The organism is Allobosea sp. Root483D1 (genome assembly GCF_001429505.1).
Classification (GTDB): domain Bacteria; phylum Pseudomonadota; class Alphaproteobacteria; order Rhizobiales; family Beijerinckiaceae; genus Allobosea.
The window spans coordinates 112,711-223,879 of the sequence record NZ_LMJW01000018.1; the positions used below are offsets into that span (position 1 = coordinate 112,711).

107 protein-coding genes and 2 pseudogenes (2 of these 109 running past the window's edge) are annotated in these 111,169 nt (G+C 67.5%); 64 read left to right on the forward strand and 45 right to left on the reverse strand.

The annotated features are described in order from the left end of the window. Positions 1 to 666: the beginning of a globin-coupled sensor protein gene (locus ASE66_RS15805; RefSeq protein ID WP_057190660.1), read on the reverse strand. The gene continues 687 nt to the left of window position 1, outside the view; the window shows 666 of its 1,353 coding nt (coding positions 1-666); its start codon is at positions 664 to 666; the stop codon falls past the left edge of the window. A gap of 180 nt (positions 667 to 846) precedes the next feature. Here ASE66_RS15805 and ASE66_RS15810 point away from each other — a divergent pair, with 180 nt between their 5' ends. Then, positions 847 to 1,593 (forward strand): YebC/PmpR family DNA-binding transcriptional regulator, encoded by a 747-nt coding sequence (locus ASE66_RS15810; protein WP_057190661.1) that lies wholly within the window; start codon positions 847 to 849, stop codon positions 1,591 to 1,593. 1 nt (position 1,594) lies between these two features. On the opposite strand, the gene ASE66_RS15815 is transcribed toward ASE66_RS15810, so the two are convergent. Then, positions 1,595 to 2,374, reverse strand: a complete 780-nt coding sequence (locus tag ASE66_RS15815) for a sulfite exporter TauE/SafE family protein (protein WP_057190662.1) — start codon at positions 2,372 to 2,374, stop codon at positions 1,595 to 1,597. Between the two features lie 309 nt (positions 2,375 to 2,683). On the opposite strand from ASE66_RS15815, the gene ASE66_RS15820 reads away from it, so the two are divergent. Both ASE66_RS15820 and ruvC read left to right on the forward strand, forming a co-directional pair. Next, on the forward strand, positions 2,684 to 3,184 hold the full coding sequence (locus ASE66_RS15820; protein ID WP_057190663.1) for a hypothetical protein: 501 nt from the start codon (positions 2,684 to 2,686) through the stop codon (positions 3,182 to 3,184). Between the two features lie 109 nt (positions 3,185 to 3,293). Continuing rightward, a complete protein-coding gene (gene ruvC / locus ASE66_RS15825; protein ID WP_057190664.1) occupies positions 3,294 to 3,812 on the forward strand; it encodes a crossover junction endodeoxyribonuclease RuvC in 519 nt (172 codons plus the stop codon). Here ruvC and ASE66_RS15830 read toward each other — a convergent pair. Then, positions 3,794 to 5,005 (reverse strand): NAD(P)/FAD-dependent oxidoreductase, encoded by a 1,212-nt coding sequence (locus ASE66_RS15830; RefSeq protein ID WP_244494942.1) that lies wholly within the window; start codon positions 5,003 to 5,005, stop codon positions 3,794 to 3,796. The genes ruvC and ASE66_RS15830 overlap by 19 nt on opposite strands. Positions 5,006 to 5,097: 92 nt before the next feature. Between ASE66_RS15830 and ruvA the strand changes: the two genes are divergently transcribed. From ruvA to ASE66_RS15850, 4 genes are all read left to right on the forward strand, one after another. Further along, on the forward strand, positions 5,098 to 5,715 hold the full coding sequence (gene ruvA, locus ASE66_RS15835; RefSeq protein WP_057191089.1) for a Holliday junction branch migration protein RuvA: 618 nt from the start codon (positions 5,098 to 5,100) through the stop codon (positions 5,713 to 5,715). Next, positions 5,712 to 6,200, forward strand: a complete 489-nt coding sequence (locus ASE66_RS15840; protein WP_057190665.1) for a GNAT family N-acetyltransferase — start codon at positions 5,712 to 5,714, stop codon at positions 6,198 to 6,200. Before ruvA ends, ASE66_RS15840 begins: the two co-directional genes overlap by 4 nt. Positions 6,201 to 6,223: 23 nt before the next feature. Then, on the forward strand, positions 6,224 to 7,246 hold the full coding sequence (ruvB, locus tag ASE66_RS15845; RefSeq protein ID WP_057190666.1) for a Holliday junction branch migration DNA helicase RuvB: 1,023 nt from the start codon (positions 6,224 to 6,226) through the stop codon (positions 7,244 to 7,246). Positions 7,247 to 7,340: 94 nt separating this feature from the next. Further along, positions 7,341 to 7,844, forward strand: coding sequence for a DUF3828 domain-containing protein (locus tag ASE66_RS15850; RefSeq protein ID WP_082613495.1), 504 nt, complete (start codon positions 7,341 to 7,343; stop codon positions 7,842 to 7,844). Positions 7,845 to 7,891: 47 nt separating this feature from the next. Here ASE66_RS15850 and ASE66_RS15855 read toward each other — a convergent pair whose 3' ends face one another. Beyond that, complete coding sequence (locus ASE66_RS15855) at positions 7,892 to 8,401, reverse strand: hypothetical protein (RefSeq protein ID WP_057190668.1); 510 nt, start codon at positions 8,399 to 8,401, stop codon at positions 7,892 to 7,894. 106 nt (positions 8,402 to 8,507) lie between these two features. Here ASE66_RS15855 and ybgC point away from each other — a divergent pair, with 106 nt between their 5' ends. From ybgC to ASE66_RS15870, 3 genes are all read left to right on the forward strand, one after another. Continuing rightward, positions 8,508 to 8,915, forward strand: a complete 408-nt coding sequence (gene ybgC / locus ASE66_RS15860) for a tol-pal system-associated acyl-CoA thioesterase (RefSeq protein ID WP_057190669.1) — start codon at positions 8,508 to 8,510, stop codon at positions 8,913 to 8,915. A 58-nt stretch (positions 8,916 to 8,973) separates the two neighbouring features. Then, on the forward strand, positions 8,974 to 9,621 hold the full coding sequence (locus ASE66_RS15865) for a TetR/AcrR family transcriptional regulator (protein ID WP_057190670.1): 648 nt from the start codon (positions 8,974 to 8,976) through the stop codon (positions 9,619 to 9,621). Positions 9,622 to 9,778: 157 nt separating this feature from the next. Continuing rightward, positions 9,779 to 10,228 carry a DUF2852 domain-containing protein gene (locus ASE66_RS15870; RefSeq protein WP_057190671.1) on the forward strand — a complete coding sequence of 150 codons (450 nt, stop codon included), beginning with the start codon at positions 9,779 to 9,781 and terminating at the stop codon, positions 10,226 to 10,228. A gap of 10 nt (positions 10,229 to 10,238) precedes the next feature. Here the strand turns inward: ASE66_RS15870 and ASE66_RS15875 are convergent, their stop codons facing one another. Beyond that, a complete protein-coding gene (locus tag ASE66_RS15875; protein WP_057190672.1) occupies positions 10,239 to 10,958 on the reverse strand; it encodes a hypothetical protein in 720 nt (239 codons plus the stop codon). A 286-nt stretch (positions 10,959 to 11,244) separates the two neighbouring features. On the opposite strand from ASE66_RS15875, the gene tolQ reads away from it, so the two are divergent. The 15 genes from tolQ (at position 11,245) to ASE66_RS15950 (ending at position 27,458) form a co-directional block, all read left to right on the forward strand. After that, complete coding sequence (tolQ, locus tag ASE66_RS15880; protein WP_057190673.1) at positions 11,245 to 11,958, forward strand: protein TolQ; 714 nt, start codon at positions 11,245 to 11,247, stop codon at positions 11,956 to 11,958. An 11-nt stretch (positions 11,959 to 11,969) separates the two neighbouring features. After that, a complete protein-coding gene (gene tolR, locus ASE66_RS15885) occupies positions 11,970 to 12,419 on the forward strand; it encodes a protein TolR (protein WP_057190674.1) in 450 nt (149 codons plus the stop codon). 46 nt (positions 12,420 to 12,465) lie between these two features. Beyond that, positions 12,466 to 13,587 carry a cell envelope integrity protein TolA gene (tolA, locus tag ASE66_RS15890; RefSeq protein WP_200964607.1) on the forward strand — a complete coding sequence of 374 codons (1,122 nt, stop codon included), beginning with the start codon at positions 12,466 to 12,468 and terminating at the stop codon, positions 13,585 to 13,587. Between the two features lie 92 nt (positions 13,588 to 13,679). After that, complete coding sequence (gene tolB, locus ASE66_RS15895) at positions 13,680 to 14,942, forward strand: Tol-Pal system beta propeller repeat protein TolB (RefSeq protein WP_162262505.1); 1,263 nt, start codon at positions 13,680 to 13,682, stop codon at positions 14,940 to 14,942. A gap of 123 nt (positions 14,943 to 15,065) precedes the next feature. Next, the gene (locus tag ASE66_RS15900; RefSeq protein ID WP_057190677.1) at positions 15,066 to 15,725 is read left to right on the forward strand and encodes a DUF2939 domain-containing protein; all 660 of its coding nucleotides are present in this window, start codon (positions 15,066 to 15,068) and stop codon (positions 15,723 to 15,725) included. A 177-nt stretch (positions 15,726 to 15,902) separates the two neighbouring features. Further along, a complete protein-coding gene (pal, locus tag ASE66_RS15905) occupies positions 15,903 to 16,403 on the forward strand; it encodes a peptidoglycan-associated lipoprotein Pal (RefSeq protein ID WP_057190678.1) in 501 nt (166 codons plus the stop codon). 128 nt (positions 16,404 to 16,531) lie between these two features. Beyond that, positions 16,532 to 17,470 carry a tol-pal system protein YbgF gene (ybgF, locus tag ASE66_RS15910; RefSeq protein WP_082613497.1) on the forward strand — a complete coding sequence of 313 codons (939 nt, stop codon included), beginning with the start codon at positions 16,532 to 16,534 and terminating at the stop codon, positions 17,468 to 17,470. Then, positions 17,467 to 18,525, forward strand: a complete 1,059-nt coding sequence (gene tilS, locus ASE66_RS15915) for a tRNA lysidine(34) synthetase TilS (RefSeq protein WP_057190679.1) — start codon at positions 17,467 to 17,469, stop codon at positions 18,523 to 18,525. The genes ybgF and tilS overlap by 4 nt, the downstream gene beginning before the upstream one ends. 111 nt (positions 18,526 to 18,636) lie before the next feature. After that, the gene (gene ftsH / locus ASE66_RS15920) at positions 18,637 to 20,562 is read left to right on the forward strand and encodes an ATP-dependent zinc metalloprotease FtsH (protein ID WP_057190680.1); all 1,926 of its coding nucleotides are present in this window, start codon (positions 18,637 to 18,639) and stop codon (positions 20,560 to 20,562) included. A gap of 200 nt (positions 20,563 to 20,762) precedes the next feature. Continuing rightward, complete coding sequence (gene glmM / locus ASE66_RS15925) at positions 20,763 to 22,106, forward strand: phosphoglucosamine mutase (RefSeq protein ID WP_057190681.1); 1,344 nt, start codon at positions 20,763 to 20,765, stop codon at positions 22,104 to 22,106. A 347-nt stretch (positions 22,107 to 22,453) separates the two neighbouring features. Continuing rightward, entirely contained in the window at positions 22,454 to 23,260 is an 807-nt protein-coding gene (locus tag ASE66_RS15930; RefSeq protein WP_162262496.1) for an outer membrane protein, read from the forward strand. Positions 23,261 to 23,437: 177 nt separating this feature from the next. After that, a complete protein-coding gene (locus ASE66_RS15935; protein WP_057190683.1) occupies positions 23,438 to 23,737 on the forward strand; it encodes a metal-sensing transcriptional repressor in 300 nt (99 codons plus the stop codon). 32 nt (positions 23,738 to 23,769) lie between these two features. Then, positions 23,770 to 24,894: an S-(hydroxymethyl)glutathione dehydrogenase/class III alcohol dehydrogenase gene (locus tag ASE66_RS15940; protein ID WP_057190684.1), complete on the forward strand. Its 1,125-nt coding sequence runs from the start codon at positions 23,770 to 23,772 to the stop codon at positions 24,892 to 24,894. 74 nt (positions 24,895 to 24,968) lie between these two features. Continuing rightward, positions 24,969 to 25,379 (forward strand): low affinity iron permease family protein, encoded by a 411-nt coding sequence (locus ASE66_RS15945; protein ID WP_057190685.1) that lies wholly within the window; start codon positions 24,969 to 24,971, stop codon positions 25,377 to 25,379. Positions 25,380 to 25,580: 201 nt separating this feature from the next. Then, positions 25,581 to 27,458, forward strand: a complete 1,878-nt coding sequence (locus ASE66_RS15950; RefSeq protein WP_244494943.1) for a hypothetical protein — start codon at positions 25,581 to 25,583, stop codon at positions 27,456 to 27,458. 3 nt (positions 27,459 to 27,461) lie between these two features. Here the strand turns inward: ASE66_RS15950 and ASE66_RS15955 are convergent, their stop codons facing one another. Continuing rightward, positions 27,462 to 28,058 (reverse strand): hypothetical protein, encoded by a 597-nt coding sequence (locus ASE66_RS15955; RefSeq protein ID WP_057190687.1) that lies wholly within the window; start codon positions 28,056 to 28,058, stop codon positions 27,462 to 27,464. A gap of 232 nt (positions 28,059 to 28,290) precedes the next feature. On the opposite strand from ASE66_RS15955, the gene ASE66_RS15960 reads away from it, so the two are divergent. Both ASE66_RS15960 and ASE66_RS15965 read left to right on the forward strand, forming a co-directional pair. Next, positions 28,291 to 29,964 (forward strand): formate--tetrahydrofolate ligase, encoded by a 1,674-nt coding sequence (locus tag ASE66_RS15960; protein ID WP_057190688.1) that lies wholly within the window; start codon positions 28,291 to 28,293, stop codon positions 29,962 to 29,964. 121 nt (positions 29,965 to 30,085) lie between these two features. Beyond that, positions 30,086 to 31,837: a sensor domain-containing diguanylate cyclase gene (locus tag ASE66_RS15965; protein WP_057190689.1), complete on the forward strand. Its 1,752-nt coding sequence runs from the start codon at positions 30,086 to 30,088 to the stop codon at positions 31,835 to 31,837. Between the two features lie 123 nt (positions 31,838 to 31,960). On the opposite strand, the gene ASE66_RS15970 is transcribed toward ASE66_RS15965, so the two are convergent. Then, the gene (locus tag ASE66_RS15970) at positions 31,961 to 32,998 is read right to left on the reverse strand and encodes an L-idonate 5-dehydrogenase (protein ID WP_057190690.1); all 1,038 of its coding nucleotides are present in this window, start codon (positions 32,996 to 32,998) and stop codon (positions 31,961 to 31,963) included. Between the two features lie 122 nt (positions 32,999 to 33,120). On the opposite strand from ASE66_RS15970, the gene ASE66_RS15975 reads away from it, so the two are divergent. Further along, on the forward strand, positions 33,121 to 33,888 hold the full coding sequence (locus tag ASE66_RS15975; RefSeq protein ID WP_057190691.1) for a glucose 1-dehydrogenase: 768 nt from the start codon (positions 33,121 to 33,123) through the stop codon (positions 33,886 to 33,888). A gap of 213 nt (positions 33,889 to 34,101) precedes the next feature. Here ASE66_RS15975 and ASE66_RS15980 read toward each other — a convergent pair whose 3' ends face one another. Next, positions 34,102 to 34,842 carry a haloacid dehalogenase type II gene (locus ASE66_RS15980; protein WP_057190692.1) on the reverse strand — a complete coding sequence of 247 codons (741 nt, stop codon included), beginning with the start codon at positions 34,840 to 34,842 and terminating at the stop codon, positions 34,102 to 34,104. A gap of 119 nt (positions 34,843 to 34,961) precedes the next feature. Here ASE66_RS15980 and ASE66_RS33245 point away from each other — a divergent pair. The 5 genes and pseudogenes from ASE66_RS33245 to ASE66_RS16000 all read left to right on the forward strand — a co-directional run. Then, positions 34,962 to 35,287: pseudogene (locus ASE66_RS33245) on the forward strand (2,3-bisphosphoglycerate-independent phosphoglycerate mutase); the annotation flags it as partial. Positions 35,288 to 35,291: 4 nt separating this feature from the next. Next, positions 35,292 to 36,416 (forward strand): annotated as a pseudogene (gene gpmI, locus ASE66_RS15985) (2,3-bisphosphoglycerate-independent phosphoglycerate mutase); the annotation flags it as partial. 35 nt (positions 36,417 to 36,451) lie between these two features. After that, the gene (locus ASE66_RS15990) at positions 36,452 to 36,703 is read left to right on the forward strand and encodes a hypothetical protein (RefSeq protein WP_156412189.1); all 252 of its coding nucleotides are present in this window, start codon (positions 36,452 to 36,454) and stop codon (positions 36,701 to 36,703) included. Positions 36,704 to 37,043: 340 nt separating this feature from the next. Beyond that, positions 37,044 to 37,673, forward strand: coding sequence for a TetR/AcrR family transcriptional regulator (locus tag ASE66_RS15995; protein ID WP_162262497.1), 630 nt, complete (start codon positions 37,044 to 37,046; stop codon positions 37,671 to 37,673). Positions 37,674 to 37,695: 22 nt separating this feature from the next. Next, positions 37,696 to 38,346, forward strand: a complete 651-nt coding sequence (locus tag ASE66_RS16000; RefSeq protein ID WP_244494944.1) for a GNAT family N-acetyltransferase — start codon at positions 37,696 to 37,698, stop codon at positions 38,344 to 38,346. A 132-nt stretch (positions 38,347 to 38,478) separates the two neighbouring features. On the opposite strand, the gene fliJ is transcribed toward ASE66_RS16000, so the two are convergent. Further along, the gene (gene fliJ / locus ASE66_RS16005) at positions 38,479 to 38,883 is read right to left on the reverse strand and encodes a flagellar export protein FliJ (protein WP_057190696.1); all 405 of its coding nucleotides are present in this window, start codon (positions 38,881 to 38,883) and stop codon (positions 38,479 to 38,481) included. Positions 38,884 to 39,234: 351 nt separating this feature from the next. On the opposite strand from fliJ, the gene ASE66_RS16010 reads away from it, so the two are divergent. Together ASE66_RS16010 and ASE66_RS16015 are read left to right on the forward strand one after the other, a co-directional pair. Continuing rightward, entirely contained in the window at positions 39,235 to 40,437 is a 1,203-nt protein-coding gene (locus ASE66_RS16010) for an MFS transporter (protein WP_057190697.1), read from the forward strand. Positions 40,438 to 40,565: 128 nt separating this feature from the next. Continuing rightward, positions 40,566 to 41,129 (forward strand): TlpA disulfide reductase family protein, encoded by a 564-nt coding sequence (locus tag ASE66_RS16015; protein WP_057190698.1) that lies wholly within the window; start codon positions 40,566 to 40,568, stop codon positions 41,127 to 41,129. Positions 41,130 to 41,132: 3 nt separating this feature from the next. Here ASE66_RS16015 and fliI read toward each other — a convergent pair whose 3' ends face one another. Next, a complete protein-coding gene (gene fliI / locus ASE66_RS16020) occupies positions 41,133 to 42,473 on the reverse strand; it encodes a flagellar protein export ATPase FliI (protein ID WP_082613501.1) in 1,341 nt (446 codons plus the stop codon). A gap of 342 nt (positions 42,474 to 42,815) precedes the next feature. Here fliI and ctrA point away from each other — a divergent pair, with 342 nt between their 5' ends. Continuing rightward, on the forward strand, positions 42,816 to 43,517 hold the full coding sequence (gene ctrA, locus ASE66_RS16025) for a response regulator transcription factor CtrA (RefSeq protein ID WP_057190699.1): 702 nt from the start codon (positions 42,816 to 42,818) through the stop codon (positions 43,515 to 43,517). A 152-nt stretch (positions 43,518 to 43,669) separates the two neighbouring features. On the opposite strand, the gene ASE66_RS16030 is transcribed toward ctrA, so the two are convergent. The 6 genes from ASE66_RS16030 to chpT form a co-directional block, all read right to left on the reverse strand. Further along, entirely contained in the window at positions 43,670 to 44,566 is an 897-nt protein-coding gene (locus ASE66_RS16030; protein ID WP_057190700.1) for a CheR family methyltransferase, read from the reverse strand. Next, positions 44,563 to 45,681 carry a chemotaxis-specific protein-glutamate methyltransferase CheB gene (gene cheB, locus ASE66_RS16035; RefSeq protein WP_057190701.1) on the reverse strand — a complete coding sequence of 373 codons (1,119 nt, stop codon included), beginning with the start codon at positions 45,679 to 45,681 and terminating at the stop codon, positions 44,563 to 44,565. The genes ASE66_RS16030 and cheB overlap by 4 nt, the downstream gene beginning before the upstream one ends. 47 nt (positions 45,682 to 45,728) lie before the next feature. Beyond that, on the reverse strand, positions 45,729 to 46,094 hold the full coding sequence (locus ASE66_RS16040; RefSeq protein ID WP_057190702.1) for a response regulator: 366 nt from the start codon (positions 46,092 to 46,094) through the stop codon (positions 45,729 to 45,731). 24 nt (positions 46,095 to 46,118) lie between these two features. Further along, positions 46,119 to 46,622, reverse strand: a complete 504-nt coding sequence (locus ASE66_RS16045) for a chemotaxis protein CheW (RefSeq protein WP_057190703.1) — start codon at positions 46,620 to 46,622, stop codon at positions 46,119 to 46,121. Further along, positions 46,619 to 49,225: a chemotaxis protein CheW gene (locus tag ASE66_RS16050; protein ID WP_057190704.1), complete on the reverse strand. Its 2,607-nt coding sequence runs from the start codon at positions 49,223 to 49,225 to the stop codon at positions 46,619 to 46,621. The genes ASE66_RS16045 and ASE66_RS16050 overlap by 4 nt, the downstream gene beginning before the upstream one ends. A gap of 125 nt (positions 49,226 to 49,350) precedes the next feature. Continuing rightward, positions 49,351 to 49,989, reverse strand: coding sequence for a histidine phosphotransferase ChpT (gene chpT / locus ASE66_RS16055; protein WP_057190705.1), 639 nt, complete (start codon positions 49,987 to 49,989; stop codon positions 49,351 to 49,353). A gap of 274 nt (positions 49,990 to 50,263) precedes the next feature. Between chpT and ASE66_RS16060 the strand changes: the two genes are divergently transcribed. Continuing rightward, positions 50,264 to 51,106 carry a 3'(2'),5'-bisphosphate nucleotidase CysQ gene (locus ASE66_RS16060; protein WP_057190706.1) on the forward strand — a complete coding sequence of 281 codons (843 nt, stop codon included), beginning with the start codon at positions 50,264 to 50,266 and terminating at the stop codon, positions 51,104 to 51,106. A gap of 121 nt (positions 51,107 to 51,227) precedes the next feature. Here the strand turns inward: ASE66_RS16060 and ASE66_RS16065 are convergent, their stop codons facing one another. Next, entirely contained in the window at positions 51,228 to 51,746 is a 519-nt protein-coding gene (locus ASE66_RS16065; RefSeq protein WP_057190707.1) for a YHS domain-containing (seleno)protein, read from the reverse strand. A gap of 183 nt (positions 51,747 to 51,929) precedes the next feature. Between ASE66_RS16065 and ASE66_RS16070 the strand changes: the two genes are divergently transcribed. The 4 genes from ASE66_RS16070 to ASE66_RS16085 all read left to right on the forward strand — a co-directional run bounded on the left by ASE66_RS16070 (position 51,930) and on the right by ASE66_RS16085 (position 55,720). Next, on the forward strand, positions 51,930 to 52,502 hold the full coding sequence (locus ASE66_RS16070; protein ID WP_057190708.1) for a DUF1134 domain-containing protein: 573 nt from the start codon (positions 51,930 to 51,932) through the stop codon (positions 52,500 to 52,502). Between the two features lie 87 nt (positions 52,503 to 52,589). Further along, the gene (locus tag ASE66_RS16075; RefSeq protein ID WP_057190709.1) at positions 52,590 to 53,837 is read left to right on the forward strand and encodes a hypothetical protein; all 1,248 of its coding nucleotides are present in this window, start codon (positions 52,590 to 52,592) and stop codon (positions 53,835 to 53,837) included. A gap of 93 nt (positions 53,838 to 53,930) precedes the next feature. Next, the gene (locus ASE66_RS16080; RefSeq protein ID WP_057190710.1) at positions 53,931 to 54,863 is read left to right on the forward strand and encodes a sugar kinase; all 933 of its coding nucleotides are present in this window, start codon (positions 53,931 to 53,933) and stop codon (positions 54,861 to 54,863) included. Next, the gene (locus ASE66_RS16085) at positions 54,860 to 55,720 is read left to right on the forward strand and encodes a TIGR01459 family HAD-type hydrolase (protein WP_057190711.1); all 861 of its coding nucleotides are present in this window, start codon (positions 54,860 to 54,862) and stop codon (positions 55,718 to 55,720) included. The genes ASE66_RS16080 and ASE66_RS16085 overlap by 4 nt, the downstream gene beginning before the upstream one ends. Here ASE66_RS16085 and ASE66_RS16090 read toward each other — a convergent pair whose 3' ends face one another. Together ASE66_RS16090 and ribA are read right to left on the reverse strand one after the other, a co-directional pair. Further along, a complete protein-coding gene (locus tag ASE66_RS16090; RefSeq protein WP_244494945.1) occupies positions 55,721 to 58,099 on the reverse strand; it encodes a glycosyltransferase family 39 protein in 2,379 nt (792 codons plus the stop codon). It lies immediately after the preceding gene. 31 nt (positions 58,100 to 58,130) lie between these two features. Continuing rightward, positions 58,131 to 59,258: a GTP cyclohydrolase II RibA gene (gene ribA, locus ASE66_RS16095; RefSeq protein ID WP_057191094.1), complete on the reverse strand. Its 1,128-nt coding sequence runs from the start codon at positions 59,256 to 59,258 to the stop codon at positions 58,131 to 58,133. Positions 59,259 to 59,514: 256 nt separating this feature from the next. Between ribA and ASE66_RS16100 the strand changes: the two genes are divergently transcribed. Further along, entirely contained in the window at positions 59,515 to 60,096 is a 582-nt protein-coding gene (locus ASE66_RS16100) for a cytochrome b (protein WP_057190712.1), read from the forward strand. Between the two features lie 3 nt (positions 60,097 to 60,099). Here ASE66_RS16100 and ASE66_RS16105 read toward each other — a convergent pair whose 3' ends face one another. Then, on the reverse strand, positions 60,100 to 60,567 hold the full coding sequence (locus ASE66_RS16105) for an NUDIX domain-containing protein (protein ID WP_244494947.1): 468 nt from the start codon (positions 60,565 to 60,567) through the stop codon (positions 60,100 to 60,102). Positions 60,568 to 60,957: 390 nt separating this feature from the next. Here ASE66_RS16105 and ASE66_RS16110 point away from each other — a divergent pair, with 390 nt between their 5' ends. Next, positions 60,958 to 61,857, forward strand: coding sequence for a metallophosphoesterase family protein (locus ASE66_RS16110; protein WP_057191096.1), 900 nt, complete (start codon positions 60,958 to 60,960; stop codon positions 61,855 to 61,857). 9 nt (positions 61,858 to 61,866) lie between these two features. Here the strand turns inward: ASE66_RS16110 and ASE66_RS16115 are convergent, their stop codons facing one another. Both ASE66_RS16115 and ASE66_RS16120 read right to left on the reverse strand, forming a co-directional pair. After that, positions 61,867 to 62,613 carry a glucose 1-dehydrogenase gene (locus ASE66_RS16115; RefSeq protein ID WP_057190713.1) on the reverse strand — a complete coding sequence of 249 codons (747 nt, stop codon included), beginning with the start codon at positions 62,611 to 62,613 and terminating at the stop codon, positions 61,867 to 61,869. Positions 62,614 to 62,833: 220 nt separating this feature from the next. Further along, complete coding sequence (locus ASE66_RS16120) at positions 62,834 to 64,642, reverse strand: ABC-F family ATP-binding cassette domain-containing protein (protein WP_057190714.1); 1,809 nt, start codon at positions 64,640 to 64,642, stop codon at positions 62,834 to 62,836. A gap of 111 nt (positions 64,643 to 64,753) precedes the next feature. On the opposite strand from ASE66_RS16120, the gene ASE66_RS16125 reads away from it, so the two are divergent. Further along, positions 64,754 to 65,110, forward strand: coding sequence for a hypothetical protein (locus ASE66_RS16125; RefSeq protein ID WP_057190715.1), 357 nt, complete (start codon positions 64,754 to 64,756; stop codon positions 65,108 to 65,110). Positions 65,111 to 65,211: 101 nt separating this feature from the next. Here ASE66_RS16125 and ASE66_RS16130 read toward each other — a convergent pair whose 3' ends face one another. The 7 genes from ASE66_RS16130 to mdoH all read right to left on the reverse strand — a co-directional run bounded on the left by ASE66_RS16130 (position 65,212) and on the right by mdoH (position 72,680). Next, positions 65,212 to 66,258, reverse strand: a complete 1,047-nt coding sequence (locus tag ASE66_RS16130) for an acyltransferase family protein (RefSeq protein WP_057190716.1) — start codon at positions 66,256 to 66,258, stop codon at positions 65,212 to 65,214. Positions 66,259 to 66,303: 45 nt separating this feature from the next. Then, a complete protein-coding gene (locus tag ASE66_RS16135; protein ID WP_057190717.1) occupies positions 66,304 to 67,308 on the reverse strand; it encodes a glucokinase in 1,005 nt (334 codons plus the stop codon). After that, the gene (gene otnI / locus ASE66_RS16140; protein ID WP_057190718.1) at positions 67,305 to 68,084 is read right to left on the reverse strand and encodes a 2-oxo-tetronate isomerase; all 780 of its coding nucleotides are present in this window, start codon (positions 68,082 to 68,084) and stop codon (positions 67,305 to 67,307) included. Before otnI ends, ASE66_RS16135 begins: the two co-directional genes overlap by 4 nt. Positions 68,085 to 68,178: 94 nt before the next feature. Next, complete coding sequence (locus ASE66_RS16145) at positions 68,179 to 68,931, reverse strand: sulfite exporter TauE/SafE family protein (RefSeq protein WP_057190719.1); 753 nt, start codon at positions 68,929 to 68,931, stop codon at positions 68,179 to 68,181. 185 nt (positions 68,932 to 69,116) lie between these two features. Next, positions 69,117 to 70,109: a hypothetical protein gene (locus ASE66_RS16150; protein ID WP_244494948.1), complete on the reverse strand. Its 993-nt coding sequence runs from the start codon at positions 70,107 to 70,109 to the stop codon at positions 69,117 to 69,119. Positions 70,110 to 70,116: 7 nt separating this feature from the next. Beyond that, positions 70,117 to 70,875, reverse strand: a complete 759-nt coding sequence (locus ASE66_RS16155; protein WP_057190721.1) for an FkbM family methyltransferase — start codon at positions 70,873 to 70,875, stop codon at positions 70,117 to 70,119. Next, positions 70,872 to 72,680: a glucans biosynthesis glucosyltransferase MdoH gene (gene mdoH, locus ASE66_RS16160; RefSeq protein WP_082613503.1), complete on the reverse strand. Its 1,809-nt coding sequence runs from the start codon at positions 72,678 to 72,680 to the stop codon at positions 70,872 to 70,874. The genes ASE66_RS16155 and mdoH overlap by 4 nt, the downstream gene beginning before the upstream one ends. A 56-nt stretch (positions 72,681 to 72,736) precedes the next feature. On the opposite strand from mdoH, the gene ASE66_RS16165 reads away from it, so the two are divergent. The 5 genes from ASE66_RS16165 to ASE66_RS16185 all read left to right on the forward strand — a co-directional run bounded on the left by ASE66_RS16165 (position 72,737) and on the right by ASE66_RS16185 (position 76,757). Further along, on the forward strand, positions 72,737 to 73,735 hold the full coding sequence (locus tag ASE66_RS16165; RefSeq protein WP_413814272.1) for a zinc-dependent alcohol dehydrogenase: 999 nt from the start codon (positions 72,737 to 72,739) through the stop codon (positions 73,733 to 73,735). 188 nt (positions 73,736 to 73,923) lie between these two features. Next, positions 73,924 to 74,325 carry a 6-pyruvoyl trahydropterin synthase family protein gene (locus ASE66_RS16170; protein ID WP_057190723.1) on the forward strand — a complete coding sequence of 134 codons (402 nt, stop codon included), beginning with the start codon at positions 73,924 to 73,926 and terminating at the stop codon, positions 74,323 to 74,325. Beyond that, positions 74,322 to 75,374 (forward strand): glycosyltransferase family 4 protein, encoded by a 1,053-nt coding sequence (locus ASE66_RS16175; RefSeq protein ID WP_057190724.1) that lies wholly within the window; start codon positions 74,322 to 74,324, stop codon positions 75,372 to 75,374. Before ASE66_RS16170 ends, ASE66_RS16175 begins: the two co-directional genes overlap by 4 nt. Next, entirely contained in the window at positions 75,371 to 76,210 is an 840-nt protein-coding gene (locus tag ASE66_RS16180; RefSeq protein ID WP_057190725.1) for a class I SAM-dependent methyltransferase, read from the forward strand. The genes ASE66_RS16175 and ASE66_RS16180 overlap by 4 nt, the downstream gene beginning before the upstream one ends. A gap of 46 nt (positions 76,211 to 76,256) precedes the next feature. Then, a complete protein-coding gene (locus ASE66_RS16185) occupies positions 76,257 to 76,757 on the forward strand; it encodes a GNAT family N-acetyltransferase (RefSeq protein ID WP_057190726.1) in 501 nt (166 codons plus the stop codon). A 110-nt stretch (positions 76,758 to 76,867) separates the two neighbouring features. Here the strand turns inward: ASE66_RS16185 and ASE66_RS16190 are convergent, their stop codons facing one another. From ASE66_RS16190 to ASE66_RS16205, 4 genes are all read right to left on the reverse strand, one after another. Beyond that, positions 76,868 to 78,955 carry a hypothetical protein gene (locus tag ASE66_RS16190; RefSeq protein WP_057190727.1) on the reverse strand — a complete coding sequence of 696 codons (2,088 nt, stop codon included), beginning with the start codon at positions 78,953 to 78,955 and terminating at the stop codon, positions 76,868 to 76,870. 18 nt (positions 78,956 to 78,973) lie between these two features. Continuing rightward, the gene (locus ASE66_RS16195) at positions 78,974 to 81,799 is read right to left on the reverse strand and encodes a DUF4159 domain-containing protein (protein WP_156412217.1); all 2,826 of its coding nucleotides are present in this window, start codon (positions 81,797 to 81,799) and stop codon (positions 78,974 to 78,976) included. 216 nt (positions 81,800 to 82,015) lie between these two features. Further along, the gene (locus tag ASE66_RS16200; RefSeq protein ID WP_057190729.1) at positions 82,016 to 82,930 is read right to left on the reverse strand and encodes a DUF58 domain-containing protein; all 915 of its coding nucleotides are present in this window, start codon (positions 82,928 to 82,930) and stop codon (positions 82,016 to 82,018) included. Positions 82,931 to 82,940: 10 nt separating this feature from the next. After that, positions 82,941 to 83,957 carry an AAA family ATPase gene (locus ASE66_RS16205; RefSeq protein ID WP_057190730.1) on the reverse strand — a complete coding sequence of 339 codons (1,017 nt, stop codon included), beginning with the start codon at positions 83,955 to 83,957 and terminating at the stop codon, positions 82,941 to 82,943. A gap of 162 nt (positions 83,958 to 84,119) precedes the next feature. On the opposite strand from ASE66_RS16205, the gene ASE66_RS16210 reads away from it, so the two are divergent. Genes ASE66_RS16210 through ASE66_RS16225 form a run of 4 tightly spaced genes read left to right on the forward strand, consistent with a single transcriptional unit; the run spans position 84,120 to position 86,913 of the window. Further along, positions 84,120 to 84,725, forward strand: coding sequence for a DUF1285 domain-containing protein (locus ASE66_RS16210; RefSeq protein ID WP_057191098.1), 606 nt, complete (start codon positions 84,120 to 84,122; stop codon positions 84,723 to 84,725). Beyond that, complete coding sequence (locus tag ASE66_RS16215; protein ID WP_057190731.1) at positions 84,725 to 85,396, forward strand: CoA pyrophosphatase; 672 nt, start codon at positions 84,725 to 84,727, stop codon at positions 85,394 to 85,396. The genes ASE66_RS16210 and ASE66_RS16215 overlap by 1 nt, the downstream gene beginning before the upstream one ends. A gap of 24 nt (positions 85,397 to 85,420) precedes the next feature. Next, entirely contained in the window at positions 85,421 to 85,693 is a 273-nt protein-coding gene (locus ASE66_RS16220; protein WP_057190732.1) for a DUF6111 family protein, read from the forward strand. Further along, a complete protein-coding gene (locus ASE66_RS16225) occupies positions 85,690 to 86,913 on the forward strand; it encodes a CCA tRNA nucleotidyltransferase (protein WP_057190733.1) in 1,224 nt (407 codons plus the stop codon). The genes ASE66_RS16220 and ASE66_RS16225 overlap by 4 nt, the downstream gene beginning before the upstream one ends. A 74-nt stretch (positions 86,914 to 86,987) precedes the next feature. Here ASE66_RS16225 and hemF read toward each other — a convergent pair whose 3' ends face one another. The 3 genes from hemF to ASE66_RS16240 form a co-directional block, all read right to left on the reverse strand. After that, entirely contained in the window at positions 86,988 to 87,899 is a 912-nt protein-coding gene (gene hemF / locus ASE66_RS16230; RefSeq protein ID WP_057190734.1) for an oxygen-dependent coproporphyrinogen oxidase, read from the reverse strand. 208 nt (positions 87,900 to 88,107) lie between these two features. Beyond that, entirely contained in the window at positions 88,108 to 88,587 is a 480-nt protein-coding gene (locus ASE66_RS16235; protein WP_057190735.1) for a tRNA (cytidine(34)-2'-O)-methyltransferase, read from the reverse strand. A 45-nt stretch (positions 88,588 to 88,632) separates the two neighbouring features. Continuing rightward, a complete protein-coding gene (locus ASE66_RS16240; RefSeq protein WP_082613504.1) occupies positions 88,633 to 89,091 on the reverse strand; it encodes a RidA family protein in 459 nt (152 codons plus the stop codon). A gap of 277 nt (positions 89,092 to 89,368) precedes the next feature. On the opposite strand from ASE66_RS16240, the gene ASE66_RS16245 reads away from it, so the two are divergent. From ASE66_RS16245 to ASE66_RS16285, 9 genes are all read left to right on the forward strand, one after another. Next, positions 89,369 to 91,234, forward strand: coding sequence for an ABC transporter ATP-binding protein (locus tag ASE66_RS16245; protein ID WP_057190736.1), 1,866 nt, complete (start codon positions 89,369 to 89,371; stop codon positions 91,232 to 91,234). Positions 91,235 to 91,425: 191 nt separating this feature from the next. Further along, positions 91,426 to 91,977: a ubiquinol-cytochrome c reductase iron-sulfur subunit gene (gene petA / locus ASE66_RS33250; RefSeq protein WP_274532958.1), complete on the forward strand. Its 552-nt coding sequence runs from the start codon at positions 91,426 to 91,428 to the stop codon at positions 91,975 to 91,977. A gap of 55 nt (positions 91,978 to 92,032) precedes the next feature. Then, positions 92,033 to 93,304, forward strand: a complete 1,272-nt coding sequence (locus tag ASE66_RS16255) for a cytochrome b (RefSeq protein WP_057190737.1) — start codon at positions 92,033 to 92,035, stop codon at positions 93,302 to 93,304. An 8-nt stretch (positions 93,305 to 93,312) separates the two neighbouring features. Further along, a complete protein-coding gene (locus tag ASE66_RS16260; RefSeq protein WP_082613506.1) occupies positions 93,313 to 94,194 on the forward strand; it encodes a cytochrome c1 in 882 nt (293 codons plus the stop codon). A 204-nt stretch (positions 94,195 to 94,398) separates the two neighbouring features. Further along, a complete protein-coding gene (locus ASE66_RS16265) occupies positions 94,399 to 95,280 on the forward strand; it encodes an S-methyl-5'-thioadenosine phosphorylase (RefSeq protein WP_057190738.1) in 882 nt (293 codons plus the stop codon). Between the two features lie 66 nt (positions 95,281 to 95,346). Then, the gene (locus ASE66_RS16270) at positions 95,347 to 95,895 is read left to right on the forward strand and encodes an adenine phosphoribosyltransferase (RefSeq protein ID WP_413814277.1); all 549 of its coding nucleotides are present in this window, start codon (positions 95,347 to 95,349) and stop codon (positions 95,893 to 95,895) included. A 4-nt stretch (positions 95,896 to 95,899) separates the two neighbouring features. Continuing rightward, entirely contained in the window at positions 95,900 to 97,009 is a 1,110-nt protein-coding gene (gene mtnA, locus ASE66_RS16275) for an S-methyl-5-thioribose-1-phosphate isomerase (RefSeq protein ID WP_057190739.1), read from the forward strand. Continuing rightward, the gene (locus ASE66_RS16280; RefSeq protein WP_057190740.1) at positions 97,006 to 97,650 is read left to right on the forward strand and encodes a class II aldolase/adducin family protein; all 645 of its coding nucleotides are present in this window, start codon (positions 97,006 to 97,008) and stop codon (positions 97,648 to 97,650) included. The genes mtnA and ASE66_RS16280 overlap by 4 nt, the downstream gene beginning before the upstream one ends. Positions 97,651 to 97,703: 53 nt before the next feature. Continuing rightward, positions 97,704 to 99,011, forward strand: coding sequence for a sensor domain-containing diguanylate cyclase (locus ASE66_RS16285; RefSeq protein WP_057190741.1), 1,308 nt, complete (start codon positions 97,704 to 97,706; stop codon positions 99,009 to 99,011). Here ASE66_RS16285 and ASE66_RS16290 read toward each other — a convergent pair whose 3' ends face one another. Next, complete coding sequence (locus ASE66_RS16290; RefSeq protein ID WP_057190742.1) at positions 99,012 to 100,022, reverse strand: MaoC family dehydratase; 1,011 nt, start codon at positions 100,020 to 100,022, stop codon at positions 99,012 to 99,014. Between the two features lie 130 nt (positions 100,023 to 100,152). Then, the gene (ychF, locus tag ASE66_RS16295) at positions 100,153 to 101,250 is read right to left on the reverse strand and encodes a redox-regulated ATPase YchF (protein ID WP_057190743.1); all 1,098 of its coding nucleotides are present in this window, start codon (positions 101,248 to 101,250) and stop codon (positions 100,153 to 100,155) included. 395 nt (positions 101,251 to 101,645) lie between these two features. On the opposite strand from ychF, the gene ASE66_RS16300 reads away from it, so the two are divergent. Both ASE66_RS16300 and ASE66_RS16305 read left to right on the forward strand, forming a co-directional pair. Then, positions 101,646 to 104,543 (forward strand): autotransporter domain-containing protein, encoded by a 2,898-nt coding sequence (locus tag ASE66_RS16300; protein ID WP_057190744.1) that lies wholly within the window; start codon positions 101,646 to 101,648, stop codon positions 104,541 to 104,543. 136 nt (positions 104,544 to 104,679) lie between these two features. Further along, entirely contained in the window at positions 104,680 to 105,279 is a 600-nt protein-coding gene (locus tag ASE66_RS16305) for a hypothetical protein (protein ID WP_057190745.1), read from the forward strand. 10 nt (positions 105,280 to 105,289) lie between these two features. Here the strand turns inward: ASE66_RS16305 and pth are convergent, their stop codons facing one another. The 7 genes from pth to ASE66_RS16340 form a co-directional block, all read right to left on the reverse strand. After that, positions 105,290 to 105,904 (reverse strand): aminoacyl-tRNA hydrolase, encoded by a 615-nt coding sequence (gene pth, locus ASE66_RS16310; protein WP_057190746.1) that lies wholly within the window; start codon positions 105,902 to 105,904, stop codon positions 105,290 to 105,292. An 84-nt stretch (positions 105,905 to 105,988) separates the two neighbouring features. Next, positions 105,989 to 106,603, reverse strand: coding sequence for a 50S ribosomal protein L25/general stress protein Ctc (locus ASE66_RS16315; RefSeq protein ID WP_057190747.1), 615 nt, complete (start codon positions 106,601 to 106,603; stop codon positions 105,989 to 105,991). A gap of 142 nt (positions 106,604 to 106,745) precedes the next feature. Continuing rightward, positions 106,746 to 108,602, reverse strand: coding sequence for a putative bifunctional diguanylate cyclase/phosphodiesterase (locus tag ASE66_RS16320; RefSeq protein WP_057190748.1), 1,857 nt, complete (start codon positions 108,600 to 108,602; stop codon positions 106,746 to 106,748). A 93-nt stretch (positions 108,603 to 108,695) separates the two neighbouring features. Next, positions 108,696 to 109,259: a VUT family protein gene (locus ASE66_RS16325; protein WP_057190749.1), complete on the reverse strand. Its 564-nt coding sequence runs from the start codon at positions 109,257 to 109,259 to the stop codon at positions 108,696 to 108,698. After that, positions 109,249 to 109,992, reverse strand: coding sequence for a 7-cyano-7-deazaguanine synthase QueC (gene queC / locus ASE66_RS16330; RefSeq protein ID WP_057190750.1), 744 nt, complete (start codon positions 109,990 to 109,992; stop codon positions 109,249 to 109,251). Before queC ends, ASE66_RS16325 begins: the two co-directional genes overlap by 11 nt. A 13-nt stretch (positions 109,993 to 110,005) precedes the next feature. Then, positions 110,006 to 110,950: a ribose-phosphate pyrophosphokinase gene (locus ASE66_RS16335; protein WP_057190751.1), complete on the reverse strand. Its 945-nt coding sequence runs from the start codon at positions 110,948 to 110,950 to the stop codon at positions 110,006 to 110,008. A 210-nt stretch (positions 110,951 to 111,160) separates the two neighbouring features. Next, positions 111,161 to 111,169, reverse strand: partial view of a hypothetical protein gene (locus tag ASE66_RS16340; protein WP_057190752.1) — the 3' end only. The gene runs 534 nt beyond the window's last position; only the last 9 of its 543 coding nucleotides appear in the window; its start codon lies off the right edge, out of view; its stop codon occupies positions 111,161 to 111,163.

Below are 111,169 nucleotides of genomic sequence, written 5' to 3' on the forward strand. Positions count from 1 at the left end.
AGCCCGGGCGGCGGCGACGGCCTGCAGGCCGGTCTCCTTCACGACGCCATTCATCGTGTGCGCCATGCCCTCGACGATGCGGGCGCTGCCGGTCACGGTGCCGACCACGTTGCGGACAGTGACCTCGAAAGCCGAGATCTCCTGCTGGACGCGCTCGCGGCTCTGGCGCTGAGTATGCGTATAGGCTTCGAGCAGCAGTTCGAGGTCGAGCTGCACCGCCTTGTTCAAGGCGGCGCGCAGGGCGATGCGCCGGTTGTATTCCTTGGCCTGCCAGACATGGCTGAGCCTGGCGAGGCCGTCGCGCAGCAGGCCGAGCTCGGCGCCGATCGCATTGCCGACGATGGCATGGCAGATCGCGACGGCATGGGCAGGAACGCCATTGTCGTTGAACGCGTTGGCCAGGGTGTGCGCCGACTGCAGATAGCCGTCATCGAGCTCGCCCGAGATCAGCCGGATCCAATGCGCGAGGCGCAATTCATGCACGTCAGGCTGCTGCATCGCCTTCAGGATCTCGGGCCAGGCCTCGAAATGCTCGTGCAGTTCCGGCAACAGGGTCGGCAGGCGCCGGCGCGCGAACTCCGCCTGCTGCCGCAGCAGGCCGATATCGGTGGCGTCGATCCGGAAGGTCCGCAAGCGCGCGGTATGCTCGACGATGACTTTGTTCATGATGCGCGCTGCGTTCGCTTCCGCTGATGGTCCGTCCGGGACCTTGCCGGCAGTTGGCGAAGAAACGCTTAAGCATGAGGCGGAGGGCGCGTAAGCTGGAAACCCCGCCGCTGCGCTTGCCTCGCGGCGAGCCGGCTGAGTATAAGCCGGCCGGCGCATAATCAGCGGAGATCAGGGCGTATGGCCGGCCATTCACAGTTCAAGAACATCATGCACCGCAAGGGCAAGCAGGATGCGGTGCGCTCCAAGCTGTTCTCGAAGCTGGCCCGTGAAATCACCGTCGCCGCCAAATTGGGCATGCCCGACCCGAACATGAATCCGCGCCTGCGCATGGCCGTGCTGGCGGCGCGTGCCGAGAACATGCCGAAGGACAATATCGAGCGCGCCATCAAGAAGGCGCTCGGCGGCGAGGGCGATAATTACGACGAGGTCCGCTACGAGGGCTACGGGCCCGGTGGCGCGGCGGTGATCGTCGAGGCGCTGACCGATAACCGCAACCGCACCGCCTCCGCCGTCCGCTCCTACTTCACCAAATCCGGCGGAGCGATGGGCGAGAGCAACTCGGTCTCGTTCATGTTCAATCGCGTCGGCGAGGTCAGCTATCCACCGGAAGCCGGCGATGCCGACAAGGTGATGGAGGCGGCGATCGAGGCCGGCGCCGACGATGTGATCTCGGATGAGAACGGCCACACCATCCTGTGCGCCTTCGACGCCCTGAACGAGGTCTCCAAGGCGCTGGAAGCTGCGCTCGGCGCGCCGGCCTCGGCCAAGCCGGTCTGGCGGCCGACCACGACGACGCCGCTCGACGAGGACAAGGCGGCGTCGATGATGAAGCTGATGGAAGCGCTCGACAATGACGACGACGTCCAGAACGTCTTCGCCAATTTCGAGATCGCCGACGAGGTGATGGCCAAGCTCGGCGGTTGATTCAGCGCCCGATCAGCCCGTCCCAGAGCGGCAGGCTGACGAGCGCGCTGAGGAAGATCGTCAAATAGGCGATGCGGCGGAAGGTCTGCTCCGAGGCCAGGACGAAGGCGTGAGTGCCGAGCCAAAGGCCCACGCCGTAGACGGCGAAGAGCGGCAGCGCCATCAGCGCCGAGGCGAGCGTGATGATGCCCTTCAGCGCCAGGATCGTGCCGCTGATCACGGTGCTCAGCCCGATATAGGCCTGCAGATTGGCGCGGGTCTTGTGCCGGTCGTTGCGTTGGGCGCTGAGCCAGAACACGGCGAGCGGCATGCCGCCGATGCTGGCGAGGCCGTTGCACAGGCCCGACGCCGCGCCGACACCGAGCGAGAGCGGGAGGCCGGGCTTGCCGTGATAGCGCCAGCCCGAGCCCATCAGGCCGACCGCCGCCAACACGAGCAGCGCCAGAATCCAGCGCATGGTCTCCCGATCGAGCCAAGTCAGCAGGGCGATGCCGATCGGCAGCGTCAGCGTCGCGGCGATCAGGAGCGGGATGACCTCGCCCCATTCCGCCCGCTTCGCCGCCCTGAACCCCAACGGCAGGGCAAAGGGCATGTCGATCACCCAGATCAGCCCGAGCGCCGCGACCGGGCCGAGCACGACCGAGGCCAGCGGCATGAACACCATGGCGAAGCCGAAGCCGGTGAAGCCACGCACCAGCCCGCCGAGAAAGGTCGCGACGAGAAGGACGAGGATGCCGTCCGAGGTGACACCGGGAAAAAGCGAGATCAGAAAGGCGGTCATTGGGTCGATCGGAGAAGGATGTTCTTTCCTTCACGGAAGAGGCGAGGCGATCAACCCCTGTTGTGGTGATGGCAGCGATGAGCGTCGCTCATCGGTGGCGCGCAACGCTCGCGCCTCTGGCTCAGGGCTTCGCCGGAGCACGCTTCGTGCGGGCCGGGCCGCCGGCAAGACGGGAGGCCGGATACCTTACGAAACTTTAACAATGCCCGTCATTGCGCGTTCATCTTGACGGTCCTAGCGTCCTTCAGCCGCGAGACCTCCCGGGATGTTCCGCCTGGTCGACGCAGCGTCAATCCGGCCCCATAGGGGATGACGATCATGACACGCACCAGATTTGCGCTTGCCGTTGGGCTTTTTGCATTGACCGGCGGATTGGTCCTGCAGACATCGTCGCCGGCGCTCGCGCTGACGATGAAGGAGTGCAGTACCAAGTATAACGCTGCCAAGACCGGCAATACGCTCGGTGGACAGTCGTGGAACGATTTCCGCAAGGCGCAATGCGGCGATACTGCTGCTCCCGCCGCCGCAACTCCTGCCGCCACGACCACGGCCGCCCCGGCCAAACCGGTCGCCAGTGCGCCCGCTACTGCCGCCAAGCCCGCAGCGGCTGCCGCTTCGGCCGGCAACGCCATGTTCCCGAGCAAGGTCGACCCGAAATACTCGACTCTCTCGGCTGGCAAGCAGCGCTTCAAGACCTGCAACGACCAGTACAACACCAACAAGGCCAATGGCGGCAATGGCGACCTGAAGTGGATACAGAAGGGCGGCGGCTACTACAGCCAGTGCAACACCCGGTTGAAGGGCGCCTGAGCAAGCTGTACCGCGGTTGCATCACGTAAGACGGGGTCGAGGCTCGCTTCGGCCCCGTTTCATGCAGCGACGAGGTGCGTCGGAGCCAGATCGAGCATAGCGTTCGCGCATGTCCGATCCGATTCGCATTCTCGGCCTCGATCCCGGTCTCAGGAAGACCGGCTGGGGCCTTATCGTCAGCGAGGGGACGAGGCTGTCCTTCGTCGCCTGCGGCGTGGTTGAAAGCGATGGCAAGGAGACCCTCGCCGAACGGCTGCGGCAACTGCATGACGGCATCGCCGGCGTGATCGCGCAGCACGCGCCACAGGAGGTCGCGGTCGAGGAGACCTTCGTCAACCGCGATCCGCAATCGGCACTGAAGCTCGGCCAGGCGCGCGGCGTCGCGCTGGTGGTGCCGGCGCTGGCCGGGCTCGATGTGGCTGAGTACGCCGCCAATCTGGTGAAGAAAACCGTGGTCGGCGTCGGCCATGCCGACAAGAAGCAGGTGCAGGCGATGATCCGCGTGCTGCTGCCCAAGGCCGAGACGCGCAGCGCCGATGCGGCGGATGCGCTTGCGGTCGCGATCTGCCATGCGCAGCACCGCGGCGCCCGCGCGCTGCTGGCGCAGTATCAGCTGCGGAAGGCGTAGAGTTCGGCGTCCGGATCGCCCTTGCCGAGGAGGCCGGAGCGAATGATTTCGGCGCCGACGCGGCTATAGGTGATGCCGTTGCCGCCGAAGCCCATCACCGTCCAGCAATTCTTGAGATCCGGCATCTGGCCGATGGTCGGCAGGCCGGTCGTCGAGGCTCCGAATGTGCCGGTCCAGGTATAATCGGCCTCGGTCGAGATCCCGGGCAGAAGCTTGCCGAGCTTGCGCTGGATGGCTTTCGTCTTCCCGCCCATCAGCGCGTCGCGCTTGTCTTCGTCGACAAAATCCTCGTCCTCGCCGCCGCAGATGATGCGGCCGTCGGGCGTCGTACGCATGTAGAGATAAGGGTCGGACGCCTCCCAGATGAAGCAGCATCGTGGCCAGAGGCTGCGTTTCTGGGGGGCGGTGGCGAGGGCCCAGGTCGAGAGCACGCCGTGGCCTTTCGGCATCTTGCCAAAGGGCAGTTCGTAACCGGTGCAGAAGACGAGGTGGCGACAGCGGATGTGGTGGCCGCCCTTGGTGCGCAGGCTGACCGAGCGCGACTTGGCATCAAGGTCGACGATCTCGACCGGCCAGGCGAGGCGCGCGCCCCGGGAGATCGCGGCGCGAAGGAAGCCGGCAGCGAGCATGACCGGATCGGCCTCCAGATTGTCGTAGCCCAGTAGGGCCGCTTCGCGATCGATGCCGAAGCGCTCCTTCAGTGTAGCGGCATCGAGCAAGGCGGTTTCCAGCCCGGCGTGGCGGCGGGCTTCGCCCTCACGGGCCAAGCCGTCGGCATCGAGCACGTCGCCGGCCAGATAAAGCGAGTCGCGGCGGGTGACGGGAGCGATCGACAGCGCCTCGATCCGTGCCCCGAGCCCATCGACGGCGAGCCGCGAGCGGCGCCAGGCGCGGATGGCGGCCTCCTCGCCGATCTGGTGCGTGAGCGTGGTCAGGGGTTGGTCGATTTCGTATTGCAGCAGGGCCGTGCTCGCCGGCGTCGAGCCGCGCACCGGCCCGCGGCGGTCGACCACCAGCACACTGAAACCTGCCTCACTCAGCGCGTCGGCCTGCATTGCGCCCGAGATGCCGGCGCCGATGATGACGACGTCGCTCTGCGTATCCTCGGTGATGCCCTGCCTGGGAAAGCGCGGCGGCCGCTCGCCCTGCCAGACCGAGCGCCCGGTCCGCAGATTCCTCGCTTTTGTCAGCACGTGCCCACCCCCGCCATATCGCCGGTGGAGAACGCATGATCGCCACGAATGATCCGATCTGGCGGAGGGCTTTCGCCATGCTAACAGGAGGCATGATCGGAAAGCTCAAGGGCCTCATCGATTCGTATGGCGAGGACTTCGTCATCGTCGACGTGCAAGGCGTCGGCTATGTCGTGCAGTGCTCCTCGCGCACGCTGCAGCGCCTGCCCAAGATCGGCGAGGCGGCGGCGCTGTCGATCGAGACGCATGTCCGCGAGGACGCGATCCGGCTCTACGGCTTCCTCTCCGATACGGAGCGCGACTGGTTCCGGCTGATGCAGATGGTGCAGGGCGTCGGCGCCAAGGTCGCGCTCGCCATCCTCTCGACGCTCGAACCCGGCGCGCTCGCGACCGCGATCGCTACCAGCGACAAGACGGCGGTGGCGCGCGCGCCCGGCGTCGGCCCCAAGCTCGCCCAGCGCATCTGCGCCGAGCTTAAGGACAAGGCGCCGGCCTTCGGCCATGTCGACCCGGTGCTCGCGCAGCTCTCCGGTGCGCTGGAAGACAAGAGGCTGCCGCAGCCGGTGGCGGACGCCGTCTCGGCGCTCACCAATCTCGGCTATCCTCAGGCGCAGGCCGTAGTGGCGGTCGCAGCCGCCTCGCGCACAGCGGGGGAGGGGGCCGGCACGGCGCAACTGATCCGGCTCGGCCTGAAGGAGTTGGCGAAATGAGCAAGGGACCGACGGTGATCTTCCGCGAGATCGCCGACAAGTCGACCTTTCTCGCGCTGATGATGCGGCACTGGGGCTCGCATCGCATGATGATCGGCTCGAAGCTCTATGATTGCGCCGAACTGCCGCTGATCGGCATGTTCACGGCCGAGAGCGAGTTGCTGGCGGTGGCGAGCTGGGCACGCGACGGCGATATCGCGGTGCTGTGCGCGCTGCATTCCTTGAAAGAGGGGGAAGGCGCGGCCTCGCGCATGCTCGAGGCGGTGAAGGCGGCGGCGCGGGCTGCCGGCGCGCGCAAGCTCCGGGCCATGCTGACCAACGACAACATGCCGGCCCTAGTCTTTTACCAGAAGCACGGCTTCCGCTTCTCCGGGCTCCATATCGAGGCGATCGACGCCTATCGCGCGATGGTTCCGACGATCATCAAGACCGGCTACCAGGACATTCCGGTGCATGACGCGCTGGAGCTGGAGATCGTATTGTGAGTGAGCCGAAGCGACCCGCCTTGATGTCGGCTGACAAGCGCGAGGATGACAGCGAGTCCTCGCTGCGGCCGCTGTCGCTCGCCGACTTCACCGGGCAGGCGGCCGCGCGCGCGAATCTCCAGGTCTTCATCAATGCCGCCCGCACGCGTGGCGATGCGCTCGACCATGTCCTGTTCGTCGGCCCGCCCGGTCTCGGCAAGACGACGCTGGCGCAGATCGTGGCGCGCGAGCTCGGCGTCAGCTTCCGCTCGACCTCGGGACCGGTGATCGCCAAAGCCGGCGACCTCGCGGCGCAGCTGACCAATCTCGAAGAGCGCGACGTGCTCTTCATCGACGAGATCCATCGCCTCAACCCGGCGGTGGAGGAAATCCTCTATCCGGCGATGGAGGACTACCAGCTCGATCTGATCATCGGCGAGGGGCCGGCGGCGCGCTCGGTCAAGATCGACCTGCCGAAGTTCACGCTCGTCGGCGCCACGACCCGCGCCGGCCTGTTGACCACGCCGCTGCGCGACCGCTTCGGCATCCCGATCCGCTTGCAGTTCTACACGGTCGAGGAGCTGCAGGGCATCGTCGCGCGCGGCGCCCGGGTGCTCGGCGTGCCGATGTCGGATGACGGCGCCAACGAGATCGCCCGCCGTGCACGCGGGACACCACGTATTGCCGGCCGGCTGCTCAGGCGCGTGCGCGACTTTGCCATCGTTGACGGCGATCCGATCGTCACCCGCAAGGTTGCCGACAAAGCGCTCGGCCTGCTCGATGTCGACGCCATCGGCCTCGACCAGATGGACCGGCGCTATCTGACGACGGTCGCCATCAACTTCGGCGGTGGGCCGGTCGGGATCGAGACCATCGCCGCTTCGCTCTCCGAGCCGCGCGACGCGATCGAGGAGATCATCGAGCCCTTCCTGCTGCAGCAGGGCTTCATCCAGCGCACGCCGCGCGGGCGGCTGCTGACGCCGCACGCATTCCGGCATCTGGGCATGCCCGAGCCGAGCCGGGAGGGGGCGCAGTTCGGGCTGTTCGGCAGCGAGGGCGAGGACTGAGGCCACCGGTGGCGCAGTCCCGCATTTGGATGATGCGGTGTCTTTTCCGTCGTGTTGTCATCGGTTCCGATCACGCGATGCCGGGAGAGACGATATGCGATCTGCGCTAGTGGTGGCGGGCCTGATGCTGGTTTCCGTGGCAGCCTTCGCCGCCGAGCCCACCCCTGACGCCACTGTTCGCAAGGCCTATGAGGTCACGCAGAAGACGTTGGACGGCGGCGGCGAGCCGCCCTGGCGTCCGCCACATCGCGACGCGTTGATGAGCAAGAGCCTGGCCGCGCTGTTCGCCCGCGACGACCGCTATCAGGACGAGAGCGGCGATATCGGCCATGTCGGGGCGGACCCGTTCATCCAGGGTCAGGACGGCGAGGTGAAGAGCCTCAAGGTCACCGTCACCCAGGCTCCGGCAGGCGGCAAGGCGCTGGTGACGGCGAGCTTCCGCAGCTTCGGCAAGGCGATGTCCGTGCCGTTCCGCATGGTCGAGGAGGGCGGGGGCTGGCGCATCGACGATATCGGCGCCGGCAAGAACTCGGTCCGTCGCGAGCTGGCGCAGCCTTATGATTGCGGCTCGTTCATGGGCAAGCCCTGCAAGCGCTGAGCGGCCGCAGGGCGGTTCGCCACGGCTGATGCGAATCCCGGGCTGATCTATTGGCGAGCGATCTTGGCGCGCATCATGGCGGGGCGCGCGCCGGCATCCTTGAGCGCACCGGATTTGGCGGCTTTTGGGTTTTCGACCGGTCGCATGCCCTTGCCGGCCGTGCGGCTAACCGGGCGCTCCAGCGCGCGCTCGCGCTGCTTCATCGCCAAGGCCTTGCGCGCCAGACTGCGTTGGCTTGGCGCATGCAGCTTTTCGATCCGCCGGGTCTGCTCCGCTCCGACGCGCTTGAGCGCTACGGTGAGTGCGTCCGCCTTGGCCTTGGTGCCCTGGTTGTCCGAGGCCGGCCGTGTGCCCTGCGGTGCCGCTTTGCCGCGGAATTCACGGCGCTGCTGCCGGGCGATGCCGCGGGCTCGGTCGCGCTTCTCGCGCAGGGTGCGAGTGAGATCGCGCAGGTTCTCGTCGCTTTCGCCGGAGAGCTTGCCGCGCCGCGTGCGCGCCACGAGGTCGAATTCCGACTGGTCGAGAAGCCGTTCGAGCGCCTTGGCCGAGAGTGACATGAGCTGTCTCCGTAAGATTGCGCCCCCGCCCGAGACTATGCCGATGCGGCGCCTTTTGTTCCCGCGGCAATTTGCGCTGCGGGCGGCCCGCCTGTAAGCCGCGGACATGGCCAGCCCGCATCAGATCTCCGTTCGCGTCTACTACGAGGACACCGACTTCTCCGGCGTCGTCTATCACGCCTCCTATCTGCGCTTCATGGAGCGCGGCCGCACCGAGCTGATCCGGGCGCTCGGCATCGAGCAGCGCGAGCTCTTCGACGGTGACGCGGCGCTCGGCTTCGCGGTCCGGCGCATGCTGATCGATTTCGTGAAGCCGGCGGTGATGGACGACCTGCTGACCATCGAGACCAAGCCGACCCTCGCGCGCGGCGCCACCATGGAACTCGACCAGCGCATCCTGCGCGGCGAGGAGGTACTGATCACCGCGCAGGTCAAGGTCGCCTGCGTCGGTGGCGGCAAGGCCCGGCGCATCCCGGATGTCCTCCGACATCGCCTCGGCCTCGAAATCCTCTGATCACTCCTGCCGCCCGCTGGCATCGACGCTGGCGGATCGCCATGTTAGGGCCCGTAACATGAGCTGGAAACGCAACGAGCCCGAGCAGCCGCGGGGCTATCACCACGGCAACCTCAAGGAGGCGCTGGTGCGCGCCGCCCTCGGCCTGATCGGCGAGAAGGGGCCGAATGGCTTCACCTTCGCCGAGGCCGCGCGCATGGCCGGTGTCAGCCCGGCGGCGCCGTACCGGCACTACCGCGACCGCGACGAGCTGCTTGCCGACGTCGCGGTGCACGGCTTTGCCGCTTTCGAAGCGGCGCTCGCCAAGGCCTGGGACAATGGCAAGCCCGATCCCGAGACGGCGTTCCACCGTCTCGGGCGGGCCTATCTCACCTTTGCCCATGACCAGCCTGCCTTCTATTCGGCGATGTTCGAGGCCGGTGTGGCGCTGGATGCCAGTCCCGAACTGCGCGCCGCTGCAGACCGCGCCTTCCTGCAACTGCGCCAGGCTGCCGAGACGCTGATCGCAGCACTGCCACAAGGAAAACGCCCGCCAGCGCTGATGATGGCGCTGCATATCTGGGCGATGTCGCACGGTGTCGCGGCTCTGTTCGGCCGCGCCGATGCGGGCCGGCGGCCACTGCCGATGTCGGCATCCGACCTGCTGGAGGCCGGAATGCTGATCTATCTCAAAGGCTTGGGGTTGCCCGCCGACCAGCCGGTCTGACGTCCCGTCGAATTTTTTAAGTGGGCCGTCTTGAAAGCCTTGGCAGCTGCGTCCAGATATGTGAATGTGATTTACATTCACACGGTCGGCGGAAGCTGGCCGGGGAGGTTGGTCGGCAGCGGCATCCGTCGCTGCCATTCAGGTTCGAGAGGAATCGATGCCGATCGTCGCGAAGCTTGATGAATACGGAAAAGGAGCCTGGCTCGCCTTTGCGGTGCTCGGCTTCATCATTTTCTGGCCGCTGGGTCTGGCGACCCTGGTCTTTCTGTTCTGGAGTGGACGCATGGGACATGGTTGTGGACCGGCACGTTACGAGTACCGGATGAGCCGCCTGCAGGATAAGATGGAACGCCTGCGCGAGCGCATGGGCGGGGCCCAGCCCTTTGGTCGCGGTGGTTTCGGTGGCGGCTGGGGCCGCGGCGCATCGAGCGGCAACCGCGCCTTCGACGAATATCGCGACGAGACGCTGCGTCGCCTCGAGGACGAGCAGCGCGAGTTCCATGACTTCCTCGGCCGGCTGCGCATGGCCAAGGACAAGGCGGAGTTCGACGAGTTCATGAATACCCGCCGTCCCAGCACCGGCACGGATACTGTCGAAAGCGCCTGATCGCCCCTTTTCAGAGCTGACGACCGTCGGCGGCCCGCTTCCTCACGGAAGCGGGCCGTTGGCGTTTTTCCGGCGCTGCTGCAGGCGACGGAGCCTCCGGCTTGTTCCTGTTCGTGGTCACGAAGAAGATCACGATGGTCAGCGCCGAGGTCAATGAGGCGAGGACCGCGGTGATCTGAGCCTTCAGGCTCTCGATCTTGCCGATCCGACCCGCGACGAGGTTGTGACGCAGCTGGAGCGCGGTCAACCGCTCCCCCGCTTCAATCACCATTGCGCTTTCGACCGCCTGGATGTTCCGGATCGTTCCGGCGTCATTGTAGTCTTGGTCGACCAATGCGTCATAGGACGCCATCCAGCTTTGCCAATCCTGCGGATGGACGATGGCCGCCATGCGACGCATCGCCTGCTTGGCGTTCTGCCGGAACAGCCGGTCGAGCAGATATCTGTACTGCATGTCTGCCTGCGAGCCGTTCATCACCAGGAGCAGGGCACCGCGGCCGAGCTGCAAGGTCTCGAAGGCTTTCACTTGGCCGTCGAGCCCGGCGAGGTCGCGCGTCAGCGTGTCGCGCTCGTCGGTGAAACGCGCGATACGCCGGTCGAGCGAATTCGAGAGGGCGAAGATCGCGATGGAGGAAACGATCGCGGGCGAGACGATGAGGAGCGCGCTGAGCGTCGTCCGGTTCCAGACATAGTGCCGGGCATGGCCTGCGATCCGCTCGCTAAACCGCATCGACCCAGCTCCCGCCGCGCGCGCTTCGTGATCAGCCGCATGGCCGTCATAACGCGATATTAACCATGCCGGCTCTTAACCTCGACGGGGATTTAACGGGACACAAGGCCTCTGGCGCACGCGAGCACCGCCGTTTGGCCCATCTTTCGCCGAATTCAGCGGCAATTGGTGTCAATGGCATATCCCCGGAGCGCAGATCGGGCGGCGGCGCGACCTTCGCGGCGCAAGCTACAGGCTGTGCGGGACTGAACTCGGTTTCGCGCTCGCCAGGCAGAAGGATGACAGGATGAACCCCGCCGTGGAGATCGCGCAGGCCGCGCCGCAGATCGACATGTCGTTCTGGACGCTGTTCTGGCACGCCCATATCGTCGTCAAACTCGTGATGATGGGCCTGCTAGGCGCTTCGGTGTGGTGCTGGTCGATCATCGTCGACAAGACCCTGCTCTACCGCCGTACCCGCCGCGATATGGATGCCTTCGAGGAGGTGTTCTGGTCGGGCCGCTCGCTCGAGGAGCTCTATCGCGACCTCGCCAACCGGCCGGTCAACGACATGGCCGCCGTTTTCGTCGCGGCGATGCGGGAGTGGAAACGCTCCTTCGAAAATGGCGGGCGTTCGGTGGCGAGCCTCTCGGCACGCATCGACAAGGTGCTCGACGTCACCATCCAGCGCGAGGCGGAACGCCTCGAATCGAAGCTGCTCGTGCTTTCGACCATAGCTTCGGCAGCGCCCTTCATCGGCCTGTTCGGCACGGTCTGGGGCATCATGAACTCTTTCACCGCGATCGCTGTCTCGAAGAATTCCTCGCTCGCCGTCGTCGCGCCCGGCATCGCCGAAGCGCTGTTTGCCACCGCGATCGGCCTGTTCGCCGCGATTCCGGCGCTGATGGCCTACAACAAGCTGCAGGCCGAAGTCGCCAAGGCCCAGAACCGCCTCGAAGCCTTCGCCGACGAGTTCTCCGCGATCCTGTCGCGGCAGATCGACGAACGCCTGGCGGCGTGAGGGGCTGAATCATGGGCATGTCAGCCGCAGCCGGGGGCAAGGCCGGGGGACGCCGCGGGCGTCGCCCGCGGCGCCATGGTGCCATCGCCGAGATCAACATGACGCCGTTCATCGACGTCATGCTGGTGTTGCTGATCATCTTCATGGTCGCCGCGCCGTTGATCGCGACCGGTGTGCCGATCGACCTGCCGCAGACCGGCGCCAAGCCGATCAATGTCGATCAGAAGCCGATCACCATCGCCATCGACGAGAAGGGCCAGATCTTCCTGCAGGACCAGCCGACGCTCGAGCCCGACCTGGTGCAGAAGCTGCAAGGCCTCGCCAAGCAGGGCTTCGAGGACCGGATCTATGTGCGCGGCCATAAGCAGGTCGACTATGGTCGCGTCGCCTCGGTGATGGCGACGATCACCAGCGCCGGCTTCAGGCGCGTGGCGCTGGTCACCGAGCCGAATTCGCATTGAACGAGAAGGTGCCGTCGCGTTGATGGTTTCGCGCTCCGAACCCGGCTTGGCGGTTTCCGCCCTTGCCCACGCGACCGTTCTGGTCGCGGGGTTGCTGGCGTTTTCCGGCGTGGCGCCGTTGCCGGAGCACCAGGAGGCGATCGCCGTCGAGGTGGTCGACCCTTCCGCGCTGAACCAGGTGACGCGCGGCGAGCGCCAGGCCGAAAAGGTGCAGGAACAGCCGCAGCAGCGGGCCGAGCGCCAGTCCGAAACCGTCGAGCGCAAGGAAGCGGGCGAGGCCAAGCAGGATACGCCGGCGCCGCCGTCGCGCCCGCCCGAACTCAAGGTCGCCGAAGACAACGCCGCGGCGCCGCTGCCGCCCGCGCGTCCGACCCCGAAACCGACCCCGCCGGCCGAGCCGGTCAAGCAGCCGCCGCAGAAATCCGAGCAGGCTGCCGCTCAAGAAGCCGAGCAGCGCCGCGAGGCGCTGGCGAAGCTCGCCGAAGAGGCGGAGCTCGAGAGCAAGGCGAAGCAGGCCGAGCAGGATGCCAAGGCCGCCGCCAAGGCGAAGGCCGAAGCCGAGGCGCAGGCGCGCGCCGAGGCGGCCAAGGCCGCAAAGCAGAAGGCGGAAGCGGAAGCCAAGGCCAAGGCGGAGGCCGAACACAAAGCCAAGCTCGCCGCCGAGGCCAAGGCGAAGCGCGAGGCTGAAGCCAAGGCCAAGCGCGAAGCCGAGATCGCCAAGAACTTCAACCCGAACGACATCGCCAAGCTGCTGCAGTCGAAGGAGCAGGCGCAGTCCTCGGGTGCGAGCGCGCCGCAGATCAACCGCACCGCCTCGCTCGGCACCCAGACAGGCTCCTCGCAGAAGCTCTCGCCGTCGCTCCGGGCACAGCTCATCGGCATCATCCAGGACCAGCTACTGAAGTGCTGGAGCGTGCCGATCGCGCTCAGCAACGCCAAGGGCTCGGTGGTGCCGGCCGTGCGTATGAAGCTCAACACCGACGGCTCGCTGATCGGACAGGCGACCGTGACCAACTCCTCGCCCGACCCGCTCTTCCGGGTCGCGGCGGATTCGGCGCTGACGGCGACGCGCCGTTGCTCGCCGCTGCGCATTCCCGCGCAATTTGCCGCCTATTACGACGATTGGCGCGACGTCATCGTGAATTTCGACGCCAGGGACGTGCTGTGACCACCATGGACCGCATTCATCATCCTGTCTTTCACCGGGCCAGCAGGCCAACCCGCCGCCACGCGCTGGCGCTGGTCGGCTCGACGCTGGTCATGCCTGGGCTGGTCGCTCCAGCCCAGGCGGAACTCGTCATCGACCTGCGAGGGGGCTCGTTCAAGCCGATGCCGATCGCGGTCGCCGATTTCGCCGGCGAGGGTGGGGCCCTGGTCTCCGGCATCATCACCAACAATCTGAAGCGCTGCGGCTACTTCCTGCCGATCGAGAAGGCGCGCCACCCGGAGAAGAACCCGCCCTTTGATGCGGCGCCGCAATTCGAGGCCTGGAAGGCCGCCGGCGTCCAGGCGCTGGTGATCGGCCGGGTCTCGCGCGACGGCGGCCGGCTCCGGGCCGAGTTCCGGCTCTGGGACGTGGTCGCCGGCCAGCAGATCGACGGCCAGCAATACTTTACCGATCCGAACAATTCCCGCCGCGTCGGCCACATCATCTCGGATGCGATCTTCACCAAGATCACCGGGGTCGGCGGCTTCTTCGACACCCGCGTCGTCTTCGTAGACGAATCCGGGTCGAAGGAGGCCCGGCGCAAGCGGCTCGCCATCATGGATCAGGACGGTGCCAATGTGCGCTATCTGACCGATGGCGCGACCTCGGTGGTGACGCCGCGCTATTCGCCGGTGGCCCAGGAGGTCACCTATATGGCGCAGCGCACCGGCGAGCAGCCGCGCGTGCATGTGCTCAACATCGAGACCGGGCAGCGCCAGGTCGTCGGCAACTTCCCCGACATGACGACGAGCCCGCGCTTCTCGCCCAATGGCGCGCGGATCGCGCTCAGCCTGCAGCAGGGCGGCAACGCCAATCTCTATGCGATCGACATCGGCTCGCGCACGACGCAGCGGCTGACTTCGACGGCAGCGATCGACACCTCGCCATCCTATGCGCCCGATGGGTCGCAGATCGTCTTCGAGAGCGATCGCGGCGGCTCGCAGCAGCTTTACGTGATGGGCGCCGGCGGCGGCGAGGGCAAGCGCATCTCCTTCGGCCAGGGCTCCTATTCGCAGCCCTCCTGGTCGCCGCGCGGCGATCTCATCGCCTTCACCCGCCAGGGCGGCGGCACCTTCGCGATCGGCGTGATGAAGCCGGACGGCTCTGGCGAGCGCATCCTGACCGAGAGCTTCCACAACGAGGCGCCGAACTGGGCCCCGAATGGCCAGTACATCATGTTCTTCCGCGATCCCGGCGGACAGTCCGGCGGCAAATTGTACATGGTCGACATCACTGGCCGGGTCGAGGTGCCGGTGCCGACGCCGTCTTTCGCGTCCGACCCGACCTGGTCGCCGCTGCTCACTGCCGCGCGCTGAACATCAGGCGCTCCGAGCCGCGCTCACGTCCCCGCGAGGGGCGGCCGATGCCATTTTGGGAGCGCTTTTTCGTCCTAGCGTCCGTGGCGGCGGGCCATGTCGGGCTCGAGAGGAGCCAGAGGCGTGGTACAATCGGCCATCGACGATGAGGATGACGAGGAGATCGGGCGCCGCCGCCCGCGCTGGCGGCTGCGGATCGCGCTCGGCGTCACCGCCGCCGTTCTGATCGGCTACTGGCTGTCGCCCTATGCAAGTGCGGCGCGCTTGGCGCTGGCGGCCAATGCCGGCTCAACCGAAGACGTCCTCGCACGAACCGACCTGCCGGCGCTGCGCGCCTTCTTCGCGCGGCAGATCGTCAGGACCTATATGGCGCGCCAGCCTCAAACCCGTTCGCTCGATCCGCTGGCGCGCCAGATCGTCGGAGGGGTCGCAACCGGTTATGTCGACGCCATCATCGCCGAACACCTGACGCCACAGGCGGTCGCGGCCCTGATCAGCGCGCGCGGAGCGGCGGCGCCACCGGCCGGAGTGCTCGGCCAGGGCGTGGCGCTGCCGAGCCCCGATTTGCAGGGCGCCTGGACGCTGTTTACAAACTCCGGCTTCGATGGCCCGGCCAGTTTCGCCGTCGAGCTTCCAGTCCCGGGCGAGGCGAACGCGGAGCGATACCGCCTTCGTTTCGGGCTCGTCGGGCTGCGCTGGATGCTGCGGGCGGTCGAGCTTCCTCGATCGGCTCTGGAAAAGCTGGCCGATGAGCTGAAGGCCCGGACGGACCGCGGTGCATGATGCAATTGTGCAACAGCGGCCGAAATGGCGGCCATCGCCATATTTGGTTAACCATACGCCGCAATGCCGCCACTTCGCCTTGTTCTGGCAAGGTCTCGTTTAGGTTGACACTTCATTGATGGGGAACGCGTGACGCCGCCCGGCGCGCTCCGCGTCCGACATTCGGAGAGAATTGACATGCTCGCCTCCTTCGCCGCCAGCGCCCGTACCGTGCGCATCGCCGCCGCCCTGATGGGCGCGCTCGCCCTCGGCGCCTGCGCCAAGGACCAGAATGCCGACGGTTTCGGCGCCGGAGGCGCCGCCACCCCCGGCAGCGCCCAGGACTTCGTCGTGAACGTCGGTGATCGCGTCTTCTTCGAGACCGACTCGACCGACCTGACGCCGACCGCGGTCGCGACCCTCGACAAGCAGTCGGGATGGCTGCAGCGCTATCCGCGCTACACCTTCACGATCGAAGGCCATGCCGACGAGCGCGGCACCCGCGAATACAACTATTCGCTCGGCGCCCGCCGCGCCCAGACGGTTCGCGACTACCTGGCTTCGCGCGGCATCCCCGGCAACCGCATCCGCACCATTTCCTACGGCAAGGAGCGGCCGGTCGCGGTCTGCAACGACATTTCCTGCTGGTCGCAGAACCGCCGGGCGGTGACAGTGCTCGACGGCGCCGGCGGCGTCTGATCCGGACGCTCGATAAAAGCTTGACGTGGCCGGCGCTTACCGCAAGGAAAGCGCCGGCTTTTCCATATTTTGGCCGCGGTATTCGCGTGTGATAAGTTCAGTTCCCGAGGCGATGCGGTTTGCCTGATATGAGCTTTGCTACGACTTCCATTCTGGGCCTGAAGCGGCTCTCGTTCCGGCGCGCGCTGCTTGCCGGTCTTTCGCTGCTGGCGATCGGCCTGATCCAGCCAGCCGCGGCGCAGGATGCGGCCGATCTCGTGGTGCGCACGAGCCGGCTCGAAAACCAGCTGCGCCAACTCTCCGGCCAGATCGAGCAATTGCAGTTCGAGAACCGGCGGCTGACCGAGCAGCTGCGCAAGATGCAGGAAGATGTCGACTTCCGCTTCTCGGAGCGCGGTGGCCAGCGTGGCGGCGCCGCTCCGGCGCCGCAGGCCACACGTCCGACCAATCCTCCGCCTGCTACGCCGGGGCGCGAGCGTCGTGGCGACGCTTTCGATCCCGCCGCCCAGCCCGGTTCGGCCGGTGCGCCACGCCAGCTCGGCCAGGTGATCGACGAGGAATTCGCCGGCGATCAGGGGCAAGGCCCGATGGACCTGTCCAGCGTCGGTCGTCCCGTGCCGGACGGCGCGCTGCCGCCGGCGACGCCGCGCGGCCCGAGCGTCGCGGCGACGGGACAGGCGGGCACCCCGCGGGAACTCTATGATCTCGCCTACGCCCATGTGCTGCGCAAGGAGTACGAGCGCGCCGAGATGAGCTTCCGCGAGTTCCTGCAGAGCTATCCGCGCGACCGCCTGGCCGCCGACGCGACCTTTTGGCTTGGCGAGAGCTATTTCCAGCGCCGGCGCTATCGCGAGGCAGCCGAGCAGTTCCTGAAGATCTCGCGCGACTTTCCGAAGGCCGGCAAGGGCGCCGACAGCCTGCTCAAGCTCGGCATGTCCCTGAACGGGCTCGGCGCGCGCGACCAGGCCTGCGCCACCTATGCCAAGGTCGGTGTCGACTATCCGGCCGCGTCCAACACAGTACGCCAGGGTGTCGAGCGCGAGCAGCGGCGCGCCCGCTGCGCTTGACCGCGGCGCCGGCAGATCCATCCGAATCCCAGCCCCTGACGGGGGCGGACGCCGCCGTCCTGTTTCGTTCGCTCGCCGGCGAGGACGCGCTGGTCGTCGCCGTGTCCGGTGGGCCGGATTCCGTCGCTCTCCTCGCGCTTCTGGCCGCGTGGGCGGGCCAGAGTCGTCCGCGCCTCCTGGCGGTCACCGTGGATCACGGCCTGCGCCCCGAGGCGGCGCAGGAGGCGCTGATGGTCGGCGAACTCTGTGCCGGGCTCGGCGTCGAGCACCGCACCAGGCGCTGGCTGGGGGACAAGCCGCAGACCGCGCTGCAGGAGAAGGCACGTGCCGCGCGCTACGCCCTGCTGGCGGAGGAGGCGAGGGCGTCCGGCGCCACCGCGATCGTAACCGCCCATACCGCCGACGATCAGGCCGAGACCCTGCTGATGCGCATGGCCGCCGGTTCCGGCCTTGCCGGTCTCGCGGGGATGGCGCCGCGCAGCGCCGTGAACGGAATCGTGCTGGCAAGGCCGCTGCTTGGGATCGCGAAATCGCGGCTCGTCGCGACCTGCCAGGCGAGCGGACTTTCCTTCGTGCGCGACCCGTCCAATGACGATCCGCGCTTCACCCGCATCCGCTGGCGCCGGCTGCTGCCGGAACTGGCCGAAGCCGGGTTGACCGCGGGACGTCTTGGCCAGCTCGCAAACAGGCTGGCGCGAGCCGACGAGGCACTGGACAGGCTGGCGCTCCGTGCCCTGGCGGCCGTGCCGGCCGGTGAGGGGGACGGACAGCGCTGGTTCGATTTCGCGCGGCTTTGCCAGGAGCCCGAGGAGATCGTCATCCGAAGCCTGGCGCTCGCGCTCGCGGCGGCGCAGGACAGTGACGCGGAGGCCGAGGTGCCGTTGCGCCTGGCGCGGCTCGAGGATTGCACGCGGGCGCTTATCGCCGCCACGCGCGAGGGCAGGGCGCTGCGGCGTACGCTCGGTGGCTTCCGCCTGTCGCTTGCGGGTGACGGCGTTTTGACGCTGATGCGCGAAGGCCGGAGGAGCCGAGGCGTTCACCCTGCGACGGTATAACCCTAAGAAGGGGCAGCCTTCCCTTGGCAAGGGGGCATGGCAGCCCTAGATTAAGCTGCGAAAACCACAGGCTCGTGCGGCAATTCCGCCGGCGAGCGGATCGGAACCATAATGAATCCGAACTTCCGCAATTTCGCCCTCTGGGTGGTGATCTTCCTGCTGGTCCTGGCGCTGGTCACCCTGTTCCAGAGCCCGAGCCAGCGCGCCAGCACCAACGAAATTCCCTACAGCCAGCTGATCAACGAGTCCGAGGCCGGCCGCATCGCGAACGTCGTGGTCGCCGGACAGGAGATCACGGGCACCTTCTCGGATGGACGCAGCTTCGTCACCTATGCTCCGTATGGCGATCCGGCGCTGCTGAAGACGCTGGCGCAGAAGGGCGTGCAGGTCTCGGCTCGCGCGCCGTCGGAAGGCACGCCGTGGTTCATGGCACTGCTCGTGAATTCGCTGCCCTTCGTGATCTTCATCGGCCTGTGGATCTTCATGTCCCGCCAGATGCAGAACGGTGCCGGCAGGGCGATGGGCTTCGGCAAGTCCAAGGCGAAGCTCCTGACCGAGGCACATGGCCGCGTCACCTTCGAGGACGTCGCCGGCATCGACGAAGCCAAGGAAGACCTGCAGGAGATCGTCGAGTTCCTGCGTGATCCGCAGAAGTTCCAGCGGCTCGGCGGGCGTATTCCGCGTGGCGTGCTGCTGGTCGGCCCTCCGGGCACCGGCAAGACCTTGACCGCGCGCGCCGTCGCCGGCGAGGCGAACGTGCCGTTCTTCACGATTTCGGGCTCTGACTTCGTCGAGATGTTCGTCGGCGTCGGCGCATCTCGCGTCCGCGACATGTTCGAGCAGGCCAAGAAGAACTCGCCCTGCATCATCTTCATCGACGAGATCGACGCCGTCGGTCGCCATCGTGGCGCCGGCCTTGGCGGCGGCAATGACGAGCGTGAGCAGACCCTGAACCAGCTGCTGGTCGAGATGGACGGCTTCGAGCCGAACGAGGGCGTGATCATCATCGCCGCGACCAACCGGCCCGACGTGCTCGACCCAGCGCTGCTGCGTCCGGGCCGCTTCGACCGCCAGATCGTCGTGCCGAATCCGGACGTCGCCGGTCGCGAGAAGATCCTGCGCGTGCATGTGCGCAAGGTTCCGCTCGCTCCCGACGTCGACCTCAAGGTGCTGGCCCGCGGCACACCGGGCTTCTCCGGCGCCGACCTGATGAACCTCGTCAACGAGGGCGCACTGCTGGCCGCCCGCCGCGGCAAGCGCATGGTCACCCATGCTGAATTCGAGGATGCCAAGGACAAGGTCATGATGGGCGCCGAGCGCAAATCCATGGCGATGTCGGAAGAAGAGAAGAAGCTGACCGCCTATCATGAGGCTGGCCATGCCATCGTCGGCCTCTACGTGCCGGCCGGCATACCCGTGCACAAGGCGACGATCATCCCGCGTGGCCGCGCGCTCGGCATGGTCAAGTTCCTGCCGGAGGGCGACCGCTACTCGATGAAGTACAAGGAGTTCACCTCGCAGCTTGCGGTCGCCATGGGCGGGCGCGTCGCGGAAGAGATGACCTTCGGCATGGAGAACGTCACCTCGGGCGCGACCGGCGACATCCAGCAGGCGACCAAGATGGCCAAGGCCATGGTCACCCAGATGGGCTATTCCAAGGAACTCGGCATGGTCGCCTATGGCGACAATCAGGAAGAGGTTTTCCTCGGTATGTCGATGGGCCGGACCCAGAGCTTGTCGGAGGCGACCGCGCAGAAGATCGACAGCGAGGTGCGCAAGCTGGTCCATCAGGGCTATCTCGACGCCACGGCGATCCTGACCGAGCATCACGAGCAGTTCGTCGCGGTGGCCGAGGCGCTGCTCGAATTCGAGACCCTGACCGGCGACGAGATCCGCGACCTGATCGCCGGCAAGCGTCCCTCGCGCGACGCCGACGATACGCCGTCCGGGCCGCGTCATTCGGCGGTGCCGAGCGCCGGCAAGGGCCGCAAGCGCGATGAGCCCGATACCGGGCTGGAGCCGCAGCCGCAGGCTTGAGCGCATACAAGACCCTAAAGTGATCAAAGGGCGGCCTCCAGGCCGCCCTTTGTCATGATCGCCCCCATCATTCACGCTTGCTGGGGACGGCCAGCGCTTGACGGATACGTTCCGACACAATTTGTGAGAAGCTGAGCGGGCAAAACGCCTGTATGAGCTGCAAAAAGCAACGGTTCGGACAAGGCTCCGGGGATAACCTCATGACCCGCAAATACTTCGGCACCGATGGCATTCGTGGACGTGCCAACGGCGTGATCACGCCTGACCTCGCCATGCGGGTCGGCCAGGCCACCGGCATCGCCTTCCGCCGCGGCGACCATCGCCACCGCGTGGTGATCGGCAAGGACACCAGGCTCTCCGGCTACATGATCGAGACGGCGCTGATCGCCGGCTTCACCTCGGTCGGCATGGATGTGCTGCAGCTCGGCCCGATGCCGACGCCGGCGGTGGCGATGCTGACCCGCTCGATGCGGGCCGATCTCGGCGTGATGATCTCGGCCTCGCACAATCCTTACGAGGACAACGGCATCAAGCTGTTTGGGCCGGACGGCTACAAGCTCAACGACGAGGTCGAGGCGGAAATCACCCGGCTGATCGATTCCGATCTCGGCAAGCAGCTATCCTCGTCCGCCGAACTCGGCCGCGCCAAGCGCGTCGAGAGCGCCCATGCCCGCTATATAGAGTTCGCCAAGCGGACTTTGCCGCGCAATCTCGGCCTGGACGGCCTTCGCATCGTGCTCGATTGCGCCAACGGCGCCGCCTACAAGGTCGCGCCCGAGGCGCTCTGGGAACTGGGCGCCGAGGTCATCACCATCGGTGACGAGCCGGATGGCTTCAACATCAACAGGGATGTCGGCTCGACCCGTCCCGAAGCGCTGGCGAGCAAGGTGCGCGAGCTGCGAGCCGATCTCGGCATCGCGCTCGACGGCGACGCCGATCGCGTCTTGATCGTCGACGAGCAGGGCCAAATCGTCGATGGCGACCAGCTGATGGGGGTGATTGCGCGCAGCTGGCAGGAGGATGGCCGGCTCTCGGCACCCGGGATCGTCTCCACGGTGATGTCCAATCTCGGCCTGGAGCGCTATCTGGCGGGGCTCGGCCTGTCGATGGCGCGCACTGCGGTCGGCGATCGCTATGTGCTCGAGCACATGCGCGCGAACGGCTTCAATCTCGGCGGCGAGCAGTCCGGGCACATCATCCTCTCGGACTATGGCACCACCGGCGACGGACTGGTCGCAGCGCTGCAATTGCTTGCCGTGGTCAAGCGCCAGGAGAAGCCGGTCTCCGAGGTCTGCCATTGCTTCGAACCGTTGCCGCAGATCCTCAAGAATGTCCGCTACAAGCAGGGGCGTCCGTTGGAAGAAAAGCCGGTCGTCAGTGCGATCAAGGCGGCCGAACTACTGCTCGGCGAGAGCGGGCGGCTGGTGATCCGTCCCTCCGGAACCGAGCCGTTGATCCGCGTCATGGCTGAAGGCGACGACCGCGACCTCGTCATGCGCGCCGTCGACGAGGTGGTCGAGGCGGTGACCAAGGCGGCGGCCTGAGCAGGCACCGTCGCGTCTTCTCCCGTCATTCCGGGCTCCGCTGCGTTGCGGCCGGGATGACGGTGCGCATTCAGAATGGCAACGTGATCCGACCCGATCGAAAGTCTTCGCAAACGATCTGCGGCTGCCAGCAAGGCCGCTGTTTACGGTTCGCTAGCGTTAGTTTTTAAGGTTAAGTGTCGTTTAAGAAATCCATGGCAAGGTTTCCCCATCGGTAACTCGCGTGCGCTTGAGTCCAGCCGCATGCAAACTCGAAGGGGCCTGCCATGCGCAGCCTGAAAACCCTTGCGCTTGCAGGCTCCATTGCCGTGAGCGCCTCCGCCATTGCCCAGGCAGCAGATTTCCCGATGGCCCCTCCGCCCCCTCCGCCGCCGCCGGAACTGCGCGGCACGATCTCGTCGGGCATCTATCTGCGTGGCGATGTCGGCGTCGGCTACCAGCAGATCGACAAGTACGAGCAGGCGAACGTCCGCGCCGATGGCGGCACCTTCTTCGGTGCGACGGATCAGAACACGACCTTCTTCGCCGGCGTCGGTATCGGCTACCGCTTCAACAACTGGTTCCGTGTCGACGGCACCTTCGAATATCGCGGCGGCGGCTCCATCGGTGTCAACGACCGCATCGACTACACCAACGGCGTGGGCAATCCGGGTATTCTCACCAATACCTACAAGGGCAACCTGTCCTCGATGGTCGCCCTGTTCAACGCCTATGTCGATCTCGGCACCTGGAACTGCCTGACGCCCTATATCGGTGCCGGTATCGGCGTCGCGAGCAACCGGATCAACGGGCTGACCGACCAGGGCGCCAACTGGGTCGACACCACGACCGCCATTATCCAGCCGACGCTCGGGACCGCGAGCAGCGGCACCAAGACCGGTGTCGCCTGGGCGCTGATGGCCGGTGTCGGCTACGAGGTGAACAAGAACCTGACGCTCGAAGTCGGCTATCGCTATCTCAACCTCGGCGACGCCCAGTCCGGACCGATCCGCAACGCCTTCCTGAACGACACCTACGCGCCGCTGAAGGTCAAGTCGCTCGACAGCCACGACATCAAGATCGGCATGCGCTGGAACTTCGGCGATCCCGATTGCTGCGGCCCGGTCGAGCGCCCGGTCGCCTACGCGCCGGCCCCGGTCGTCCGCAAGTACTGACCAACCGACACATCCAATCGAAAAGCCGCGCGAGCCCAGCTCGCGCGGCTTTTCCGTTTTGGGCTGCATCGGCATCGCACGGCGAATGCGATGGCGCGACGCCTTAGGGAGCGCGGCTCGGCAGCCTTTGGTTGACATACTCCCATGGAGTATATTAGCCCTATGGCATGACAGACCATGCCGCATAGTCCGGACGAGAAGAAGCGCGCCATTTCCCGCCTGCGCCGGATCAAGGGCCAGGCGGACGCGTTGGAGCGCGCGGTCGAGGCCGGAGTGGAGTGCAGCGCCCTGCTGCAGCAGATCGCAGCGCTGCGCGGGGCTGCCAACGGGCTGATGGCCGAGGTTCTGGAAAGCCATCTGCGCGAGACCTTCGGTCTGGCGCGGGGAGGCGGACTGGGCGGAGGGGAAGAGGCCGGCTTCGAGCGCGAAGCCGAACTCGACGGGATCATACGGATGCTGCGCACCTATCTGAAATAGGTGCGGGCGACGCTCTGGAGGAGGGTTTTGAGATGAAGACACGTGCCGCCGTGGCCTGGGAGGCCGGCAAGCCGCTGACGATCGAGACCATCGAGATCGGCGGGCCGAAAGCCGGCGAGGTGCTGGTCGAGGTGATGGCGACCGGCATCTGCCATACCGACGCCTATACGCTGTCGGGGATGGATTCCGAGGGCAAGTTCCCGGCGATCCTCGGCCATGAGGGCGCGGGCATCGTGCGCGAGGTCGGCGCTGGCGTGACGACGCTTAAAGCTGGCGACCATGTCATCCCGCTCTACACGCCGGAATGCCGCAGCTGTAAATCCTGCCTGTCGCGCCGCACCAATCTGTGCACCTCGATCCGCGCCACCCAGGGGCAAGGTCTCATGCCCGATGGCACGAGCCGCTTCTCCTGCGATGGCGGCCAAAGCGACGGAACGATCTTCCATTATATGGGCTGCTCGACCTTCGCGAACTTCACCGTGCTGCCCGAGATCGCCCTCGCCAAGGTCCGCGAGGACGCGCCCTTCGACAAGATTTGCTATATCGGCTGCGGCGTGACCACCGGCATCGGCGCGGTGATCTACACCGCCAAGGTCTGGCCGGGCGCGAATGTCGTGGTCTTCGGACTCGGCGGCATCGGCCTCAACGTCATCCAGGGTGCCCGCATGGTCGGAGCCGACAAGATCATCGGCGTCGACATCAACCCGGGCAAGCGCGCCATGGCCGAGAAGTTCGGCATGACCGACTTCATCAATCCCGCCGAGATCGGCAACGACAAGGTGGTGCAGGCGATCGTCGACCTGACCGGCGGCGGCGCGGACTTCTCGTTCGACGCCACCGGCAACACCAATGTGATGCGCCAGGCGCTGGAATGCTGCCATCGCGGCTGGGGCGAGTCGATCGTCATCGGCGTTGCCGAGGCCGGCAAGGAGATCGCGACCCGGCCGTTCCAACTGGTGACCGGCCGCGTCTGGAAGGGCACCGCCTTCGGTGGGGCGAGGGGCCGTACCGACGTGCCCAAGATCGTCGACTGGTACATGGAGGGGAAGATCAACATCGACGATCTGATCACCCACAAGCTCTCGCTTGACGAGATCAACCACGGCTTCGACCTGATGCATGAGGGCAAGTCGATCCGCTCGGTCGTGGTCTACTGAGAATACCAGGCCGGTCCCCCGGAACGCTTCTGCCCGATCATCGTTGATCGGGACGGCGCATCGGGGGACCAGCCATGACGACAGCCAAACCGGGGAGCGGCAGCCGCTCCCTCTTCACGCGCCTGTCGCAGGCGACGGCGCATTGGGCCGGCAAGCCGCAGACCTTCTTCATCGCGCTCGCCATCATCGTCGTCTGGGCGGTATCGGGACCGTTCTTCGGCTTCAACGACACCTGGCAGCTGGTGATCAACACCTCGACGACGATCGTCACCTTCCTGATGGTGTTCATCATCCAGAACAGCCAGAACCGCGATACCGCGGCGATGCAGATCAAGCTCGACGAGCTGATCAACAAGATCGAAGGCGCGCGCGAGGAGTTGCTCGATCTCGAGGAACTCGACGAGGACAAGCTCGAGGAGATGCGGGCGGAGTTCGAGGAACTGGCACGCAAGGCACGGGCTGCTCGCGAGGGCCGCTCCGGCTGAAGATCACCGCGAGTCTGCCCAGCTGGACGCCGGCAGCCGCCACGCTATCCTTCGCCGCGAACGCGCGTCGCGGCGTGATCGGCTGGGGACGATGGCATGTGGGGAGCGGGTCGGCGCAGGCTTGGTCTGGCGATGCTGCTCTGGTTCGCTAGCACTGCCGCTAGCGCGGCCGCACCGCTGCTCGATGTCCAGGATGTCGCGATGTTGCGCCGCCTCGAAACGGCAGGTTTCGCATTGGCTGATGTTCTGGGCGCGAGTGGGTCCGACAGCACCGCTGCGTTGGCCCGGGACAGCGCTGCCTTCCGCACCATCGCTGGCCAGGTCGGCGAGGACGTCGCGGTGCTGCGCGCCGAGATGCTGACCAATGGCCGCAGGCTCTACGAGGTCACCGACGGCAATGTCGGCCGGGTCATCGAGCTCCGCTGGCTGCGCTCGCCGATCGCGCGCTTCCAGCTCACCGCGGTGGTCAACCGGCTCGACCGGCAGGACTTTGCTGGGCTGTCCGGCGAGGCCGGCTGCGGCGAGGTCCGCCTGATCTACCGGCTCGCCTATGCCTTCGACGATGCGAAGCTGAAGCGCCGGCTGGCCTCGCGCCTGCCGTTCACGCTCAATGCCGTCTTCAGCGTCAAGGCGGGCGAGGGCGGCTCCTGCCGTGAGGCCGCGCAAGCCTGGCTGATCGAAGCCCGTGGCGATCCGGCCGCGCTGGCACGACAGCTCGCCAATGGACCGCTGTCGAAGGATCTGATCAGCCTCAAGCAGGTCGAGGTCAACGCGCAGATCGTGCGCTTCCCGTCCGGCATGGAGACCGAGTTCGGCGGGCAGGCGGCGTATCTGCAACGCGTGTTCGCTGCTAGCCGGGGCGAGGGCGGCCTGACGCTCAAGCCCAAGCCGTTGGAGAACACACCGGACGTGGCGCGGCTGAAGTCTGATGCGGCTCTGCGGCAGGGCTTGATCGACTATGTCCGGGCCAATCTCCCGGCGATCGACCGCGGCGTCTACCAATTGCCCGAACGCTTTCTGGCGACGAAGGCGATCTCCTATTCGACCTTCGGCAGCGCCCGGTTGGCCAACCACCCTTTCACCGAGGCCTTGCCCGCAACCGCGCTGACGGGGCTCGATTTCGGCACCGCTCGGCTGGTGCGCAACGAGAAGGCGCTGCTGGAGCGGCTCGACAACGGCTCCTGCATGGGCTGCCATCAGGCCGGAGCTACCGCCGGCTTCCACATGTTCGGTCTCGACGACGGCTCGACCTCGCCGCTGAACCGGATCAAGGCCGGCATATCCCCGCACTTCTATGCGGAAGGGTTTCGCCGTGCGGCCTATGTCGCGGCCGTCGCTGATGGCACCGAGCCGGAGCGCTACCGCCCGCCGTCCTTCGCGCCGCCGGCGAACTGGCAGGCCGGCCGGACTTTCGCCTATCAGCCGGCCGCGCTGACCATGCCTTGCCTGACGGGTGAGAGTGCGAGAGCCTTCGGCGAGGGCTGGGCCTGCGCCGCGGGCTCGGTCTGCAAGCCGCTGGTCGAGAGCAAGGCTGTCGGGTTCGAATTCGGCCAATGCGTCAGGCTCGACGAGGCCCGCAATTTCTCCGGCCAGCCCTGCCTGACCGGCGCGATCACCACTGCGGTCGGCAAGCCTTACCTCGATCGCTATCGCAAGACCGGGCAGTTCGGCGCCTTCGCCACGGGCTTCTCGCAGACCGCCTTCAACTGCCGGCCGGCCAAGATCGGCGTTCCCGCCGGAATGGCCTATCGCCAGTGCACGCCGGCCGACCGCAGCTTTTCCGGCTTTGCCAATGGCAAGGTGCCGGATGAGATCTGCGGGCTCGCCGGCGGCAAGGCCTTCGACGATTGCGTCGCGACCAACCGTTTCGACGACTGTCTGTCGAAGGCGGTGACGCGCGGCAATCGCGGCACCTGCAGCGCGACCAGCTTCTGCCGCGAGGACTATCTGTGCCAGGCGATTCCGGACGACGTGCCGGGCGCGACCACGACGGTGAAGGATTACGGCTTCTGCTCGCCGACCTATTTCCTGTTCCAGATGCGCATCGACGGCCATCCTGATCCGCAGGCGCGACTGTAGCGCTCAGGCCGCCAGCACGAAGTCGAAGCGGCCGAGCTGACCGCCTTCGCCCGGGCGCAGGCTCATCAGCAGTTTTTGATCGAACAGGCCGTCGCGGCGGTTGCCGGGCTCGTCGGGAAAATAGAGCTGGGTGGTGAGCGCCGGGCTCTGCGTGCCGGCGCGAACCTTCACATGGAGATGGCGGGTGCGGCCGGTGTAGAGGCCCGGCGCGCGCGTGATGAACTGGTAGCGCCCCTGCTGGTCGGCGAAGAGGTGGCCGCGGAAGCGGAAGCCGCGATTGTCGTACTGGCCGCCGGCATCGGCATGCCAGAAATCGAGCAGGGCGCCAGGGATCGGCCGGCATTGCCGCGTCAGCACGAAGCCGCTCAGCACCAGCAAGGCGCCCTCGCCATCGGCCCGCAGATCGGCGCGCTGCGGTGAGGAGGGGGTGAAGAAGGGGCCTTCGGTCTGGCGCGGAGTCGCGGTGGAGTGTCCCTCGCAGGCCGGTGTCGCCGGCAACTCCACGCTCTGCGCAAACGCATCGGCCGGAAGAGTGAGGCTTGCGAAGCCCGCAGCCGAGAGACGCGCGAGCAGGTCACGGCGACTTGGAGCATCTGACATGGTTTCCCCCTTGCGGCATCGGCATTCTTGCCATGCGGGTGATGTCCGATTTCGGGCAAAGGCCGGGCCTCGCCGAACTGTGATAGTGGCGGAGGAGGGGAGAGACTCCTGTGGGCACATTGCGCCCATGTGCCCGCGCGCTGGCGATCAGGCGTGCTTTTCGGCAATAGTCCGCCCTGCGAGGAATTGGCCGGCACAGGCATTCCGTTCGACGAGACGGTGAGGGGACGGCATGCCGACCGATATCGAGATCGCCCGCGCGGCGACCCTGCAGCCCATCGGCGCCATCGCCGAGGCGGCCGGCATCCCCGATGCGGCGCTGCACCCCTATGGCAAGTACATTGCCAAGGTCGACACCGGCGCGATCCCGGACTTCGCCGAGAAGCCGGACGGCAAGCTCATCCTCGTCACCGCGATCAGCCCGACGCCGGCCGGCGAAGGCAAGACCACGACGACGGTCGGCCTCGGCGACGGGCTGAAGCGCTTGGGCAAGCGCACGATGATCGCGCTGCGCGAGCCTTCGCTCGGGCCCTGCTTCGGCCAGAAGGGCGGAGCGGCCGGCGGCGGCTATGCCCAGGTCGTGCCGATGGAGCAGATCAACCTGCACTTCACCGGCGATTTCCACGCCATCACCAGCGCCCACAACCTGCTGGCGGCGCTGCTCGACAACCATGTCTACTGGGGCAACGGGCTCGATCTCGACGAGCGCCATATCGCCTGGCGCCGCGTGCTCGACATGAACGACCGGGCGCTGCGTGCGATCGTCTCTTCGCTCGGGGGAGCCAGCAACGGCTTCCCGCGCGAGGACGGTTTCGACATCACCGTCGCCTCCGAGGTGATGGCGATCTTCTGCCTTGCAACCGATCTCGCCGATCTGGAGGAGCGGCTCGGGCGCATCGTCATCGGCCGTACCCGCAGCAAGCGCCCGGTCACCGCCGCCGAGCTCAACGCCCAGGGCGCGATGACGGTGCTCTTGCGCGATGCGCTGATGCCCAACCTGGTGCAGACGCTGGAGGGCACGCCGGCCTTCGTTCATGGCGGGCCCTTCGCCAACATCGCCCATGGCTGCAATTCGGTGATCGCGACGCGCGCCGCGCTGAAGCTCGCCGACTATGTCGTGACCGAGGCCGGTTTCGGCGCCGATCTCGGGGCCGAGAAGTTCTTCGACATCAAGTGCCGCAAGGCGGGCCTGAAGCCGGATGTCGCGGTGGTGGTCGCGACCGTGCGGGCTCTCAAGATGCATGGCGGCGTCGCGCGCGACCTGCTCGGCACCGAGAACCTCAAGGCGCTGGAGGTGGGTCTCGCCAACCTCGCCCGCCATGTCGAGAACGTCAGGAAGTTCGGCGTGCCGGCGATCGTCGCGATCAACCATTTCACCGACGATACGCCCGCCGAGCACGCGCTGATCCAGAATTTCTGCCGCAACCATCTCGGCGTCGAGGCGGTGATCTGCCGGCACTGGGCTGAGGGCGGGGCCGGCACTGAAGAGCTCGCGACCAAGGTCGCGGCGCTGACGCAGAGCGGCGAGGCGGATTTCGCGCCGCTTTACCCGGACGCGATGCCGCTGCGCCAGAAGCTCGAGACGATCGCCCGCGAGATCTATGGCGCCGCCGGCATCTCGGCCGACGCCAAGGTGACCGCCCGCTTCGCCGAGCTGGAGGCTGCCGGCTATGGCAACCTGCCGGTTTGCGTCGCCAAGACCCAGTATTCCTTCTCGGCCGACCCGACCCTGCGCGGTGCGCCCTCCGGCCATCTCGTGCCGGTGCGCGAGCTCCGGCTCTCGGCCGGAGCCGGCTTCGTCGTCGCGATCTGCGGGGACATCATGACCATGCCCGGCCTGCCGCGGCAGCCGGCGGCGGAGCGCATCTACATCGACGCGCACGGCCAGATCGAGGGGCTGTTCTAACGCCTGCAGCCGCAGGACAGGGCGGGCGCCACAATCGTCAACGAAGTGTAAACCATATCGCGGCCACCATGTGCCCCGCGCGATTCCGAGCATGTCGGAGGGCCCGGGAGATGCCGACGAGATGAGTCTTACCGCCGCCTGGAGCAAGTCAGGCCTGAAGGCGCGCGTGCTCGTGCTTGTCCTGGCGACCCTGGTCGCGATCGCGGTGCCGGCTTCCGGCATCTTCCTTTGGATGGTCAACGGCACGGTGGTGAAGCTCGGCACGCTCTTCGCCGAGAAGCAGATCCTGTTCGATCGCTATCGCGGGCTGGAAGCGCTGATGCGCGAGGTCTCGCTGGCCGAGACTGTGGCGCGCGCGCCGGTGATCGTCGAATGGGCACAGGACGAGACCGATCCGGAGAAGGCCAGGCGCGGCCTCGCCGAACTCGAGCACTACCGGCTCTCCTTCACCGACCGCAGCTATTTCGCCGTCGTCGACAAGAGCGGCAACTACTATTTCAACGACAAGGCCAACACCTACCAGCACGACCGTCTGCGTTACACCGTCTCGCCGAGTGCTCCGCAGGACACCTGGTATTTCAAGACGCGCGCGCTCGGCAAAGGCTGCCATCTCAACGTCAACCGCGACGAGGTGCTGGCCGTCACCAAGGTCTGGATCAACTGCATCATCGAGAAGGACGGCAAGGTCCTCGGCCTGATCGGCACCGGCGTCGATCTCACCCAGTTCATCAAGGAGGTCGTCGAGTTCCCGCAGACTGGTGTGCAGAGCATGTTCGTCGATTTGCAGGGCGCGGTGCAGGCGCATCGCGACCCGCGCGTCGTCGATTTCCACAGCCTGACCAAGGAAGCTGCGGCCAAGAAGACGATCTTCCGCCTGCTCGACGAGGAGGGGGACCGCAAGGCGCTCGCCGAGATGATGCAGCGCGTCGCCAAGGGCGAGGCGCTGGTCCTCTCCCGCTTCATGCAGATGGACGGCCACGAGGTGCTGGTCGGCGTCGGCTTCCTCGATCGGCTCGGCTGGTTCAACGTCACGGTGATGGATGTCGACGCCATCATCGACCGCAAGCTGTTCGCGCCGATCGCTGGGTTGATGGTGGCGATCCTCATCGTCGCCGCCGGGCTGATGACCTTCCTGTTCAAGCGCAAGGTGCTCGACCGGCTGGCATGGGTCGAGCAGGGCGTCGTCCGGGTCCGCGCCGGCGACTTCTCGGCCGTCGCGAAGGAGGACGGGAATGACGAGATCGCCCGGCTCTCGCGCGCCTTCAACGAGATGGCCCAGGCCGTCGGCGACAATACCGGCCGCCTCGAGGCGATGGTCGCTGAGCGCACGCAGAAGCTCGAACAATTGGCGCAGCACGATCCTCTGACCTCGGTGCTGAACCGTCGCGGCTTCGAGGAGGTTTTCGCGCGGGAGCAGAACCGGGCCCGGCGCGATGGCAAGGCCTGCGGCCTCATCATCGTCGATCTCGACCGCTTCAAGCTCGTCAATGACGACTACGGCCATCATGCGGGGGACGAAGTGCTGATAGCCTGCGTGCGGCGGATGCTCTCGATCTTACGCAGCTACGATGCCTGCGCCCGTTGGGGCGGTGACGAATTCATCCTGCTGATCAGCGATTGCACAGCGGAGTCGCTCGCGGCGATAGCAGCCAAGATCGCGACGCTGCTGCGCGAGGGGCCGGTCGCGCTCAGTGACGGCCGGGCGGTGCCGATGACGGCGAGCCTCGGTGCTGCCATGGCGCGGCCGGAGGACAGTCTGACCGATGCCGCAGCGCGCGCCGATGCGGCGCTCTACCAGGTCAAGCGCAACGGCCGCGACGGCGTCGCGATCGATGAGCCGCAATCGGCCACGGCGTTGCGGCGGGTGGTCTAAGATTGGGCGTCATTCTCGGGCGAAGCGAAGCGCAGACCCGAGAAACTCAGGACAGCAGGGCGCCGACTGGAGCCTCTTCCGGCCTGAGATGCTCGGGTCAAGCCCGAGCATGACGGTCTTTGCTCAGCCGAAGGTCAGCTGCACCTTCATCGCCCGGGACTTGTCGGCGGCGAGGTCGAAGGCCTCCACGGCGCGCTCGATCGGGATCGAGGCGGTGAGCAGCGGCGAGAGGTCGATCCGGCCGGACGCGATCAGCTCGACCGCCCAGTCGAACTCCTCATGGAAGCGGAACGAGCCACGCAGGTCGAACTCCTTGGCGACGACGACATTCATCGGAATGGTGAAATTGCCGCCGACGCCGATCTGGACGATCACCGCGCCGGGGCGCAACGCATCGAAGGCGCCGGTCAGCGCATGCTGGTTGCCCGAGCATTCGAACATCACGTCGAAGGCGCCCTTCTGCGCACCATAATCGGCCTTCAGCCGCTCCGGCTCGGCCATGACGTTGATCACGGCCGTCGCGCCCATCTTGAGCGCAGTCGGGAGCGGGCCGTCGACGACGTCGGTGACGACGATTTCGGAAGCGCCAGCGGCGCGGGCCGCGACCACGGTCAGCACGCCGATCGGTCCGGAGCCGGTGACGAGGACGCGCTTGCCCAGCAGCGCGCCGGCGCGCTTGACCGCATGCAGGCAGACGGCGAGCGGCTCGGCGAAGGCGGCCTGCGCTGCGCCGACATGGCCGGGCAGCTTCACCGCCTGGCGCTCCTCGATCACCAGCACCTCGCGGAAGCCGCCCTGGACATGGGGAAAGCGCATGGCGCTGCCGTAGAACAGCATGTCGAGGCAATGTTGCTGCTGGCCGGACTGGCAATAGCGGCAGCGGCCGCAGGCCCGGCTCGGATTGACCGCGACGAGATCGCCCGGCTTGACTCGGCTGACCTCGCCGCCGACCGCCTCGACGATGCCGGCGATCTCATGGCCGAGGATCAGCGGCTCGCGCACCCTGATCGTGCCGAAGCCGCCATGAAGATAATAATGCAGGTCGGAGCCGCAGATGCCGCCGGCCTTGATCTTGACCTTGACGTCGAGCGGGCCGAGCTCCGGCACGGCCGCGTCCTCGACCCGAAGGTCCTTCTCGGCATGGATCACGACGGCGCGCATGGCGGGACTCCTGATAGGGCGGCAGCCATGCGGCTGCGGCATTGTCTAATCGTTTTAAACCGCTTACCCAACCCTTGACACGCTCACAAGCGGCAAGATCGCGCCACGACCGGGAGGATAGGATGTCGCTCAATCTGTTCAAGCTCGACGGGCGCATCGCGCTGGTCACCGGCTCCGGCCAGGGCATCGGCCTTGCGATCGCCGAAGGCCTCGCCGCCACCGGCGCTCATGTCGTGCTGAACGGGCGCGATGCCGGCAAGCTGGAGAAGGCGCGCAGCGCCATCGCGGCGGCTGGCCACAAGGCTTCGGTTGCCGCCTTCGACGTCACCGACCAGAAGGCGGTCGAGGCTGGCGTCGCCAAGATCGAGGCCGAGATCGGGCCGATCGACATCCTGATCAACAATGCCGGCACGCAGAAGCGCGGCGCCTTCGTCGACTTCCCGGCCGAGGACTGGCACTTCCTGATGGCGACGAACCTGCATTCGGTGTTCTACGTCAGCCAGGCGGTGGCGAAGCGCATGGTCCCGCGCAACCGTGGCAAGATCGTCAATATCGGCTCGGTGATGAGCAAGCTCGGCCGGCCGAGCATCGTGCCCTACACGGCGTCGAAGGGCGCGGTCAGCCTGATGACCCAGGGGCTCGCCGCCGAGCTCGGCAAGCACAACATCCAGGTCAACGCGATCGGCCCCGGCTATTTCGTCACCGAACTGAATCAGGCCCTGCTCGCCGACGAGACCTTCTCGAACTGGGTGAAGAGCCGCGCCCCGGTCGGCCGCTGGGGCGAGACCAAGGAGCTGGCGGGCGCGGCGATCTTCCTGTCCTCGGAAGCCTCCGACTATGTCAGCGGCCATCTGCTGATGGTCGATGGTGGTTTGACTGCGGTGGTTTGAAGTCAGGCAATACGTACCGGCGAAGGGCGCGGGGAACCCTTCTCCCGTATGGGAGAAGGGCAGGGATGAGGGCCTGTCCTATCCGCAGAGGGCTCAACGAGTCCGCTGCGCCCAAATAATCAGCGGCGGTCCCTCACCCCTGCCCCTCTCCCATCCGGGAGAGGGGTTCCCCGCGGATATCCGGCCGTCGTAGCTAACTCGATACGCCCGCCTTCAGCGTCTGGCTGCGACGAAAGGCCCGAGCTCAGTCAGCGACGAGATCGTAAGGTCCGCGCCTTCGCCCAATTGCTCCGGCTGCATGCGCAGCGCCTTGAACAGGCTCTTTGGACTGATCGGGCCAGCCGCCAGTTCCTTGCGCAGGGCCTCCTGTGGCACCCGCTCGATACGCGCAACCGTCATGCCGTAGGCCTTGGCGCCGGCGATGTCGAAGCCGTTGGAGGAGACGAACAGGATCTCGTCGCGTGTCAGCCCGAGCCGTTCCTCGACCAGGCGATAGCCGCGCGGATCGGGCTTGTAAGTCTTGATCTCGTCGACGCTGATCACGGTTTCCAGCAACCTGTCGATGCCGGCCTGTTTGGTGAGATTGGCCAGCATGGAAGGGCTGCCATTGGAGAAGATCGCGAGGCGTGTGGGGGTAAGGCCCTGCAGCGCCGCCAGCGCCTCCGGATAAAGCGCCAGCGCGTCATAGGCTGCGGCGATGCGGGTGAGGAGTTCGGGCGTCGCTGCGAGCCCGAGCGTCTTCAGCGTGAAGTCGAGCGAGGCTTGCGTCACGCTCCAGAAATCCTCGTAGCGGCCCATCAGGGCACGCAGCCAGGTGTATTCGAGCTGCTTCAATCGCCAGATCTGGGTGATCGTCTCGCCATGGCCGGGGAAGGCGGCATCGGTGACGCCGGCGACCGACTGGACGTCAAACAGGGTTCCATAGGCATCGAAAACGACGGCCTTGATCGGCATCGCGGCGCTCTCCTCCGGAGCCCTTGCGCGGGCTGCGGAGCTATTCTTAACGCTCGCCTTGGCCGCGCGGAGCGTGATATCCGCACAAGCACTTGTTCGCAGATGCACAGGATACGCGCATGTCCAGCCGCCCCGTCATGCTGATGATCCTCGATGGCTGGGGCTGGCGCGACGACAAGGACAACAACGCGGTCCTGCTGGCGAAGACGCCGAATTTCGACCGGTTCTGGGCCTCGTCGCCGCACGCTTTCCTGCGTACTTCCGGTTTGGATGTCGGCCTGCCCGAGGGCCAGATGGGTAATTCCGAGGTCGGCCACCTCAACCTGGGCGCTGGCCGCGTCGTGATGCAGGACCTGCCGCGGATCAACCAGTCCGTTGTGGACGGCACGCTGAAGCAGGCGCTGGATGCAAGCGGCCTGATCGGCCGGCTCAAGGCCAGCGGCGGNNNNGCGCTGGCGAAGCTCGTCGTCGCTGCCGGCGTGCCGGCGGTGATCCATGTCTTCACCGACGGGCGCGATACGCCGCCGCGCTCGGCGGCCGGGTATGTCGCTGCGCTGGAGGCCGCGCTGCCGCCTGAGGTCAAGGTCGCGACGGTCTGTGGCCGCTATTACGCGATGGATCGCGACAATCGCTGGGAGCGGGTCGAGCTCGCCTGGAAGGCGCTGGCGCTCGGCGAGGGCGAGCGGATGCCGACCGCGGGCTCGGCGATCGAAGCGGCCTATGCTGCCAATGTCAGCGACGAGTTCATCAAGCCGGCGGCGATCGGCGACTACAGCGGCATGGCCGATGGCGACGGGCTGCTCAGCTTCAATTTCCGCGCCGATCGCATCCGCGAAATCCTGGCGCCGCTGCTCTTCGCCGAATTCAGCGGCTTTCCGCGCCCGCGCATGCCGAAGCTCGTCGGCGCGGTCGGGATGACCTCCTACAGCTCGCAGCTCGATCCGATCATGCCGGCGCTGTTCGCGCCGCAGAGCCTCGCCAACGGGCTCGGCGAGACCGTGTCGAACGCCGGCTTGAAGCAGCTCCGCTTCGCCGAGACCGAGAAGTATCCGCACGTCACCTATTTCTTCAACGGCGGACGCGAGGAGCCTTTCGAAGGCGAGGAGCGCAGCATGACGCCCTCGCCGAAGGTCGCGACCTATGATCTCCAGCCGGAGATGTCGGCGCCGGAGCTGACCGCGAAGGTCGTCGCTGCCGTCGAGAGCGGGCAACACGATCTCTTCGTGCTGAACTTCGCCAACCCCGACATGGTCGGCCATACCGGCGTGCTCTCGGCGGCGATCAAGGCGGTCGAGACGATCGATACGAGCCTCGGTCAGATCGCCGACGCCATCCTTGCCAAGGGCGGGGCGCTGCTGGTCACCGCCGATCACGGCAATGCCGAGCTGATGGTCGATCCCGTCACCGGCAATCCGCATACGGCACACACCACCTTTCCCGTGCCAGCGATGCTGATCGGCGGGCAGGCGACAGGCCTGGCCGAAGGGCGCCTGGCCGATGTCGCGCCGACGCTGCTTGCGCTGCTCGGGCTGGCGCAGCCGGCCGAGATGACCGGCCGGTCGCTGCTGCGCTGAAGGCGGTTATCTGCTGCGGAGTTGGAACCGCCAGCATGACCGTCGGGTTGTTCGGCAGGGAGGACTGCCCAATGCCGAACAAACACACCAACCGCTTGACCGATACGCCCGCCGCCTTCGTGACTGCTTCGCGCCCCGGTCAATCCGGGGCGCCTGAGCAGCGGCGGGCCGGGCCGAATCCACGCTCTGCCCACCCGACCGGGCCGCATGCCCCCTATGAGCCGGATGATCCCGAGGGCCTGGCCGCGGGCAAGCATGAGCGCAGCCAATCGAAGGACGGGCACTGACGCGTCAGGCTCGCGGAAGGCGCTTCCCGGATATTGGCGGCCCTTTGTCCGCTTCAACCCCGCTGTGACTGTAAATCGGCAGAATGTCTCGCGAGATAACCTGTTTTCGGCGTCGCTCAATTCGGTCAAAACACTGACCCGGGGTATAGCTTCTCATCATTTAAACAAGCGTTAGGTTGAATAATGAGTCGATGTCTATCGCTTTTCGGATTGAAGCGGATAAGTTGTCGTCTTGATCTGTCACGCAAGGGAAAGTAGTGACGCGGCGATGGCCCTGCAGGGGGCTGTGCGTTCGACCGGGTTTTGGTCTTCGTGGATGCCAAGGGCGAGCGGACCAGGGATGAAAGCGCGCGATGCGAGACGGCCGGCGAGCGCCGGAGTTGTGGAGAGAGAAAAGCCTGGTTCGGTCAGACGCGAGATTCTCGACGCCGCAGCCGACATCATCGTGCGTCAGGGCTACGATGCCTGCACCATGCGGGCGGTGGCGGCGCTGGTCGATATGAAGGCGGGCAGCCTCTACTACCACTTCAAGTCGAAGGACGAGATCGTCGAGCAGATCCTGAACCAGGGGATCGAGACGCTCTATAGCCGCGTGGCGGAGGCCATCCGCGGTATGCCGAGGGAGGCTCCGTTCGCGCGGAGGCTTTCGGCGGCCGTCGAGGTCCACGTCACCAGCCTGGTCGGCAAGGACCAGAGGTACATGCACGTCTACGAGCATCTGCCGCTGGTGATCCGGCGACGCAGCCGCAAGATGCGTGAGAAATACTCCCAGCTTTGGCATGACCTGTTCGCCGAGGGTGTCGCCAGCGGAGAGGCGGCGCACGGGCACGATCTGAGCCTGCTGGTGCCGTATTTCCTCGGCGGGTTGAACCGGGTGCCCGAGTGGAGCCGTGCCAGCGGCGCCAGCAGCGAGCAGATCGCCGGGCTCGCCGTCGCGACGCTGCTCGACGGAATCGCAGCGAAGCGGTAGCAGGTGGCGTGAGGCCGCGACGATGCGGCCGCTCGTTGCCGCCAGCCTTGTGGAAGCCATGTCCGGGACCTTCGCTATCAGCCTGAACGGCACCACCGACCTGCCGGCCGGCAAGATCGCCGCGGTCGTGACCTCGCTCGAAATGGTCGCGCCGCCGCCCCGCCGGGCCGATCCGCCGGGCGTCGAGGGCTTCGCGCTGGAAGAGATCGGCCGTGCGGACGTGGCGCGCTATCTTGCGGTCTATCGCCTGCTCGGCGAGCGCTGGATGTGGTTCAGCCGGCTGGTCAAGCCGGTCGAGGAATTGCAGGCGATTCTCTCCGACCCCGCCGTCGAGTTCTTCGCGGTCCGTTTCGCAGGACGCGATGTCGGCCTGCTCGAGCTGGATTTCAGGGAGCCGAACGAGGGCGAGCTCGCCTTTTTCGGCCTGGACGAGAGCGTCGTCGGCAAGGGCGCCGGGCGCTGGCTGATGAATCGGGCGCTGGAGCGCGCCTGGTCGCGCCCGATCGGCCGCTTCTGGGTGCATACCTGCACGCTCGACCATCAGGGTGCGGTCGAGTTCTACCAGCGTTCGGGCTTCACGGCGTTCAAGCGCGGGGTCGAGGTGGCCGACGATCCGCGCCTCGGCGGGGCGATGCCACACCGCGCCGTCCCGCATCATCCGGTAATCGAATAAGGCCTGACTTATATCAGTGCCAGTGACGCTAACGCGTCAGGCCGCTGATCCAACGCGGATTTATCAAATCTGGCCAAAGGCTTGATATTCCGCATGCGGAATATCAAGAGGCATTTTCAATGCCTCTTGATATCAGGCGCGCGAGCGCAGGCCGATCGAGTCCATCATCGCCTGGTCGCGGGCGGCCTCGGCGGCGCGTTCGGTGGCGCGCTCACGGTCGTCGAGGATCTCGACCTTCTTCATGTCCTCGAAGGCCTCCTGCAACTCGCCTTTCGCCTCGTCGAGCTGGCCCTGCAGATTGTCGGCGGACTGGCGCAGATTGTCGCGACGGCCGAGCGCCGCCTTGGCATAGGTCGGATAGGCGAAATGGGCCGGGTCGGAAATGCCGGCGCGCGCCTCTTCGTTATGGATCTCGCGATCGAGATCTCCAGCCATCCGGTTGAATTCCGCGATCATCATCTCAATCTGGCTCACCCGGCGGCGCTTCTCGTCCACCTGGAAGCGTTTGAGACGCAAAAGGGTCTCTCGCGACTTCATGTCGTGCCCAACTCCTGATTACGCATCGAGCCCGTTCCGGTCTGCTTTCATCGCAAGCCGACCATAAAACGGTCTCCAACTTTAGTTCAGAGACGGATTCGCCGATCGGGTTGGTTCAACCTGACCGGATCCGACTCTGGTGGCGCGCCGACCCCTCGGCTTGCCACCGGAACACTTCCGCGAGACGAAAATCACAATGGCGCAAGGAGGTTGATCGTTCCTTACCAGGATCGCTCGCTTTCGATGCATGCAACGGGTGCGTCCCGGGCTCTCCCGGTCGGGCACAGCTCGCGCTAGCTTGGGGCGAATCAATAATAAGGGGCGTGCGTGCCAGCGCGCCGGACAGAATCCTTGCCCGTCTCGCGCCGTCTCCCCGAATACAGCCTGCTGCTGAGCGGGCTCGCCCTGACGCGGATCATCGGCTGGGGCTCGATTTATTATTCGCCCTCGGTTCTGGCGCGCTATCTCGAACGCGACATCGGGCTCGGCCCGATCGTGGTCTTCGGCGGGATCACGATCCTGCTGGTGATCGGAGCGGCGATCGCTCCTCTGCTCGGGCGCCACCTCGACCGGCGCGGCACGCGCCATGCGATGGTGCTGGGCGCGGTGATCTCGGCGCTGGGGCTGGCACTGCTGGCGCTGGCGCAGGGGCCGGTCAGCTATCTTGCGACCTGGTTCGTGATCGGCATCGGCCATGCGATGCAGCTCGCCAACACCGGCAACGTCACGGTGGCGCAGCTGATGGGCGAGCGCACCCGCCGGGTGATCGGACTGATGATGCTGGTGACGGGTCTTGCCTCCAGCGTGTTCTGGCCGCTGACAGCCTGGCTCAGCGCCGATTATGGCTGGCGCGCCTGCCTGATGGTCTTCGCGGCGATCCAGCTCGTGATCGTGCTGCCGATCCATCTCGCCATCCCGGCCTATCGCGCCAAGCCGTTGGCCGAACCCGGCCCGTCGGCCATGCCGGCCGAGGAGCAGGGCAGGGTGCCGCCCGGCGAGCGGCGGGCGATATTCTGGCTGCTGGCGTTGAGCTTCTCGGCGAGTGGCCTCGTCTCCTGGGGGCTGCCGCTGCACATCATCGGACTGATGCAAGGGGCGGGCATCGCCGGTGTGAGCGCGGTTGCGATCGCTTCGCTGAGCGGCCCGGCGACCCTGGTGGCGCGAGCGGTCGATGCGGTTGCGGGCGAGCGTCTTCCGGTCGAGCGTGTGGCCTTGGCCGGACTCGCGCTCGGACCGGCGTCCTGCCTGCTGATGGCGCTTGCGCCAGGGTCGAGCGCTATCGCGATCGCCTTCGTCATGCTGTTCAGCGCGGCCATGGGCGTGATCGCGGTCGCGCGCGCGACCCTGCCGCTGGCGCTGTTCGGCCGCCACGGCTTCGGCGCGATGCTCGGCCGCCTGACCGTGCCGCAGAACCTGACCTTCGCGGCGGCGCCGTTGCTCTTTGCATTGATGGTTGAGCGGCTGGGCGCATCGGGCACGCTGGTGGTGTCGGCGGTGATCCAGAGCATGGCCCTGCTCGCCATGATCGTGCTGGTGCGGCGACTGCGCACCTGATCTCGTCTCGGAAACGACAAGGTCGGCTGCGCCACTGACGCGATCGTGCATAGGGCTGCGACCCGGGCCGACCTATCACGCCGCCGTCCCGATGAAAGCGAGCCCAAGAGCTGATGCCGTCCTGTTCAATGACCCGCCGCCTCGCCTTGCAGGCCTCGCTCGGACTGCTCGCAGCACCGGCGGTGGCGGAGGCGCGGCTGCCGCAGTTCCGGACGGCGCGCTACCAGTTCATCGAATTCGATCCGGTCGAGCCGATGGCGCCGCTCGCCCTGCAGGGACTGGACGGCAAGCCAGCCATCGCCAAGCCGGTGCCGGGCAAGGTCTGCCTCATCTATCTCTGGGCGACATGGTGCCCGGTCTGCCGAATCACCTTGCCGCGCTTCGAGCGCCAACTCGCGGACTTCCGGGCCCGGGACGTCGAGATCGCGTCGATCAGCACCGACGAGCGCGATCTCGCGCATGTCAGGGCCTATCTCGGGCGCCTCGGGGTCAAGCGCTTGCCGGCCTTCTACGACCGAGGCGGGAAGGCCCTGGCGGCTGCAGGGACCGGGCAGCCGCTGTCGGCTGCAGAGGGGCTGCCCGTGATCTACGTCACTGACCGGCGTGGCGGCGTGCGCGGCTATATGCTCGGCGAGGCGGACTGGGCGTCGCCGCAGGCGACAGCGCTGCTCGATCATGTCGGGCGGCTGTGAGGCTCACATCCCCATGATTCGGGCGAGCCGGGAATAGCCGTCGGCGAGGCCGGTCGCCTCGTCCTTGGCCTGCTTCAGGAAGGCTTCGAGCTCCGGATTGAGCCGGATCGCCTCGTCGACCTCGGCTGAGGCACCCTGGCGATAGGCGCCGAGCCGAATCAGTTCCTCCATGTCGGCATAGGTCGCGAGCGAGGCGCGGGCCTTTTGCACCACCGGATAATAAAGCGGGTCGCAGGAGCGCGGCATGGTGCGCGACACCGATTTGAGGATATTGACCGCCGGATAGCGGCCGCGCTCGGCGATGGAACGCTCCATGACGATATGGCCGTCGAGAATGCCACGCACCGCGTCGGCGACCGGCTCATCATGGTCGCCGCCGTCGACCAGCACGGTGAAGAGGCCGGTGATCGCGCCGTCGCCGGTCCCCGGGCCAGCGCGTTCGAGCAGGCGCGGCAATTCGGCGAAGACGGTCGGAGTATACCCTTTGGTCGTAGGCGGTTCGCCGGCGGCAAGGCCGATCTCGCGCATCGCCATGGCGAATCGCGTGACCGAATCCATCAGGCACATCACCTGCAGGCCCTGGTCGCGGAAGAATTCGGCCAGGCTCAGCGTGGTCAGCGCCGCCTGCTTGCGCATCAGCGCCGGCTCGTCCGAAGTCGCGACCACGACGATCGAGCGGGCGAGGCCGTCCGGCCCGAGATCGTCCTGCAGGAACTCCTGGACCTCGCGGCCGCGCTCGCCGACGAGGCCGATGATGTTGACGTCCGCTCGCGCATAGCGCGCCAGCATCGACAAAAGCACCGATTTACCAACGCCGGAGCCGGCGAAGATGCCCATGCGCTGGCCAAGGCAGCAGGTCAGGAAGGTATTAAGGGCGCGCACGCCGAGATCGAGTGGCGGGCCGACGCGCCGGCGGGAATGGGCCGGGGGCGGGTCGTTGCGGAAGGGGATGGTGCGCTCGCCCTGCGGCAGCGGCGGGCCGCCGTCGACCGGGCGGCCGAGGGCGTCGACGACACGGCCGAGCCAGGCCATGGTCGGGCGCAGGCCCGCCACGGTGCGGTCGACATAAGCCGGGCAGCCGCGGCGGACGCCGTCGAGCCCGCCATAGGGCATGACCAGCGCCTTCTCGCCGGAAAAGCCGATGACCTCGCAGGGGACGCGGATGCCGGGAGCGATCTCGATGCCGACCCGCCCGCCGAGGCTCATCGCCGCGATCGGGCCGGAGACTTCGACCAGCAGGCCGCGCACGGCGGTGACGCGGCCATAAACGGAGGTGGCCTCGAGCTCGCCGATGATCGTGGCGAGTGTGGATAACCGGTCCTGTCCGGGCGAAGCGCCGCTCATCGTCCCTGCCGTTTACCTTCCATTAAGCGGAGTGATTAACACTACGTTTCGAAGCTGCGTCGTGGAACCGAACGATTTTCGCCCGTTTCCCCGATTCGAGCTTCCGCGAAAGGCGCTTTCGCGGCTGAAGTCCAAACGATCCGTGTCAAATTCGACTCACCTCGACAAGGATCGTCAATCTTCTGCCAAGAAGCGCTTGCGCCCGGGAATCAGGGTTTGTTAACCATTTCCCCGTAGCGTGTCGCGTGGCGTTTCATCAGGCAAGCGTTCGTCCCCAGGACTACGAGGGTCTTGGGTGGTTCAACGGGATCGCTGGCCTCGGGGCGAAATTGGGGACGTGACATGCGGGTTCTGCTGATCGAAGACGATAGCGCGACCGCTCAAAGCATCGAGCTGATGCTCAAGTCCGAGAGCTTCAACGTCTATACGACCGATCTGGGCGAAGAGGGCGTCGATCTCGGCAAGCTCTACGACTACGACATCATCCTGCTCGACCTGAACCTGCCGGACATGTCGGGCTACGAGGTGCTGCGCAGCCTGCGCGTCGCCAAGGTCAAGACGCCGATCCTGATTCTCTCCGGCCTCGCCGGCATCGAGGACAAGGTGAAGGGCCTCGGCTTCGGCGCCGACGACTACCTGACCAAGCCGTTCCACAAGGACGAGCTCGTCGCCCGCATCCACGCCATCGTGCGCCGCTCGAAGGGCCATGCCCAGTCGGTGATCACGACCGGCGACCTCGTCGTCAACCTCGACACCAAGACCGTCGAGGTCGATGCCCAGCGCGTGCATCTGACCGGCAAGGAATACCAGATGCTGGAGCTGCTCTCGCTGCGCAAGGGCACGACTCTGACCAAGGAAATGTTCCTGAACCACCTTTACGGCGGCATGGACGAGCCCGAGCTGAAGATCATCGACGTCTTCATCTGCAAGCTGCGCAAGAAGCTCGCCAACGCTTCGGATGGCAAGAACTACATCGAGACGGTCTGGGGCCGCGGCTATGTGCTGCGCGAGCCGACCGAGGTCGAGCAACGCATCCCGGCCTGATCTGCGTCATCACGGCGTCATCATCGACGCCCAACAGTTAGATCGCCTGATCGTCGGATGTACACGACAGGTGAACGGGGACCCCGCCGCGAGGCGGGGTTTTTGTTTGTCGGCGGGAACGAGCCTGGAGAATGTCGTCGGGCGCTGGCTGATCAGGTCCGCGCGATCTTCCGTGAGGAGAACGCGGCGCCGAGCTCGGACGCGGCGGGGAAGGGCGGTCGCCGGGTCTGCGCGATCGAGGCGGCGTCGCGGTAGATGCCGCGATGTTGTGGATCGGGGACCAGGGTCGTGGTGATGCCGATCACGGTCTCGGCGGCACCGAGGATGAAGGCGCCATTCCTGGCGAGCCGCTCGGCGAGCGCGGCCATGACCCGGGCCTTGGTCGGAACGTCGAAATAGATCAGCACGTTGCGGCAGAAGATGACGTCGAATTGGCCGAGCTGGTGATTCGGCTCGAGCAGGTTGTGCTGCCTGAGTGCGACCATGTCGCGGATGCGCTCGGAGAGGCGCCATTTGTCGCCCTCCTGCCGGAAATGCTTGAGCAGGAGCTGGATCGGCAGGCCGCGCTGGATCTCGAACTGGCTGTAGAGTCCCTGGCGCGCCCGGTCGAGCACTTCGGTGGAGATGTCGGTGCCGAGGATCTCGATCGTCCAGCCGGCGAAGCGGTCGGCGGTCTCGTCGAGCAGCATGGCGAGCGAATAGGCTTCCTGGCCGGTCGAGACCGCCGCGCACCAGATGCGCAGCGTCCGGCTCTCGGCATTGGCGGCGAGCTTTTCCGGAAGGACGACGTCGCGGAACAGGTCGAAAGGCGTGCGGTCGCGGAAGAAAAGGGTCTCGTTGGTGGTCATCGCCTCGATGACGGCGGCTTCGAGCTCCGACGCCGGGCTGGTGCGCAGCTGGACGACCAGAGCCGGTATGCTGGCGATGCCGCGGCGGCGGCAGAGCATGCCGAGGCGGCTCTCGACGAGATAGCGCTTCTCGGTACTGAGGAAGAGGCCGGAGCGGCGCTGCAGCAGCACGCGCAGGAAGTCGAAATCGAGCTCGGTCATGCGGGACGACTCCCGCCGACCAGCGTGCGAATCGCCGGGCCGATGCCGCCGAGCGGCAGCACCGCGCTCGCCTGCCTGGCACGCACCACCGAGCCCGGCATGCCCCAGACAGTGCTCGAGGCCTCGTCCTGGGCGATGACGGCGGCGCCGGCGCGACGCAGGGCGGTCGCTCCATCGGTGCCGTCGCTGCCCATGCCGGTCATGATCAGGCCAAGTGCGGCCGGGCCGAGATGGCGGGCTGCCTCGGCGAACAGGATATCGACCGCCGGGCGGCAGAAATGCACCGGCGGGCCGTCGCTGATGCTGGCGACGATATGGCCGAGCTTGCGCTCGATGCCGAGATGGCGCCCGCCCGGCGCAACATAGATCGTGCCGCGAGCGAGCCGCTCGCCGTCATGCGGCTCGCGCGTCGGCACGCCGAGCTGCAGCGCGATCTGGTCGGCGAAGGAGGCGGTGAACAGCGGCGGCATGTGCTGGACGATCAGCGTGGTCAGGTTGGCGAGGGCCTCGCCGAGGTCGGCGAGGACGCGTGCGACGGCGCGCGGCCCGCCGGTCGAGGCGCCGATGACGAGATAGCGCGGCATCACCGAGACCAGCGGGCGCAGGTCGGCGACCCCGTTCGGCATCGCGATGGCGGCGCTTCCGTCGGGCGCCGACTCGCCATCGCGGAGGCGGGACTGTGCGATGCTGCCGAGCTTGCCGAGGAGCTCGCTGCGGAAATCCAGCGAAAGCGTCAGGCCGCTGCGGCTGTCGGGCTTGGGCAGGACGTCGACGGCGCCCATGCTCATGCATTGCAGCGCCAGCCGCGCATTGCGCTCGGTGAGCGTGGTCGTCAGCAGCACCGCCGTCCGCGGGCTCTCCTTGACGATCCGGGGCAGGGCCTCGACTCCGTCGAGCACGGGCATGTCGAGGTCGAGCACCATGATGTCGGGATGGTGGCGCCCGGCATGCTCGATGGCGGCTTCGCCGTCACCGGCGACGCCGACGACCTGGAAGCGGCCGCTCTCGCCGAGCCAGCGCGCGAACAATCCCCGCACCACGACGGAATCGTCGGCGATCACCACGGTGCTCGGGCGCGCGCCTGGCCGGTTCGCGAAATGCGGCACGGCGATCATGGCGATCGAGCAACTGGGGAGCGGGACTGGCGCATGGGATTAGAGCTTCAGAGCAGGCCGACCTGGTGGAACTTCGAAGCGACGATCTCCTTGTCGAACGGCTTCATGATGTATTCGTCGGCGCCGGCATGCATGGCGCGGGCGATGTGCGCGATGTCGTTCTCGGTGGTGCAGAACACGACCTTGGGCCGCTTTCCGCCGGGCATCTGGCGCAGGTTCCGCAGGAAGTCGTAGCCGTCCATGATCGGCATGTTCCAGTCGAGCAGGATCGCGTCCGGCATCTCGCCCTTGCAGGCGTCGATGGCGCGCGCGCCGTCCTCGGCCTCGGCGATGCGGAACTGCAGCCCTTCCAGGATACGGCGGGCGACCTTGCGGATGACCGCGGAGTCGTCGACGACGAGGCAATATTTCATGACATGGCTCCAGGCGGCGGATCGTCAGGCGGCGATCGGCAATTCGATATTGAGGACGGCATCGACATCGATCACGACGAGAAGGCGATCGTCGAGGCGGTGGACGCCCTTGGCGATGGCCGCCCAGGCGCGATCGAGATGGATCGGCACGGGCTCGAAAGTCGTGCGGCTGAGGCGCATCACTTCGCCGACCGCGTCGACGATCAGGGCGAAGGCCTCGCCGCCCTGGTCGAGCCCGACAGCGGTGAGCTCATGCTCCTCGGCGCCGGTCGGTATAGCGTAGGTCTCGGCGTGGCGCATGCGCCGGCGCATGCAGATCGCGGTCACGACGCGTCCGCGCAGATTGATCAGGCCGACGATCTCTCGCGGGGCCAGCGGCACCGGCGTGATGCGCGTGGCGATGAACACGTCCTGCACGCGCCCGATCGGCAGGCCGAGCAATTGCCCGCCGACCGTCACGGTGACGTAGTCGAGCGAGTCCTCGAAGGCCGAAAGACCGGATGTGCCCTCGTCATTCGGCTCGATCATGCGGCTCGCCTCAATCTGGGACGGGTTTCGGCCAGCTCCGCGATCAGCGCGCGCCGATCGAACTTGGCGACGACCTCGTCGAACTGCGCCTGGGCCGCGGCGATGTGCAGCTCGGGCGTCGGCAGGCTGGTGAGGCCGATGATGCGCAAGCCCGCATGCCGGCTCTCGGTCCGCAGCCGCACGGCGAGGGCGAAAGCCGCCTCGGCGTCGCGGTCGAGATCGACGACGATGGCGCTCAGCTCGGCGCTGCCCGAGGCGAGACCAGCGGCCATCGCCGGATCCGCAGCGTGGATGATCTGCAGTCCCGCGGCCTTCAGCACGGGAGCAAGCATCTCGCGCAGGAATTCGGAGGGCTCAATCAGCAGGACGCGCGGGCCGCCAACGTCGCCGCGACGCTGGTGCAGCCAATTCGGGTTGGCCTTCGGCAGGTAGTGCGCGAGGTCGAGGATCTCGGTGGCGCGGCCCCGGATGATCGCCGAGCCGAGCAGCCCATGCTCGGGCATCGCCAGCATCTCGATGTCGAGCACCTCGTCGACGATGTCGACGATGGCGTCGACCGCCAGCGCCATGCTGAAGTCGCCTTCCGAAAAGATCACCAGCGGCTGCAGGCCAGTCGGCCGGAGCGCGCAGCCCTCGACCGGGACGACCGGCATGAGCCGCCCGCGGTAGTTGAGCAGCGTGCGCCCGCCGCCATTCTCGAACAGCCCGGCTTCGACCTCCTCGAGCCGGGTGACCAGGGAGAGCGGCACGGCCTGCACCGCGTCCTTGCCCGTCCGGAAGACCAGCATCGTGGTGCGCTCGATGGGAGAGCCGACATCGACGGGTTCATCCGCGGCGACGTCGTCCTGTCCCGCCGCTACACCGACGAGACGCGCAACGCCGTTGGGATCGACGATCAGCACCACCGCGCCGTCGCCGAGGATGGTGTTGCCCGAGAAGAGCGGGATGTGACGCAGGCGCGTCGACATCGGCTTCACCACGATCTCCTCGGTGTGGAACACCGATTCGACGAGGATGCCGAACTGGCGCTCGCCGATCTGGGTCACCACGATGAAGCCGTCGTCGGCAACCGGTGCGTCGGCCGACCTGGCCATCACTCCGGCCAGCGCGATGATCGGCAGCAGCCGCTCGCGCAGGCGCAGCACGGGCGCATTGTTGATGCGCTCGATGCGGTGCTCGCCTGCGGCCTTGACGCGCACGAGTTCGCGCACGACCACCTGGGGAATGGCGAAGCGCTGGCCACCGGTCGCGACGATGAGGGCCGAGACGATCGCCAGCGTCAGCGGGATCTTGATCGTGATCGTGGTGCCGGTGCCGGCGATGCTGGCGATGTCGATCATGCCGCCGATCGCGTCGACGTTGACCTTGACCACATCCATGCCGACGCCGCGGCCCGAGACCGCGGTGACGGTGTCGGAGGTCGAGAAGCCGGGGTGGAGGACGAAGCGCAGGAGCTGGGACTCGCTCATCCGCTCGGCTTCGGCCTCGCTTGCCAGCCCCCGCTGAATCGCCTTGCGGCGAATGCGGGCGACATCCATGCCGCGGCCGTCATCCGAGATCGCGATCGTGACCGAGCCGCCTTCGTGATAGGCTGAGACCCGGATCGTGCCGATTTCAGACTTGCCTACCGCGGCGCGCTCCTGCGGCTCCTCGATCGCATGGTCGGCGCAATTGCGCACCATGTGGATGAGGGGGTCCTTGATCAGGTCGAGCAGCTGGCGGTCGAGCTCGGTCTCGGCCCCTTCCAGCACCAGTTCGATCTTCTTTCCGAGATCGGTGGAGAGATCGCGGACGATGCGCGGCAGCTTCGACCAGGCGTTGCCGATCGGCTGCATGCGCGTCTTCATCACGCCGTCCTGCAGCTCGGCGGTGATGAGGGACAGCCGCTGCAGCGGTGCCTTCAGGCCGACATCCTCCTGCCGGCGGGAGATCTCGAGCAGCTGGTTGCGGGTCAGCACCAGCTCCGAGACCATGGTCATCAGGTGCTCGAGCGTGTCGACATTGACGCGCAGCGTCGCCGGGCCGGCGGCCCTCGCGTCCTTGCTGGCCTCGCCATGAGCCATGCCGGGCTGGTCGAGCGGGCTCGGCGCGGCGCGGAAGACCAGGTCCATCTCGTCGGCGACGGCGCTCGCGCCCGCCTCGGTCGACCGCGTCTCGGCTGTGCGGGCGAGATAGGCGGCGACTGGATCGAGCGAGGCTTGCGGCTGCCGTGCGGCCAGCTCGTGCTTCGCCCGTTCCGCCAGGCCGCGCAATTCGTCGATCAGCTGGGCGTCGTGGCCCGGCGGCTCCTGCCCCTTCTCGGCGAGCTCGGCCATGATCTCCTTGATCCGGTCGATCGTTTCCAGGATCGCGGTGACCGCGGTCGAGGAGACGCTCGCGCCGTCCCGGAACTGGCCGATGACGGATTCAGCCGCATGCGTCAGCGCCTCGAGCCGTGGCAGGCCGATGAAGCCGCAGGTGCCTTTGACCGTGTGGACGAGCCGGAAGATGTTACGCAGGATATCGCCGTTATTGGGCTCCTGCTCGAAGCGGACGAGCTCTCGATCGACCATGTCGAGATGCTCGCCGGTCTCTCCCAGAAACTCTTGCAGCAACTCGTCCATGCAAGGACCGCTCACTCACGTCACCGATGCTGCCGCGGATATTGCGGTGCAAGGGTTTATGATCTGTTGAGAGCGAGCGGAAACCGTGCGGAATAGCGATCCGTCTGGAGCGTTCTTCCGGTGCTTCAGGCCGCTTCCGCGCTGATGCTGACCGTGTCGCCCTCGATCGTGAAGGCGATCTTCATTCCAGCGGCGCGGGCGACCATGCCGGTGTAGAGCGGTTGGACCGCGTGGGCGTCGATGGCGCCGGTCTCGGAGCGGCCGGCGATCAGGTCCTCGACATGGGCGGGGATGCGCGCATGCGAGCCGGTCGCGGTGATGGCGAAGCTGCCCTGCTCGCCGATGACGGTGCAACGGGAGGTGATCTTGCCGCCGCGCGGGATCGCCTGCGTCGCCAGCACGAGCAGGTTGAGCACCAGCTTGACCTGGTTCTTGGGCAGGAGGGCGCGCGGCGCCTCCCAGTCGAGCGAGAGCTTCTCGTCGTTGAGGAAGCCGTTGGCGACGGAGCCGGCGTCGCCGAGATCGATCATCGCGCCGGCCGAGCCGGCCGCGCCGAAGGCGAGCCGCGCGAATTGCAGCCGGGCCGAGGCGTTGCGGGCGCTCTTCTTGATCAGGTCGAGCGCAAAATCCTTCATCGAGGGATCGTCTTCCTCGAGGACTTCGAGCGCGTTGACGATGGCGCCGACCGGGCTGATCACGTCATGGCAGACGCGGCTGCAGAGAAGCGCGGCCAGATCGAGCGGCTCGAGTGAGATGGCGGTCATGATCCGGTCCTGCGGTCAAGAGAATCAGGGCGGCACGCACCCCGCGTCGATGGCGCAGAATGCGCCAGGCTGGTTTGCAGCTGGTTAACCATAGCTGTGGCCCTCCGCCTGTGGCGGGCGCCCGCTTTCGCCATGCCCGGGCAAGATGGCTGCCAGAAGGCGAGCCGGCTTTTACTTTGACGTCTCATACACTAGCTAACGGAATGATATCGCCGGAGGCGCCGCCCGGCATGGATGGATTCTGGCATTCGGCGCCGGCGAGACTGGTTCGACGATGACCATCGCTCATGACGATCCACGCCTGACTGACCGGGACGGGCTCGCCCGCGCGCTCGGCGAGGCGGCGCGGCGCACCGCTGCGGTCCTGCTGGCGAAGCGGTCGGCGCGCGACGTCAGGATCAAGGCCGATGGCTCTCCGGTCTGCTCCGCCGACCTCGCCGCCGATTTCGCCGCAAAGCAGGCATTGGCCGAGCTGCTGCCGGGTTTTCCGGTGATCAGCGAGGAGAGCGTCGGCGAGGTCGCGCCGGCTGCCGTCTTCATCCTGCTCGACCCGCTCGACGGCACGCGCGAGTTCCTCGCGTCCGGCGACAGCTACTGCGTCGCCATTGCTGTCATCCTGGACGGCCGCCCGCTCGCCGGGGCGATCGCCGCGCCTGCCATCGGCCGGCTGTGGTATGGCGGCGAGCGGAGTTTCGCGCAGGCGCTTGACGCCGAGGCGAGGCCGCTGGGTGCTGCGCGGCAGGCCCATGTCAGGACCGAGCCGGCGGACGGACCGCTGATGCTGGTCAGCCGCTTCCATGGCGACACGGTCAGCGCCGGCGTCGCGGCCGCGGTCGCGAAGGGCGATGGCGCGCCGGTGTCGTCGGCGGTGAAATTCGGGCTGATCGCCTCGGGCGAAGCCGATCTGCATGTCCGCGGCGGCCCGACCATGGAATGGGACATCGCCGCGGGCGATGCGATCCTCGGCGCTGCCGGCGGCGTGATCCTCACCCTTGACGGCGAGAAGCCTGTCTATGGCAATGTCGAGCGGGATTTCCGCAACCCGCCCTTCGTCGCGGCGAGTTGCGAGCGGCTGGCCCGGCTCGCGATCGAGAAGGCGGCGACCTGTCGTTGTTGAGCGGGCCTAGAGCAGGATGCGAAAAAGTGGGAACCGGTTTTTCGCAGAAATCCTGCTCTAAACTCCTAAAATCGATCACGTTTTATGATTTTGGATCGGTTCGATCCAAAATCGTCGTGATCTAGCGCGCGATCACGGCCGCCACGGCGGGCCAGCGTTCCTGGGCCTTCGTCCGCAAGGCCGCCTCAGTGACGAAGCGCTGGCGGTTTTCGTCGCTGCGGAAGAAATACAGCCGCGAGCCGATGACCGCGAAGCGGCGCGGATCGGCATCGACCACGCGCCCGTCCGCCACGCCGCTGGCATCGAAGCCGCCGAAGCGCGGGGTGTAGACCTGCGGCGCCTCGCGGAAGGCGTCGCGATTGGCGGCGCTGGCGAAGCGCCAGACCGTCCCTCCATGGATCAGCTCGTAGGCGGGCAGCCCCGGCACCGCGGCATCGTTCAGGAAATAGGCGACGGGATCGAAACCGGAGAGGGCAAGGCCGGTGCGGTTGTCGCGCTGCATGGCCTCGCCGAGATTGGGCAGGTCCGGCAGGCCAGGCGGGAGGGCGGAAGCCCGGCCCGTCGTCGCGGACACAAGAAGCGCACAGCCCGTCACGATGCCGGCGAGCAGCGACCCGGCATGCCTTGCTGCGGCCTTCATCACCCACCAATCCTTGGTTCGTGTCGCGTCACGGCGCGTTCTGCGCCGCGGTTCACCGCTTGGATACACATACGGCGTATCCAAGAGGTTACCGTGGTCGCGAGGATTCGCACGACCCGCCGTCGACGCCATCCCGGCAGGAGGCCGAATGCCCATGCCCGGCGCTTGCCTGGAGACGATGAGATGAACCATACCCGCCGCGCCCTGCTTGCCAGCGCCATGCTGCTCGGAGCAGGCTTTGCCGTTGGTCCCGCCGCGGCCCAGCAGAACGATCGCTCCTTCTCGCAGAACGAACTGGTCTCCTCCGGCCACCAGTTCTTCGGCAATGTCTCGCGCGGCCTCGCGTTGACGATCGAGGAGGCCGTGCGCCGCTGGGGCGAGCCGAACGGCTATGTGCTCGGTCAGGAGGCGTCCGGCGCTTTCGTCGGCGGTCTGCGCTATGGCGAAGGCACGCTGTTCACCCGCAATGCCGGCGACCGCAAGGTGTACTGGCAGGGGCCGTCGGTCGGCTTCGATTTCGGCGGCGAGGGCGCCCGCACGATGATGCTGGTCTACAACCTGCCGAGTGTACGCGCGCTCTACCAGCGCTTCGCCGGGGTCGACGGCTCGGTCTATTTCGTCGGCGGCTTCGGCTTCACCGCGCTGGCGGCGGAGGGCGTCACGATCGTGCCGATCCGCACCGGTGTCGGCTGGCGGCTCGGCGTCAACCTCGGCTACCTGAAATTCACGCCCGAGGCGACCTGGAACCCGTTCTGACCTGACAATTGCCGGCTGCTGGCCTTATCTATCCAGGCATGGCAGCCTAAAGGCCAGGCTGATCGCAGAAACCGGAGCCGCCCCGCCTTGATCGAAGCCGTCATGCTCGTTGCGCTCGGCTTCCTGTGCGCCAGCCTGCTCGCCCTTGCGGCGTTGCCGGCGCTGAGCCGCCGGGCCGACCGGCTGGCGCGGCGGCGGGCCGAGGCCGCATTCCCGCTGTCGCTCGCCGAGATCGCCGCCGACCGCGACCATCTGCGCGCCGAGCTGGCGATCCGCGAGCGGACCCTGGAGCAGAAGGCCGAGAGCGGCTTTGCCGCCAAGGCCGGCGCGATGAGCGAGATCGGCCGGCGCGACATGACGATCGGCCGCCTGGAAACCGATCTGGCCGAGCACAGGCGGCGGGTCGAGACGCTCGAGGCGGAGCTGGGGGAGAGGACGCAGGAGCTGGCGCAGACGCGCGAAGCGCTGGCCAGTGAAGGCGCCGGGCACCAGACGACGCAGGCGACCTTGTCGAGCCGCGTCGGCGATCTCGCCGCCGTGGAGGCGCAGCTCGCCGAGACGCGCCAGGCCCTCAGCGGCACATCGGCCGACCTCGCGGCCCGCAACCACGAGCTCGGCGAACTCAGGGCCTTGCACGACAGCACCGGAGCGACGCTCGCCGAGCGCGACCAGGCGCTCTCGGCGCTGACCAGTGAACATGACCGCCAGCGTCTCGCTTTGGTCGAGGCCGGCACGCTCAGCCTCAAGCTGGAGGGCGAGCGCGGCGATTTCTCGGCGCGGCTCACCACCGCGGAGACGGCGCTGGCCGAGGCGCGCACGAGCCTCTCGGCCATGAAACTGGACCGCGACAGCGAGAGATTGCGGGCCGACGCCCTCATGACACGGGCGAACGAGGCCGAGGCGACGCTGCGCTCAGCCGATGCGAACGCCGTCAAGCTCGGCGCGGAGATCGCAAAACAGGAGGCGGCCATGATGCAGGCGTCCGCCGGCCACGCTGAGACGCTGGCCAGGATCAAGGCGCTGGAGGGCAAGATCGAGGCCGCCGCCGCGACGGAGGCCCGCTTGAAAGAGCAGGTTGCGAGCGAGGCGACGGCTCATCGCACGGCACTGCGCGAGCGCGACGAGATGGTCGAGGCGCTGCATGCCGAGCTGGGCACCCTGCAGGGCGCCCGCGACCAGGCACGCGCCGACCGGGCCGGGCTCAAGCGCGAACTTGCGACGCTGCGCAAGCAGAACGGCGGCAAGGCCGCTGGGGAAGCGGCGCTGCGCCAGGAGATCGTCCGGCTGGCCGATGCGCTGCTGGTGGCGTCGGAAAGCCGTGAGGCGGCGGAATAGGCACCTGCCGGCCAAAGCCTTTTCACAGCGACCTGCAATGCTCTAGTGAGAAAACCGATCGCGCCTGCGGTCGTTCTTCTCGGTTTGGGATTCATGACGGATATCGTTTGCATCGGCGAACCGCTCGGCGAGTTCAACGCGACGCGCGGCGAAGCCGGCGCCTATCGCTTCGGCCTTGGTGGTGACACCTCCAATTGTGCGATCGCGGCGGCGCGGCAGGGCGCGAAGGTCGCCTATGTCGGCGCGCTCGGCGATGACGAGCCGGGCCGCTCCTTCCGGACGGCGTGGGCTGAGGAGGGCGTCGACGACAGGCATGTCTCGACCCACCCGTCGGCGCCGACGGGGCTCTATTTCGTCTCCCACGGCCCTCAGGGCCATGTCTTCTCCTATCTGCGCGCCGGTTCGGCCGCGAGCCTCTATGGCCCGTCACAGCTGCCGAAGGATGTCATCGCCTCCGCCAAAGTGATCCAGGCGTCCGGCATCAGCCAGGCGATTTCGGCGAGCGCCTGCGATGCGGTGTTCGAGGCCTTCGCGTTAGCCCGCGAGAGCGGCGTGCTCACCGCCTACGACACCAATCTCCGGCTCAAGCTCTGGCCACTGACGCGGGCACGGGCGATCGTCCATGCCGCCTGCGAGATGGCCGACATCGTCCTGCCGGGCGACGGCGACGCCAAGCTGCTGACCGGGCTGGAGCAGCCGGACGCGATCGTCGACTTCTATCTCAAGCTTGGCGCCAAGGTCGTGGCGCTGACGCTTGGCCATGAGGGCTCGCTGGTGGCGACGCCGGACCGGCGCCAGCGCTTCGTGCCGATCAAGGTCGATGCGATCGACGCGACCGGCGCCGGCGACTGCTATGACGGCGCCTTCCTCGCCGAATATATCCGCACGGGCGACGCCTTCACCGCCGGCGCCTATGCCAATGTCGCGGCGGCGTTGTCGACGCAGGGCTATGGCGCGGTGGCGCCGCTGCCGCGTCGGGCGCAGGTCGAGGCGCGGATCGCGCAAGAAGCGGCGAGCCGGGCATGAGCGTTCCTGTCCTGATGGAAGCGGGCGCGCTGCTCGCCCGCTATGATGTGCTGATCAGCGATGTCTGGGGTGTCGTCCATGACGGCGTGCTGGCGCTCGATCCGGCCTGCGAGGCCTTGATGCGCTATCGCGAGGGCGGTGGCACCGTGGTGCTGCTCTCGAACGCCCCGGGGCCTTCGGAACAGATCGCTGGCGTGCTCGACGGCAAGCGCGTGCCGCGCGCTGCCTGGGACCGGCTGGTGACTTCCGGCGATGTTACGCGCGCGCTGATCGCCGAGACGCATCTGCGCAAGGCCTATCATATCGGCTGGCATGACGACCGCGCGGTGTTCGAGGGCTTTGACGTCGAACTCGTCGGCGAGGACGAGGCCGAGTTCGTCGTCGCGACGGAACTCAACGACTATCGCCGAGAGCAGCCGGAGCAGTACCGGCCGCTGCTGTCGCGCTTCGCCGCACGCGGGTTGCCCTTCATCTGCGGCAATCCCGACCTCGTCGTCCATGTCGGCCATGATCTCCTGCCCTGCGCCGGAGCGCTGGCGACGATCTACGAGGAGCTCGGCGGCCACGTCGCCTGGGCCGGCAAGCCCCACCGGCCGGCCTATGATCTTGCGCTTGCCGCCGCCCGCGAGGCGCGGGGCGGACGCGATGTCGATCCGGCCCGTGTGCTCGTCATCGGCGATGCGGTGCGCACCGATCTCGCCGGCGCCAGGATGATGGGCTTCGACAGCCTGTTCATCGCCGGCGGCATCCATCGCGACGAGACGATCCGCGATGGCGCGGTCGTGCCCGACGGGCTCGCCCGGGTGCTGGCGGCGCATAGGCCGCTGCCGGTCGCGGCGATGGCGGCGCTGGGCTGATCAGACCGGTGGCGGGTTCGTCTTGCGGATCCGCTCGCCGATCGCATGATAGAGCCCGTCGAGCGGGCGGAAGACGAAGCGGACCGTCGAGCGGCCGGGCGGCACCCTGACGGCGCGGAAAATGACGTTGGCGCGCAGCAGCTCGGCCGGCTTGCCGTCGACCTCGACCTGCCACCAGGGCTGCCAGACATCGTTCAGCACAAGGAAGCCGCCGCGCGGCGCATCGGCCTCGAGCAGCACCTCGGTCGTGCCGTAATTGCGGATGCGGACGCTTCCCGCCTGCGCCGGGCCGGTCGGCAGAGGTGGCGGCGGCCTGTCGAGCAGGACGGTGCGGCGCGGGTCGAAGCCCGCGGGCCATTGCCCACTCTTCAGGATGGCGCCGAAATCGGCAGCTTGCGCTTCGGTGACGAGGAGCACGCGCGGCAGGGCACGCGGGTTCTCGTAGACATAGGCCTCCTTCGTCCGCGCGATCTGGACGAGATCGCCGGGCTTCAATCGCTTGTCGATCTCCTCGACCGGGACGCCGGTTGCGATGAAGCGCAGGCCGAGCATGTCGGCGAGCAGCGATCGGTAGGACGGCATCAGCGCCGAGAACGTGCGCTGGTCGGGCAGGGCGACATGGTCGCCGGCGCCGGTCGCCTGGCTGTAGAGGCCGAGCCGGAGCGGGTTGTAGCCGAGCGTGTTGTCGAGGCCGTGGACGAGGCTGGCATTGGGCCAGTGGAAATCTATGCCGGCGAGCTCGATGCGGTCGCGCCGGTCGGGGCCGGCGGTGCGGGCTGTTTCCCGCTTCAGCAGCGCGATGGTCTCGTTGCCGCTGTCGGCGCGCAGCACCTCGTACATCCCAGCCGGCAATGCGGTCGACTCGCTCGGGCCGTTATTGACCCCGAGGTCGACGACCATGGCGGTGGCGAGGATGATGGTCGCGGCCATGCCGGTGCCCTGCAAGGCGAGACCGCGCGCTGCGACCAGCGCCCCCGCCACCAGCGTCAGGCAGAGCACGGCCGTGACCAGCGGCACGAAGGCGACATGGAGCCGGCCGATGGTCCAGGCCAGCCAGATCGCGGCGGCGAACCCCGCCAGCAGCAGCAGGATTTCGAGCGCGATCTGCCAGCGGCGCGGGCGCGGCGCGGTATCGGTCAGGACGAGATGGGTGAGATAGCCGCCGAGGATCGACAGCAGCGCGCCGAGGATGAAGAACGCGTCGGCTGGGCGGCGATAGAAGTCGATGCCGGGCAGATGGAAGAGCAGGGCAAAGCCCGGCGTATAGCGGCCGAGCGCAAAGACCAGGACGAGCAGCGCAGCTACGCTCAGGGCGATGATCTCGCGCCGGAGCAGGGCGCCGCGGACGATTCCGACACCGACGACGAGCAGGATCGGCAGCAGGCCGAGATAGAGCTCGCCCATATTGCGGGCGAGATAGAGGTCGAGTGGGCCGAAGCGTTTCTCCCAGGCCGGGCTGGGCGGGCCCCAGAAGTTCTCCAGCGGCCCCGACGCGCCATAGAGATTGGCGATCAGCCCGGTCAGCAGCGAGCCCGGATGCAGCGAGCCCTTGCCGGCTCCGGCGAGATCGATGACCGGCCGGTTCGATTCTTCCGCAAGGACGGCGGTGAGCAGGATCGGAACCGTCGCGACCAGCGTGGCACCGAGCACACCAAGCAGCAGCGGCATGATGCTCGCGCGCAGCGCCGCTAGCGGCTTGTCGGCCATGGCGATGGCGGCGAGCACCAGCCCGGCGAGGACATAGACGCCGAGCAGCGCGACCTGGTCGCGCCCCAGCACCATGAAGCCGGCGGCGATCCCGGCCGCGAAACCGTAGCGCCAGGAGCCGCGCTCCAACGCGCGGGAGAGCAGCAGCAACGTCACCGCGAAATAGGCAAGGCTCAGCACCTGCCCGACATGCTGGATGCGCCAAGCGGCGGCGGCGCCGAAGGCGAAGGAGAGGGCGCAGACGACGGCGCCGGCCGGATGCCAGCCGCGGTCGCGGAAGAGCAGGACGAGGCAGAGCGCGCCGACGAGCAACGAGCCGAGCAGGGCGCCGTCGCTCCAGCGGAAGTCCGGCGTCGGGTTGAGCAGGGCGATGAGGAAGAAGGGCGGTGAGAAGATCAGCGATTGCGGGTCGGCGACCTGCGGCGATCCCGCGAAGACGAAGGGCGTCCAGAACGGCGAGAGGCCCTTGTGCAGCGCGCTGGCGAGGAACTGCAGCTGCGGGTGGAAATGCGCCTTGGCGTCCCAGGGGATGGTCAGCGCGCCGGAAAGCCAGGGCCAGGACAGAGCGAGCCAGCCGGCGCAGACCAGCAGCATCACCCTGGCGGTCGGCCAGGGCGCAGGCGTCGGCGTGATGTCTGGGCGGTCCCGGTCTGGCATCGAAGCATCGGACATGGGGACTTCCTGCCCCAGGTCCGGAGCCCGATCAATCCTTCGGCGCGGCGCGCGCCATCAATGCGTCCATGTCGATGAAATGGCCGGCGCGATCGCGCTTGGAGGCGAGATAGCGGACATTGTGGATGTTGGGGCGGCCGAGCACGCGCTGCGTCGCGGCGACTTCGAGGCCGGCAGCCTTGATCGCCCCGATCTTCAGCGGGTTGTTGGTCAGCGCCGTGACGCTGGAGACGCCGAGCTGCTTCAGCATGGCGGCGGCGAAGTCGAAATGACGCTGGTCGAGATCGAAGCCGAGCACCTCGTCGGCGTCGTAGGTGTCCCAGCCCTGGCTCTGCAGCTTGTAGGCGCGCATCTTGTTGGAGATGCCGTTGCCGCGGCCTTCCTGGTCGAGATAGAGCAGGATGCCGCCCTCGTTCTCGGCCATCCACTGCACGGTCTCGCGCAGCTGATCGCCGCAATCGCATTTCAGCGAGCCGAACAGGTCGCCGGTCAGGCAGGCCGAGTGCAACCGCACCGGCACTGCCGTCGAGAGATCCGGCTTGCCGACGATGATCGCGACCTGGTCACGCAGACCCTCGCCACCACGGAAGACGACGAATTCGGTGTCAGGCGCGCCCTCCAACGGAACCGGCGCGCGGCCGACGATGGCAAGGCGCGCGACCTGGGCGGCCCGATAGCCGTTGACGGCTTCGATGGTGACCTCGATCAGCGGCTCGCCGGCGACTTGCGCCGCCGAGACCGGGACGAGGATCACTGCCGGCAGCACCAGCGAAAGACGCGCCAGTTCAAGCGCGGCGTTGTCGAGGGTACCTGCCGGACCGACGGGAGCGTCGACGCGGGCATCGAGCTTCAAGGCCAGCGTCTCGACGCGGGCGAGGTCGATCGCGGGCATGGCGAGGATGCCGGTCTCTGCGCGCCCCTTGGCGCCGAGGCGGCGCAGGCGCGCAGCGCTGAGAACGAGGCGAGCATTACCGGCGGACAGGGAGTCGAGGCGGGCAGCGAGATCGGCCTCCGCCAGCTCGGCCGACAAGGCCAGCGCCAGTTCCTCGCCCTGGCGCAGCAGCACGGGGCGGGCGGCGCGGAACTCGGCGAGAGCGCGGTCGACGGTGACCAGATCGGTTTCACCCGGCCGGCCGAAAAGCTTACGCGACTGAAGCATCGGAAGGTCCGTCAGATTGCGCCCGGGGGCGCGGAGGAATTTGAACTTGTTACGCGCGTCTCGCTCGGACGGATGCACCCGGCGCGATACGGCGCTTCTACAACGTTTCCGCTTCTGCGTGGTTCCAAGTTCTACGACACCGCAATCGGACTGATCGGCGACCAATTGCAGACTGGGCTATAAAAGCGCGAGATTGAACACCAGATGAATAGTCCCGGCAGGGGCAGAATATGGCGATCGGGAGCGTCGAAGGGAAATGACGCAGCGACATGACGAGGTGACGACCGGCGCGGGGCGCGCCATCTACAGCCCCGTGGCGCGCGCACTGCACTGGATCACGGCCGCGGCGGTGTTCGTGATGGTGCCGGTCGGGCTCGCCATGACCTATCGCGGCAACACGCTCGACATCTGGGATGGGGTGACCGACGCACTCTATTCCTCGCACAAGCTGACTGGCTTCCTACTCCTCTGGCTCGGCGTCGGCCGGCTGATCTACCGGCTGGTGCATGGCGCGCCGCCCGACGAGCCGACGCTGGAATGGTGGCAGAAGGCCGGCTCGCACATCGTGCACTGGGCGCTTTACGGCTTGCTGCTGATCGTGCCGCTGCTCGGCTGGGTCGGGATCTCGCTGTTCCCGTCGCTGACGATCTTCAACCTGTTCGACCTGCCGGCGCTGGCCGCGCCCGATGAAGAGGCTGCCAAGCGCGTGCTCTTCGTCCATGGCTGGCTCGCCATCCTGCTAGCGCTTTTGGCCTGCGGGCACATCGGCGCTGCGCTGTTCCATTATTTGGTCGGCAGGGATGGTGTGCTGCGCCGGATGCTGCCCGGGCTGAAATAGGCTTCACCATTCGGTGGGCGGCGCCGTCCCCCCGACGATCTCCGCCAGCCGGCGCCTTGTGCCCGGCGTCGTCTTCTCCGGCAGGGCCGAGAGCGGGAAGAAGCGCGCCTCGGCAATCTCGCGATCGGGCTGCTTCGGCCCGCTCTGCGTGAAGGTGCGCACGATGAAGACGGCGACATGGTCACGGTCGGAGACATGGCGATTGAGGAAGACGCCGTGGAGCACGGCCGGCCCGGTCAGCGCGATGTTGGCCTCCTCGCGCAATTCCTTGGCGAGTGCATCGACAAGCGTCTCGCTGGGCTCGACGCCGCCGCCGGGCATGTGCCAGCCGGGGGTGTAGGTGTGGCGCACCAGTAGGATATCGCCAGCCTCGCTCAGAACGGCGGCGCGCACGCCCAGGGTCATGCCGCGGCGCAGGCGGAAATAGAGGTGCAGGGCCCGCCCGGCCAGCCGCCGCAGCGAACGCGGCACCCGTTCGATCCCCGATGCGCCGGAGCGCGGGCCTGATCCGTCCTCACTGCTCACGATTTGGGCAGATCCTGATGCCGGGCTAATTGTCTATGCAATAGACGCATAACAGAACTCTGTTTGCCCTCTCGATATAACACAAACGCGCCTTAAATAGGGATCACAACGCTCACGCAGTCACCGCTGGGGAATTATCATGCTTCTCGCCTTCATCACCGCCCGTCTGAACGCCAAGCCCCGCTTCGTCTGGAAGCCAGCTGTCACCCTGACCGATCCGCGCATCGTCTCGGAGCTGATGGGCTCGGCCAACTGAGCCTTTCAGGCTGCGTCATCTTCGCCCGCCGCCGCCGTCGCGCTTGACGGGGCGCGGGCGTTGAAGGCAAGCGCTTGAGCGTGTTCACGCTCGCGCATCTCTCCGACCCGCATCTCGGGCCGCTGACCAAATTCTCGCTACGCGAGCTGATCGGCAAGCGCGCGACCGGATATGTCAACTGGCGCCGCAAGCGCCGCCATGCCCATGACATGGAAATCCTTGGGCTGATCGTCGCCGACATCCTGGCGCAGAAGCCCGACCATATCGCCTGCACCGGCGATGTCTCCCATATCGGCCTGCCGACCGAGTTCAAGACGGCGCTCTCCTTTCTCGACACGCTCGGCCCGCGCGACGCCGTCAGCTTCGTGCCCGGCAATCACGATTGCTATGCGCGCTCATCACTGTCGGCGCTGGCGCGCGAGCTGGCGCCCTGGTGCGCCAGCGACGGCGGCGAGGCGGGCTATCCCTGGTATCGCAAGCGCGGCTCTGTCGCGCTGATCGGGATGAATACCGGCATCCCGACCATGCCGCTGATGGCGACCGGTCGCGTCGGTTCAGCGCAGATCGCCGAAACTGAAAAGCTGCTGGCGCGGGCCAAGGCCGACGGGCTGATCCGCGTCGTGCTGATCCACCACCCGCCTTATGTCGGCGGTGCGCGGCGCACACGTGAGCTGGTCGACGCCGATGCCTTCGAGGCGATGCTGCGCCGGGCGGGGGCCGACCTCGTCCTGCACGGTCACAATCATCGCTTCTCGCTGGCCTGGCGGCCGGGGCTCGACCATGACGTACCGATCGTCGGCGTGCCCTCAGCCTCGATCGGCCTGCGCGGCGGCCATGGCGAGCTCGCCTGCTGGCATCTCCTGCGCATCGAGGGGCCACCGACGGCCCCTCGCATCAGCCTGGAGCGCCGTGCCTTCGATCTCGACGGCACGGTCAAGCTGCTGCAGCTGATACCGCTCACGGGCGGCGGGATGGTCTGACGCGTAGCGTCAGACGCAGCGGCCGCCGTCGACCGCCAGCACCGAGCCGGTCACCATTTCGGATTCATCCGAGCACAGGAACAACGCCGCATTGGCGATGTCCTGCGGCGTCGAGAAACGGCCCCAGGGGATGGTCGCGGTGAAGGCCTTGCGCTTCTCCGGCGTGTCTTCACCCATGAAGGTCGCGAGCAGCGGCGTCTCGCCGGCGACCGGGGCGATGGCGTTGACGCGGATCCGGTCGGGTGCGAGCTCCACCGCCATCGACTTCGAGAGCAGGTTCGCGGCGCCCTTGGAGCCATTGTACCAGGTCAGGCCCGGGCGGGGGCGGACGCCGGCGGTCGAGCCGATATTGAGGATGACGCCGCCGCCATGCTCGCGGAAATGTGGCACCGTCGCCTTGGCCATCAGGTAGATCGACTTGACGTTGACGTCGAAGACGCGGTCGAACTCGGCCTCGCTGACATCGAGCATCGGCTGGTTGCGATGGCTGATGCCGGCATTGTTGACGACGATGTCGAGGCGGCCGAAGCGCGCGATCACCTTCGCCACGGCGCTGTCGACGCTCTTGCCCTTGCCGACGTCGCAGGCGACCGCGAAGGCTTTGCGGCCGATCGCCTTCGCCGCTTCCTTCGCCTTGTCGCCGTTGATGTCGAGTACGGCGACGCGGGCGCCCTCGCGCACGAAGGTCTCGGCGATGCCGAAGCCGAACCCTTGCGCCGCGCCGGTGATCAGCGCGGTCTTGCCCTTAAGTCTCATGGTGTTCCCTCGGAAAGCGTTTTGCCTGGCGACTTTGGGCCGATTTCACAGGCGGGATAAATACGCTTTCGCGATTGGCCGGATAGCGGAATTGTATGGGCGGCAGCGTCATTCTCGGGCGGAGCGAAGCGCAGACCCGAGAATCTCAGGACGGGAAGGCGCCGACCAAAACCTCTTCCGGTCCGAGATGTTCGGGTCAAGCCCGAGCATGACGGCTGGGCTAAGCTTCGATCTCCTCGCGCAGCATCTCAAGCTCGAGCCAGCGCTCCTCGGTCTGCGCGATCTCGCGCGTGACCTCGTCGAGCCTTGCCGTCGCCTTGGCGAAGAGCTTGGGATCGCGCGTGTAGAGATCGCCGGCCAGCGCCGCATTGAGCTTGCCGGCTTCGGCCTGCAGTTTTTCCACCTGCTGCGGCAGGGTCTTCAGCGCGTGCTGTTCGTTGAAGGAGAGCTTGCGCCTGGAGCTGGCCGCGCCGGCCGCCGAGGCGGCCTTCGGCGCTTCTGCCGCCACCTTCACCGGAATGGCCCGCGCCTTGGCGCCGACGCCGCGACCGCGCTGGGCCAGCATGTCGGAATAGCCGCCGGCGAACTCGGTCCAGACGCCATCGCCATCCGAGATCAGGGTCGAGGAGACGACCCGGTCGAGGAAGTCGCGATCATGGCTGACGAGCAGGACGGTGCCGGCATAGTCGGCGAGCAGCTCCTGCAACAGGTCGAGCGTCTCGATGTCGAGATCGTTGGTCGGTTCGTCCAGCACCAGCAGGTTCGACGGCTTGGCGAGGGCGCGGGCCAGCATCAGCCGGCCACGTTCGCCGCCGGAGAGGGCGCCGACGGCGGTGCCGCGCTGGATCGGCTGGAACAGGAAGTCCTTCATGTAGCTGATGACATGGCGTGGCGTGCCGCCGACCATGACCTGGTCGGAGCCGCCGCCTGTGAGCGCATCGCCGAGCGGCGTCGCCGGATCGAGGCTCTCACGGCGCTGGTCGAGCGTCACCATTTCGAGGGTGGCGCCGAGCTTGACCTTGCCTGAGTCGGGCTTGAGCGCGCCGGTCAACAGGTTGATCAGCGTCGTCTTGCCGGCGCCGTTGGGACCGACGATGCCGATGCAGTCGCCGCGGGCGACGCGCAGCGAGAAGTCCTTGACCACCGGCCGGCCGTCATAGGCCTTGGCGATGTCGACGGCCTCGATCACCAGCTTGCCCGAGGCCTGCGCCTCGCTCGCTTCGAGCCGGACCGAGCCGACGGCCTGGCGGGCGGTGCGGCGCTGCTCGCGCAGGCCGTGCAGTTCGCCGAGCCGGCGCTGGTTGCGGGTGCGGCGGGCACTGACGCCATAGCGCAGCCAGTCCTCCTCGCGGGCGATCTTGCGGTCGAGCTTGTGGCGGTCGAGTTCCTCCTGCGCCAGGACCTCGTCGCGCCAGGCCTCGAACTCGCCAAAGCCGCGCTCGACACGGCGGGTCACGCCGCGGTCGAGCCAGATCGTGGCGCGCGAGAGCGAGCTGAGGAAGCGGCGGTCATGGCTGATCAGCACCATGGCCGAGCGCAGCGATTTCAGCTCCTGCTCGAGCCATTCGATCACCGGCAGGTCGAGATGGTTGGTCGGCTCGTCGAGCAGCAGGATATCGGGCTCGGGCGCGAGCACGCGGGCGAGTGCGGTGCGGCGCGATTCGCCGCCGGACATGGTGGCGGGGTCTTCCTCGCCGGTCAGGCCCAGTTCCTCGATCAGGTATTGCGCGCGATAGGCGTCGTCGCCGGGTCCGAGCCCGGCCTCGACATAGGACAGCGAGGTCTTGTAGCCGGAGAAATCGGGCTCCTGCGGCAGATAGCGGATGGTCGCGCCCGGCTGGACGAAGCGCTCGGCGCTGTCGGGCTCGACGATGCCTGCCACGATCTTGAGCAAAGTCGATTTGCCGGAGCCGTTGCGGCCGACCAGGCAGACCCGCTCGCCGGCGGATACTGCGATCTCAGCGCCTTCCAGCAAGGGTTGGCCGCCGAAGGTGAGCGCGACGTCGCGAAGGTGGAGCAAAGGAGCCATGGCGCGGGGGATAGACTGCGGCGGCGCGCCTGTCACCCTTCCGGGTCTTGCGACGCGGTTCAGCATGATCCACTATGAGATACGATTTGTATCTCATATGAGATTAAGTCCATGAGACAGCCGACCCTGCGCAAGCCAAGACCCGCCTGCATTGGGGATAATGGCGGCCCGCCCTTGGAAGAGAAGAAGCGCAAGCCGGCGGCTGAGAAGGGTGAGATCGGCCATTCTTTCGACTGGCGCTTCGCCCATCGCAAGGCCTGGAGGAAGCCGCGCGAGATCGCGCTCAGGCGGCAGGAACGGGCCGAGGCGCTCGGCTTGACCTATGAGGAATATACGCTCGAAGTGCTGGAGCGCGGCTATTTCCCGCAGGTCGAGCATGTCGAGACGATCGTCGCCAACCGGCCCCAGCGTCGGCGCGACGGTGGCGTGGTCGGGCAGTCGCTGAAGGGGATGCGGCTGAAGAAGTAGAGGGCGTCATTCCCGGACGGAGCAAAGCGCAGATCCGAGAATCTCAGGACCAGCTAGCTGGTTTCCGTCATGGTCGGGTCAAGCCCGACCATGACGGGGTGCTAAGCCCGCAGCGCCCGCCGCAGCACCCTGGTCATCGGCCGCTCGAACCAGTGGTAGACCGCCAGCGCCGCGAGCACCGCGGCCACTAGCGCCAGGACGATAAAGAGGCCGGTTGCACTTGGAGCGAGCCGGGCGAAGACCTCGCGCAGCGCCCGCATGGCGAAAGGGTGGACGAGGTAGAGCGCATAGGAGGCATCGCCCAGAACCGCCAGCGAACGTACCAGCGCCGATGGAGCGGTGACGTTGCGCCCGCAGGCCGCAGCGGTGACGAGGAGGAGCGCGGCGGGCCCGCGCAGGGCGACGGCGCCCCAGGAGGTCTGGGCCCAGCCGTCGCCGGAGGCGATCACGAAGAGGGCAATGCCGACAGTCGCCATCAGCCAGCGCAGGCGGCCGTCGAGCCTGAGGCCGTTCTGGCGCAGCAGGCCGACCGCCATGCCGGCGGCGAATTCGAGCACGATCGGCTGGCCCCAGAAGCCGAAGGGCAGGGGCAGCGGCCCGGCGAGGGCCTGCGCTCCGACCAGCCCGGCGAGAGCGACGCAGACAAGCGGCACGACCAGTCGTCCGGGCGCCAGCAGGGCTGCGCCGAACAGGGCGTAGAACAGCATCTCGTAGTTCAGCGTCCAGCCGAGCGAGTAGACCGGCTGGAGCTCGCCCGCCGCGTTTGACATCGGCCAGAACAGATAGGAGGCGGCGATCTGCTGGAGGCTCGGCGCGCCGGAATTGAGCAGCGCGGGCGAGGCGAGCAGCACGGCGAGGAAGAGCGTGGTCGCAGCCCAGTAGAGCGGCACGATCCGCGCGATGCGCCGGGCGATGAATAGCCGTGCCCCGCCTTGCCGGTCGAACAGCCCGGCCGAGGAATGCACCATGATGAAGCCGGAGATGACGAAGAACAGGTCGACGCCGGCGGTCCAGGGCAGGGCATGCGAGGGCGTGAAGCTGGTGCCGGCCCTTGCCGCGAGGAAGCCGGCATCGGCCTGGACGTGATGGACCGCGACCATCAGCGCCGCAAGCGCGCGCAGGACCTGGATGCCGTAGAGCTGGGGCAAGGCGGGGATCGTCTGTGAACGGGGGCAGGTTGAGCGCTGGAGCGCTCAGGCAAACCACAAGCGCGCGGGATCGTCGAGGCCGAAGCGGCCGGGGGTAGCGGCGATCGCTGCCAGGCCCTGTTCGGCGGGATCATCGGCGGTGATGACGTCGAGCGAAAAGCGGGCGGCGAGATCCTCGACCGGCGGCTTGCCGGCGAAGACAGCGTGGATCGTCGCCTTATCGGCGAGCGGCAGGATGCGCGGCGCGATGCCGCCGGCGAGATAGACGCCGCCGGTCGCCTTGAAGCCGAGCGCGAGATCGCCGGCGACGCGGGCCAGCAGCCGCCAGAAGCAGACCACCGCCATCAGTGCCGCGGGATTGCCGTCGAGCGCCAGCGCGGAGACGTCGGCGGCGCTGACATCCGGTTCGGCGACGTCCGATTGGCGCATCACCGCGCGATGGAAGCGGATGAGGCCGCTGCCGCTGAGCAGTTCCTCGACGGTGACGCGCGGCAAGCCCTCGGCCAGCGCCGGCCAGAGCTTCACCTCGGTCGGGTCCTCCGGTCCGATGCCGATATGGCCGGATTCGGTCGGCACCAGCATGCCGGTGTCACCGCGTCGCAAAAGGGCAGCGGCACCGAAGCCGGTGCCGGGGCCGAGCACGAGGCGCGGACCTTCAGGTTCCGGCTGACCATGGACGAGATTGACCAGGTCACGGTCCCTGAGCACCGCGAGCGAGGCGGCGAGCGCCTCGAAATCGTTGACCAGCAGCCCCTGCTCGAAACCGAGCGCGCGGCCGAGTGCCGGGCCGTCGAAATGCCAGCTGGCATTGGTGAGCTGCGCCTTGCGGCCATCGAGCGGGCCGGCGACGGCGAGGATGGCCGAGCGCGGCTTCACCGTCAGTGTCGACAGCACCGAGCCGAGCGCCGCCTCGGGCGACGGATGCGCGCCGGTGCTGATCCGGGCCAGCGGTTCATGCAGGGCGCCGGGCGTCGGCACCAGCGAAAGCCGGCAATTGGTGCCGCCGATATCGGCGACGAGGACCGGATGGGGGAACCTTGAGCCGCTCACGCGTGCTTCTTCCAGGGCAAGAACCAGCCGAGGCCTTCGAGCGTGCCGGCACGCGGACGATACTCGCAGCCGACGAAGCCGGGATAGCCGAGCGAATCGAGCTGGGCGAAGAGAGCCGGATAATCGGGCCGGGTGCCGTCGGGCTCGCGCCGTCCCTCGGCATTGGCGATCTGGACATGGCCGATCAGCGGATAGAGCGCCTCCAGGCGCGCGCCGACGTCGCCGTGGATCAGCTCGCAATGATACATGTCGAACTGCAGCTTGACGTTCGGCCGGCCGGATTCGCGGACGTACGTCGCCGCCTGGTCGAAATCGTTGAGGAAATAGCCCGGCATGTCCTTGCCGTTGATCGGCTCGAGCAAGAGGTCGACGCCATGCTCGCCGAGCTTGTCGGCGGCATAGGCGAGCGAGGCGCGATAAGCCTTCTGCGCCGCCGGATCGTTGGGGTCGGTGAGGCCGGCCATCATGTGCACGCGCTTGACGCCGGTCTCGTGGACATAGGCCAGCGCCGTCTCGACGCCTGTGCGGAACTCCTCTTCGCGGCCGGGCAGCGCCGCCATGCCGCGCTCGCCCTTGGCCCAGTCGCCGGGTGGCAGGTTGAACAGCGCCTGCTCAAGCTCGCCGCCGGCGAGCGCCAGGCCGACCTTCTCCGGCGGATGTTCATAGGGGAACAGGAACTCCACCGCCTCGAAGCCGGCCTCGGAGGCCGCCTTGAAACGGTCGAGGAAATCCCACTCGTTGAACATCATCGAGAGATTGGCGGCAAAACGCGGCATGAAAGGTCTCGTCAGTCAGATTGCGGGCGCAAGCTAGCCCGTTCGGGCCGGCACGTCATCGGTAACCTGCAGGATGTGGGACAGTTCCGCTTGATCAGCCGCCGAGCAGGCGGGGGAGCGACGAGGCCAGCAGCGCGATGCCCGACAGGGTCAGCAGGCTGAGCACGATGCGGTGGAAGGCCTGCTCGCTGATACCGATATAGAGCCGGCCACCGAGCAGCGAGGGGATCAGCATCGCCGGCGCGACGATGGCGAAGGCCGGCCACATCTCGCGCGTGACGTTTCCTGCCAGCACATAGCCGAGCATGGTCACGGCGAGCATGGTCAGGTTGAAGTTCTGGACGATGGAGCGCTGCGCGTCCTTGTCCATCCGGCGCAATGAGCACCACAGCGTCGGCAGCACGCCGGAGAAACCGCCGAAGCCGCCCATGATGCCGCCGCCGAGGCCGATCGCGCCGTCCGCCAGGCGCCCGCCGCTGCGGATCGGCGGCAGATGCGGCGCGAACAGCATGATCGGGCACCACACCGCCAGCAGGATGCCGAGCCCGGCCTTGAACACGTTGGGCTCAATCAACGGCAGGAGCAGGACGCCGACCGGGATGCCGGCGAGGCCGCCGAGCAGGAAAGGCCAGAGCCGGGCGAAGTCGAAGCCGCGGCGTACGGTCAGTGCCGCGATGGTCTGGCCGGTCAGGCCGCCGAATACCGCCATGACGGCGGCGAGCTTCGGGTCGAGCGTCCAGGCCCAGACCGACATGGCGACAAGGCTGAAGGCGAAGCCGGACAGCCCCTGCACGAAGCCGGCGAGAGCGGCGCCGAGAGCCAGGGTCAGGATTGTGGAGGTATCCATGGATCGGGCTTCCGAGCCTGCTGACCTGTTTGGCCGTGCGTTACCATCGTCGTCAACGCGAGAGTCGTCCCGGGCGGAGCGAAGCGTAGACCCGGGACCCATTCCGGAACGGTTCAGGAATGGATCCCGGATCGGCGCCGCTATCGCGGCTTGTCCGGGACGACCAGTCGGAGATTGGTGATGGGTTACTTCTTCGCTTCCGGCTTGGCCGGCGGATTCGGGTCCTTCGAGAAGCTGCGGAAGACCATGTCGGGCGAGGAGGTGTTGTGACGCGAATGGGTGGCGCGGCCCATCCAGACATCGGTCGCCTTGCCGCCGGTGAAGGGCATCAGCGCCTCCTCGCGCCAGCCCTTGGCGCCGGGTTCGCGGATGGCGATGCGGGCGACGTCGTTGTTGAACTCGGTGACGTACATCGAGCGCAGCGCGGCGAAGGCCTTGCCGCCGGCGACCGGCTTATCGAGCACGGCGTCGAGCACCATGCGGTTCTCATCGACGCTGTCGAGCTTCAGCGTGCCCGAGCTGCCATCCTTGAAAGCGAGATTGAAGGAGAGCGTCTTTGGATCGAAGGCGATCTCCTTGATATTCACCACCGGCCGGGCGCCGTCCTGCTCAACCGGGCCGAACAGGAAGGAGGAGCCGTAGGCCGCGGCCGAAAGTTGCTGCGGCGGCAGCGGGCGGACACGCCAGTAGCCATCCTGCGGATAGACGACCAGCACCTCGTAGGAGCCGGTCTTGCCGAGCTTCCAGAGCTGGACGAGATGCAGGCCCTTCTCGACGCGGTCGCCGACCCGGAAGGTCGTCTCGGCCGGGCGCCAGAAGCTCTCGAAGGTGTAGCCGACGAGCCAGTACTCGATGCTCTCGTAGAAGGTGATGCGCTGCGGCGGCACCGGCGCCTTGAAGACGGGATCGCCGGTCATGTCGCAATCGGTCCAGTCGGCGTCCCAGTTGTCGCGCAGCAGGCCGGCGATATAGGCCGGATGCGCGGCCTCGATGCGGAAGCGACGGACCTCCGGCGAGATCGCCTTGATGGTGACGTTGTCCTTCTCGGCGCAGGCGACCTGCTCCGACTCGTTCTTGACCTCGACGGCGACGTCGCCGGCGGCATGGGCTGCCATGGCGGAGGCAAGGAGAGCAAATGGAACCAGGAAGGTGCGCAGCCGCGCGGACAGGGTCGTCATCATCGGATCAGCCTTGCAAAAGGGCGTAGACATCGCCTGAGTTCGCATCATGTGGCAGTTCGCGGATATAGCCGGCCATCGCCGCGGCGGGAACAGCTTCGGCGAAGGCGAGCGTCTGGCTCTCGCCCAGTGCGACATTGAAGCGGTAGGGGCCGAGCGCCGCGAGCCTGGCGAGACAGGCTTGCGCGACATCGCGCTGGATCGTGGTGAACTCGAAGGAGAGGGCGGGCGGCGTCTGGCTGAGCCCGGCGAGCACATGTGCCTCGAAGCCCTCGACATCGATCTTGACGAAGGCGGGCAGGCCGTATTCGCCGATCAGTGCATCGAGCGTGGTGCAAGGCACGGTGAGCTCGCGATCCCAGATCTGCTCGCCCCAGCCTTCCTGGCCGTGAGCCGCATCGACGAACTCGGCCGAGAGGGTCGAGACGGTCGGGTTGGCGCTGTTGATCCGGAGCGTTGCCGTGCCCTCGCTGTCGCCGCAGGCGGCCTCGACCAGCGTCACCTTGGGATCGCGGCCGTGGATAAGGCGCAGCGCCCTTGCCGGGCCGGGCTGAGGTTCGAGCGCAACGACGCGGGCCCCTAACCGGCGGAAGGAGGAGATGCGGTCGCCGACATGGGCGCCAATGTCGAAGGCGAGGTCGCCCGGCCGCAGGAAGCGCGCATAGAGCGAGTCCATGGCGACCTTGCGGACATGGTCGCCATGGTAGACGCGCAGCGAGCGCGCCAGGCTCTTTGCGGTGCCCTGGGGGTACGCGACCGGCTTCATCGGGTGTCGCCGCCCTGGATCGCGACGATCTCGGCCGGCGGGTCGAAATCCTCGGGGATGCCGCAGAGACCCGAGCGGACGAACAGGGCGCCCAGCGCCGGCGCTGCGGTCAGCATCGCGAAGGGGATGGCGAGGAGATAGCCGGCAGTCAGCGGCAGCGACCAGACCAGCACGGCCGGCGACAGTACGGCGAGCGTGCCGAAGATGTAGATTCCAAACAGCAGATGCGGCCAGAGGCCGGCGAAGGCGGTGGCGAAGGAGAGGGCATGGGCATCGCGGGCCTGGCCGTTCCAGCCGATCTTCGCCTTGCCGAAGGCGAGGCCGATCATGAACAGCGTGGTCCGGAAGGTCGAGACCGCGCCCTGCAGGAAGGCGAAGACGACCTCGATCAGCGAGGAGACGACGAAGCGCAAGGTGCCGCCATAGCGCTTCGTGCCATCCTTGGTCAGCAGGATGTCGGCGAAGCCGGCGAGCTTGGGCGACAGGTACATCGCGAAGAACAGCACATAGAGGAAGGCGGCGAAGCCGGCGGGGTAATCGGCGATTGCGCGATCCTCCAGCACCTTCAACGGCAGGAGCGCGATCATCAGCGTCCAGGCCGGGAGGCCGATGAACATCAGGATCGCCCAGGCGAGCTGGAAGCGGCTCATCGCCTTGAGGTCGGGAATGTCCATGATCTTCAGATACTGCAGATTGCCGAGGCACCAGCGCAGGTCGCGCCGGGCGAATTCGAGCATGGTCGGCGGGTTCTCCTCCCAGCTGCCCGCCTCGACCGGGAGCACGCGGACCTCGTAGCCGGCGCGGCGCATCAGGGTCGCCTCGACCTGGTCGTGGCTCATGATGGGACCGCCGAGCGGCGGCCCGCCCGGCACGGTCGGCAGATGGCAATGGTCGCGGAAGGGCGCGATCCGCACCATGGCGTTGTGGCCCCAGAACGGACCGCAATCGCCGATCCACCAGGCCGAGCCCATGGTGTAGGGCCGCATGCCGTGGCGCATGCCGAACTGGAAGATGCGGGCGAAGGCCGATTTGCTCGGCATGCCGACGACGAGGCTCTGCAGGATGCCGAGCTTCGGATAGGCCTGCATCATCCGGGCGAGGGCGAGGATGGCTCGCCCCGACATCACGGAGTCGGCGTCGAGCGGCAGCATCAGCTCATAGCGATCGCCCCAGCGCTCGCAGAAATCGCGGACATTGCCGGCCTTGTAGCCGGCATTGTCGCTGCGGCGGCGATAGACGACGGTGCAGTCCTCGCCCGCATCGCGGGAGAGCTCGGCCGCAAGCGCTTCCTCGCGAGCCGCGACCTCCGAGTCATTTGTGTCGGAGAGCACGAAATAATCGAACCAGCCGCCCTCGCCGGTGGCGTTGACACTTTCCTTGACGATACGCAGCCGCGCGAAGGCGCGGGCCGGGTCCTCGTTGCGCAGCGTCATCAGCACGGCGGTGCGGATTGTGAGCGGCGTCTTTGCCTCGCCGGCGGCTGCGAAGGGCGCGACCTGATCGAGTCCGTCCTCCGTGCCGTGCAGGAGCCAGAGCCCGATCACGGCGTTCCAGAAGCCGAGCACGGTCCAGGGTGCGCCGAACAGGAAGGCGATGAAGATCGCGATATCGGCAAGGCTCCAGCCGCCGGCCGAGAGCACGCGCGCCAGGCCGTAAAGCAGGCCCGCGAGGGTTACGAGATTCAGGGCCGCGACGAGCCAGCGCCGCGCCAGCAAGGTGGAGAAGGACTGCAGCCCCGCCGGCGTCAGCCTGGTGTCCTCTTGCGCCGCCGCCTGGAACGTGGTCGGAGCGGGACGCTGGTTCATGGCGGTTTCCGTCATGGGCTCATCAGGCTGGCGGGGAACGGCGCGGAGGGCGATGCGTGGTAAAGCCGGCAATTGCAAACGAAGCAAGCGGAGAGACGCAGGCGACCGCGCTCTGGTATGCCGCCGCGCGTGAATGCGTCCTGAACACGGAAGAGCTGCCGCTGCCCGGGCCGGGCGAGTGCCTTGTGCGCACGCTCTGGAGCGGCATCAGCCGCGGCACCGAGCGGCTGGTCTTCGAGGGCCGGGTTCCCGAGAGCGAATATGAGCGCATGCGAGCCCCCCTCCAGCAGGGCGCGTTCCCGTTTCCGGTGAAATACGGCTACTGCGCCGTCGGCATGGTGGATGCGGGCCCGGCCGAGCTGCTCGGCAGGACTGTGTTCTGCCTGCATCCGCATCAGGACCACTTCGTCGTGCCGACGGACCGCGTGGCCATGGTGCCGGAAGGCCTTCCGGCCAGGCGTGCCGTGCTCGCCGCGAACATGGAAACCGCGCTCAATGCGCATTGGGATGCCGGCTCCGGCCCGGCCGACCGGATCGTCGTGGTCGGCGGCGGCGTGCTCGGCCTGCTCGTTGCGTATATCGCGGCAAGGCTGCCGGGCGCCGAGGTGACGCTGGTCGATCTCGACGAGAGCCGAGCCGGGCTTGCGGAGGCGCTGGGCTGCCGGTTCGCGCTGCCGACGCACTGCCCGCAGGATGCCGACCTTGTCTTCCATGCCAGCGCCAGCGCTGCCGGTCTCGCCACGGCGATCGGCGCAGCCGGGTTCGAAGCACGGATCGTCGAGTTGAGCTGGTATGGCGAGGGCAGCGTAGCGGCGCCGCTCGGTGGCGCCTTCCATGCCCGGCGCCTGCAACTCGTCTCCTCGCAGGTCGGGCAGGTCTCGCCGTCGCGGCGGGCGCGCTTCGATTATGCGCGACGGGCCAATGCGGCGCTGGCGCTGCTGGCTGACGCGCGGCTCGATGCGCTGATCACGGACGAGATCGCGTTCAGGGATGCGCCTGCGCGATTGCCCGCGCTGTTCGCCGGCGCAGGGCTGACGGCGGTCCTGCGCTATTGATCTTTTCCCGGGTCATCCCGGACAAGCGGCAAAGCCGCGCCGATCCGGGATCCATTCCGGAGCCTTCCCGATTGGGGTTCCGGAATGGGTCCCGGGTCTCCCTTCGGTCGCCCGGGACGACACGCGTCGTGGAGGGTAGGCAGAAGCGCGGCAGGGGCTTAAGCAAGCTGCGCTGAAGGAGACCGCCCATGTTTTCCGTCGAAGTCCGCGATCGCATCATGATCGGCCATTCGCTGCCTGATCCGTTCTTCGGCCCGGCGCAGGCGATGCACGGCGCGACCTTCGTCGTCGACGTCGCCTTCTTCCGTGAGAATCTCACCCGTCAGAACGTCGTGGTCGATATCGGCGCGGCGCTCTCCGTGCTGAACCAGACGCTGAAGCCGCTGAACTACCAGAATCTGGATGCCCTGCCGCAGTTCGCGGGCGTGCTGACCACCACCGAATTCCTCTGCAAATACATCTTCGACGCGATGGCGGCCGCGGCGCGCTCCGGCAAGCTCGGGGCGGACGCCGCCGATCTCGCCAAGATCCGTGTGACGCTGCACGAGACCGACCTGGCCAGGGCAAGCTATGAGGGCGCGCTCGCGTGAGCGAGATCGTCTTCGCCATTCCCGGCGACCTCTCGCTGCCGACCGGCGGCTATGCTTACGACCGGCGGCTCCTGGCGGAATGGCACGAGATGGGCGTCGCGGCGCGCCATCTGCCGCTCCCGGGTGGTTTCCCGACACCGAACGAGGTCGATCTCGCCGAAACCGGCCGGGCGATCCTGTCGCAGCCCTATGACAGCGTGCTGCTGATCGACGGCCTCGCCTATGGCGCCTTCCCTGAGAGCATCGCGGCCGGGCTGGCCGGGCGCGTCGTCGCGCTGGTACATCATCCGCTCGGATTGGAAACGGGCCTGCCGCCGGTGCAGGCGGCGGAGTTCGTCAGGCGCGAGACGGCGGCCTTGCGTTATGCGGCTGCTGTCATCGCCTCCAGCGAGACGACCAAGCGCCTGCTCGTCGCCGATTTCGCCGTGCCGGCGGAACGCATCACGGTTGCCGAGCCGGGTGTCGACCCGGCGGAGCGGGCAACCGGTTCCGGAGGCAGCGAGAGCGTCGAATTGCTCGCCGTCGGCTCGCTCGTGCCGCGCAAGGGCTATGACGTTCTGATCGCGGCGCTGGCGGGGCTGGCTGACAAGCCATGGCGCCTGACCATCGTCGGCGCTGATGATCGCGCACCTGCGACCACAGCTGCTTTGAAGACCCAGATTGCCGCCGCCGGGCTGTCCGAGCGGATCAGGCTCACGGGTGCGCTTCGGCAGGGCGAACTCGACGCGGCCTATGTCAGGGCCGATCTCTTCGTCATGCCGTCGTTGTTCGAGGGCTACGGCATGGTGCTGACCGAGGCGCTGGCGCGCGGCCTGCCGATCCTGTGCACCACGGGCGGAGCCGCTGCCGAGACGGCTCCCGACGAGGCTGCATTGAAGGTCCCGCCGGGCGATGTCGCGGCACTGCGTGCCGGGCTGGCACGGTTGTTGGATGATCGGGACGAGCGTCGGCGCCGCGCCGACGCGGCCTGGCATGCAGCCGGCGCATTGCCGCGCTGGCGGCGGACTGCGACGATCGTCGCTGAAGTTTGTGCGAAGGTATCCCCATGAGCGGCTTTTCTCCCGACTGGCTGGCTTTGCGCGAACCGGCCGACCATGCCGCGCGCAATCCGCAGGTGCTCGCTGCAGTCGGCTCGACCTTTGCCGGACGGCAATCGCTTTCGGTCGTCGATCTCGGATGTGGTGCCGGCTCGAACCTGCGTGGCAGCTACAGCGCGCTGCCCGTGCGCCAGCACTGGACGCTCGTCGATGCCGATTCGCGCCTCTTGTCCGTCGCCCGGCGCAAGCTCACCGAATGGGCCGACGAGGCGCAGGAGCAGGGCGAGGAGATCGTCTTGCACAAGGACGACAAGACGCTGACGGTCGATTTCCGCCAGGCCGACCTGACCAAGGAGCTCGAATGGGTGCTCGGCTGGCAGCCGGATCTGGTCACGGCCGCGGCGCTGTTCGATCTCGCCTCGGCACGCTGGCTCGAACGTTTCGTCGCCTCGCTCGTCAGCATGCGGCTGCCGCTCTACACCGTGCTGACCTATGACGGGCGCGAGAGCTGGGAGCCGACACACCCGGAAGACCAGCGCATGCTCACGGCCTTCCATCATCACCAGCGCACGGACAAGGGCTTCGGCCCGGCGGCCGGCCCCGATGCCACCGAGGCGCTGGCCCAAGCCTTCCGCAAGGCAGGCACGGCGGTCACGGTCGGTGAAAGCCCGTGGCAGCTCGAAGCGAGCCAGCCCGACCTGATCCGCGAGCTAGCGGCGGGTATCGCTGCCGCCGTTGGCGAGACCGGGCATGTCGCATCGGAGGCGATCGCCGCCTGGCTGGAGGCCAAGCGCGGCGCGGTCTCGGTACGCATCGGCCATCAGGACCTGTGGGCACGGCCGGTGTGAGGCCATTGCCAATCATGCCGAATTCGGCCATGCCGCGAACCCGACCATGACCTCGCTTCCCCTCACCATTCGCCAGGAACTGCCGGGCGACGCAGCGGCGATCGAACGCCTGCACGAGCGCGCCTTCGGACCGGGCCGCTTCGCGCGGACGGCTTTTCGTCTACGTGAGGGCGCGCCGCCCGATCCGGCACTCTCCTTCGCCAGCCATGTCGGCACCTTTCTGGTCGGCGCGGTCCGGGTGACGCCCATCCTCGCCGGTGGCGCGCCGGCGTTGATGCTCGGCCCGCTGACCGTCGATCCAGCCTTCGACGGGCGGGGCATCGGGGCGGCGCTGATGAACGCGGCGATCGAGGCGGCGCGCGAGCACGGCCATGATCTGATCCTGCTGGTGGGGGATGCGCCCTATTACGCCCGCTTCGGCTTCAAGCCGGTGAAGCCGGGCCAGCTCGTGCTGCCCGGCCCGGCCGATCCGGGGCGGTTCCTGGCGCTGGAGCTGAAGGACGGCGTGCTGGCACAGCGCAGCGGCGCGGTGGCGGCGCTGCGCTGATCAAGGCGTCATTCTCGGGCTTGACCCGAAAATCTCCTGACCAGAAGGCGCAGACCAGAGCCACATTCAGCCTGAGATGCTCGGGTCAAGCCCGAGCATGACGGTGGTGGTCACGCCTCGCGCTTGAACCGCCGCCCGCTCTCGCCGATCCAGCCGGCGACCAGCGCACCGAACAGGATGGCGAGCCCGATCAGCCCAACGAAGAGCGGTGAGATCGAGACGCCGCGGACGATGCCGGAATCGCTGATGCGCAGGCCGACCCAGTCGGCGCCGGCGAACTGCCGCCCGGAGCGGACCGGCACGATGCGCGGGATGCTGACGCCCGAGCCGTTCTCCTGGCCGATCCGCCGCGAGGAGCCGCCGGTCGCCTCGGCGAGCGCCTGGAGCTTGCCGGGGTCGCTGACCACTTCCATCAGCTCGCGCGGATTCTCCGGGCCGACGCTGGCGAAGGCGGTGAGGTTCTCGGTGGTGATCTTGTGCAAGCCGAACTCGCTCGCGGCGGTGCGGGCGACGAAGAGCCCGGGGCGGCCAGCCTCGAAGGGCACGGTGCGGACCGAGCCGTCGGGCGCGGTGATGATAGCCGGCGCGGGGCTGTCGCCGAGCGTCTGGCGCTCGATCTCGATGTTGCGGCCACGGGCGCTGGCGCGCAGCGCCTCCTCTTCGAGGTCAGGCTCCTTCATCAGCCAGTGGCCGAGGCGGCGCAGCAGGTCGAGATGCGGGCCGCCATCGCGAAAGCCGCGGGCCCAGAGCCAGGCATGGTCGGAGAGGAAGAGCGCGACGCGGCCCTTCTGCTCGCGCGCCAGCAACAGGAGCGGGCGCTCACCGGGCCCGGTCATCACGGCCGAGCCTGAGCGGGTGCGGGCGCCGACCATGCGAAGCCATTCGCCCCAGCGCGGCGGCTCGACCTCGGAGCCCGGCAGATCGCGGGTGACCGGATGGCGCTTGCCCGGCTCGCTGACGCGAGCGCGAAAGGCCTCGTCGAAGACGCTGCCATCGGGCTGCGCCGGCAGGATCTGGCCGAGCGGGGTGCGTGCCAGCGACTGGGCGCCGGAATATTCCGGCCCGGCAGCGATCAGCAGCGCGCCGCCGTCACGGACATAGCGGACGATGTTGTCGAAATAGACCAGCGGCAGGATCGACTGGTTGGCGTAGCGGTCGAAGATGATCAGGTCGAAATCCTTGATCTTGACCTGGAACAGCTCGCGCGTCGGGAAGGCGATCAGCGAGAGCTCGTTGATCGGCGTGCCGTCCTGCTTCTCCGGCGGGCGCAGGATGGTGAAATGGACGAGGTCGACATTGGCGTCGGCCTTGAGCAGGTTGCGCCAGGTGCGTTCGCCCGGATGCGGCTCGCCGGAGACCAGCAGCACGCGCAATTTGTCCCTGACGCCTTCGATGGTGATGACGGCGCGGTTGTTGGCGAGCGTCAGTTCGTCGGCGAGCGGGGCAGCCTCGATCTCGATCACGTTGGGACCGCCGCGATCGATGCGCACCGGCACCTGGATCGTCTCGCCGGTGATCGCCTCGCGCCGGGCGACGATCTCGCCGTCGCGGCGCACCGTGATCGCGGCACGGCCCGGCCCGCCCTTGTCGACGACGCGCAGGCGGACATTCTGTTCCTTGCCGACGATGCCGAAGCGCGGCGAATCGACCAGCACGATGCGCCGGTCGATCTCGCGCTCGCGGCCGGTGGTCAGCACATGCAGCGGCGCGCGCAGGCCGAGCGCCTCGGCCGTGGCGGGTGCGTCATGGGCGAGTCCGTCGGTCAGCAGGATTGCCCCGGCGACACGCTCGGACGGGACATCGGCGAGGCCGGAGGCGAGCGCCTCGAACAGGCGGGTGCCGTCGCCGGCGCCCTGCTGGTCGGTGACCTCGATGGTGCGCGTCTCGACGCCGGAAATGCCGCGCAATTGCCGCTCGACCTCGGCCTGAGCGGCCTGAGTCTGCTGCGTACGATCGGCGAGGCGGTTCGAGGCGGACTTGTCGACGACGACGGCAACGACGTCCTTGACCGGCTCGCGATCCTCGAAGACGAGCGAGGGGTCGGCAAGGGCGATGGCGAGCACGCCGAGCGCAAGCGCCCGCAGGATCGCACTGCGCCCGGCCAGCACCAGCGCCATGCCGGCGGCGACCGCAGCCAGAACGGCGAGGCCGATCAGCAGCGGCAGCGGGACAAGCGGGGCGAAGGTCAGGCTCCACATCGGGCGGTATTTCCTTCGCTACTGACCGAGGCGTTCGAGCAGGGCCGGAACATGGACCTGGTCGGCCTTGTAGTTGCCGGTCAGCGCATACATCACGAGGTTGACGCCGGCGCGCAGCGCCATTTCGCGCTGGCGCGGATCGGAGCCGGACATCGGTACGAGCGCCTCGCCGCGCCGCCCGACGGCCCAGGCGGCGGCAAGGTCGTTCGAGGTGATCACGATCGGCGAGACATTGTCGCCGGCACGCGCGGGCCGGCGGCCATCCTCGCTGGCGGGCGGCAAGACCTCGACCCAGGTCGTGCCGCTGTCATAGCGGCCGACGAAGCCGTCGAGGATGTAGAAGGTCTTGGTCAGGACGTGGTCGCGCGGGATGGGCTCCAGCTCGGGAATGTCGAGCGTCTGCAGCATGCGGCGGAGCTGATCGCCTTCCGGCGTGGTGCCGCCGCCGGGCCGGGTGCTCATCGCGTCGCGGGTGTCGAAGATCACCAGCCCGCCGCCCTTCATATAGGCTTCGACCTTGCGCAGCGTCTCGGCGGAAGGGATCGGCCGGCCGGCGACCACCGGCCAGTAGAGGATCGGGTAGAGAGCGAGCTCGTCGCGGGCGATGTCGACGCCGGCCGCTTCGCCCGGCTCCAATGCGGTACGGGCGCCGAGCACGATGTTGAGCCCGGCCATCCCGGCCTTGGACATGTCGTCGACCCCTCTGTCGCCGGTGACGACATAGGCGAGACGGGTCGCGCTCGCGGCGGTGACGAGATCGTGCGGTACCGGTGGGCGTTGCTCGGCCGGCGGGGCAGGGGGCGCGGGCGGCTGTTGCGCCTGCGCCGCATCCGGGATGGGCAGGGCCGCGAGAGCGAACGCCAGGAGCAGCGCTGCCGGTGCCGCACGGCGGAAGCGGGCGAGGTTCATCCGGCCTCCGAGCCAGAGTGTCGCCAGCGTGTCGGCGACGAGGAGGAGCAGCGCCAGTACCAGAAGCTGCGGGCGGATATCGCGGGCGACGGGCTGGTCGATCGGCAGTATCGGGGCGCCGAGCGCGGCAAGGTCGAGCGCCGCCAGCGTGTCGGCCGGAGCCAGCGTGTTGACCGCCATGGCGCCATCGGTCGGGCCGTAGATGCCCGGCGGATGAGCGAGCGTGGCGCGGCCGGTGAAGTTGCGCGCCACCGGCTGGGCGGTCGCCGGCGGCGAGCGGAAGGCGCCTTGGCCGTCGAGCACGCGCGTCGGCGAGAGGGTCTCGACCCTGACCTCGCCGCCTTGTCCCTCGGTCGCGCTGGTGCCGGACATGGCGACGACCTTGCGCAGCATTTCGACGAAGAGGCCGGAGAGCGGCAGGTTCGACCAGGTGGTGTCGGCGGTGACATGGACCATGGCGAGCACGCCGTCGCCGCGGCGCTCGCCGGTGACAACCGGCGTGCCATCCTCCAGCGCCGCCCAGGTCTTGCGGGCAAGGTCGGGCTCGGGCTCGGCCAGGATCTGACGGGTGACGCGGACATCCTCGGCCAGGGATGAACCGAAGAAGGGACTTTCGCGGGTGAAGGGGGCGAGCTTGCGCGGCGTCTCCCAGGAGAGGCCGCCGCCGAGCGTACGGCCGCCGCGGCGCAGGCGCACCGGCGTCAGCTCGTCGGAGGAGGCGGCGAGCCGCGCCCCGGCGAAGCGCAGCAGCACGCCGCCGCGCTCGACGAAGGCCGAGACCTTCGCCGCGGTGTCGCCGTCGAGCGCGCCGATATCGGCGAGGATCAGCACGGAAAGGTTTTGCGCCAGGAGCTCGCCGACGGGGTCGGTCGAGCCGGCGCGCGGCTCGCGGATCTCGGCGAAGGGCGAGAGCGCGCGCGAGACGTAATAGGTCGGCGAGAGCAGCGGCTGGGCGGTGTCGGCGGTGGCACCGGAGACGATGCCGACGCGGCGGCGCTTGGCGCGATCGTCTAGCAGAGCGACGGCGCCGGCGCTGCGCTCTCCGGTGATCTCGAGGCGGGAGACGGCGTTGCGGACCTCGATCGGCAGGGTCAGCCGCGCGGTGGTTTCAAGCTCGTTGCCGCCGAAGACGAAAGGCGCATCGCCGAGCGGCAGGCCCTTGAGGTCGAGGGCGCGAACCTGCCCGCTCGCCGCGGCGTTTACCGTCGGGCGCAGCACCTTGACGGTCAGCGCGCCGGCGAGGTTCTCGGGCGTGGTGAGGGCGCGCTGGTCGGCCGGGCCCGCATGGATCGACAGCCGGCCCGCGCCGGCCTCCTGCTTCAGCCGGGCGAGGAAATCAGCATCGCCGCCACCAATGCCGAGCCCGTCGGCGACCCAGACCGTCTCGGCCTGGGGCTGGGCGCGCCAGAAGGCTTCGAGCCGCTGGAGATGGGCGCTGCGATCGGGCGCATGCGGCTGGAGGCTGAGCGCGCGCAGGCGCTCGAGCGCGCCCTGTGGTTCTGCCAAGGCGATCTCGGCCGGGGCTTCGGCGAGGCCGACGACCGCGACCGGCCGGCCTTCGCGCCCGGCGGCCATGATGCGGCTTTCGGCGATGGCCTGGCGTTCCAGCCAGTCGGTCGCGGCGCCGAAGCCGTTGTCGACCAGCAGCAGCAGCGGGCCGCGCAGGGCGGCCGCGTCGCGCACCGGGTTCCAGACCGGGCCGGCGACGGCGAGGATCGCCAGCGCCGCAACCGCCATGCGCAGCGCCAGCAGCCACCAGGGCGTATGAGCCGGCGTCTCACGCTGCGGGATCAGATCGCGCATGATCTTCAGCGGCGGGAAATCGATCCGCTTCGGCCGCGGCGGCGTCACCCGCAGGATCAGCCAGAGCACGGGCAGGACGGCCAGCGCGATCAGGGCCAGCGGCGCGGAGAAGGCGATCGGGAGGGAGCTCAGCATCGGCTCACATCCTTTCGCGGGGACGGTGCGCGATATCCCCTCTCCCCTTGCGGGAGAGGGCTAGGGGTCGCGCGACGCTGATCGCTGGCGCGGCGTGACCTTCTCGGAAACGTTCCAGACCTGAGCGACCCCTCATCCGACCCTTCGGGCCACCTTCTCCCGCAAGGGGAGAAGGGAAGAGCGGCATGCGCAATGCTCAGGACCGACATCGGACTAGCTCCCAACGCCGCGCGAGGCGGCGATCAGGCTGGCGATGCGCAGGACTCCCTCGCTGGCGGGGCGGTCGGTCCGGTGCAGGGTCAGCGTCCAGCCGGCATGGCGGCAGGCCTCGCGGATGGCGTCGCGATGGGCCTGCAGCCGCGCGCGATAATCCTCGCCCCATTTCCCGGCATCGCCGACCCGCAGCGAGAGACCATCCTCCAGGTCGAACAGTTCGGCCTGCCCGGAGAAGGGGAAGGTCTCCTCGATCGGGTCAGCGATGAGAAGGATATGGCCCTTGGCGCCGCTGCTCGCCAGCGTGGCGATGCGCTTGGCCAGGGCCGCGGCCGGCGTCAGCCCGTCGGTGATCAGGATCGCGTCGGCGAGGCGCGGCAGCGGCTCCTCCGGCGGCAGGTCGGCCTCGCCATTGCGGCGATCGGCCAGGATCGCCTGCGCCAGCAATTCGACGATGCGGCGCGAGGCCATCGGCCGGGTCAGGCCGAGATGGCCGACGCGCTCGCCGCCCTCGACCAAGGCTTCCGCAAGGGCGAAGCCGGCGATCAGGGCGCGGTCGACCTTGCTGGTCAGCGCCAGCGAGGAGGCAAATCCCATCGAGGCCGAGCGGTCGATCCAGAGCCAGATCGCGTGCGAGGCCTCCCATTCGCGCTCTCTAACGAAAAGATGGCCGTCGCGGGCCGAGCGGCGCCAGTCGATGCGCGAGGCAGCCTCGCCGGTGACCAGCGGCCGGTACTGCCAGAAGGTCTCGCCGGGGCCGGAGCGCCTGCGGCCATGGATGCCGTGCACGCTGGCCGAGACACGCCGCGCCTCCAGCACCAGCCGGGGCAGGCGCGCGGCGAGATCGAGCGAAGCCTTGAGGACCGGCTGGCCCGGCTGGCGCTCGGATTGGCCGAGGACGCGCGTGCGCAGCATCAGCTTTTCCTCAACCCAGACGCTCCACCAGCCTGGCGACGATGCCCTCGACCGTCTCGCCATCGGCGCGGGCGGCGAAAGTCAGGGCGATACGATGCTTCAGCACCGGGGCGGCGAGCGCGGCGACGTCGTCGATCGACGGCGCGAGCCGGCCTTCGACCAGAGCGCGAGCTCGGGCGGCGAGCGTCAGCGCCTGGCTGGCGCGCGGGCCGGGGCCCCAGGCGAGCTTGTCGGTGATCGCCTTCTCGCCATCGCCGGGGCGGGCCGAGCGGACGAGATCGAGGATCGCATCGACCACGGCCTCGCCGACCGGCAGGCGGCGGACCAGGCGCTGCGTCGACATCAGGGTCTCGGCCGTCATTGCCTGGACCGGCTTGTGCTCGGCCGAGCCGGTGGTCTCGAGCAGGATGCGGCGCTCGGCCTCGCGGTCGGGATAGCCGACATCGATCTCGAGCAGGAAGCGGTCGAGCTGGGCTTCCGGCAGCGGATAGGTGCCTTCCTGCTCGATCGGATTCTGGGTGGCCAGCACATGGAAGGGCGCCGGCAGGTCGTGGCGTTCGCCGGCGACGGTGACGTGGTGTTCCTGCATCGCCTGCAGCAGCGCCGACTGGGTGCGGGGCGAGGCGCGGTTGATCTCGTCCGCCATCAACAGCTGGGCGAAGACCGGGCCCTTGATGAAGCGGAAATGGCGCTTGCCGTCAGGGCTCTCGTCGAGCACCTCGGAGCCGAGGATGTCGGAGGGCATCAAATCGGGCGTGAACTGGACGCGGCGGGCCGAGAGGCCGAGAACGGTGCCCATCGCCTCGACCAGCTTGGTCTTGGCGAGGCCAGGCACGCCGACCAGCAGGCCGTGGCCACCGGCGAGCAAGGTGATCAGCGAGAGATCGACCACCTTCTGCTGACCGAAGATGACCTGGCCGATCTCGGTGCGGGCAGCGCCGATGGCAGCGAGGGCCGCCTCCGCCGCCTCGACGACGCCGGTGTCGAGGTTGATCGGGGCGTTTGCATCACGGGCTTGCGCCACCATTGCGATCTCCTTCAGCCTCGCACCCGCGCGGCCCTGCTGTCCGATTCCAAACTCTGACCCTCGCGGGGAACATGCTCAAGGGGGCGAGAGTGGCGGTGCACAACAGTCCGCTTCACGATTATGTAGAGTTCAAGGCGAGAGGACGATGCAACCGGCATGCCGATGACGAAAGCGCGAGGTGACGTGACGAACGAGGCCGCTGGCGCGATGAATCGCCTGCTGAGCGCGCTCGGGAGCGGTCCTGCCCGCGGTTTGCCGCCGGTCGAGCGCTGGAATCCGCCGTTTTGCGGCGATCTCGACATGCGTATCGCTGCTGATGGCACCTGGTTCTATCTGGGCACGCCGATCGGCCGGCCGGCGCTGGTCAGGCTGTTCTCCTCGGTGCTGAAGCGCGAGGGCGATGATTACTTTCTCGTGACCCCGGTCGAGCAGGTCGGGATCAAGGTCGAGGATGCGCCGCTGCAGGCGGTCGAGATGGCCGTGGAGGGCGAAGGCGACGGGCGCAGCATCGCCTTCCGGACCCGCACCGACGACCTTGTCACGGTTGGCCCCGACAACGCCTTGCGCTTCGAGAGGGCTGCGAACGAGGGCGTGAAGCCCTATGTGCATGTCCGGCGCGGGCTCTGGGCCCGGCTCACGCGGGCGCTGACCTATGATCTCCTGGCGCTCGGCGAGGTCAGCGAGGTCGAGGGGCTGGCGCAGTTCGGCATCGCGGCCGGCGGCGCCTTCCATGTGGTTGCGCCGGCCAGCGAGATCGAGGGACTGTGATGCAGCATCCGGCGAAGCAGCTTGCCGAGACGGCGTTCTGGAATGGCGACGATCTCGAGGCGCTGCTGCTCCGTAGCCTGCGGGCGGAGCCGCCAGCCCTTGGCGACCTGATCGCGCGACCGCGCGGCGACCATGACCTCCAGCCCGAACCGACCGACGTGCCCGACGAGGCGAGCGCGATCGAGGCGGCGGTGCTGATCCCGATCGTGCTGCATCCGGGCGAGCCGACCGTGCTGCTGACCCAGCGCGCCGCGGCATTGCGCAGCCATTCGGCACAGATCGCCTTCCCGGGCGGGCGCATCGACACCACCGACGGCTCGCCGCTGGTCGCGGCATTGCGCGAGGCGGAGGAGGAGGTCGGGCTTGCTCCCGACAAGGTCAGGGTGGTCGGCTATCTCGACGCCTATCTCACCGGCACCGGCTATCGCGTCACGCCGGTGGTCGGGCTGGTCGACCCGCCGCTTGCGCTGACGATCAATCCGCACGAGGTCGATGAGGCCTTCGAGACGCCGCTCGCCTTCCTGCTCGACCCGGCCAATCACCAGCGCCATGGCCGTGAGTGGAAAGGCCGCCATCGCACCTACTATGCGATGCCGCATGGCGATCGCTATATCTGGGGAGCGACGGCCGGCATGATCCGCAATCTCTACGAGCGCCTGGCCGAACGCTAAAGACTGACGGATTGGACAGGCCTGATGCTGCGTATGCTGATCGAGGAGTTCCTGCTCTTCGTCCTGCCGTTCTGTCTGTTCGCGGGGTATCTCGTGATCAGGCGGCGCAATCCGTTCGACGTCGAGCATTGGAGCCGCCATCTGTTCTGGTTGTCGGTGGCCGGGCTTGTGCTCGGTATCGGCTCCTTCGTTTATGCCGGCCTGGTCGCGCCGCGGCATACCGGCTCGTTCGCGCCGCCCCATGTCGAGAATGGCAAGCTGATCCCCGGCGAGTTCGATGACCGGCCGAAGCGATGACCGGGGTTGAGCGGCAACGGCTCGGCGCGCTGCTGGCGCGCGCCGATGTCGCCGCGCTGCTCGCCGCGCTGAACCGCGACGGGGAGGCGGCGCGCGTTGTCGGCGGCGCCGTGCGCAATGCGCTGCTCGGCGAGCCGGTGGCGGATATCGACATCGCGACGACCTGCCTGCCAGCCGAGACGATGCGGCGCGCGCGGGCCGCTGGCTTCAAGGCCGTCCCGACCGGCGTGGAGCACGGCACGGTCACGGTCGTGATCAACGGAGCGCCCTTCGAGGTCACGACACTGCGCCGCGATGTCGAGACCGATGGCCGCCACGCCGTCGTCGCCTTTGGCCGCGACTTCCGCGAGGATGCGCTCCGCCGCGACTTCACCATCAATGCGCTCGGGCTCGATGCCGCTGGCGTGCTGCACGACTATGCCGACGGGCTCGCCGATCTCGAAGCGCGGCGGGTGCGCTTCATCGGCGCGGCGAAAGACCGCATCGCCGAGGACTACCTGCGCATCCTGCGCTTCTTCCGCTTCCATGCCCGCTATGGCGTTGGCGAGCCGGACCGGACGGCGCTGGAGGCCTGCATCGCCGGGCGTGGCGGCCTGGATGGGCTCTCGCGCGAGCGCGTCTGGGCGGAATTGCGCAAGCTGCTCGTGGCGCCCCGTGCTGCCGAAACCCTGCAGGCGATGGCGGGGGCGGGACTGCTGATGCCGGTAATCGGCGGCGTCCCCTATCTCTCGCGCTTCGCCGCGATTGCAGACGGGCCGGGGGAGGGCGTCTACCCGGCCTTCCGGCTGGCGGCGCTCGCCGTCACGATCGCCGAGGATGCGCTCAGGCTGCGCGAGCGGCTGCGGCTGTCGAACGCGGAGTTCGAGCGGGTCGCCGGCATAGCCGCAGCGCTGGAGGCTCTGTCGGGGAGGGAAGCCCTGCCAGGGATCGCGCACTTGCGCCGCCTGGCCCATCGCATCGGGACGGATGCCGTTGCGGGCGGGCTGGTGCTTCTGGGCCAGGACGGGACATCGGCGGATATTCAGGCGCTGATCGCCGAACTGGCGCGGACACCGCCATTCCTGCCGAGCGGGAAGGATGTGCTGGCGCTCGGCGTCGGCGCCGGCCCGAAGGTCGGGCAGCTACTCGATGCGGCGCGGGCGGCCTGGATCGAGGCTGGATGCCCGGCTGGGCGGGAGGCGCAGATGGCGACAGTCCTGTCGTCATTGCGAGGAGCATGAGCGACGAAGCATTCCAGGAGCCACGGAGCTCTACGCCTCCCTGGATTGATTCGCTGCGCTCGCAATGACGGTGATTACGGCCACCTGACCGTCGGCGGCATCGAGGACAGGATCGAGGCGACGTTGCCACCGGTCTTCAGGCCGAAGATCGTGCCGCGGTCGTAGAGCAGGTTGAACTCGACATAGCGGCCGCGGCGGACCTGCTGCTCATGGCGCTCGGCGTCCGTCCAGGATTTCGTCAGGTTGGCGCGCAGGATGCGCGGATAGATGTCGAGGAAGGCCTCGCCGACCGCCCTGGTGAAGGCGAGATCGGCCTCCGGGGCACCCGACCAGAGGTAGTCATAGAAGATGCCGCCGATGCCGCGCGGCTCATTGCGGTGCTTCAGATGGAAGTACTCGTCGCACCAGGTCTTGAAGCGCTCATAGTCGGCGACGCCGGCATGGGCGTCGCAGGGCATGCGCATCGCGGCATGGAAGGCGACCGCATCGGGATCCTCTTGGCGGCGCCTGCGGTCGAGGACCGGGGTCAGGTCGGCGCCGCCGCCGAACCACGGCTTCGTCGTCACGACGAAGCGGGTGTTCATGTGCACGGTCGGCGCGTGCGGGTTCCAGGGATGGGCGATCAGCGAGATGCCGGTGGCATGGAAGCGCGGGTCTTCGGCCGCGCCGGGGATCTGTGCGGCGAATTCCGGCGCGAAGCTGCCATGCACGGTCGAGACATGGACGCCGACCTTCTCGAAGACGCGGCCCGACATCAGCGACATCACGCCGCCGCCGCCGGCAGCACCGTCATGGTTGGTGCGCTGCCAGGGCGTGCGGACGAAGCGGCCGGGCTTGTCGGTCTCTGGCGGGAAGGGGCCGGTCGCCTCGTCCTCGATTTGCTCGAAGGCGGTGCAGATGCGGTCGCGCAGGCTCTCGAACCAGGCGCTGGCGCGCGGCTTCAGGGCTTCTGCAAGGGTAAGGGCGGATGCTTGTTGCTCATTCATCGGTTTGTCTCGTTCCGTGCCGGTTTGGCGCGGGGAACCCCTCTCCCGGATGGGAGAGGGGCAGGGGTGAGGGACCGCCGCTAGACACCTTGGCTGCTCGCCAACAACGGCGCAGGTCGCGTTTCGCTGGTTCGGCGGCAGGCCCTCATCCGGCCCTTCCGGGCCACCTTCTCCCATTCGGGAGAAAGAAAGAGGGCCGCTCGCCCGGTCATGTCCCTTCGTGTCTCTGCTCCGGATAGGCGCCAAGCTGACGCAGCGCCTCGCCCACTACCATCGCTGCTGCCATGGCGACATTGAGCGAGCGCAAATCGCGGCGCATCGGGATATGCACGGTTGCGTCGGCCGCAGCGTAGACCTCCGGCGGCACACCGGCTGATTCACGCCCGACCATGACGATGTCGCCGGGCCTGAAGGCGAAATCCGTGTGGGCGCAGGCGCCATCGGTTTCGGCCAGGACGAGGCGGTGGCCGGCCTCGCGTCGCCAGGCCTCGAAGGCGCGGAAGGAATCATGACGCGCCACCGCAGCCCGCTCGATGTAGTCCATGCCGGAGCGGCGGAAATTGCGGTCGGAGACGTCAAAGGCGGCCGGCTCGACGATATCGACGGCGACGCCGAGGCAGGCCGCCAGGCGGATCATGGTGCCGGCGTTCTGCGGGATGTCGGGCTGATAGAGGGCGAGGCGCAGCATGGGCGCGTCATCCGCGCTGCGCCTGCCGGCGTCAAGGCATGTGTCTCAGGGGCGGACGGCGATGGCGACGATCTCGACCTTCGCATCCAGGGGAAGGCGGGCGACCTCGACGGTGGCGCGTGCTGGCGGGGCGGTCTTGAAATAGCTGCCATAGACCCCGTTCATCTTGCCGAAGTCGTTGAGGTCCTTCATGAAGACGGAGGTCGAGACAATATGCTCCATCGTCAGGCCATCGGCTTCGAGCACGGCCTTGAGGTTTTCGAGGGTTTGCCTGGTCTGGTCCTCGATGCCGGCGTCCTTCATGAACTGCTTGGTCTTCGGGTCGATCGCGACCTGGCCGGCGAGGAACACCATGTTCCCGATCTTGATCGCCTGCGAATAGGGACCGATCGCCTCCGGCGCGTTCGGCGTCGCGATCACCGTCTTGCCCGCAGTCTGGGCGAAGCCCTGCGTTGCCAGAAGGAGTGTGCCCGCAAAGGCGAGGGCGGCGTGAAACCTGATCATCGAGCAGACCTCCGGATAGCCGCCTTCCCGCGCGGCGCGGCATCATGCTCTGCGGTGTGATGGAGCCCGGCAAGCGGGAAACCGGCGCGATTGCAACCTAAGTCGATATTCTTTCGTCGTAGGTCCCGCGCCCACTGCAAGACAGTGCGCTTGCGCCGTGCTGCAGTCTGCTGCCATGGCATGACGGGGCGGCGCTGTCAGGCTCTGGTCACCGCCCGGTGCGCGCACCATATCGGCTTCGTAGCCATTGCCTGCCCAGGAGGGCGACCCTACGTCCATGTTCGCCCCGCTCTTCCGTTTCCTTGAAAGCCGCATCGACGTCTTCGCGCCGTTCGACGAGCGCGAGACGCCGCCGACCGGCGTGTTCCGCTTCATGTGGCATCACATCAAGGGCGCGAAGGGCTGGATGGCCCTGATCATGCTGACGGGCCTCGGCTTTTCCGGCATCGAGGCGGCGATGTACCTGATGGTCGGCTGGTTCGTGGACCTGCTGGCGAAGAACTCACCGGAGCAGGTCTTCAGCGAGCATGGCTGGCTGCTGATCGGTGCGGCGGTGCTGGTCACGGTGGTCAGGCCGCTGATCTATTTCGCCAACCACGCCATCGTCGACCAGGTGGTGGTGCCGCAGATCACCAACCAGATCCGCTGGCGCAACCATGTCTACACGCTCGGCCACGCGCTCTCCTACTTCCAGAACGATTTCGCCGGCCGGCTGTCGTCGCGGGTGATCCAGGCAGGGCAGGCGATCCGCGGCGCGACGATCGAGGTGATCGACGATCTCTGGTATGCGCTCATCTTCGTTTCGGTCGCGCTCGGCTTTTTCGGCTCGACCAGCATCTGGCTGGTTCTGCCGGTCATCGTCTGGCTGGCTGCCTATGTCGCGCTGCTGATCTATTTCGTGCCGCGGGCCAAGAAGCGCTCGGAGGCGAACTCGCTCGGCCGCTCGACGACGACAGGACGCATCGTCGACGCCTACACCAACATCCTGACGGTCAAGCTCTTCGCCCGTGCCGATGCCGAGCGCTCGGCAGTGCGCGACTCGTTGACGCGCTGGAACGCCTCCTTCCTCAACCTGTCGCGATTGATCACCGGCGTCAGCGTCATCCTGCAGGCGATGAACAGCCTGCTCGTCGTGGCGACGGCCTGGCTCAGCCTGCATCTGTGGAGCCAGGGCGAGATGACGCCCGGCGCTGTCGCCGCCGCGATCGGGCTCGTCTTGCGCCTGGTGCAGATGTCGAGCTGGCTGATCCATCTGGTGCGCGGCGTGTTCGAGAACATCGGCTCGGTGCAGGAGAGCATGGAGACGATCGCCAAGCCGCATGACCTGCCGGATGCAGCCGACGCGGTGCCGCTGCAGATCGTGCAGGGCGGCGTGCGCTTCGAGCATGTCCGCTTCAATTACGGCAGGCCGGCGGGCCTGTTCGACGACCTCAACCTGGAGATCAAGCCGGGCGAGAAGATCGGGCTGGTCGGCCCGTCCGGCGCGGGCAAGTCGACGCTAGTCAACCTCCTGCTGCGGCTCTACCCGCTCGATTCGGGCCGCATCCTGATCGACGGGCAGGACATCGCCCATGTCACGCAGGAATCGCTGCGCAGCCAGATCGGCATGGTGACGCAGGACAATTCGCTGCTGCACCGCTCGATCGGCGACAACATCGCCTATGGCCGTATCGGCGCGACGCAGGACGAGATCGCCGCCGCGGCCAAGCGAGCGGCAGCGCATGATTTCGTCCTCGGCCTGAGCGACCAGGACGGACGCGAGGGCTTCGACTCGCGCGTCGGCGAGCGCGGCGTGAAGCTCTCCGGCGGCCAGCGGCAGCGTATCGCGATCGCCCGCGTGCTACTCAAGGACGCACCGATCCTGATCCTCGACGAGGCGACCTCGGCGCTCGATTCGGAGGTCGAAGCCGAGATCCAGGCGCAACTTTCCACATTGATGGAAGGAAAGACTGTGATCGCGATCGCGCACCGGCTTTCCACCATCGCCGCGCTCGATCGGCTGATCGTGCTCGACCAGGGCCGGATCGTCGACATGGGCAGCCATGACGAGCTGGTGCGGCGCGGCGGGCTCTATGCGCGGCTATGGGCCCGGCAGTCCGGCGGCTTCCTGGCGCTCGCGGACGGCGAGCGGATTCCGGCCTGAGCCGGCCGCACGGCGGCATTGCTGCAACGCAGTGGGCTGCGGCACGCGCGACAGTAGACTTCGTCAAAACTGCATGCCAAAGAGCCCGCAGACGACGTGCTGTCGGAAGGTGGCACTGCGTCCGCGCCTCCGTGAAGGCGCTTGATTGTGTTTCAGCCGGCCAGCCCGGCAGCCGAGCAGGGAACTGGATCGTGGCGCAAGCGACCAATACGACTGGCACCGAACCCACCCGCCGCGACTTCCTGATGCTGACCACCGGCGCTTTCGCCGCCGTCGGCGCGGGCGCGCTGCTCGTGCCGCTGCTCGGCCAGCTGGCTCCCGACGCGCAGGTCGTCGCTGCCGGCGCGCCGATCGATCTCGACCTCGCCCCGATCGCGGAAGGCCAGGCGATCAAGCTGTTCTGGCGCGGCAAGCTGATCTTCGTGCGCAACCGCACGAAGAAGGAGATCGACGAGGCGCTCGCCGTCGACATCGCGACTTTGCGCGACCCGCAGACCGACCAACAGCGCACCAAGGCCGGCCATGAGCGGTTCCTCATCGTCTATGGCAACTGCACCCATCTCGGCTGCGTGCCGCTCGGCAACGCCCCCGGCGAGCCGAAAGGCGAGTTCGATGGCTGGTTCTGCCCGTGCCACGGCTCGCATTACGATTCCTCCGGCCGCATCCGCAAGGGTCCCGCGCCGCTGAACCTGCCGGTGCCGCCCTACGCGTTCACCGCGGACACCAAGATCAAGATCGGCTGAGCCTTTTTAAAGGCGAGGACGGCATCGAGCGGAATTGAGAGAGCTTGAGGCGAGCATGAGCGGTCACAGCACCTACCAACCGAAGACGGGGATCGAGCGCTGGCTCGATGCGCGCCTGCCGATCGTGCGGCTGATGCACGATTCGGCGGTTTCCTATCCGGTGCCGCGCAACCTCAACTACCTCTGGACCTTCGGCGGCATCCTCGCCTTCATGCTGGTGGCGCAGATCATCACCGGCGTGGTCCTGGCGATGCACTACACGCCGAACGCGGCCATGGCGTTCAACTCCGTCGAGCACATCATGCGCGACGTGAACTTCGGCTGGCTGCTGCGCTATCTGCACTCCAACGGCGCCTCGATGTTCTTCGTGGCGGTCTACATCCACATCTTCCGCGGCCTCTACTACGGCTCGTACAAGGCGCCGCGCGAGGTGCTCTGGATCCTCGGCGTCATCATCTTCCTCCTGATGATGGCCACTGCCTTCATGGGCTACGTCCTGCCCTGGGGCCAGATGTCGTTCTGGGGCGCGACCGTCATCACCAACCTGTTTTCGGCGCTGCCGGTGATCGGCGAGACGATCGTCACCTTCCTGTGGGGCGGCTACTCGGTCGATAACCCGACGCTGAACCGCTTCTTCTCGCTGCACTTCCTGCTGCCGTTCATGATCGCCGGCGTCGTCGGGCTGCACATCTGGGCGCTGCACCATGTCGGCCAGAACAACCCGACCGGCGTCGAGGTGAAGGACGTCAAGAAGGACACCGTTCCCTTCACGCCCTATGCGACCATCAAGGACCTGTTCGGCATGGTCTGCTTCATGCTGGTCTTCGCCTGGTTCGTGTTCTACCAGCCGAACTTCATGGGGCATGCCGACAATTACATCCCGGCGAACCCGGCTTCGACGCCTGCCCACATCGTTCCGGAATGGTACTTCCTGCCGTTCTACGCGATCCTGCGCGCCATCCCCGACAAGCTCGGCGGTGTGCTCGCCATGGGCGGCGCGATCGTGATCCTCGCTTTCCTGCCCTGGCTCGACACCTCCAAGGTCAAGTCGATGACCTACCGGCCGATCGCCCGCCAGTTCTTCTGGATGTTCGTCCTGGTCTGCATCGGCCTCGGCTATCTCGGCGCCATGCCGGCGGACGAGCCCTACGTCACCATCTCGCGTATCCTGACGGTGCTGTATTTCGGCTTCTTCGCGGCACTGGCGCTGATCGGCATCTTCGAACGGCCGACGCAGCTGCCGACCTCCATTGCCGACTCGGTGCTCGGCGGCTCGGGCGCACGCCTCGGCCACGCCACCGCTTCGGAACCGCAGGCCAAGGGCTGAACGAGACCATGAGCAAGATGTCCCTCCGCCTGTCGCTCGCTGGTTTGGTCACGGGCCTTTCCATCGCTGCCGCCTCGCCGGTCCTGGCTGCCGAAGGCGCTCCGAAGCCGCCGGCGCAGAACTGGTCGTTCTCCGGCCCGTTCGGCAAGTTCGACCAGGCCCAGCTCCAGCGCGGCTTCAAGGTCGCGAAGGAAGTCTGCGCCAGCTGCCACGCGATGAGCCTGGTCAAGTTCCGCAACCTGTCGCAGCCGGGCGGCCCGGGCTTCACGCCCTCGCAGGTCGCGGCACTGGCGGCGAGCTATACCAACATCAAGGACGGCCCGAACGATTCGGGCGAGATGTTCGAGCGTCCCGGTCGCGCGGCCGACGCCTTCCCGGCGCCGTTCCCGAACGAACAGGCGGCACGCGCCGCCAATGGTGGCGCCTATCCGCCGCCGATCGACATGCTCGCCAAGGCGCGCACCTATACGCGCGGCTTCCCGACCTTCATCTTCGACATCTTCACGCAGTACCAGGAGCAGGGGCCGGACTACATCACGGCGCTGCTGACCGGCTACGTGGATCCGCCGAAGGACTTCCCGCCGCTGCTGCCGGGGCAGAACTACAATTCCTATATGCCTGGCCACCTGATCGCGATGCCGAAGCCGCTGAATGACGGTCAGATCGAGTATCCGAAGGGGCCGGACGGCAAGTCGCCGGTGCCGGAGACGGTCGAGCAGTACGCCAAGGACGTCTCGGCCTTCATGGTCTGGATGGCGGAGCCGCATCTCGAGGCGCGCAAGCGCATGGGCCTGCAGGTGATGCTCTTCCTCGCGCTGTTCGCCGGCCTGCTCTACTTCACCAAGAAGAAGATCTGGTCGCGCCTGCCCGAGCATGCCTCGAAGCACTGAGCGAGATTGAGTTGGAAAGGGCCCCGGCAACGGGGCCTTTTTCGTTTGTGCGTCCCTCCCAAGCTCGCCATCCCGGACAGGCCGCGCCAGCGCCGCCGGATCTCCCTGCGATCGCCCGGGACGACCGCATTCGATTGCGAAGGCCGTCGTGTTACGGCTGTCACGAATCTCGATCCTTATCCGGGCAATCATCGGGGACCCGACATGGCTGAAGCGGTTCTGGGCATCATCGGCGGCTCCGGCATCTACGACCTGCCGGGGCTCACGGACCTCCGCGAGGAGCGGATCGAGAGCCCCTGGGGCGAGCCGTCCGACCTGCTCCGGACCGGGCGGATGGGGGAGACCAGAATCGTCTTCCTGCCGCGCCATGGGCGTGGCCATGCGATCCCGCCCTCCGAGATCAACTACCGCGCCAATATCGACGTGCTGAAGCGGGCGGGGGTCACTGACCTCGTCTCGCTCTCGGCCTGCGGCTCCTACAAGGCCGAGCTCTATCCCGGGCTGTTCGTGCTGGTCGACCAGTTCGTCGACCGTACCGCCGGCCGTGCCAGCTCCTTCTTCGGCAAGGGCTGCGTCGCCCATGTCTCGGCGGCGCATCCGGTCGGCCCGGCGCTGCAGGAGCGGATCGCCGCCGCGGCGAGCGCGGAAGAGTTGCCCTTCGTCAGGGGGGGCACGCTCGTCACCATGGAAGGTCCGCAATTCTCGACGCTGGCGGAGTCGCTGACCTATAAGGGCCTCGGCTACGACCTGATCGGCATGACGGCGATGCCGGAGGCCAAGCTCGCGCGCGAGGCCGAGATCACCTACGCCACCGTCGCCATGGTCACCGACTATGACTGCTGGCACGAGGAGCACGGGGCAGTCGATGTCGCCTCCGTCATCGCCGTGCTGCACGCCAATGCCGACAAGGCGCGCCGGCTGGTGGCGCGACTCGCTGCCGATTTCCCGCGCGAGCGCGAGGCCTGCCCGGCCGGTTCGCACAACGCCCTCGACTTTGCCATCGTCACCGCGCCGGAGCACCGCGATCCCAAGCTCGTGGCCAAGCTCGATGCGGTGGCGGGGCGGGTGCTGAAGGCGCAGGGCTGACGCTGCGCCAGCTTTCCCGGAGCGGGCACCTCGGGTTAAGAGGAGCCGCCCCAGTCGATGGACGATATGATGGACCGCAGCGCGCTCGACGACCTGAAGAATGCGATCCGGACGATCCCCGATTATCCGGCGCCGGGCATCCAGTTCCGCGACATCACCACGTTGCTCGGCGATGCCCGCGCTTTCCGCCGCGCGGTCGACGAGCTGGTGCAACCCTTCGCCGGGCTGAAGATCGCCAAGATCGCCGGCATCGAGGCGCGCGGTTTCATTCTCGGTGGCGCCGTTGCGCACCAGCTCTCGGCGGGCTTCGTGCCGGTGCGCAAGAAGGGCAAGCTGCCGCATGAGACGGTCGGCATGCCCTATTCGCTCGAATACGGCGCCGACGAGATCGAGGTGCACAAGGATGCCGTCTCGCGCGGCGAGCGCGTCCTCCTGGTCGACGATCTCGTCGCCTCTGGCGGCACGGCGGAGGCGGCGGTGAAGCTGCTCTCCTCGCTCGGCGCGGAGGTCGTCGCCGCCTGCTTCATCATCGACCTGCCGGACTTGGGCGGGGCCGACAAGATCAGGCGGCTCGGCGTGCCGGTGCGCACGCTGGTCTCCTTCGCCGGGCATTGAGACCATGAAGATCGGCGGTCAGCACTACCGTACCATCTGGCTCGACGAGGACGGCTGGGGTGTCCGCGTCATCGACCAGACGCGGCTGCCTTTCCATTTCGAAACCGTCAGGCTCTCGACCGCCGAGGAGGCGGCGCATGCGATCCGCCACATGACGGTGCGCGGCGCGCCCCTGATCGGTGCGACCGCGGCTTATGGCGTCGCGCTGGCGCTGCGGGTCGATGCCTCAAACGCCGCTCTGGAGCAGGCGCTTACGCTGCTCGGCGCGACGCGGCCGACAGCGGTCAATCTGCACTGGGCGCTGGCGAGGATGCGCAGGCGGCTGACTGGCCTGCCGGAAGCCGAGCGGGCCGTGGCGGCCTATGCCGAGGCGGCGGCGATCTGTGATGAGGACGTCGCGCTCTGCCGTGCCATCGGCGAGCACGGGCGCAGGCTGATCCGCGAGATCGCCGCACGCAAGCCGGCGGGCGAGCCGGTCAACATCCTGACCCATTGCAATGCCGGCTGGCTCGCCACCGTGGACTGGGGCACGGCGCTGGCGCCGATCTACCTGGCGCATGATGCTGGCATTCCCGTCCATGTCTGGGTCGACGAGACGCGGCCACGCAACCAGGGCGCGGCCTTGACGGCCTATGAGCTCGGTGGCCATGGCGTGCCGCATGCCGTGATCGTCGACAATGCCGGCGGCCATCTGATGCAGCACGGCCTTGTCGACATGGTGATCGTCGGCACGGACCGGACGACCGCGACCGGCGACGTCGCCAACAAGATCGGCACCTATCTCAAGGCGCTGGCGGCCAGGGATAATGGCGTGCCGTTCTACGTGGCGCTGCCATCACCGACGATCGACTGGACGCTGCAGGACGGGCTGAAGGAGATCCCGATCGAGGAGCGTAGCCAGCGCGAGGTCACGCATCTGTTCGGCCAGAGCGAGGATGGCCGCACCGGCTTCTTCCAGGTCGCTGCGCCCGGCAGCCTGGCGTGCAATCCGGCCTTCGACGTCACCCCGGCGCGGCTGGTCACTGGCCTGATCACCGAGCGCGGCATCGCGCCGGCGAACGCCGAGGGACTGGCGAGGCTGTTTCCTGAGATGACGAGTGGTGAGGCGGCATGAGCGAACTGAAACTGCGTGAGGAGATCGTTGCGGTCGCGCAGGCGATCGACAAGGCGGGCTTCTGCCCGTCGAAATCCGGCAATGTCTCGGCTCGCTTCGGTAACGGGCTGCTGATCACGCCGTCGGGGCTGCCCTATGCGCAGACGAAGGCAGAGGATCTGATCCATCTGTCGCTCGATGGCGCGGTGCTCTCGGGCAAGCGCAAGCCATCGTCGGAATGGCCGTTCCATATCGAGATCTACAGGGCGCGGCCGGATGCGCAGGCGATCGTCCACACGCATTCGCCACGCGCCACGGCGCTCTCCAGTGCGCGCCGCGGCATCCCGGCCTTCCACTACATGATCGCGCTCTGCGGCGGCGCCGATGTGCGCTGCGCCGACTACGCCACCTTCGGCTCGCCGGAACTGGCGGCGAACGCGGTTCGGGCGCTGGAGGGCCGCAAGGCGGTGCTGCTCGCCAATCACGGCGTGATCGCGCTCGGCGCGAGCCTGGCCGGGGCGCATACCATCGTCGCCGAAGTCGAGAACCTGGCCGGGCAGTATCTCGACCTGCTGGCATCCAGGCTCGAGCCGGTCATTCTCGACGCTGCCGAGATGGAGCGCGTCTCGGCCAAGTTCGCAGGTTACGGAAAGGTCGGCTGATCTTACGAGCCGATCTCACCGGTTGTTAACGGCTCTCGTTTATTGAGGGCCGGATGAAGCTCTCGCGCTATCTGCTCGACTCGCTTGACGCCCTCGGTATCGGCGTTTGCGAGTACGATGAGCAGATGAGGGCCCTGTGCTGGAACCAGACCTTCCTGCAGATCTTTCCCGAGGATGAGGGCGAGATCTACGTCGGCGAGCCCTATGCCGACAATCTGGAGCGCTTTTATAGGCTCCGCCTCTCGCCCGAGGAGATGCCGGACATCGCAAGGCACGTCGCCGAAGGCGTGACGCGCCACGAGAACCAGACGCAGCCCTTCGAATTCATCCATAATGGCCGCAAGCTGCGTGCGTCCTCCTTGCGTGCGCCAGATGGCGGGCGCGTGCGGCTGTGGCAGCCGCTCGACGTCGAGAGCCATGCCGAGGCGGCGCCTGAGCTGGTGCTGCCAGTCATGGATGCGCTGCGCTTCATTCCCGACGGCGCCACGATCCTCGACGCGAAGGAGCGCGTGATCGCGGCGAACGACGCCTTCCGGCGGCTGTATGACCTGCCGCGCGGCACACCGGTGGTCGGTCGCACGCTGGACGAGATCATCGCCTGGTGCTGGCGCGGCGCTTCGCCCACAGGGGCCTGGCGGGCGGCGATCAGCAACGGCCTGCGCTATGACGGCGTGCCTTTCGAGATCGAACTGCCCGGCCAGCGCTGGCTCAGGCTGATCGCGCGGCACAGCACGGCCGGTGTCAGCTTCTTCACCCATGCTGACATCACCGTCGCCAAGCGCCAGCAGATGGAGCTGCTGGAGGCTCAGGAGGCCTTGCGCCGTGCCAATGCGGCGCTGGCGGAGCTCGCCGAGACGGACGGGCTGACCGGCCTCGCCAATCATCGCCGCTTCGTGGCGCGCTTCGCCGATGCCGCCGCCCGGCAAGAACCGCTCTCGCTGATGATGATCGACGCCGACCACTTCAAGACGATCAACGATCGTTTCGGCCATCTGGTCGGGGATGCCTGTCTCAAGGCCATCGCCGAGGTCATCTCGGCCCAGGTTCCGTCGCCATCGGCGCTGGTGGCCCGGATCGGCGGCGAGGAATTCGGCGTCCTGCTCGGGAACACCGCTATCGAGGCGGCTCAGGACGTTGCGATGGCCGTCCGCCGCGCCTTGCGGCGCGTGCCGTGGCGCCTGCTTCATGACGAGCTGACAGGCGTGACCGTCTCGATCGGCCTGTGCGCGGGAGAGGGGCCGCTGGACGGCAAGAGCCTCCAGGCTCGTGCGGACGAGGCGCTCTACGCCGCCAAGCGCAATGGCCGCGACCGCATCGAGCTGGCGGTCCCCCCAGCGGCACCGCGACGGGCCGCCAGCTGATCAGCGTTTGCGCTCGATGAAGACGCAGCCGTCGAAGCTGAAGACGGTCTCGCCGTTCTGGTTGACGCCGGTGTTGTGGTGGAAGAACAGGCCCCATTCCGGACGCGAGAGGCTGGGACGCTTGTCGGCGACGGTCGAGTGATAAGTGATGCGGTCGCCGGCATAGACCGGCTTCAGCCAACGCAGGTCCTTGAAACCGGGCGAGGGGCCGAGGCGCGGGGCGGCAGCCGGCGCGAGCGTCGCCTCCTGCCGGCGGCGGTGGCTGACCATCGCCGCCATCCAGCCGGCCGCCGTATGCCAGCCTGAGGCGCAGAGGCTGCCGAAGGAGCTCCTCTTCGCCGCGTCCTCGTCCATGTGGAAGGGTTGCGGGTCGAAGGAGCGGGCGAAGGCGACGATCTCCTCCGGCGTGAAGACGAGGCTGCCGAGCTCGTAGCTCTCGCCGACGACGAGCTCGTCGAAGAAGCCGGGAGGGGCCGTCGGCCCGGCGGGCGGCTCGACGCTGACGGTCGCCTGCGGTGGCTCGTAGCTGGCGGAGTGCTTCAGCCAGTCGCCCCGTGCCGCCTCGAAGCCGGAGCCGCGGCGGCCGAACATGATCCAGTTGTTCTGCTCGACCACCGGCTCGCCGCGCTGGTTGATGAGCTCGAGGCGGAACTTCACCAGTCCCATCTGCGGGCGCGAACGCGATTCCTTGGTCTCGACAACGGTCCAGCGCAGCGTCAGCACATCGCCGGGCTTGACTGGCCGCAACCATTTGACCTCCTCGATGCCGGGCGAGCCCATCGAGGTCGCGTCGAGGAGAAAGCCCTCGGCCACAAGCCGCATCAGCAGGGCGCAGCTGTGCCAGCCCGAGCCGATCAGCGAGCCGACGAAGCTCGTCTTCGCCTTGTCGGGGTCGATGTGGAAGTCCTGCGCGTCGAAACGCCCGGCGAAGGCGAGAATGTCGTCCTGCGAGACGGGGAGCGCGCCGTATTCGTTCACGGCGCCGGCGACGAAGTCCTCGAAGTAGAGCATCGGTAGCCCATCTCACTGATCAGGCCCGCATTCTGCTCGCGCGGCCACGCGTGATCGAGCCGAAAACGCGCAAACTCCGAATGCTCACCAGACATGGCGCCGGAGCGGGTTGCGCTCCGGCGGCGCAGACTCAGTTGGCGAAGCGGAAGTGCAGCACGTCGCCGTCGGCGACGACATATTCCTTGCCTTCGAGCCGGAACTTGCCGGCCTCGCGCGCGCCAGCCTCGCCTTTATTGGCGATGTAATCCGGGTAGGCGATCGTCTCGGCGCGGATATAGCCCTTCTCGAAATCGGTGTGGATGACGCCGGCGGCGGCCGGGCCCTTGGTGCCGTTCTCGATCGTCCAGGCGCGGGCCTCCTTCGGCCCGACGGTGAAATAGGTAACGAGGTTGAGCAACGCGTAGCCGGCGCGGATCACCCGGTTGAGGCCGGGTTCCTCGAGGCCGACGGCTTCCAGATAGTCCTTCTGATCGGCGGCCGGCAGCACCGCGATCTCGCTCTCGATCTTGGCGGAGACGACGACGGCGACCGCGCCTTCCTCGGCGGCGCGGGCCTTCACCTCTTCGGAAAAGGCATTGCCCTTGTCGGCGCTGGCTTCCTCGACATTGCAGACATAGAGCACGGGCTTGGAGGAGAGCAGGCCGAGCATCTCGAAGGCGCGGCGTTCCTCGGCCGCAACCTGGACCAGACGGGCCGGCTTGCCCTCGCGCAGCAGCACGAGGCAGCGGTTCATCAGGTCGGCGGCTTCCTTGGCCTCCTTGTCGCCGGACTTGGCCTTCTTCTCCAGCGGCAGGACGCGCTTCTCGAGGCTTTCGAGGTCGGCGAGCATCAGCTCGGTCTCGATGATCTCGATATCGTTGATCGGCGAGACCTTGCCCTCGACATGGGTGATGTCGCCATCCTCGAAGCAGCGCACGACATGGGCGATGGCGTCGCATTCGCGGATATTGGCGAGGAACTGGTTGCCGAGGCCTTCGCCCTTGGAGGCGCCGCGGACGAGGCCGGCGATGTCGACGAAGGTCAGCCGGGTCGGGATGATCTCCTTCGAGCCGGCGATCGCAGCAAGCTGCTCAAGCCGCTCGTCCGGTACGGCGACGTCGCCGACATTCGGCTCGATCGTGCAGAACGGGTAATTGGCCGCCTGCGCTGCCGCCGTCTGCGTCAGCGCGTTGAAGAGGGTCGACTTGCCGACATTCGGCAGGCCGACGATACCGCATTTGAAGCCCATGCTGGCTGGTCCGTTGCGTTGCGACCGCTCAGGGGCGGTGATGAGATGATGATGCGAATGCTCCGGGCCTTATTGGCGTCCGGGCGTCAAAAGACAAGATGGCGATGGGAGAGGGGGCACCTGCGGCGACCAGGGTGGCCACCCAGCCCGGTCGTGCGACGAGGCTGCCGCAATCCCCTTCCGTAGAGTTCGACAGAGCTCATCTTCGTCGCGGGGGCGTCGAAAAAAGGACGGAAGCCTCCCGATTTGAACAGTGGTTCACAAATCGTAAATATTTGCTGCTCGTCATTTAGGCAAAGCAACGCTAGGTTGCAAACTCCGGCTTTCCGTGGAGTTCCTGGCACATCATGGTTGTACTCGGTCGTTTCGACGTGGTCCGTGCCCGAGTAGCGGTCATGTCCACGGTGAGCCTGCTTGCGCTCGCCGCTACGCCCGTTCTCGCGCAGACATGGCAAGGCGCCACGCCCGACTGGCATACGCCAGGCAACTGGTCGACCGGAACCCTTCCTACCGGCGCCACCGCCGTCACGATCGGAGCCGGCTCGCCGATCGCGCCGCTCATCACTGCGCCCGGCGCTACCACGAAAACGCTCCACATCGGCGCCACCGGGGCGGGCCAGTCACTGACGGTGGGGGCGGTAGGCGTGCTCACCACGACCGACTACGCGACCATCGGCAATCTCGCCGGCGAGATCGGGTCGGCGCGCGTCGAGAGCGGTGGCAAATGGAACGGTACCCATCTCGATGTCGGTTTCAAAGGCAGCGGTAGCTTCAACGTCTCGAACGGCGGGAGTGCGAATTTCAGCCAGTTCGTCCGGACTGGCATCTTTGCCACCGGGGTGGGTGGCATCACCGTCACGGGGGCGGGGACGTCCTGGAACAACGGTAATGGCCATGTCGTTGGCGATAGTGGCCGGGGCACCTATCAGATCCTGGCCGGCGCCAAGGCTTCCGATCGCGCAGTAACCCTTGGCTACAACGCGGGGGCGGTCGGCAACGCCACCGTCGACGCCTCGAAATGGGACATCTGGGGCGCGCTGATGATCGGCCAAGGAGGCCGTGGCGATGCTGTCGTTAAAGGCGGCAGTACAGTGACTACAAGCAACAATGTCTATCTGGGCTGGCTGGCCGGAGGAAAGGGATCGCTCACCCTTGACGGAGCCGGCACGACGCTGACGGCCAGCGGCTTCACCGGCATCGGATGGAGCGGCGAGGGCCATGTGCTCATTAGCAATGGTGCGACATATCGCACGGGCGTAGGGGCTATCGGCTATAATGCGGCCGGCTCGCGCGGCGATCTGCGCGTGACCGGTGCCAACTCGCAATGGCTCGGCACGGGCTTCCTGATCGTTGGCAGCGTTGGAGTTGCCGAGCTGACGGTCGATAGCGGTGGTGCCGTGCGCATCGATAACGGAGCGGGGCTGCTGGCCATCGCGAACCGGGCCGGCTCGACCGGCACCGTCAATATCGGCGCCGCATCGGGTGCCCAAGCCCTCGCCGCTGGCTTCCTGGACGTGTCCGAGATCCGTCTCGGTCCGGGAACGGCGCGGCTGGTCTTCAACCACACCGATACGAACTACGTCGTTTCCGCCCGCATCACCGGCAAAGGCACAATCGTGCACGAGAGCGGCACGACGGTCCTGAAGGCGGCGAACAGCTTCACCGGCGCGATGCAGGTGACCGGCGGCCTGCTCGTCGCCGAGGGATCATTGGCCTCGTTCTCCAATGTGACGATCGGAGAGGGAGGTACCATCGGCGGCACGGGGCAACTGCCGTCGACGACCGTGCTGGGCACGATCTCCCCCGGCAATTCGCCGGGCACGCTGACGGTCAACGGCAACCTGACGATGGGCGCGAACTCGACCTATGTCGCCGAAATCCAGGGAGCGGTTGCCGACCGGATCAACGTCACGGGAACGGCCGCCCTGGCGGGGACGCTGAGACTGGCCTTCCTGCCGGGCGCCTACAGCTTCGGCACGCCCTACACGCTGCTCTCGGCCCAGGGCGGCCTCGGGGGAACCCGCTTCGGCACGGTCGATTCCACCGCTGGCTTTGGGGCCGGCATCGGCGCCAACGTGGCCTATACCGCCAACGACCTACTGGTCACGCTGTCTGCCAAGCCGCTGGCCGGTCTCGTCACCGGCCCCGCCAACGCTCATGCCGTCGCCGCCGGGCTCGACCGGGCGGTCGCGGGCGGGGCGGACCCGTCGGCCTTGTTCGGGATCTACAACCTGCCGGCGGCTGCGATGCCGGCTGCGATGAACCAGCTCTCCGGCGAAGTCCACACCGCGGTTCCGGCAATGGCCTTCTCGGCCGCCGACCAGTTCCTGCGGGCGATGCTGGACCCATTCGCGGCGGGACGTGAGACGATGGCATCGGGGGCTGCGGCATTCTCCGATCTCGCGACGCGTAAGGGCGCCCCCGCGCAGGATCCCGCTCAGCCCCTTGCGCCGGCCTATACGGTCTGGGGCGCGGCCTTCGGGTCATCCGGGCGTAGCAATGGCTCAGCCTGGGTCGGTTCGGCGCGCCGCGATCTCGACGATGCGCATCTGGCGGTCGGCGCCGATCTGCGGATCGCGCCCGGTACGATGCTGGGCTTCGCGCTCTCGGGCGGCAGTGCGAATGCGTCGTTGGCGGGCGGGCTCGGCAAGGCCAATGCCGATATCTTCCAGGCCGGTCTCTACGGCACGACACGGCTCGGCCCGCTCAACCTCGCGGCCGCCGTCGGTTATGGGGTGCTGGATACGGAGGTGAAGCGCAGCGTGGCGCTGCTCGGCAGCTCGTTGTCCTCGTCCTACACCACCACCGCCTGGAGCGGCCGGCTGCAGGCGAGCATGGCGCTTGCCGACTGGGGTGGGTTCACAGTGTCGCCGCTGGCGGCGCTGCAGGCGGTGCAGGCGCGCAGCCCGGCGCGCGCCGAGACGAACTGGGCTGGCGCCAACGCGGGAGCGCTCGTCGTCGGCAAGCGCAGCGACGTGACCTCGCGCAGCGAGCTCGGCGTCCAGCTCGACTACGCCAGCGCGCTGGGTGGTCGAGCCCTCGCAGGTTATCTGCGCGCGGCCTGGGCGCACTATTATCAGCGCGAGGCCAGCCTGAGCGCCTCGCTGACCGGATTGGCGGGTTCCGGCTTCGTGATCGACGGTGCACGGGCGCCGCGCAACAGCGCGTTGCTGGCGGCGGGGCTCGATCTCAGGCTCAGCCAGTCGGTGGTGATCGGTGCTCATCTCGACGGCGAGCTCTCGGAGAGCGCCCGGCGCATCGGCGGGCAGGCACGGCTGAAGGTCAGCTTCTGAGACGGCTGCGCGCGGCATTGCGGAAGAGGTGTCTTTGGGGGGCGAGCACGGATCACGCGAACGTGCATGGCGGCAGGTTTGGCCAGCGCGCACGAGTGGAGCGCGACTTGAAAGACCGGCTTACCGGAGTTGCTCCATGCGCCTGCCCTCGCTCGCCCTGATCGGCCTCGTCACGGTCCTCGCCACTGGCGCACAGGCGCAAACGCCGCAGACCCGCATACGCGGTACGGTCGAGCGTCTCGACGGCCAATCGCTGACAGTGAAAACGCAAGAAGGCACGGCGACGGTCGCTCTCGCGCCGAATTATTCGGTCGGCGCCGTGATCAAGGCCTCGATGGCCGATATCAAGAAGGGCAGCTTCATCGGCGTCGGCGCCCGTCCGCGTGCCGAGGGCGGGTTGACGGCCGTGCAGGTCTTCATCTTTCCCGAGGCGATGCGCGGCACGGGCGAGGGGCACAGGCCCTGGGCCGTGCTGCCGGATTCGACGATGACCAACGCCACGGTGGCCGAGACGGTCTCGCGCGTCGAGAGTAGCAGCGTCACGCTGACCTATCCGGGCGGCGAGCAGACAATCGCGATCACGCCCGAGGCCAACATCGTCATGGCCGCGCCGGCACAGGCGGCCGATCTCATCGCCGGGGCGCAGGTGGCGCTGACCGCGAGCCGGCAGGCCGATGGCAGCCTGTCGAGCGGCCGGGTGACGATCGCCAGGGCTGGTGCCCAGCTGCCGCTGTGAAAGTCGAGCTCTAATCCGTCGCCTTCTCGCCCAGGCGCTTCACGGCGCCGTGGCCGCGTGCCTCCATGAAGAGATGGACCTTGTTCTGGAAGCCGGCATCGTCATGGGCGGCGAGGAGGGCGGCATTGTCGGCGCAGGCGGTACAGAGGTCCTCGACCCAGGGCTCCTCGGGCTTGCCGAAATCGTTGAGCACATAGGCGTGGACCAGCGCCTTGTCGCCGGGATGGCCGATGCCCATCCGCACCCGGCGATAATCGTTGCCGATCGCGGCGGTGGTCGAGCGCAGGCCGTTATGGCCGGCATTGCCGCCGCCGAGCTTCATCCGCAGCTTGGCTGGGGGCAGGTCGAGCTCGTCATGGAAGACCACGACGTCGGCCGGGGCGACCTTGAAGAAGCGCGCGGCTTCGCCGATGGCGCGGCCGGACTCGTTCATATAGGTCTGCGGCATCAGCAGCAGCACCTTCTCGCCGCCGATCGTCGCCTCGCAGGCATAGCCCTGGAAACGGCTGCGCCAGGGCGCGGCGCGACAGGCGCGGGCGATCGCCGCGACCGCCATGAAGCCGATATTGTGGCGGTTGCGGGCGTAGCGTTGGCCGGGATTGCCGAGGCCTGCGAAGATCAGCATCGTTCGGTTCCGCACCCGTTGTCATAGCAAAACGGCCGGGCATGCCCGGCCGTCCGCAAGCATAGTCCCGGAGGAGCGCCAGGCTCAGGCCTTGGGCGCTTCGCCTTCGGCCTCTGCGGCCGGGGCGTCCGCCTCGACGGTCGGCGGAATGATCGTGACCAGGGTCCGATCCTTCGTCGAGGTCAGGGTGACGCCGGCCGGCAGCTTGAGCGCATCGCTGTGCAGCGTGTCACCGACTTCGAGACCGGCGACCGAAACCTCGATGAACTCGGGGATGTTCTCGGGAGCGACTTCGATCTCGAGCGAGTGCTCGACGATCTGCAGGGCGCCGCCGCTCTTCAGGCCGGGCGACTGCTCCTGGCCGACGACGTGCACGGGAACCTCGACCTTGATGGTCTGGCCGGCAGCGACGCGCAGGAAGTCGACGTGGATCGGGAAATCCTTGACCGGGTCGAGCTGGTAGTCGCGCGGGATGACGCGCGTCTTCTTGCCGTCGACGTCGATCTCGAACAGCGTGGTCAGGAAGTGACCAGCATAGATCATCTGGCGGGTCTTGTTGGCATCGAGCGCGATGGCCACAGGCGTTTCGCCCGCGCCATAGATCACGGCGGGAGTGAGGCCCTGGCGACGAACTTCCCGGGCGGCCCCCTTGCCGACCTGGGCGCGCGCCGAAGCCTGAATCTGCTTCACGGCGGTCATGTGTTTGATCCTTAGTTCTTTAAAAGACATGGCCGCCAGCGGGCGGCCATTGCGGTTCGCGCCCCTGCCTCCAAGGGTGTCAGTGGGACGCAGGCAGGCTCATAGGCGAAACCGGGGATAATCTCAAGTCCAGAGCCGGATTTCAGGCGGCGGTGGCGGCCGGACGCGACAGGGACCCCGAGGGCGCCCGGCTGAAACTGCCGACGAAGGCGGGGACCGCCTCTGCCGGCATCGGCCGCGAATAGTGATAGCCTTGGCCGAGGCGGCAGCCCATCCCGGCCAGGCGCCGGGCCTGGCCCTCGTTCTCGATGCCCTCGGCCACGATCCGGATGCCGAGCCGGCTGGCGATGCCGATCAGCGCCTCGACGATCGCACCGTTCCTGGTTCCGCCCTCGATGCCGGCGACGAAGGACCTGTCGATCTTGATCGTGTCGACCGGGAAATCGAGCAGATGGGTGAGCGAGGCGAAGCCGGTGCCGAAATCGTCGAGCGCGACCAGGATGCCGCGCTCGCGCAACCCCTGCATGGTGCGGGCGACGCCGTCGCGACGCCCGCCCATGATCACCTGCTCGGTGATCTCGACGACGAGACGGTCGAGCGGCACCTGCACCCGCTCGAACGCCCTGACGATGCGCTGGACGAGGTCGCCCTTCTGGAAGTCGGCCGAGGTGACGTTGAGGCCGACAAAGGGGATCGGCAGGCCATCCCGCCGCCATTGCGCCATGTCGGCCGCGATCGCTGGCAGCATCAGGTTCGAGATGCGGTAGGCCAGCTTGGGGTCGAGCAAGGCATCCTGGAACTCACCGGCGGCGACGACGCGTCCGTCGTCGAGGCGCAAGCGCGCCAGCGCCTCCATGCCCCTGATCTCGCCGCTGTCGAGCCGGACGATCGGCTGGTAATAGGGAATGAGGCGCCCGGCGCCGAGGGCGTCGCCGACGCTGCGGATCGTCTGGATGCGGCGGATCATCGAGGTCCGCAGGCCGCCCTTGAAGCGGACATAGCCGCCGCGCCGCGTCTCCTTGGCATGGTAGAGCGCGAAATCGGCGTTCTGGCGCAGAGTGACGCTGTCGGCGCCGTCCTCTCCGGCGATGGCCCCGCCGATGGTGACGCTGGGGACGATGGTCGTGCCCTCGCAGTCGATCGGCGTCTGCATTGCGGCAAGGATGGCGCTGGCGACGCCACGCAACTCTCCGGCCTTGTCGTAGCCGGGCAAAAGGACAGCGAATTCGTCGCCGCCGATCCTGTACGCCGTTCCGTTCGGCGCGACCGCCGCGAGCCGCGAGCCGACGGCTTCGATCAACCGGTCGCCGACCGGGTGGCCCATGGTGTCGTTGACCGCCTTGAGGTGATCGATGTCGATCAGCAGCAGCCCGAAGCCGATCCTGGTCCGGCTCGTCGCTTGGCCGATCGCCTCGTTGAAGCGGGCCCGGTTCGGCAGGCCGGTCAGCGTGTCGAAATAGGCGAGGCGGTGATTGCGGGCATTGACCTCGTCATGCTCGATCGCGATGGCGCACAGATGCACGCAGGTCTCGACGATCCGGCGCTCGAAGGGCGTCGCGCCGCGCGGTTCGGGATAATAGAAGGCGAAGCTGCCGACGATGCGGCCGTCGCGTGCCGCGATCGGGCTCGACCAGCAGGCGCGCAGGCCCAGCGGCAGCACGAGTTCGCGATAGCCCTCCCAGAGCGGGTCGCTGGCGATGTCGGTCACCTCGACCGGGCCCTTGCGATAGATTGCCGTGCCGCAGGAGCCGACGCGCGGCCCGATCGGCGTGCCGTCGACCGCCTCGCCATAGGCGCGCGGCAAGCTCGGCGCCGCGAGCGGCCGCAGCCTGAACTCGCCGTCGACCGTGACGACCGAGCAGACCACTTCTGGCGCCAGCGCCTCGACCCGCTCGCAGAGCGCCGTCATGATCGCCGCCAGTTCCTCGCCGCGCGCGATCGATTCCAGGGTGGCGTTTTGCAGGGATTGCAGACGCTCGGCGGAATCGTGACGGCGCATCGGGGCTCTCGACGAGGCGGGAGGCACCACTATGCCGCAGCGGCATGAAACCGCGGTTTCCCGCTTAAGTCGAATTGTTGCTTTTTGCGCCCCTCAGGCGGGAGAGAGCCCGATCCGCTCGTCGCGCCGGCGCAGAAGATGCATCAGCGGCAACGCCAGCAGCACCATCCAGGCCTTGCCGATGATCTGCCCGGTGAGGAAGTCCAAGCTGCCGAAGGCGAGCCAGAGGAAGACGAGGCTGTCGACGACGAGGCCGAAGACGCTCGAGGCGGCGACGGCGGCGACGAAGTTGCGGCGCTGCAGCGGGGTGTAGACCGCGAAATCGGCGAGTTCGGAGAGCAGGAAGGCCGTGGTCGAGGCCAGGACGATGGCCGGTGGTGCGAGCGTGCCGGAAATCAGTGTACCGATCGCGATCGCGCCGAGGCCCGCGAGCGGACCCAGGCGCCGCTGGACGATGTCGCGCAGGACGAGCGCGAGCCCGACCATCAGCACGCCGCTCGGCGCCTTGATGCCGGGCGCGACGGGCACCAGGCAGGGGCCATCGGGCACGCAGACGGTGCCGGCATTCCCGATCAGCCAGTTGGCGAGCGGGATGGTCAGGGTGAAGAGGGCGAGGGCGATATAGCCCTCGATCTGGCGCTGCCGATCAATCGTCATGCTTTGGTCCGCTGTCGTCCGGCGCGGCCTCATAGGCCGCAAAGCCCCTGGCCCGCAAGTCACAGGCCGGGCAATGGCCGCAGCCATAGCCCCAAGGATGCCGCTTGGTTCGGTCGCCGAGATAGCAGCTATGGCTCTCCTCGACCACCAGATCGAGCAGGGCTTCGCCGCCCAATTCCTTTGCCAGGGCGAAGGTCTGCGCCTTGTCGCGCCACATCAGCGGCGTGTGCAGCACGAGCCGACGATCGAGGCCGAGGCCGAGCGCGACCTGCATCGCCTTGATCGTGTCGTCGCGGCAGTCGGGATAGCCGGAATAATCGGTCTCGCAGACCCCGAGCACGATGTGCTTGCAATCGCGGCGATAGGCCAGAGCCGCGGCGAAGGTCAGGAAGATCAGGTTGCGGCCGGGAACGAAGGTGGTCGGCAGGCCCGCATCAGTGAAGGCGATCTCGCTCTCGCTGGTCAGCGCCGTGTCCGAGATCGCTCCCAGCGTCTTCAGGTCGAGCAGGTGGTCAGGCCCGAGCCGGTCGGCGTAGATGGGTGACAGGCCCGGCAACTCGGCCCGAATCGTCTCGCGGCAGGCGAGCTCGACGCGGTGACGCTGGCCGTAATCGAAGCCGACGGTCTCGACCGTGGCGAAGCGCTCCAGCGCCCAGGCCAGGGCGACGGTGGAATCCTGGCCGCCGGAGAAGAGGACGAGCGCCCGGTCCGCGCCGGCCGTTGTGGCCGCCATCGCGCTGCTCCCGTCAGTCGAACAGGCTGGAGACGCTCGACTCGCTGGCGGTGCGCTCGATCGCCTCGCCCATCAGCCCGGCGACGGAGATGACGCGGATGTTGCGCGCGACCTTCACCGCCTCGGTCGGCATGATCGAATCGGTGATCACCAGCTCCTTGAGTTTGGAGGAAGCGATGCGGGCAACCGCGCCGCCGGAGAGCACGCCATGGGTGATGTAGGCGTAGACCTCCTTGGCCCCCTGGGCGAGCAGGGCCTCGGCGGCGTTCACCAGCGTGCCGCCGGAGTCGACGATGTCGTCGAGCAGGATGCAGGAGCGGCCCTCGACCGTGCCGATGATGTTCATCACCTCCGACTCGCCCGGCCGGTCACGGCGCTTGTCGACGATGGCGAGCGGGGCATCGATGCGCTTGGCGAGCGCGCGGGCCCGGACGACGCCGCCGACGTCGGGCGAGACGACCATGGCGTTCTTCCATTCGAGCCGGTCCTTGATGTCGCGTGCCATCAGCGGGGCGCCGAACAGGTTGTCGGTCGGGATGTCGAAGAAGCCCTGGATCTGGCCGGCGTGCAGATCGAGCGTCAGCACGCGGTCGACGCCGGCATGAGTGATCAGGTTGGAGACCAGCTTGGCCGAGATCGGGGTGCGGCCCGACGCGCGCCGGTCCTGCCGGGCATAGCCGAAATAGGGGATCACCGCCGTGATGCGCCTGGCCGAGGAGCGGCGCAGCGCATCGGTGATGATCAGCAGTTCCATCAGGTGGTCATTGGTCGGGAACGAGGTCGACTGGATGATGAAGACATCCTGGCCGCGCACATTCTCCTGGATCTCGACGAAGATCTCCATGTCGGCGAAGCGCCGGACCTGGGCCCGGGCAAGCGGCACATCGAGATGGCCGCAGATGGCTTCGGCGAGCGGGCGATTGGAATTGCCGGCGACGACTTTGAAGGAGGAGGCCATGCCGGGTGCACCCGAAACGCAGATAAAGGCGAGCCGCGAGCGGGGGCAGCTCAGTTTCGAAGGGCTCATAACAGCGTGATGACGCCGAGTCGACCAAGGAGGCGCGGCATCCCCATGCAAATGCTGCACTGCACCGAGCGGTGGTGCACGTTTCGCGGGATATCGTGAATCGACTCGACCCGAAGGCGCTCCGGGCCGAGTGCGCGTCCCTTAGCGCTT

Excerpts from the sequence above, each read along its gene's own strand:
- ASE66_RS15810 (WP_057190661.1), top strand. The coding sequence starts at position 847 with ATGGCCGGCCATTCACAGTTCAAGAACATCATGCACCGCAAGGGCAAG.
- ASE66_RS15815 (WP_057190662.1), bottom strand. The coding sequence starts at position 2,374 with ATGACCGCCTTTCTGATCTCGCTTTTTCCCGGTGTCACCTCGGACGGC.
- ASE66_RS15820 (WP_057190663.1), top strand. The coding sequence starts at position 2,684 with ATGACGATCATGACACGCACCAGATTTGCGCTTGCCGTTGGGCTTTTT.
- ruvC (WP_057190664.1), top strand. The coding sequence starts at position 3,294 with ATGTCCGATCCGATTCGCATTCTCGGCCTCGATCCCGGTCTCAGGAAG.
- ruvA (WP_057191089.1), top strand. The coding sequence starts at position 5,098 with ATGATCGGAAAGCTCAAGGGCCTCATCGATTCGTATGGCGAGGACTTC.
- ASE66_RS15840 (WP_057190665.1), top strand. The coding sequence starts at position 5,712 with ATGAGCAAGGGACCGACGGTGATCTTCCGCGAGATCGCCGACAAGTCG.
- ruvB (WP_057190666.1), top strand. The coding sequence starts at position 6,224 with ATGTCGGCTGACAAGCGCGAGGATGACAGCGAGTCCTCGCTGCGGCCG.
- ASE66_RS15850 (WP_082613495.1), top strand. The coding sequence starts at position 7,341 with ATGCGATCTGCGCTAGTGGTGGCGGGCCTGATGCTGGTTTCCGTGGCA.
- ASE66_RS15855 (WP_057190668.1), bottom strand. The coding sequence starts at position 8,401 with ATGTCACTCTCGGCCAAGGCGCTCGAACGGCTTCTCGACCAGTCGGAA.
- ybgC (WP_057190669.1), top strand. The coding sequence starts at position 8,508 with ATGGCCAGCCCGCATCAGATCTCCGTTCGCGTCTACTACGAGGACACC.
- ASE66_RS15865 (WP_057190670.1), top strand. The coding sequence starts at position 8,974 with ATGAGCTGGAAACGCAACGAGCCCGAGCAGCCGCGGGGCTATCACCAC.
- ASE66_RS15870 (WP_057190671.1), top strand. The coding sequence starts at position 9,779 with ATGCCGATCGTCGCGAAGCTTGATGAATACGGAAAAGGAGCCTGGCTC.
- ASE66_RS15875 (WP_057190672.1), bottom strand. The coding sequence starts at position 10,958 with ATGCGGTTTAGCGAGCGGATCGCAGGCCATGCCCGGCACTATGTCTGG.
- tolQ (WP_057190673.1), top strand. The coding sequence starts at position 11,245 with ATGAACCCCGCCGTGGAGATCGCGCAGGCCGCGCCGCAGATCGACATG.
- tolR (WP_057190674.1), top strand. The coding sequence starts at position 11,970 with ATGGGCATGTCAGCCGCAGCCGGGGGCAAGGCCGGGGGACGCCGCGGG.
- tolB (WP_162262505.1), top strand. The coding sequence starts at position 13,680 with ATGCCTGGGCTGGTCGCTCCAGCCCAGGCGGAACTCGTCATCGACCTG.
- pal (WP_057190678.1), top strand. The coding sequence starts at position 15,903 with ATGCTCGCCTCCTTCGCCGCCAGCGCCCGTACCGTGCGCATCGCCGCC.
- ybgF (WP_082613497.1), top strand. The coding sequence starts at position 16,532 with ATGAGCTTTGCTACGACTTCCATTCTGGGCCTGAAGCGGCTCTCGTTC.
- ftsH (WP_057190680.1), top strand. The coding sequence starts at position 18,637 with ATGAATCCGAACTTCCGCAATTTCGCCCTCTGGGTGGTGATCTTCCTG.
- glmM (WP_057190681.1), top strand. The coding sequence starts at position 20,763 with ATGACCCGCAAATACTTCGGCACCGATGGCATTCGTGGACGTGCCAAC.
- ASE66_RS15930 (WP_162262496.1), top strand. The coding sequence starts at position 22,454 with ATGGCCCCTCCGCCCCCTCCGCCGCCGCCGGAACTGCGCGGCACGATC.
- ASE66_RS15935 (WP_057190683.1), top strand. The coding sequence starts at position 23,438 with ATGCCGCATAGTCCGGACGAGAAGAAGCGCGCCATTTCCCGCCTGCGC.
- ASE66_RS15940 (WP_057190684.1), top strand. The coding sequence starts at position 23,770 with ATGAAGACACGTGCCGCCGTGGCCTGGGAGGCCGGCAAGCCGCTGACG.
- ASE66_RS15945 (WP_057190685.1), top strand. The coding sequence starts at position 24,969 with ATGACGACAGCCAAACCGGGGAGCGGCAGCCGCTCCCTCTTCACGCGC.
- ASE66_RS15950 (WP_244494943.1), top strand. The coding sequence starts at position 25,581 with ATGTTGCGCCGCCTCGAAACGGCAGGTTTCGCATTGGCTGATGTTCTG.
- ASE66_RS15955 (WP_057190687.1), bottom strand. The coding sequence starts at position 28,058 with ATGTCAGATGCTCCAAGTCGCCGTGACCTGCTCGCGCGTCTCTCGGCT.
- ASE66_RS15960 (WP_057190688.1), top strand. The coding sequence starts at position 28,291 with ATGCCGACCGATATCGAGATCGCCCGCGCGGCGACCCTGCAGCCCATC.
- ASE66_RS15965 (WP_057190689.1), top strand. The coding sequence starts at position 30,086 with ATGAGTCTTACCGCCGCCTGGAGCAAGTCAGGCCTGAAGGCGCGCGTG.
- ASE66_RS15970 (WP_057190690.1), bottom strand. The coding sequence starts at position 32,998 with ATGCGCGCCGTCGTGATCCATGCCGAGAAGGACCTTCGGGTCGAGGAC.
- ASE66_RS15975 (WP_057190691.1), top strand. The coding sequence starts at position 33,121 with ATGTCGCTCAATCTGTTCAAGCTCGACGGGCGCATCGCGCTGGTCACC.
- ASE66_RS15980 (WP_057190692.1), bottom strand. The coding sequence starts at position 34,842 with ATGCCGATCAAGGCCGTCGTTTTCGATGCCTATGGAACCCTGTTTGAC.
- ASE66_RS15990 (WP_156412189.1), top strand. The coding sequence starts at position 36,452 with ATGACCGTCGGGTTGTTCGGCAGGGAGGACTGCCCAATGCCGAACAAA.
- ASE66_RS15995 (WP_162262497.1), top strand. The coding sequence starts at position 37,044 with ATGAAAGCGCGCGATGCGAGACGGCCGGCGAGCGCCGGAGTTGTGGAG.
- ASE66_RS16000 (WP_244494944.1), top strand. The coding sequence starts at position 37,696 with ATGCGGCCGCTCGTTGCCGCCAGCCTTGTGGAAGCCATGTCCGGGACC.
- fliJ (WP_057190696.1), bottom strand. The coding sequence starts at position 38,883 with ATGAAGTCGCGAGAGACCCTTTTGCGTCTCAAACGCTTCCAGGTGGAC.
- ASE66_RS16015 (WP_057190698.1), top strand. The coding sequence starts at position 40,566 with ATGACCCGCCGCCTCGCCTTGCAGGCCTCGCTCGGACTGCTCGCAGCA.
- fliI (WP_082613501.1), bottom strand. The coding sequence starts at position 42,473 with ATGAGCGGCGCTTCGCCCGGACAGGACCGGTTATCCACACTCGCCACG.
- ctrA (WP_057190699.1), top strand. The coding sequence starts at position 42,816 with ATGCGGGTTCTGCTGATCGAAGACGATAGCGCGACCGCTCAAAGCATC.
- ASE66_RS16030 (WP_057190700.1), bottom strand. The coding sequence starts at position 44,566 with ATGACCGAGCTCGATTTCGACTTCCTGCGCGTGCTGCTGCAGCGCCGC.
- cheB (WP_057190701.1), bottom strand. The coding sequence starts at position 45,681 with ATGATCGCCGTGCCGCATTTCGCGAACCGGCCAGGCGCGCGCCCGAGC.
- ASE66_RS16040 (WP_057190702.1), bottom strand. The coding sequence starts at position 46,094 with ATGAAATATTGCCTCGTCGTCGACGACTCCGCGGTCATCCGCAAGGTC.
- ASE66_RS16045 (WP_057190703.1), bottom strand. The coding sequence starts at position 46,622 with ATGATCGAGCCGAATGACGAGGGCACATCCGGTCTTTCGGCCTTCGAG.
- ASE66_RS16050 (WP_057190704.1), bottom strand. The coding sequence starts at position 49,225 with ATGGACGAGTTGCTGCAAGAGTTTCTGGGAGAGACCGGCGAGCATCTC.
- chpT (WP_057190705.1), bottom strand. The coding sequence starts at position 49,989 with ATGACCGCCATCTCACTCGAGCCGCTCGATCTGGCCGCGCTTCTCTGC.
- ASE66_RS16060 (WP_057190706.1), top strand. The coding sequence starts at position 50,264 with ATGACCATCGCTCATGACGATCCACGCCTGACTGACCGGGACGGGCTC.
- ASE66_RS16065 (WP_057190707.1), bottom strand. The coding sequence starts at position 51,746 with ATGAAGGCCGCAGCAAGGCATGCCGGGTCGCTGCTCGCCGGCATCGTG.
- ASE66_RS16070 (WP_057190708.1), top strand. The coding sequence starts at position 51,930 with ATGAACCATACCCGCCGCGCCCTGCTTGCCAGCGCCATGCTGCTCGGA.
- ASE66_RS16080 (WP_057190710.1), top strand. The coding sequence starts at position 53,931 with ATGACGGATATCGTTTGCATCGGCGAACCGCTCGGCGAGTTCAACGCG.
- ASE66_RS16085 (WP_057190711.1), top strand. The coding sequence starts at position 54,860 with ATGAGCGTTCCTGTCCTGATGGAAGCGGGCGCGCTGCTCGCCCGCTAT.
- ASE66_RS16090 (WP_244494945.1), bottom strand. The coding sequence starts at position 58,099 with ATGTCCGATGCTTCGATGCCAGACCGGGACCGCCCAGACATCACGCCG.
- ribA (WP_057191094.1), bottom strand. The coding sequence starts at position 59,258 with ATGCTTCAGTCGCGTAAGCTTTTCGGCCGGCCGGGTGAAACCGATCTG.
- ASE66_RS16100 (WP_057190712.1), top strand. The coding sequence starts at position 59,515 with ATGACGCAGCGACATGACGAGGTGACGACCGGCGCGGGGCGCGCCATC.
- ASE66_RS16115 (WP_057190713.1), bottom strand. The coding sequence starts at position 62,613 with ATGAGACTTAAGGGCAAGACCGCGCTGATCACCGGCGCGGCGCAAGGG.
- ASE66_RS16120 (WP_057190714.1), bottom strand. The coding sequence starts at position 64,642 with ATGGCTCCTTTGCTCCACCTTCGCGACGTCGCGCTCACCTTCGGCGGC.
- ASE66_RS16125 (WP_057190715.1), top strand. The coding sequence starts at position 64,754 with ATGAGACAGCCGACCCTGCGCAAGCCAAGACCCGCCTGCATTGGGGAT.
- otnI (WP_057190718.1), bottom strand. The coding sequence starts at position 68,084 with ATGCCGCGTTTTGCCGCCAATCTCTCGATGATGTTCAACGAGTGGGAT.
- ASE66_RS16145 (WP_057190719.1), bottom strand. The coding sequence starts at position 68,931 with ATGGATACCTCCACAATCCTGACCCTGGCTCTCGGCGCCGCTCTCGCC.
- ASE66_RS16150 (WP_244494948.1), bottom strand. The coding sequence starts at position 70,109 with ATGACGACCCTGTCCGCGCGGCTGCGCACCTTCCTGGTTCCATTTGCT.
- ASE66_RS16155 (WP_057190721.1), bottom strand. The coding sequence starts at position 70,875 with ATGAAGCCGGTCGCGTACCCCCAGGGCACCGCAAAGAGCCTGGCGCGC.
- mdoH (WP_082613503.1), bottom strand. The coding sequence starts at position 72,680 with ATGAACCAGCGTCCCGCTCCGACCACGTTCCAGGCGGCGGCGCAAGAG.
- ASE66_RS16170 (WP_057190723.1), top strand. The coding sequence starts at position 73,924 with ATGTTTTCCGTCGAAGTCCGCGATCGCATCATGATCGGCCATTCGCTG.
- ASE66_RS16180 (WP_057190725.1), top strand. The coding sequence starts at position 75,371 with ATGAGCGGCTTTTCTCCCGACTGGCTGGCTTTGCGCGAACCGGCCGAC.
- ASE66_RS16185 (WP_057190726.1), top strand. The coding sequence starts at position 76,257 with ATGACCTCGCTTCCCCTCACCATTCGCCAGGAACTGCCGGGCGACGCA.
- ASE66_RS16190 (WP_057190727.1), bottom strand. The coding sequence starts at position 78,955 with ATGTGGAGCCTGACCTTCGCCCCGCTTGTCCCGCTGCCGCTGCTGATC.
- ASE66_RS16200 (WP_057190729.1), bottom strand. The coding sequence starts at position 82,930 with ATGCTGCGCACGCGCGTCCTCGGCCAATCCGAGCGCCAGCCGGGCCAG.
- ASE66_RS16205 (WP_057190730.1), bottom strand. The coding sequence starts at position 83,957 with ATGGTGGCGCAAGCCCGTGATGCAAACGCCCCGATCAACCTCGACACC.
- ASE66_RS16210 (WP_057191098.1), top strand. The coding sequence starts at position 84,120 with ATGACGAAAGCGCGAGGTGACGTGACGAACGAGGCCGCTGGCGCGATG.
- ASE66_RS16215 (WP_057190731.1), top strand. The coding sequence starts at position 84,725 with ATGCAGCATCCGGCGAAGCAGCTTGCCGAGACGGCGTTCTGGAATGGC.
- ASE66_RS16220 (WP_057190732.1), top strand. The coding sequence starts at position 85,421 with ATGCTGCGTATGCTGATCGAGGAGTTCCTGCTCTTCGTCCTGCCGTTC.
- ASE66_RS16225 (WP_057190733.1), top strand. The coding sequence starts at position 85,690 with ATGACCGGGGTTGAGCGGCAACGGCTCGGCGCGCTGCTGGCGCGCGCC.
- hemF (WP_057190734.1), bottom strand. The coding sequence starts at position 87,899 with ATGAATGAGCAACAAGCATCCGCCCTTACCCTTGCAGAAGCCCTGAAG.
- ASE66_RS16235 (WP_057190735.1), bottom strand. The coding sequence starts at position 88,587 with ATGCTGCGCCTCGCCCTCTATCAGCCCGACATCCCGCAGAACGCCGGC.
- ASE66_RS16240 (WP_082613504.1), bottom strand. The coding sequence starts at position 89,091 with ATGATCAGGTTTCACGCCGCCCTCGCCTTTGCGGGCACACTCCTTCTG.
- ASE66_RS16245 (WP_057190736.1), top strand. The coding sequence starts at position 89,369 with ATGTTCGCCCCGCTCTTCCGTTTCCTTGAAAGCCGCATCGACGTCTTC.
- ASE66_RS16255 (WP_057190737.1), top strand. The coding sequence starts at position 92,033 with ATGAGCGGTCACAGCACCTACCAACCGAAGACGGGGATCGAGCGCTGG.
- ASE66_RS16260 (WP_082613506.1), top strand. The coding sequence starts at position 93,313 with ATGAGCAAGATGTCCCTCCGCCTGTCGCTCGCTGGTTTGGTCACGGGC.
- ASE66_RS16265 (WP_057190738.1), top strand. The coding sequence starts at position 94,399 with ATGGCTGAAGCGGTTCTGGGCATCATCGGCGGCTCCGGCATCTACGAC.
- ASE66_RS16270 (WP_413814277.1), top strand. The coding sequence starts at position 95,347 with ATGATGGACCGCAGCGCGCTCGACGACCTGAAGAATGCGATCCGGACG.
- mtnA (WP_057190739.1), top strand. The coding sequence starts at position 95,900 with ATGAAGATCGGCGGTCAGCACTACCGTACCATCTGGCTCGACGAGGAC.
- ASE66_RS16280 (WP_057190740.1), top strand. The coding sequence starts at position 97,006 with ATGAGCGAACTGAAACTGCGTGAGGAGATCGTTGCGGTCGCGCAGGCG.
- ASE66_RS16285 (WP_057190741.1), top strand. The coding sequence starts at position 97,704 with ATGAAGCTCTCGCGCTATCTGCTCGACTCGCTTGACGCCCTCGGTATC.
- ASE66_RS16290 (WP_057190742.1), bottom strand. The coding sequence starts at position 100,022 with ATGCTCTACTTCGAGGACTTCGTCGCCGGCGCCGTGAACGAATACGGC.
- ychF (WP_057190743.1), bottom strand. The coding sequence starts at position 101,250 with ATGGGCTTCAAATGCGGTATCGTCGGCCTGCCGAATGTCGGCAAGTCG.
- ASE66_RS16300 (WP_057190744.1), top strand. The coding sequence starts at position 101,646 with ATGTCCACGGTGAGCCTGCTTGCGCTCGCCGCTACGCCCGTTCTCGCG.
- ASE66_RS16305 (WP_057190745.1), top strand. The coding sequence starts at position 104,680 with ATGCGCCTGCCCTCGCTCGCCCTGATCGGCCTCGTCACGGTCCTCGCC.
- pth (WP_057190746.1), bottom strand. The coding sequence starts at position 105,904 with ATGCTGATCTTCGCAGGCCTCGGCAATCCCGGCCAACGCTACGCCCGC.
- ASE66_RS16315 (WP_057190747.1), bottom strand. The coding sequence starts at position 106,603 with ATGACCGCCGTGAAGCAGATTCAGGCTTCGGCGCGCGCCCAGGTCGGC.
- ASE66_RS16320 (WP_057190748.1), bottom strand. The coding sequence starts at position 108,602 with ATGCGCCGTCACGATTCCGCCGAGCGTCTGCAATCCCTGCAAAACGCC.
- ASE66_RS16325 (WP_057190749.1), bottom strand. The coding sequence starts at position 109,259 with ATGACGATTGATCGGCAGCGCCAGATCGAGGGCTATATCGCCCTCGCC.
- queC (WP_057190750.1), bottom strand. The coding sequence starts at position 109,992 with ATGGCGGCCACAACGGCCGGCGCGGACCGGGCGCTCGTCCTCTTCTCC.
- ASE66_RS16335 (WP_057190751.1), bottom strand. The coding sequence starts at position 110,950 with ATGGCCTCCTCCTTCAAAGTCGTCGCCGGCAATTCCAATCGCCCGCTC.